Source organism: Pedobacter sp. SYP-B3415 (genome assembly GCF_004138205.1).
Lineage (GTDB): Bacteria > Bacteroidota > Bacteroidia > Sphingobacteriales > Sphingobacteriaceae > Pedobacter.
In genome coordinates, this window is record NZ_RXNQ01000011.1 from 1 (window position 1) to 115,343 (window position 115,343).

Sequence of the window (115,343 nt, forward strand, 5' to 3'; positions counted from 1 at the left end):
GTTAGGATTATTAAACCAATTGGTATCCAACTCAGGGGCAATAATCAAAGAGACCGTAGTTTCGATATATCACAAAGCTATAAAAAACTTACAGCTCTTTTCGGCATAGACTATGCAGTTCAACGTACAAAAAAACGGAAAGTCGAAACCTTAATTTATCTTCGTCTGTTTTTGCTCATGGTGGATCTGAAAGAATATTATTAAGCCTTTGTAGTCGCTCGGTAATACCTTTCAGGTTAAAAAGTAAACTATTAGGTTTTTCACTATCTGATTGATGTATTATTGAATCAACTAGGGAATTGTCCAGTAGAAGATACCGTAAATAAGATAACTCAAAACGGAACATTGGCAACAACCCCAGCGTATTTGCCAATTTGAACACTATGTTAAATAGTGACGGGTTATTCTCAATCCTGAATTTCGGCAGAGCTACCTCCCCGAAGATTTCGAAGATCGATATTTCAAGCTTATCGAAAACGTCTATTCTCACCTACGTATGGTGTTGTACGCACAAACGAACCCTCAGAAATCAAACCCCTGTCTCCATGATGATAATCGCGAGCGCAATGTCAACACCGCGACCGATTCGAGGATGTATGGCTATTATTGGCATCTGCAACCGCCTGCAAATGATTGCATTGACCCATTTGAAAATATGACGGTTCATGAGTAGGAGATGGTTTATTATACATAGTGAGGCGTTGAAGCTCTATCCAGTATGTTTTTGTCGAGGACTTTGTCTAAATGAACAGTTTGAGAACAGCGCTGATCAAACTCTGTCAAGATAGGGGAGTCTCTTCTTACTCGCAAAGGTCGATTCGAATTATCGGGTATGAAATTATTTGATGATCCAAATAGTCCTTGCCTGAAAACGTTGCCTTCAAATCTTCCCGAAGCTCTTTGTCTATAGTCGCCAAATCTTCGATAGTAACTACTGCAAATTTGTCGCTTACTGAGTAAATAATTGATGCCACACGGCCGTCTTGTTCAAATTTGATGTTTACTGCTATGATTACCATGGAATGTCCTACATTTTTGATCTTTGACCGGAAGGTTTTAGCAACGATTTCTCTCACCTGTTCCTCACTAAAATGAATATCTTCTTTTCTAACACGGAAAGCATCTACTTTTGACTTTGGGAATCCCTTGTCGTACTTATCTGGAAATCTTACGCCAAAAAGACCTTTTTTGTCCGGTGAGCTGCTTTCTGTGATGATTACAGATCTTGTCGAAACGCTAAACGATCCCGGTTTAAGAGGTCGTTGAGCAGCACAGCCTATCGACAAGAACACAAAATATGTAATAAAAAAAACTCTCATTGACAGTTTGGATTCCTATTGTTGAAAAGATTTAAGAGTGCTTTCGTGATAAATGTCTAATTACGATAACGCCGCCTTTTTTAAGCATACAGCGAGATGCTTGGATTGCTTCTACTTATAAGTCCATGCTATCTCCGCCGGTGACAAGGTGGAACCGAATCAAGCCCAAACGGTGAAACCAACGGTTGATAAGATTGAGACCGGATTGAACATAATGGGATGCGTGTCATAGGACAGGATTTTCATTTTATGCAGAGATAGTGGCGGGCGATAAGATCGAATTCCAGTTATCGCTTGTGCAATTAATGCTGGTAATATACGGTTGTACTGCTGAAATCACATAAGCAACTTCACTTAAACAGACTTCACATCGACCGTCGCATGTTAACGGTCTTTTTATGCATAAGTGCCGTATTTCTAGATGTTGTATAATTCAAATCATGAAATGTATAACGCCAATTCACACCACGAGGCCAAGTGAGTTCGACATGGTGCGGACCGACTTGTGTTTCACCATTAGAGGTCCAACCGAAGATAGCTATATTTCTCGTCACCTAACCTGTTTGAACCTGATGATAATATAAATTAGCGGGGTGCGCAGTCGGCTTGTTGTTCGGGCCAACTTCAATTTATAAAGTGGCGTTTTATGCGAAGTATATACATCGTAAGTGTAATTGAACAGATAATCTTGGCTAAATCAATGCCCAGGATTTGGACTATCATCAATTGTTCCTACGCCACCTCCAGTGTCGCCACCACTTCCAAGCCCCTCAAGGGATCCAAAATCGTCGTCTGTGAAATCCGTTCCTTCTTCACTGAACGAACCCTGGATATGTATTTCTATTTCTGGCTCATCCGGCTCTTCAGCATTTCCGCCGCCAGATCCGCCGCCGTCACCGGCGTCTTCATCATCGCAGATGGTTGCAAGATATTCAACTTCTGTTATCGTTGTACCATCAGTCCATAGTGTAGTTGTGACAAGGTAATACTCCGTACACGCGGCGACTTTATTGTCCTGCCCTTTTATCCTACCCTTTTTTATTTTTTTAGCCTTCGCAAGTAATTCCTCATCTTGACTAATTTCATCACTTCGCCAAACATGTGCGCGCATTGTCATTTTGGAATCTTTGAAACCGAGTTTGCAAGACAACCTGCCTTTCAGATTAAAGATGCTGTACACCCCAGAAGCTTCCACAGGTCCGGCATACATTACGTTATGAATGCTAGCCTCATTAATTTTCGCTGACCCCTCGGGGAGATATGTTATTATCGCTGCTGACTTTGTTTTGTCTTCCGTAGTTTCTACGATGAACAAATACGCCTGAGCCTTTTTATCAGTGATTAGCAAAGAGTTTATTTCGCTACTGATAGGTATTGCAATTGTTCGTTCACCATATTTATTCGTTCTGATAGATATTTTGTCGTAAGCAGCATACTTTTCTATTGAACGGACGAGATGTTCTCTAAGAGTATTTCCATGAGAACTGTCAGAAAGCCAATTCCGAATTTTAGATTCAGTTTGGTTTGCGTCTTTTGGTGACATAGTGTGCTTAGAATTAAGCTTGACACATCCTTGTAAGCAAAGAAACACAAATACTATAAAAAGAGAAAGCCACCATCGGGAATTAGTACCTCACGGAATGCACGTCTTCATTGAGAACCATAAAATCGTTCGCTTTTGAAGTTGGGTATCTTTGTCTTCACTTATCCGGAAATCTCACGCTGAATAAGCCTTGATTTTTCTTGGGGCGACAACAACATATTTAAAAGCCAAAGGATCCTTTTTGTGATGGGAGCTGGGCGACACGTATGAATTAAAAGTAAGTTATGAATGTTAGAAATGGGTTTTCATGGACAATTTGGAAACAAGAGCTTATTTGATTGAATCAGTCCAGTTTACCAAACCGCTATATCCATTTTGTGTGACGATTTGCGAGGCGCCTAAAGTGTGCAGATTTTATGTGATAATAATATTCATTTGCTCAAATGTTAGAAGTTTTCCACAAGCGTTACTCATTAATCTATATTGTAAAATCAATAATTTATGAGCTTCACTTGTTTCTTTTGATTTGTAACTATTTTGTAATCAAAGATTGTATTTTTTGTATTGGCAAATAGACCGACAAAACAACACAAACTCATATCAAACAAAATTAAAGTAATCCACTTAGCAGAATAGGTGTGTTTAATACCCTCGAGGTTGAGCCTAGCTTTACATTTGATAATCTTAGCCAAATTCTTTGACTTATCCCAAAAGAGATCTTGCATGCCTGTCTATTGATGATAGAGGATAGTTGCAGCGGGAGGGCCAATGGTTTATGTGATCATGCAAAAACGCTGCTATCTAACAAAGATGCTCGGAGAATTAGCGGAAGGTGGAGAGTGACCTAAAGGTGTTGATCTTTTTGAAGGGCAATGAAAGGAGTTCACCTTAACCGCGGATAACTATGTACGGGCCCATCGGGGAGCAGTGGCAGAAGAAGGCCTTTGATGTGTGAAGGTACTTCAAGTATGGAAAATACGCTGGTATCTCAGATTGGTTTGGATGCAAATGGCAATCCTAGATCTAAGTAAGGATCAACTTGAATCAATTGTCGGGGAACATATCATTGGAACTAAAGAAATTATGCCATGTCCATAAGAAAAACAGTAAGATCGTTGGTTATTTTAATTGTTAGTGTTGTGTCCCTAACATTAGATTCTCGCGTTTTCTCACAAAGTCCTGCAAAATTAGATTCGATTATAGATTCACTCTTGTTAAAGTCTTTAAATCACGGCTTGAAGAAATTTAAAGATTCAGTGAACATATATTCTTTAGCCCTGGAGATTAACTATAACAATGCTCCTGGGGCCAGAAAGTCTATTACTATCTCTTTTAGCGACAAGGAGTTAGGAAAATCGCTTTTTTCAAGTGGACTAGACTCTGTATTGATCACGGCCAGACTGAAGCATGACTTTGCAGAAAGTTCTGTTAGGATTATTAAACCAATTGGTATCCAACTCAGGGGCAATAATCAAAGAGACCGTAGTTTCGATATATCACAAAGCTATAAAAAACTTACAGCTCTTTTCGGCATAGACTATGCAGTTCAACGTATAAAGAAAAAGAAAGTCGAAAGCTTAATTTATCTTCGTCCATTTTTGCTCATGGTGGATCTGAAAAAATATTATTAAGCCTTTGTACTCGCTCGGTAATACCTTTCAGGTTAAAAAGTGTACTAATTTTTTAAAGAATACAGGTTTTTCTCATGCAAGTGACAGGGACCAGATCATTAAATTGATAAAAATATCATATAAGGAAAGCGATGTCAATGATGTGGTGCTATGCATTGTCTCCTTCCCTGGATCTCGACATAAGCATTTTCGCCAATCAAGTTTTTGATTTGAAGTACTGCCCTCTTATCCGGCTGAGACTTGCAGGGGCTATGCCCAGGTAAGATGCTATCTGATGATTGGAAACACGCCGGTCAATGTCAGGATATCGCTCGATAAATTCAACATAACGTTCGGTTGCTGAATTGCAAAGCCAAGAAGCGACCCTCTTGTTATAAGCAATTACGGAATTACGGTACAGTATCTGGTAATAATCGTTTAATCCCGGAATGTCCTTCTTTAGCATTTCGAGATCATCCCGGGTGATTTGTAAAACTTCAGTGTCTTCCAGGCAATCTATATTGTAACTGGTCGGTTTTTCCATATGTAAACTATACAAATCCCCGGCCCACCAGTCCTCCGGGCTGAATTTCATGACATGCTCCAAGCCCTTTCTATCAACCAGATAAGTACGAAGCATGCCTTTTAAAACGTAAGTTTCATACCGGGCCATATCGCCTTGCTGTAACAGATACTGGTTTTTGCGGTATTTCCGGTATCTGAATGTCTGCGACAGACTTTGAATATCGGCGTCTGTGAGCACGACACCTCGACATTGTAAATGATTGATGAGTGGATGTAACAAGCCAGTTTCCATAATAGCATTGCAAACCTAAAATTAACATAGGTTAATGAATTTTCATAACCTATGTGTTCGTTGACGCAAATGCACCGGTTTATTTTTGCGGTATGGAAATAAAAATTGTTAATGCCTTTACCAGCAATGGGGCAGGTGGTAATCCCGCCGGAATTGTTTTAAATGCGGACGACCTATCATTGCAACACAAACAACGAATTGCCAGCCAGGCCGGCGTATCAGAAACTGTATTCATAAGCTCTTCGGAAATTGCAGACTTTAAACTGGACTTCTTTACGCCTTCCAGGCAGATAGCACATTGCGGACATGCAACGATAGCAGCTTTTTCATTCCTGCAACAGCTTGGAAAAATTGATGAAAAGGATAAATACACTAAGGAAACAATTGACGGCTGTCGTGACATTCTTCTTGTTGGAGACAAGGTATTTATGCAGCAAAATGCGCCAAAATTTATCGATTTGGAAGACAGTGATCTCCCTGTTGTTGCCAAATCCTTGCAATTGGTGAATACTTTTGAAGAAAGCCGGCCATTGATAGTTGATACAGGCAATTCCTTCTTGATTATCAGGGTTCCTGATGAAAATGTGTTACGTGATTTACGTCCGGATTACGAGGTAATCGCTACTATCTCTGAAAAGTATGGCCTTATTGGTTATTACGTTTTCAGCACAGCAGCACCGTCGCATTTTGATGCTACAACGCGCATGTTTGCCCCGGCCTATGGCATCCTGGAAGAAGCAGCAACTGGTATGGCAGCCGGTCCTCTGGCCTGTTACCTGTTTGCATTCGACAAACCGCAATCTGCCTATCTAATTGAACAGGGCAAGTTTATGGAAACGCCATCAAAAAGTTTAATCCAAGTTGATCTCCACCTTGAAAACGGCAAAATATCCAAACTTTTCGCCGGTGGAAATGCAAATTTGGTTGGTGATGTCCAAGTTGATGTTTAAGAATTTAAATATGAAAGTTTAAGCAATGCTACCTTATAGATTATATAAACCATTAAAAATCATGTAATAAAGAACTCTCAGGTATATCTTAAAAAATTAGTGGGCCGTAACGCCCTTTAAATTATTTAATACAAAATGTATCATAAGTTCATACTGTACTTAAGTTAATCGCCACCCAAAGGTTTTCTTAATGTACTTTATCTCCATCTTCGGGAATATCGCATTGCCGGGATAGACCATTGGTTTGCAAAACATGTTTCAATTTTTTTTGTTTTGGTGCGGCGACTTAATGCATCCAGGTGTACAATATATAGCTTTGCGTTTAGCGCAAGCTTGCGGGTCGCCACAATATTGTTTCCTCTCAATTTCCAAAAGTAGGGTTGCCGGAGTAGGCGCCACGGATGCTTGCCATGACAAAACTACCAGACGATTACTATCGAATACAAATGCATTATGAAAATTTCTAATACGATTTTTCTTACAACTATCCTTTCTATGACAAGTTTACTTGCTTGTTCTCAAACGAAAACTATAAGAAACCTTAAAGCTGCAGACTTCCAATCTGGAAAGGCATTTGCAAATACTTCAACATCAAAGACTGTCGGAAAATGGAGTGATGTCAGTAAAAGCGTTGAACTCAATATACAATCTGGCAAGAAACGTATAAAAACAGCCGTAATTGATGTATTGTCGGACGCGATAAGAATCACATTTACCAGATTGATAATAGATGGCAAGGATGTAGCCAAGGAAATAGTTGAGTCAATCGAGTTGCTCTCTATGGGGAATAAAAGTCCGTTTGGCGGAACAATGCTGGATCCGATAACCAAAAACACGATAAATGTAGAGGCCTTGTATTCAGAAGATGGCAAGTTCACTTTTCGGTTTACTCAACCTATGATTCGACCAGAGGGAGACAACGACCGTGGACAAAAGTTGCCGAGCAAAGTCATTATGGAAAAACAATAGCGCAGTGTGACAATGGTACGGACAAGCGCGAACCCGCCGTTGTTAAAATTTTGACGAAGGTTTGCTATCTTTCTCAGTAATTATTATCCAAGAAATGACCCTAGCATGTTCTTTAGAAGAATGGTTTTGCTCATGGCGTTTTTGCTGACCTCATGTGTAATGGATCGAAGGTTACCCATTGTAGTTATTTACAACAATAGTCAATCCGCACTAGCAATACATGTGCAGCCCGACCCTCATATTCCTAACAGTATCGCTTACCTGATAAATTAGTTGACCCTATACAAGCGTTTTCTTCAAGTTTGATAGTGATCGATATTATTATTTTCGATTCCATCAACTTTTCCACTTTATCTTAGGGTTTGATTCACAATTGGCCTGACCTGCTCCTCACTGAGATGCACATCTTACTTTAGAACAGGGAAAGCGTTCGCTTTTGGACTTGGAAATCCGCTTACGTACTTATCTAAAAATCTCACTTCGAATAAGCCTCATGACCCTCTGACAAAATATCGGCAATGTTACTTCTTGCTGATGTTAACTTTCATGAAGGTATAGATATATTTGAAAATGGAAAACTGGGTTAATAGGTGAGGCAACGGATGAAAAGCACCCGAGGACAACAGCCTCGTTGCTTAGTTAATAAAGCAAAATGCCTGCTTGTTGATGGGCCAGGCTACAATGACACCGCAGGGAGGTTTAGACTGTGAATGTTGCTAATATAAATTGATCTGTTACTGGCACTAATTGAAATAGGGCAGAAAGGAGAGCGATAAAGATGAATAGGCTTTTGCAAAAAGAAAGGGAAGCAAATGGTATATTGGCGCCATGACAAACGGAACCCTCGCACATCGCGACATCAAAATCGACCTCAGTTTCCTTAAAGAAAAACGAGCCTACCACATGACCTCATTCGAGGACGGACCTAATGCAAATTATGTAGCAATGGATTATAGAAAAAGAAAAAGCGAGGTCAGCAAAGACCAGACTTTAACTATTGGACTTGCCAGGAATGGTGGCTGGGCAGCCGTTATAGAATAACATAACATAAGATATGAGAACCAAACGATCTATATATACAATACTGATAATCCTCTGTATGGGATTTACAGTAAAAGCAGCAACGCTTGTATCGCCGGATGGCAAAATCAAAGTCGAAATTCAATTGACTGATAAGATTTATTATTCGCTATACCAGAACGACCGGCTTTTGTTAGCTAAGTGCCAACTGGGGATGACCGTAGACCAAGTATCGCTGGGAACAAATCCAAAATTGATCAGCCAACGAACGTCAAAGATCACCGAGCAGATACGGCCTGCCGTGCCTTTAAAGTTCTCCAGCGTACAAAGTACATGCAATGTACTTGTAATGAAATTCCGGAACGGTTTTACTGTAGAGTTCAGGGCATTTAATGATGGTGTCGCTTACCGGATCCTCACAGAACTTAAGGGCGATAAAACTGGTAAAGTGAAGATCAAAAATGAAAATATTACGTTGAACGTGGCCGATAATCATTTGCTTCATTTGCAGCCCGCAAAGGATTTTACATCCAATTATGAGACCAATTACACTCATGAGCTGGCAAAAGACTGGATTCAAAGCAAAGCAATGGCAACATTACCTGCATTGATCGATACGAAAAACGGCAACAAGATACTTTTCGCTGAGACCGACCTGTCGGATTATCCTTGTCTGTTCCTTAAAGGTGCAGATCAGGGCCTTGTCTCAGCTTTTTCCGGCGTCGCACTTGAAGAAAAGCAGCAGGGTGACCGTTTCATGCGTATTACCAAAGAGGCCGACTACATTGCGTTAACCAACGGAAAACGTAGCTTCCCATGGCGGTATTTCATTATAACAACAGACGATCGGCAACTCATAGAAACAACCATTCCTGTAAAACTTGCGCCCAAACCTGCCATACAGAATACCGGCTGGATTCGTCCCGGTCAAGTCAGCTGGGAATGGTGGAACGCCGCTTCACCTTATGGACAGGACGTAAATTTCGTATCAGGATTTAACCTGGATACCTATAAATATTACATTGATTTTGCTGCAAAAAATGGCGTACCCTATATCATTATGGATGAAGGCTGGGCCGAAACGGTGCATGACCCATTCACACCTAACAAAAAGGTAGACTTACATGAGCTTATCAGATACGGGAAAACCAAAAAAGTCGATATAATTCTTTGGTTGACCTGGCTTAGCGTAGAAAAAAACATGGGTTTATTCAAAACTTTCTCGGAATGGGGAATTAAGGGCGTTAAGATCGATTTTATGGACAGAAACGACCAATGGATGGTTAATTATTACGAACGTGTAGCAAAAGAGGCCGCAAAGTATGGTCTGCTGGTCGACTTTCATGGCTCCTTTACCCCCAAAGGCTTGGAACATAAATATCCTAACCTCATTTCTTACGAAGGTGTACGTGGTCTGGAACAAATGGAAGGCTGTCAGCCCAAAAACACGATTTATTTACCATTCATCCGGAACGTGGTCGGTCCCATGGATTTTACCCCGGGTGCGATGATAAATATGCAGCCCGAAGTGTTCGGCGGTAAACGCCCAAATTCTGCAAGTGTTGGAACGCGCGCTTACCAGTTAGCCCTTTTTGTGATCTTTGAGAGCGGTGTGCAAATGTTATGTGATAATCCGACGCAATACTATAAAAATCAGGATTGCACGGACTTCATCACTCAGGTTCCCGTGACCTGGGATGAGACTAAAGCGCTGGTTGCAGAAGCAGGTGAAGTTGTCGTTGTAGCTAAAAGAAAAGGTGCAAAGTGGTTCATTGGTGGCATTACTAATGGTCAGTCCAGAGATTTATCTATCGATCTGAACTTCTTAGATAAAAATAAGTCATATAAGATCATCTCTTATTCTGACGGTATTAATGCCAACAGGCAAGCTATGGACTATAAAGTTGATTCGTTACGGGTTAATTCAGAATCTCATATTCCGGTCAAGCTTAGCCGAAACGGCGGCTTTGCTGCAATCATCAGTTTATAAATGATAATAATATATAGGTACTCTCATCATCTGACCCGATCAGACCGGTTTTAATTGGCTAGCTCCAGGGTGGTTCCTGGAGCTTATTTTTTTTTACGTTGCAAACATTGCCAACCGCGATGAAGGCACCATTAAAGCAATTTTTGAACAATATCAGTTGCCAAATATTGCCGTACGCAACCGTACCAGATGGTTGCCTGGATTTCCCAAACGGCGAAGACCATAAAATTCACGAACGTGCAAAACAGTCGCGCAATCTACCCGCTTTATTTTCCCTGATACACTGTCAGCTTTGCAAACTGGTGAAAGAACCGCTCTATGAGCCTCAGATCCTGCGTTACAATTTCTGCGTTGCCCTTTAGCTCCTTATCAAGCACCAACGTTTTTTTGTAGGAAGTGGTCAGGCCTTTGGGCAAGGTAACATCCACGTAATAGTTCCCTGTGTCGTCTGGTGTAAAAGAGATGTTTTGCACCCGACCTTCTACTATTCCATATTCCTGGTACCGGTAATTGTCTAATTTGATCAGCACTTTTTCCCCTTTCTCAATTTTTCCGGAGTTCACCGCAGGCACCAGCATTCTGCCGATCAAACCTTTTTGATGATCAGGCAAAATAGTAAGAATGGCGTTGCCACGTTTTAGAAACTGATTTTCAGCCCAGAACTGCTGAAAACTTGTGGTGCCATCTGTAGATGATACAATTAAATAATTTTGTTCCCACTCGCGCAAGGATTTTCGCAATTGCTCAAAGAGCTGCAGGGTTTGCGAGGCCAGGTTTATCTTGTCTTTCTCCGTGTTGATGTTCGTGCCGCTTTTGGTTTTATGCAGATTGGCAATGGCTTCCTGCGTTTGCGAGATTGAAATATTCGTCGACTCGATACTTTGCCGCGCCTGAAGCATTTTCATTTTTTCGGTTTCATATTCCGCCAGGGAGATAACTTTCGCATTGAAGAGCTGCTGAGCGCGTTGGAAATTTTTCTTCACCAGGTCAAACTTTTCCAGTTCCAACCCGCGTTGCTCTTTGAGCATCGCCATTCTGCCTTTATAGGCTGCTATATTCTGATCGGCAGCGATATTTTCCGGAGCATAGGGCTTTAGTTTATTAAATAATTTTTCATCCTGAAATGCTTTTGCAAAACTGTTGTAATCGCTCTGTAACTCACCCAAATTGAAGGTGGCCAAACGGGCAACCGGTAAAGCGTTGAGTTGACCGGGGGAAATGGAGTCGACCATTCGTTTCAATTGCAGGATATCACGGTAATTTGCCGTCGATTGCAAGACCATAAGGATATCACCTTTGCGAACCCTTTGATGGTCTTTAATAAAAATCTTTTCGATACGGGAGTCTATTCTGGCCTCCAGTTTTTCCGGCGAGTTCTGCGCAGTCACGACGATCGTTGCGGGTACAAATTCGGGATACCGGATGAAATAACTCATGAGCAGGATCATGAAAATGATGCCCAATATGACGGCATTTCCCCAGCGAAACATCCAATGGGGTGGTTGTGCCAATACATCCTGAACGGCTTCCGAACGCAGTTCAATGCGCTCTAATAAGTCTGCTTTAGTTTCCAAGTTCAAGCTGATTTTTGATTAACCTGTAATATTCTCCCTTGCTGGCTACCAGTTCCTGGTGATTACCTTCTTCAACAACCCGGCCCTTGTCAAGCACGACAATCTTATCAGCATGTTTAACGGTTGATAGCCGGTGGGCAATAATCACGGCAGTTTTGCCTTTAAAGAACTGCGCAAGGTTTTCGATAATGACGCGTTCGTTGTTGGCATCAAGGGCACTCGTTGCCTCGTCAAAAAAGATATAGTCCGGCGATTTGTATACTGCCCGTGCAATAAACAAACGCTGCTTCTGGCCGCCGCTGAGACCAATCCCCTCATTGCCGATTTTCGTGTTGTAACTCAGGGGTAAGTCTTCTATGAAGTCTTTGATGTTGGCAATTTCAACTGCCTTTCGCAGTTTTTCTTTGTCAATGGCATCTTCACCAACGGCAATGTTGTTGGCAATGGTGTCGTTGAAAATATAGCTTTCCTGCATAACGGTGCCGCAATGCTCACGCCAGTAGCTGGCGGCAATATGACCCAGATCTGTGTTGCCTAACTTTACATCACCCTGATCAGGATCGTAAAACTTTGTCAGCAATTTTAAAAGTGTGGTTTTCCCGCTGCCGCTGGCACCTACAATGGCTGTAGTTTTTTGATAGGGAATGACCAGGTTTAGATCCTGAAATACGAATGAATCAGCACCCGTATACCTGAAAGAAACCTGGTTCAATAAGATGTCTTTCGGGGGAATTTCGTTCACATACTGCCGGTGTGCGGTTTCTTCATCTTCCTTATCGTGAATCTCGCCCAAACGTTCCATGGCAATTTTTGCATCCTGCGACTGTTTAATAAACTCGATCAGTTGCAGCAACGGCGAGTTCAACTGCCCGATGATGTATTGTACCGAAAGCATCATGCCCAATGTCAGGTTGCCGGTTAGTACCAGTTTTGCGGCAAGAAAACTCACGAGAATATCTTTGATTTGGTTAATAAAGCCTCCGCCAACAGACTGCCACTGCTCAAGCGAGAGCGATTTAATCTTAATTTTGAAAAGTTTGACTTGCAGAAACTCCCAATTCCAGCGTTTTTGCTTTTCGGCATTGTGCATTTTAATTTCCTGCATGCCATTGATCAGTTCGATGACCATGCTCTGCTCCTGCGAAACATTAGAGAACATCCTATAGTCAAGTTCTTTTCTTTTTTTAAGAAAAAAGCTGATCCATGCTACATATAAGATTGCGCCCACCAGATAAACTCCAAATAACCTGTAGTCGTACAGCAGCAGCACGATACTGAAAATTACAAGGTTAACTAATGAAAAAAGCGTATTTAATGACGAGGTGGTGAGCAGCTGCTCGATCCTGTGATGGTCGTTGATGCGCTGCATGATATCGCCGGTCATCCGCGTATCAAAGAAACTGATGGGCAGACGCATCAGTTTGATAAAGAAGTCTGAGATGATGGATATGTTTATCCTGGCCGAGAGGTGGAGTAATATCCAGCTTCTGACGATCTCTATACCTGTTTTACCAATAAAAAGCATCACCTGTGCCAGCAGCACCAGGTATATAAAATTAATATCCTGATTTTGAATGCCAACATCGACAATGCTTTGAGTAAGGAAAGGAAAAATCAGCGATAGGATACTGCCGGCAAGAAGCCCTAACGCCAGCTGAATGATCAGTGATTTGTACTTAAACAGATATTTCGAGAGAAAAGCAAAGCTTGTTTTTTTGTCTTCCTCCTCAAAATCGTTTCTGAAGAAATCCGGCGTGGTTTCAAGAACCAACGCAATTCCTTCCTCGGTGTGGTCGGTAGCGTTTTCACCGATCCAATGTGTTATAAATTCGTCTTTTTTGTACCTGATTAAACCGTAGCCTGGATCTGACACATAGACGTTGCCTGCTTTATCAATACGGTATACAACAACATAATGATTTTTGTTCCAGTGGACGATGCAGGGCAGGGGGACATCTTCTCTTAGTAACCGGAAGTCTATCTTCACCCCAAGGGTTTTAAAACCGATGGTTTCGGCGGCTGTGCTCAGCGCATAAAGGCCACTGCCTTCCCTGGTAGTTTCAGAGAGGCTTCTGAGCTGCTGGAGCGGGATACTTTTTTTGTAATGTTTGGCAATGATGCGCAGGCAGGTAGGGCCGCAGTCTTTTGCATCAGGCTGTTTATAAAAAGGAAAATCTTTCACGCTATTCGCCCCATATTTCGTTAAACTTTCTGTCGAGCAATGCTTTATCAATGGTACAGCCGGTTACCGATACGGTAACGCCAGACGCTTTCAGGCCTGCATAATTATCGTCGTGCTGCCAGACCGACAGGTATGGATTGTACTGGCATTCGGTAGGGTGATACCAGTGCTGATCGCCTTTTTCGGGTACGCGCGGATCCGTGCACATGTATCTGAATTCGCAATCTTTGCAAACGAGCATGTCGTCTTTGTTGATGTTGCCCAGGGCTAAGAACGCTTCACTGTTTATGATTTGGTGAAATTCACGGGCTGTGATGGCATTGATATCGCCAAAGCTTTGCGTATTGTTAAGACCGTTTTTTATTTGCCCGCTTTGATCTATATAAACTTTGCCGTGATAATAGGCATGTTTGCTGTAAGCTTCGAAAAAGAGGTCATGATTAACAAACAACTTATCCAAGGTTGTTTTTTGCCGGTACTCTTCCAGCTTCTCAGTAAAGAAATTGTAGTAGATATTGTCGCGAAGATGGGTGTTTGCAGCTTCTGCCCCAAAAAAGTTTACTGAAAACAGCGTAAAGCGACGGCCCAGTTCCGTGTAATGTTTTTCAAGATTTTCGGCTTCAAAGTTTTCGATGTACAGGTAGATCCCGTCAATTTCCAGGTGTTTAAGCGAGTCTATGAGCTTAAACACATCTTCATTTATTTGCGGTGCCAGAATACTCAGGTTTTGCAGGTGGCTGTCGCCAATGAAATCAATAAAAGCAGGGGAGATGTCGGCATGTATTACCGCGTGTGTAAGTTGATCCGGATAATCTACACTGCGTGTGATGGGAGGGAAGTTTTCTTCTTCCTGCGGGGATGCCACCTCGAAAATAATCTCCAAATTTAGCAGAAAATCAATCAGTTCGCTGCGTTCGGACTGATCGGCGATCTGATCAAAATTGATCAATTTGTCGGTGTTTAAAAGTGCATAATGAGCTTTGGAGATAAAGTGGTAATCTTTACGCCCCAAATCGTAAATCATGGCCCTGTTATAGCCATCTACCGGAATGCATAACTGGTTTCTTAAATACAATTTACTCATATAGGCGATTTATAATACATGTCGAGCTGGAAACCTTTGGTTTGGTAGCGTTTTGAAATCCGGGTCTTAACCAGGTAGGTGGGTTTAGGCTTTTTTACCAGTGACTTTAAATGCACCGGTACCTGTCCGCAGCCGATATGATCTGTTATATTTTTCATTTTTCAGGGTAGACTTTGTTTGTTTTCTGCGCCGGTTTGTATTTTTTATAGTGGCCAAAATCTGGCAAACTAAAGCGCCAGCGCAATTTCTTTCTCCAGGTTGTAATTGCAGGGCGCAGACACCATTCCGAACTGGCCAACCGGATTCAGGTCTAAGAAATAATATTGTGCATCGTCGCTTGAGTAGATGATATCAAACGAGGCACAGTTTAGGCCATATGCCTCAAGCATTTTTTGCAGCTTGCTTTCGTACGCTTTCTCCAGGCGGTATGGCGCAAGCCTGTTTGGCTTATCCCGGTCATAATTGCGAAAATCTATATTCGTGTTGGCGTTGTTTTGCGAAAATATGGCCATCGAATAAAATTTGCCATTGAGGTAAAATACCCTGATTTCGTAAGCTTTGGCTACGGCCTGCTGAAAAAAAGTTGGTATGAACCGCTCTGGCAGGGCCTCAATATCGGTCTGATCGATCATCGAGGTATAGGCCATGTGCGAGAAATCTTCTTCATCCTGAACAGAAAAAGGTGAATTGAATGGCTTGGAAATGATGCTCTTTTCCTCCTCGAAAAAACGCATCACTTCATTTTTGCAACCTGTTACCAGGTATCTTGGTGCCAGCACGCCATGTTTTTCACACAGATCCATCAGATAAAGTTTGTTGATATCACTGTTTCTGAACTTGTTTACAGAAGGTATCTGATCGAGTCTGTGATAAAAATAATCGATCAGGGCAGTATGCTCCGAACGCAGATAATCTTTGATCAATTCGCTCTTGAACCAGGCAAAAAGATTCAGGCCGCCTCTGCGGTACCACATTTTGGTGATCTGGCTGCTTAAAATCGTTTCCCCATCAATGCTGATTGCGAAATCTGCTGATGTTAGCCAAAGCAGTTCGACAGCCGTATCTTCATTAATTCTGATAAACGGCTTTTGCAGACGGATAAGCCAGCTGATGACGGAACTTGTTGAATAATCGCTGTTAATGGAGAAAATTAGTATCACTTAACTTTTTCTTTAGAAGTAGCTGGTTAAGCACTCTGCTTTTTTTAAGTTTTGTACCTAAGGCATCGTGCTTAAATGCTGATTGTTTTTTCCAGGGCAACTGAACTTAGGCCAGGCGGCACATTTTGGGTTTGTCTGGTTTCGGAGCGGATTATTTTACCCCCCCTCTTTACAAAAAGTTCTATGCTTCTTTTAATGCGGCGTGAAGAAAAGACCACCGGGCTTTTGCGGCCCGATGGGTCTTTGGAGCGTATTAATCAGTTTGCCACGATGAACTTACCGGAAAGCCGATTGTGTTGCCCTGGTCGTTGTACATGGTTGTGGTCTTATCTGCGCAATGATCGCCGTAGGTATATTTAGTGCATAGAGCTGTGGTGCCCATGGCACGACCGCCATTTACCTGGCTGTTCTCCAGCGCAATTCTTTTTTGAAATAATTTACTGTTGTTTTTCATGTCTTTTAAATAAGGTGAGATAAGGAAATTTACGATGGGCAGTTGGTGAACCAGCACTCTTCGATCATTTGTTTCTGGTCTGTTTGTACGGTCTGGTAAATTACAGTACATCCATGCTCGTTCACGTAGGTGTTCTGTGTGTTTTTGTAGGTTGTCGTATCAGAAGCACGGCCACCGCTAATTTTACTGCTTTTGAGTTCGATCTGCTTTTCGAACAATTTGTTGTTGTTTTTCATTTTCTTAGATTTTAAGGTTTTCATTTACAGAACTGTAACTTTTAGAGATTGAGAGGCAAAAGAACTGGTTCTCTTTCAACCTCTGAAAGCCGTTGAAATGTTGGGGTCTATATTCTTCCAAGTGAAGAATCATAACCGACCGGAGTGGCGGGCGCAGGCTGGTCAAAACCAATGTCTGTGCAGCTGTCTGGATTTTCCGGACTGCCTGTTTGCGCTACAGATTGTTGGTGGCTGGGTCTGAGTCTGCCGCCATTAATTTTGCTTTCCTGCAGCTCAATCTTCTTTTCCAGTAATTTTTTTTCAAGTTTCATAGTTGAATAGATTTAAAGTGATCAGGTCTTTGCCAACCTACCCTGGCAACTGGGTTTTGTTCAATTAAAATTCATGATTAAACCCAGGCCCTACAAGGCACAGTTGACATGTGCCGGCTTTGCGTCTGTTTTCGTTGTATTTTGCCCGATATTCGTAGAACGGCCTTTGGCGGTTGATTGCCAACCAGCCCTACGCTGTGGTTTGAGTGGCATGTGCTCAGTCAGTCGGCGTCCCGTTATCCTGACATCGCATTCAAATAAATGCGCAATCGGTACAGATATCGCTCAGAGTGCCGCAAATATGTATTCATTGCTGGAGGGTACAGCCAGGATGCTTAATTTTAAAGACTAATTTATCTGTACTTCTGCCGATGAGTATTTTATTCGCAGCACGCAATTCATCTTAAATGAACATGACTAAAAACATAACACTGAGCCTATGTCTTGGTCTGCTATTCATATTTTCCTGCAACCCTAAAGAAAGCGCCCGCCATGATGCGCAGCCGACAGGTCATCCTTCCGCCCAAAAGGATTACCTGTCGTTTATTATTGCTTTAGACACACTGCCATCTGCATCGGTAAAAAAGATGATTCACAAAGAAGTCAGCGTGCTGGGCAGGATGGCAAACAAGACTTCAAATCCTTATTACTTCTTTTTTAAGGCTAAAAGATATGTTTATGCCGGAAAAACTGACAGCGCATTGTTGACTTACCAGCAAATGCATGGCCTGGAACCTACAGACGATGTGGAGCGGCTAAAAACCATTGAAATGCTGACCCAGAAAATAAAGGGAGGCGGTACAGTTGAGGCTGTCCTGATGAAACAAATCTATGCCAGCTTAAAAGCAGCTGAAAAGACCGGCAGCCGGCTAACCTATCGATTTTACGACTTGCTCGCACAGGCCTATTTTCAGAACCGTAACGAAAAAAAATCGCTGACGTATGTCGCCGTTTATTTTGAAAATCATCCGTTTAAAACTCATGCGATTGTTAAGCAACGCTATTTTGATATCTCATTTCTCCTGGCTTCAAGGGTCGGGGATCTGAAAAAAATGACCGCCTGCAACTTAAGTGCGAGGAATCTGGCTAAAGAGGTAAAAGATAGCCTTGCCATTGCCAGGACATACGACAACGAAGCGCAGATTTTCGGCCGGCAAGGCAAAACCAAGGAAGCACTTGTGTGCAGTAAAATTTATTTTGATTACCTGACGAAAACGAATACGGTCAACGCCATTGCCTGCAACAACCTCGGAACGGCGTTTTCAGAAAACAATCAGCCCGATTCTGCGATCAAATATTACAGAATGGGGATTGAAATGGAAAAGGCGCTGGCAAACAGTAAAAGAAACAGCATTTATTACAAAGGTTTAACAGAGGCCTATAAAACCAAGGGCGAATTTTCAAATGCCCTCGCAGCAATAGATTCAGCCTATCAGATTGATTTAGAGAACAGCGCGGCGATGGAGGTCATGAAAGTGGCCGAACTGCATGAAAAATACGAAACTGAAAAAAAGGATGAAAATATTGCGGAATTGAATGACCGGAACAAGCTGAACGAGACCATTATTCAACAGCAACGTTGGACACTCTTTCTAATGGCGGTCATTTTCCTGGCGGCGGTTTCCATGTTTTACATCATCTATCGCCAACAGCGTTTAAGGGAAAAGAATAAACTGCTTAAATCGCAGAACGAGAAGCTGGTTCTGGAACAAAAGGTCTTACAGGTTCAGTTAAACCCGCATTTTATTTTCAATGCCATCGCCAACCTACAAAGCCTGATCGCTTCGGCACAAACAGAAAAATCGGTTTGTTACCTCAGTTCGTTCTCCGGTTTGCTGCGCGGCGTGCTAGAGCAAAGCAGGAAAGATTTTATCGAAATCGGAGAGGAAGTTGCATCTTTAACCAACTACCTCCGCTTGCAGCAGTTGCGCTACACAGATGCCTTTGATTACCAGATTACGGTAGATGAAAGACTAAATCTCAGCGAAACACTCATCCCGCCCATGCTGATCCAGCCATTTGTTGAAAATTCGATAGAACACGGTTTCAGAAACATCAATTATAAGGGCCTGGTGAAAATCTCATTCAAAAGGAGGGAAGATACGCTGGTCATTGAAATTGATGATAACGGCAGCGGACTGGCGAAATTTCGGGAAGAAGAACAGAAAAAGCAGTCGCTTGCCCAGCTGATTTTGAAAGAAAGAATAGACAGACTATTTACCATGAACGGTCAGCAGGCACGATTTGAAGTGCATGAAAAAGGAACGGATGGTGCAACCGGGGTCAGGGTCGAAATACTGATCCCGATCATTACAGATTAAATTTGATCAACATGAAACTCTATATTTTAGAAGATGAGACCCTGATTGCGCAGCACATTCTACAAATTGTAAACAAGCTTGATTATCTTACAGTAGTAGGTGTGGCGGCTGAAATTCAGACTGCTAAAAAAGAGATTGCATTGCTGAAGCCCGATCTGGTGTTGGCAGACATTCGCCTGAAAGACGGAGACAGCTTCCAGTTGTTAGACGAAATGGATGGCCTGGATTTCCAGGTTATCTTCTTAACTGCCTATGATCAGTACGCCATCCGGGCGCTTAACCTGGGTGCCTTTGCCTACCTGCTTAAACCTGTTGACGAGCTTTCGTTAACTACCTGGCTGAATAAATGTTACCACCACCGCGAGCAGGAGACTGTGGCCATGCAGCAACTGGCCGTGGCCAGGGAACATTATCTCGCCCAGGGCTTAACAGCGACAAAAAGAATTGCCCTGAAAAGCCTGGAATGCATAGAAGTGGTATCTATTGATGACATTCTTTATTGCAAAAGCGATAAAGGTTACACGACGTTTTACCTGATTGGCGGTCGGGAAATCCTGGTTTCAAAAGGACTCAAGGACTATGAAAGTCTCCTTACGCCATTTGGCTATATCAGGTGTCATCAATCGTATCTCGTTAATTTTAAATTCGTTAAAAAATATTACCGGGAAGGTTACCTCGAAATGGAGAATAAGGAAAAGATCCTTGTATCAAGCAGAAAAAAAGAAGAAGTGCTCAGGTATCTGGAGAACATTTCCTAAGTATATATGACTGACCGCTCCTAAACAAATCAAAAAATCCTTTACATGCTATTGATCATCGCTGTACACGCTTGTGAGATGAATTTCTATTGAGCTTATTGTGACCAGGGGTGCCCCTTGCCTGACGACTGCAGCCGAGCAAATACGATTCTGAGTACACTAACGTATTATATTTCTATATAATTGCTTAAAATTACCCAGTATGAACAGCATTCTCCTTCTGGAAGACGATCTGAAACTGGCTTCAGAACTTACATTGTTTCTGGAGGGGGAAGGTTTCCGGTGTACAACAATTCACACAGGCACCGATGTTCTCGGTCATCCCGAAAAGTTTGACTTATACATTCTCGATATCAATGTGCCTGTGCTTGATGGCATGGAGGTTTGCAGGCAAATTCGCAAACGCAATCAGCATAGTGCAATCCTGATGCTCACGGCTTACAGCACAATGGCATATAAACTTCAGTCATTCGATGCCGGCGCCGACGACTACCTCATTAAGCCATTCCATACAGGCGAGTTACTGGTCCGGATAAAAGCCCTGTTAAGAAGGGCTTCGCCGGTTCATTTACAGGAGGAAACAGAAGATACAGGCTTTAAGGTTGGTGACCTGGTGGTGAATACGACAGAAATGAGCGTAACACGGGCCGGCCGGGAAATCATCCTGACCCCAAAAGAATACCGTTTGCTGGAACTTTTGGCTGCAGCAAATGGCAGGATTGTATCCAAGCAGGTCATAGCCGAAAAAGTCTGGGATATCAACTTCGAAACCGGTACAAACACAATTGAAGTTTACATCAATTTCCTGCGCAGTAAAATAGACAAAGACTTTGAAACCAAGCTAATTCATACCCGTCCGGGCTATGGTTATTACCTTAAAGCCAACTCATGACCCTCAAAAAGCGCTTTTCTATTCTGTTCAGTTCGCTGTTCTCGGTACTGGTGGGACTGGTTATGCTGGTAATCTATTATCTGTTTTCTGAATACAGGCAACAGGAGTTTAAAGAGCGGCTGCTGCACCAGGCAGAGAATACCGTAAAATTACTCCTGGAAGTTAAAGAGGTAGATTACCAGACCTTAAAGATAATTGACCGAAATAGTATTAATAAGCTTTTCAATGAAAAGACGCTTGTATTCGATGCCAGCCGTAAGCTCATTTATAGCAGTCTGGACGATGCGGTAATTAACTGGAGCAACCGGGATCTGGATCAAATCAAGGCAAGAGGGGTAACCTATCAGCGCAGCAGGGAATACGATGTACTGGGACTTTACTATCAGTATGCGGGCAAAGATTATTACGTCCTGGTTTCGGCCGAAGATACATATGGCCATACTAAAATTGTCTATCTGCGCTATCTTTTAGTTATTGCTTTTCTGGCCAGCACCTCGCTGATCTGGATACTGTCGTTTTACGTTAGTAAAAAAAGTCTGGCGCCCTTAGACCACTTTAAAGACGAGATACAGGAAATTACTGACAGAAACCTCAATAAACGGTTACCTGCTTATCGCTCAAATGACGAGATCAACGGATTATCCCATTCATTTAACCAGATGATGGACCGGATTGACAAGGCATACCAGAAACAAAAGGCATTTACAGGTAATGCCTCCCATGAGCTTCGCACGCCCCTGGCCCGCGTGCTGATTCAATTGGAAAACATCGGAAAAAGCAGTGCGCTTCCGCCAACAATAAAGCAGAGTCTTTTTGATGCGATTGGTGATCTTTCTGATCTCTCTGAGATCGTCACTTCGCTGTTGCTGCTTTCTGAGATTGAAAACCGGGATACCGGGCTGAAAAAAGTGCGGCTGGACGAGATTATTTTTAACGCCGCTGCAGCCGTATATCGCAACCAGGCCGGTTTAAAGTTTCAGTTTGAAATTGAGCCTGGCAGGGGGGAAAACATAGACCTGGACATTGATGCCGACGAAACACTTTTGCAGATCGCCTTTTACAACCTGATTCGAAACGCCTTTACTTATTCTGATGACGGAACCGTCATATGCACCGTACGTCAGGATGATGCTGCAAAAATTGTCAGCATTATAAACCGGGGCCCTGCACCATCGCCGGATGAGATCGAATCATTGTTCAATACTTTTACAAGAGGAAGCAATGCAGTGAGCAAAACCGGAAGCGGCATCGGTTTAAGTATAGTAAAGCGGATCATGCAGTATCACCATGCAGGCATCCGGTTTGAAGTTCCGGAAAGTAATGTTAACCGGGTTATCGTATCCCTGCCGGGAGTTTAATGATATCTTAAGTCGTTTTTAAGCCTTTTTTAAGCTTGATGCCGAAGCTTTGTGCATGATTTTAAAACTCATGTATAAACGCTGTTATATTTTAATTTCGGCAATATTGCTCTGTTTAACTGCTTCGGCGCAGGAGCGTCTTTCGCTTGCCGCAGCGGAAAGCCTTTTTCAGGCAAAAAGCCTTGTTCTGGTTGCTGAACGGTACAACATTGACATCTACAGGGCACAGGCATTGCAGGCCCGGCTTTGGGAAAACCCATACTTTTCGGCAGAATTCAATGCACTCAATCCCGAGGGAAAAAAGTTGTTTGATGTGGGATCGCAGGGACAGAAAGCGGCAAGTATTCAGCAACTGATCCTGTTAGGCGGCAAACGCTCAAGCCAGGTTAATATGGCGAATGTGAGTACAGCCATGTCGCAGCTGGAATTCGCCGATGTGGTTCGCACGCTCAGATTTCAGCTGCGGACCAGTTTTTTTGCAGTTTATTATGACCGTCTTACGGTAGCGGCTATAGACAAACAACTTGCCAATGTGGATACGCTGATCAGTTCCTATGAAAGGCAAGTAGACAAAGGGAACCTTCCTTTGAGAGACCTGGTCAGGTTACAGTCTCTATACCTCACACTAAAAAACAGCCGTGCAGAACTTGTTGATAATATTGCAGAAGAACAATCGAAGCTGAACACGTTGCTGGCCACCAGCGAAGACATCATTCCGCAGCCTACAGATGCCGAGTCGGCCATCTACCGGGCAGTGCCGGCCTTAACCTTACCGGAACTGCAGGAACTTGCGATCCGCAACCGTCCGGATGTGCAGCTCACCGAAAAGGGCAGCGAGATGGCAGCCTGGAACCTTAAATATCAGCGTGCACAGAACGTACCCGATTTGACAGTTGGTGCCTCTTATGACCAGCGTAGCGGCGCTTTTTCCAATGAGATAAATATAACGGTCGGCATTCCGCTTCCGCTCTGGAACCGTAACCGGGGCAATATAAAGGCAGCAGCTATACAGCGGGTCCAGGCAGAAACTCTGCAGGAGGCAAAAGCTCTGGAGGTTAGAAATGAAGTTGGCCTTGCCTACCGGAAATACCGTGAAGCGCAGCAGAACTTCGAGTTGATCAATTCAGCCAGAACGGCAGATGCAGACACCGTGCTCAATGGCGTTATCAGCAACTTCAGAAAAGCCAACCTCTCCCTTATCGAATTCACCGATTTCATGGAAAGTTATAACCAGCGCCTCACTGAGATAAACCGTATACGCAAATCGGTAGCAAGTACTGCTGAAGAAATTAATTACGCCACGACTTCCAACTTATTCAAATGAAAAAATATACTACCAGTTTTGCTGCGCTGGCAATAGCCGCCGCCGCTTGTACACACCCCAAACTCCAGGAAGAAAAAAAGGAAACATTTGTCCTGAGCGATACCATGCTGAAATCAACGAAGACTGCCCCCGTTGTGCAACAGGTCCTGAAAAACGAATTGCGTTTTTTCGGAAAGATCACGGCAGACAACAATAAGCTCATAGAGATATTTCCTGTGGTTGGCGGGAATGTGGTGAAGGTGCTGGTCGAACTCGGAGATTTTGTACAGAAGGGCCAGCTTCTGGCAACCGTGCGGAGCACCGAAGTGGCCGGATTCGAAAAGGAATTACAGGACGCGGGCAATGATGTACTGATCGGTGAAAAAAACCTCAAGGCTGCACAGGAGCTGTTTGAAGGCCGGCTGAATACAGACCGTGATGTGGCTGAAGCAAAAAGTCAGTTAGAAAAGGCCCGTTCGCAGCTAAACCGGGTTAAAGAGACATACTCGATCTACCACCTGAAACAAGGTTCTACCTACGAAGTGCGCTCGCCGATCAGCGGTTTTATCGTCCAGAAAAATATTAATCAGGATATGCAGTTGCGAAGCGACCGGACTGACAACATATTTGATATTGCCCAGATCGATGACGTTTGGGCACTCGCCAACGTTAGCGAAAGTGATATCAATAAAGTGAAGCTGGGTGTCGATGCGCAGGTCACAACAATCAGTTATGGCGACCGGGCTTTCAGGGGGAAAGTAGACAAAATATTCAATGTTATTGATCCTGATACCAAGTCGATGAAAGTGCGGATCAAACTGGAAAACCCGGGTTATCTGCTCAAGCCTGAAATGCGGGCATCCATCCTGTTAAGCTTTCCTGAAGATCAGAAGATGTTGTCTGTGCCAGCCGGCGCACTCATCTTCGAGAGATCCAGGTATTTCGTCATGGTATTCAAAAGCCGCTACCGTATTGAAACACGCGAGGTAAAGGTTTTCCGGCAGGTTGGGGAAACAGCTTACATCAGCGATGGCCTGAAGGAGGGTGACCAGGTAATCACACAAAACCAATTATTGATTTACGATGCGCTAAATGACTGATCACGATGAATAAGTTTATAAAAAATATTATCGCGTTTTCGCTTAAAAACAGGGTTTTTACTTTCTTCTGGGTGGGTATCCTGGTCATTGCCGGTTTCATCAGCTTTAAAAATATGCCCATTGAAGCATTTCCTGATGTAACGAATACGCAAATTGTTATTGTAACCGAGTGGAATGGAAGAAGCGCGGAAGAAATCGAGCGCTTTGTCACAGCGCCTATAGAGATCGCCATGAATGCCGTCCAGAAGAAGACCAGTGTTCGCAGTGTGACGATGTTCGGCTTGTCTGTAATTAAGATCATATTTGAAGATAACGTAGAAGACTTTTTTGCGCGTCAGCAGGTAAACAACCAACTGCGGAATGTCTCGCTGCCGGATGATGTCGACCCTGAAGTACAGCCGCCATACGGGCCTACGGGCGAAGTTTTTAGGTACGTACTTAAAAGTAAATCGCGCGATACGCGGGAACTTCTTACGCTGCAAAACTGGGTGATTGACCGGAACCTGCGGGCCGTGCCGGGCGTGGCCGATGTGGTCGCTTTTGGCGGCCAGGAAAAAGTTTATGAGATCAATGTTGATCCGAATCGTCTCTCACAATATAACATTACACCCCTTGAGGTATATGAAGCGGTTAACAAAAGTAACCTCAACGTTGGCGGAGATGTGATTGAAAAGAATGGTCAGGCTTATGTGGTGCGTGGAATCGGGCTACTGCAGAGCATAGCAGATCTCGAGAATATCATCGTTGATGAGGCCAACGGCAATCCTATTCTTGTAAAGCAATTGGCGAAGGTTGAGGAAGGCTCCTTAACCCGCGTTGGCCAGGTGGGGCTGAACGATAATGACGATGTTGTGGAGGGAATCGTTGTGATGAGGAAAGATGAAAATCCGAAAGAAGTACTCGAAAGGATCAAATCCAAAATTGAGGAGCTGAACAGCCGTATTCTGCCATCGGATGTGAAGATGGAGACATTTTATGATCGCGATGATCTGATGAATTATACCACAAATACCGTTATGCATAACCTTGTAGAAGGGATCGTGCTGGTAACGGTGATTGTTTTTCTTTTCATGGCCGACTGGCGTACAACACTCATTGTTTCGCTGGTTATCCCGCTGTCGCTGTTGTTTGCATTTCTGTGCCTTAAGTTGAAGGGCATGAGCGCAAACCTGCTTTCTTTGGGTGCTGTCGATTTCGGGATTATCATTGATGGCGCTGTAGTGATGGTAGAAGGGATTTTCGTATCGCTCGATCATTTTGCGCATCGCCATGGTATGGCAAGATTTAACCGGCTCTCAAAAGGCGGACTAATCAAAAAAACAGGCCTTGAAATGGGAAAATCCATTTTCTTTTCGAAGCTGATCATCATCATTGCGCTGCTGCCCATTTTTGCGTTTCAGAAAGTGGAGGGCAAGATGTTTTCGCCCCTAGCCTATACACTTGGTTTTGCTTTGCTGGGCGCGCTGTTATTTACCCTCACGCTGGTGCCGGTACTTTCCCACATGCTGTTGAACAAGAACATCAGGGAGAAAAATAATCCTTTTGTTAATTTCTGGAACCGGATCGTTGAAAGGGGTTTTGCTTTTACCTTCCGGCATAAAAAGGAAAGCATTGCCGTGGCGCTCGCGGTACTGGCCGTTACCCTGTTCTCGTCAAGATTCCTGGGAACGGAATTTCTGCCACAATTAAATGAGGGGGCGCTTTGGGTAGGTGCCGAACTTCCGATGAGCAGCAGCCTGAACGAGACGACAAAAACTGTGACCATGTTACGCAGGGAGCTCAGGGCTTTTGAAGAGGTAAACGATGTGCTGTCGCAGATCGGGCGGAGTAATGACGGAACAGACCCGAACGGCTTTTACTTTGTCCAGATGCAGGTTAACCTGAAACCCAGGGAAGAATGGAAAAGGAAGATCAGTATGGATAGCCTGATTAGCGAAATGGATGTGAGATTGAGTAAGTATCAGGGCATCGTCTTCAATTACTCGCAGCCTATTATAGATAACGTTGCAGAATCAGTTGCGGGAATAAAAGCCGCCAATGCAGTAAAAATTTACGGGGATGACCTTGCAAAACTCGATGTGCTCGCCGATCAGGTCATCGAAAAGATAAAAAACATTGAAGGTGTGAAGGATGTAGGCATTTTACGAAATATCGGTCAGCCTGAAGTGAGTGTTATTCTTGATAAAGAAAAAATGGCTGCTTACGGCGTAACAATTTCAGACGCCCAGGCCGTGCTGGAAATGGCGTTTGGCGGTAAAACAGCAACCATGAAATACGAAGGTGAGCGGAAATTTGAGGTCCGGGTAAGGTATGATCAGGAATACCGCAAAGACGAAAATGATATTGGCGACCTTAAAGTCCCTTCACTCAGCAAAATTAAAATCCCGCTTAAGGAACTCTGCACCATCAGGAAAGTTACCGGCCCGGCTTTTGTCTACCGCGACGACACGAAACGCCTGATTGGGGTTAAATTTTCTGTACGCGGAAGGGATCTTGGAAGCACTATTGCCGAGGCACAGGCAAAAGTAAAAGATATTGCACTGCCTTCGGGATATACCGTGGGGTGGACAGGGGAGTTTGAAAACCAGGTGCGGGCAACGGGCCGTCTGGGTGAAGTCATTCCTGTAAGCCTGATCGGCATATTCGTAGTTCTGTTTATTATGTTCGGTAACATCAAAGATGCCCTGCTCGTGCTGGCCAATGTTCCTTTTGCCCTTATTGGTGGGATCCTGGCGCTGCATCTGACCGGGATGAACTTCGGTATATCTGCGGGCGTAGGGTTTATTGCCTTGCTGGGAATATGCATTCAAAATGGCGTGATATTAATTTCGGAGTTCCATAAAAACCTGCGTAAACACGTTTCGCTTGATGAGGCCATTGTGCTGGCAGTACGAGTCAGGACAAGGCCGGTTGTCATGACCGCCTTAATGGCTTCTATCGGCCTTCTGCCTGCGGCTATTTCTTCAGGTATTGGCTCTGAGTCTCAAAAGCCTCTGGCAATCGTGATCATCGGCGGACTGATCACCGCAACCCTGCTCACGCTGCTGGTATTTCCGGTTATCTTCTGGTTTTTTAACCGGCGGGCTCACGGTCAGATCGTAATGCCAGAGGCTAGTTGATAAAAAGGTATATGTAGTATATACATCGGCACTGGCACGTACCACGCCCAAAATCAACATATATAACGTAAAGCGCCGCAGGTTTGACCGGGCGCTTTAATTATTTGTCATGCAACCTCAGATTGGTGGCCTAACCCCCGGCAGAATTAAGCAATTGCCAGAAGCGGGCATGGAAAAATTCGCTAGTTGGGGGTTGTGAAGGGTTAAATCGCTCATGATGGCAACCGGTTCCCGGCCGGAAGCCCTGGGTCTTGCCAACCGAAGATTGTACGTGCTTTTACTGTTGCGTCGTCGATACAAAATTAGCATCAGGATGTCACCATTCAGCGGGTTTGCTGGTCTGGTTGGTATACATTAAAATTTTAACACATGAAAAAAGTACTATTATCATTGTTTACAACCGCGGCGCTGGCCCTTTCTGCCGCCGCACAAACTGATGCTCCGGTAAGGCTAAGCGTGGGAGCGGATCTGGCAGTGCCCACCGGCAATTTTGCAATATTAAGCGGTGTCGGTTATGGAGGATCCCTCAAAGGTGAATTTAAATTAGCTGAAAAGTTCAACCTGACAGCTTCTGCCGGTTATCTATCCTTTCCTTATAAAGACGTCTGGTCAGACATGGAAGAGGCTTTTGATATTGATTTGGGAAGTATGAACGCGGTACCGGTTAAAGGCGGCGCTAAATACTTTTTTACCAACATGATCTACGGCTCGGCCGAACTGGGAGCAGCCTTTACATCCGGTGCCACGGCCTTTATATATGTGCCTTCTGTGGGTGTTTCGATACCGCTGAAGAAGAACGCGCTGGATGTTGATGCCCGTTACGAATCCTGGTCAAGCGGCGGAACGACCTCCTTTCTTGGCATCCGGGCTGCGTATTCCTTTAGATTATAGTTGTAAAATATTATTGTCCGGTTGAAGCACAAGGCGGGAACTTTAAACTCTTAGACGGTAATGCCGCGTTCAAAACTATAGCCGGTGCTTCAGATCCCACTTCCCGGACTATCGTTCGTGTTATAGAAAAATTACGATTGATTGAAACTAAAAGAGCAATTTCCACATCGGAGATTGCTCTTTTTATGATTGTTAGCTCACTGTTATCCGGTAAAAATTGGCTGAATGAAATAGGATCCTTCTAAGCAGTCTCAAAACAGTATTTGCCTGAGTCTTCTGAATCAAGCCCCCCTGTATTCTATGTGTGCGGGTTTTATGTACAGGCGGTGGTTTTGATGAAGTTTTTGCCTGCTTACTGCCACTGATAGGTGCGAACCGGCCTTGTATCTTCTCGCCGCAGAAAAGTATTAAAAGTCTTGCACTGTTTTAAGGAGGTCGCGAAGAACCAAGGAGGGGAACCAGCCCGGAACGGAATGGCGCAGGGGTAATCCGGGCCTTTTCCCGCCGCCGTCGGACTTTTGATGCTTTTATGCAAGAAGAGATACACAGCCGGAGCGGTTTGCTTCTTTTCCAAGAAAAAGAAGGAGCCCCCGCGGCGATGAGCGGTTCGATACCATAGCCTCACATCTATTGGAAACCAAAGAACTATAGGCTTTCGTAAAACTTTCCCCGGACAACACTGATTGTTAGCTTATGAAGGCGGATAAATCTGAACCTCCATATAGCTTGTTCCTGAAGACTTTAGGTGCTAACCAGAAGTTCAGATAACTGCGGCGATTTGAAACGGCAGTCCGGTTGGCCGACCAGAAAGCGCTGCGCAGGGGGGTGACTCGCTGTAGGGTGTGCTCAGACCGGCTATGCAGTTTCAGTTTCGCAGATATCTGCCAGCGCCCTGAAAAGGTTCATCGGGTATTCTGCGAGCCTGTTACAAAGATAGAGGTACCATTCCTGGCCGTATACATAGTACAACTTTGTACTATATCCTTCCTCATGCAAATCCAGAAGCTGTTGCTGACAGATGCCATACAAGCTTTCAAACTCGTAGTGCGTAGTTAAAGGACGATAGAAATTAACCAGGTTTTTTGCTTCCTGCTGAAGTTGATAGTCATGAGTGGCTATCGAACATTTGTGCTGTGTTTCCAGCAGTTCAGCAATATAATCCAGATATGCATCGTTCAGGGCCTCCCCGCGGGCCATACTCAGGCCGGGCGCTGTGGCGTAAGCGCCTTTGACAATCCGGATCCGGCCTGGAAGATTTTTCAGTTCATCAAAATCATCTCGGGTTCTGTACAGGTAAGCCTGTAAAGTAACGGCCAGTACACCCGTGAGTTTTGCAGCCTCCTGATAGAGGGAAATGATCTTATCGGTTTGCCCGGTTCCCTCGGCACTGAGATTCACCTCGATGCCGTAGCGCTCAGCCTGCCTGCAAATAGCGAGCAGGTTATTGAGACAAAGTTCTGCAGACTGGTTCAGGCCGATGTGGGAAAGATCTAATGATACGGTGGTATGCAGCCCTTCGGCACCAATATGGCCGCAAATGTGCTGAAACTCCCGGGTTGCCAAAGCGGCTTCCTTTTCCGAACCTGCATTTTCGCCGATATATTCAAGAGATGACTTCATTCCGCCGGCCTGCGTTTCGCGGACTTTAACAAGCGCCTGCGCGAGAGTATCGCCGGCAACGTACCGTTGCGCCGCTTTCCATACCACCCGGTATAAAAGCGGATTAGTTAACAGGTAGGCTTTGGCCCTGCTGTCTGTTGCTGCGGCTTTGAGCGCAGCGCTTCCAAGATTTAATAATTCGTTCATTGATAAGATCAGGTATGGGAGTCTCGTGTTAGCGGTTTTGAAGTTGGAAAAATGTTGGTTAGGCTTTGAGTTTTATCAGAGCTGGATGACCCGCTCTCTGACTCTTAAGGTAGCCCTGATATTTTTTCTTGCTCTGCATACCCGTGTCTTCGAAACGCTTTCTGAAATGCCCAGTGTATCAGAAATTTCTTTGTGGGTCAGTCCTTCAATTGCGTAAAGTTCAAAAGGGGTTTTAAGGGTGCCGGGCAGGGTCTTAAGCGCACTGATCAGATGATCCACGTCAGGTGCGCTGTCAATCTGGTGTTTAAATTTCAGCGTCGCTTCTTCAATGGGGGCCGTCACCACCTGCCGTTTGTGCTGATCAACAATGGTAAGCGCAGAATTGATTATGATCCGTTTCATCCAGCCTTCAAAAGAACCGGCACCCGAATAAGTGGCCAGCCTGGCAAAGATTTTTCTGAAACCTATCATGACAATATCCTCTGCTTCCATGTCATCTTTTGCATACCTTAATGCAAGGGCATGCATGACAGGAAAATATCTTGTGAACAATTTTCGTTGTGCGCCGGGCAGCTCCGCCTTACAGCCGGAGATCAGAAAATCCAGCTCCTTGTTATGTCTCTCCACTTTAATAATTGTTTGGTCCTTGCCCGGGTAATTCAGGCGCCACGAAAGTAGGTCTGCCACTGGCCCCCGGCAATCACATATAGATGGGGTTTCTCCTGTTTATTCCCATGAACATGTGATTGTGATCCCCTTGCTGTGAGGATACTTTTGCGGCATAAAAACAATCAAAATGAAATCAAGAATCCTTGTGCTGGCCCTGCTTTTAGCCAGTGCCGCTATTTCCTGTAAGAAAGATCATGCTCCGGATGAGGCCGATTTAAGAAAGTCCAGCTTCGCGTACAGCGGATATAACATTTCGAAAGCCGAAGGCACTCTTGTTATGCGGGAAGGCTATTGCGATTTTACACTGGCCAAACCAGGGGCTGAGCCAGACCAGCCACGAATACAGGTTATCATCCACAGTTTTTCGGGGGTAGGGGAATATGATGTCGCAGATACCGATATCGTTGTCTACGCGAGCGAAGGCACTGAAGAATTGTATTGGAAAAACTTCTCTCCTTATGAAGACAGGCCTGTGGCTGCAGGCAAGATCAAGGTAATAAAATGTGATGAACGGTTTGTAGCCGAAATAGATTGTACGTTGACCAACATTTCAGGCGATCAGGCCCGTACGGTTAAACAAACTGCACTGAAAGCGCGGACTGATCAACGCGTTGTCATGCAAAAGGTAGACTGAGTGCGCGTTGCGCACAAGCAGGGATTCTTTTAAAGTCCGTATTTGATTTGTAATCCAGACTTAAAGACACTCAACAGATTGGGTTTTTTCCAAAGCGCTTCACCAATAAGCTGCGCGTCCGGCCCTGGCAGCTACAGGCTGCAAAAACCGGTATTTATCCGCGATTATATGTATCAACCGGAGAATTACGGAATCCTTGATTTCCTGTGCCAGGCCCGCGAAGATCGCCTCCGGTTCCTGACTTCCTGAAATGCTGCCGTTGTTCTTTTTGGCTTTTAGATTCGATAGGTTTCAGGGCCGGAGGCGATTTTTATAAATAAGCAACGCATGGTACTGCTTTGAATATTGATGTACAAACCTAAACGGTTCTGAAATTGGCCGGTCAGGTGACCTGAAATAGCGGCAGGGCGCCACATGTATCGGGAACCTCGAACGTTTATGCGGTCCTCGCGCGTAGGCGGATTCGAAATAGCCAGAAATTCGAGCTCGCCTGAATGTTCGTTAGCAATCCGGTGTGGCTGACCGGGCGTAATGCCGATGCCCTGCCAGGGATGAAGCTGGGTTTCTGCTTCGTTCACGTAAACGGTAGCGATGCCACGCAGTACATAAAAGAACTGTGCAGCTTCCCTGCGCAGGTGAAGCTGTTCGGTTGCGCCTCCGGGCATAAGCTCTTGTTTACGGACATTTGCCCGGACTCCATCAGCACCCAGGCTTTGCATGCTGCGCCCCAGGTGTAGTGAAAACTATTTTCTTTAGTTACCATGGTCCTTTTTCAGACCAAAAACAGGCGAATCTATTGGTGCTGATTATCACATTTTCCGGGGATTTACTCGCTGCAGGAGCAGCGGCTGGCTGCAGGCTCTTCATTAAATCCCACTTACATGTGATTTATGAGCATTTACCAGGCATCTAATTTTGCGGCCATCAAACAAACACAAATTTCACGTCGTGTGAATCGCAGCATTGCCCTTTCGATATTATCCGTTTCCCTCAGCAAGCTTAGCCAGTTGCAATTGCTGAACGTTTTCAGCAAAAAGGCGCGGAACCGCCGGGCCGGGTTTGTCGAAGAACAACAGTTTTCGCTTTTCGATGACATGACTATTAAATCAAATCTATCATATGTTGACTACACAAGAAGTGACCACGGTACCGGCGCAGGAGGCCGTTAGGGATATCGTGTTAAGGGGCGGGCCGGAGCCTGAAGAATATATTCTCTTTGAAGAATGTCTTGCCGAATTATTTACCGCCGGGCATGGCGAAAGGCCGGCCCAAGTCCTGATGGAAGAATTTATGCCCCATTGTGGTTTTCTGCAGGATAAGTTATCGCTCATGGGGCATATTCGCTGTAAACCCTATGGTTATGCAGGCGATTTTGAGGTGATTGACCGGATTTATCAAAACCAGATCCTGGATCAGAAGTATCAGACCTGGGATCGCTACAGTTTGCAGCACCCGGCAGCGCAGGCGGTCAGAAACAGAAAATCGTACTTTAAAAGCCGGTTAGGGGCGGCGCTTAAAACCGGTGCACCGCATCGACTGCTCAACCTGGCGTCAGGCCCGGCGAGGGATCTGATGGAATTGTATAACGAATTGATCCGCCCTGAGCAGCTCCACACCACCTGTGTAGAAATGGATCCGCAGGCCATCGCCTATGCGCAGCAGCTGAACGCAGGTAACCTGGAACAGATTGAGTTTATCCGGAAAAACGTGTTCAGATACCAGACCGCCGCCAGGTTTGATACCATTTGGTCGGCCGGACTGTTTGATTATTTTAACGACAAGACATTTGTTTTGCTGCTTAGCCGGTTTGGCGACTGGCTGGAACCAGGCGGCGAGATCATTATCGGCAATTTTAACAGTGCATTTAATCCAAGCCGCCTGTTTATGGAAGTATTTGGCGACTGGCACCTGAACCACCGGACTGCGGAAGAACTGATCAGCCTGGCAGAACAGGCGGGGTATGCCCGGGAAAATATTCATATCGGGCGGGAGCCGGAAAATATAAACCTGTTTTTGCATATCAGAAGTTGAGTAAAAACGGTCTGAGTGATCCAGTCATTCTTATCGTGTTAAAGAACCTGTAGCTCACTTAGGTTGGAGCGAGCAGGTAGCAGAAAACCCGCATAACTTCGTTTTGTTATGCGGGTTTTTCAATGGCATTAATGCCTGCCTGTCAGGTGGCGCAGCACGCTGCGTATTTTGAATTTCTATGCGCAGGATGCATCTCGACTCGGGGGAAACGGCACCTGCGGTTGACAGTAGTTAACCAATCGACTAAGCCAGAAACGAAATACAGGGACAAGGTCAGCCATATCCAGGGACGCGTAGCCTTTAGGGATCAAAACAAATGCGTATCGTTAACGAATATCGAAAGCAATCCCGCTTCAATTTCATCCGGCTCAGTTCGCCTGGAACTCGCCGTCAGCATTGATCGTTATTGCATCGCTGAGTAAGGGTGCAGGGAATTGTTCACCGATCTTAAAAGCCTTACGGCTGATGGTACCAGTCACCTTGTAGCCGGCGCTTTGTTTTTTGTTAACAGGATTCTGCGCCGTCCCAATGTACAGCAGATCGAGCGTTACCGGTCGGGTCAGCCCGTGCAGTGTCAGATTGCCTCTGAGCTTGTACCTGTTTTTGCCGGCCGGCTTTAGGCCTGTACTTTCGAAAGTTATCTCCGGAAACTTCTCAGCATCCAGGAAATCCGCAGATTTCAGGTGAAGATCTCGCTGCTCGACCCGGGTATCGATGGATGCTACTTTAGCCGTTAGCTTGATGCTGGCATCACTGAGATCTGTTTTAACAGTTCTGATGGTCGCATGAAAATCGTTGAACGTTCCAGAAACATCCGAAATACCCATGTGGGTCACTGTAAAAACAAGCTGCGAATGTGCGGGGTCATTTGTCCATATTTTTTCGGTAAAGGTAAAAGCGGTCAGCGCGATGAATGCCGCTGCTGTCAAGATTAGTCTTTTCATAATGAAGTAAGTTTTCAGAATTCCGAATATCTGTTTTCAGTGCCTGAATAAAGATGACATTTATTGCAAAACGAGGTAGATATAAGTCGACTGAAGCTGGCGGTGGCCCGGAAGGCCGCGAAGATTGCCGATCTGTTCTTCAAATAGCCGTTTTGCCCGAACAAGTCGCCGGGCAGTCCGGCCCCATCGTCTCCTTGTCGCACCGCTATCCCGGTCTTATAAATGCATTCCTGTTTTCATGAAGCTGATCACTGACGGCAGCAGCCCTGCCATTAGCAACAGCCAACTCAAATCTTGAATGCCAGCAGCGAGGCGAGAAAAAAGCCGTCTCTTGGCTGCGAAACAATACTTTCCAGGTACGCGCCCGTACTGAAATATTGAGCACCGAAAATGTATTTGAGATGAGGACTGATGTTCCAGGTCAGCATCGTCATGTAACTGGTTCCGATATACCTTTTGTCAGACCCCGAGGAAGACAGGTTGAAGATGCCTGAAGGCCGGTAGATCCCGTCTTCCAATGATTGTCGCCAGTTATAAACTATTCCTGCACTTACGTTCACTTTCTCGGCAGGGTTCCAGGCCAGGCTCGGATGCAGGGAGATCAGGTTGGCAGGGCCTGCCTGTGGAATCACACCAAAATAGCCGCCGTTGGGATACAATGGGTTCATTGTGTTCAATATGCCGTCATCTTTCTTCCTGTCGCCCGATACGAGGTCGCTTCTCAGGTTCAGCGCCGGTATGCCTTTTAGTCCGCCGAAACGGTAACCGATATCCGCTGAGCCGCCCCAGGCGCGAATCTTTCCGTTGCCGAAGGAGCCAAACTGGTAACTTGTCTCCAGATTGTACCTGAATGCGCTGGCGGTATTCCAAAACCGGGCGGCGAGGGTATGCCGGCGTTCGCCTGCGGTACCATCATCAAAGACAGCGTTGGTTCGGCTGATACCGAGATAAGACAGGTCGATATGGATCTGCCGGGATGCGAACCAGGTGCTGTAAAGGCCCCATAACTTGGCCTTCCGTCCGGAGGGGTTATCAAAAATTCCGGTCTTTATACCTCCGTTGCCCATGATAAAACCGTCAGCATTGAATTTAACCGAGCTGTACGCCACTTTAGCTCCGTCAAAGTACAGACGCAGGTTTGGGCCTTCCTGCACATCAATGAGGCGTCCGCTGCCGTATTGCAGTTCCTGCCTGCCCAGCCTTATTGTGACCCTTCTTTCTGATGATCTGTAAGGGATCACATCCACGAACAGATTTTGCACATTCAGCTGATCTTCATCGATGGGGCGCGGTCCGGTTCTGCGGCCGTTTTCCAGAGCACTTCGCAGCTGCCCAAAAATACGTACCCGCCCACCGAGGTGCAGATCGGCGTGTAGCTGATAACGCTGCAAAACGAACAACTGGGTGCCAAAGCTTCTGCTGCCCCAATCTTCGTTCTGCGAGCGGTCGGTCTCGAAACGCGCCTCGCCGCCAAATGACAGATACGTAGGTCCGTTCTGTGAGAGCGGCAAATATTTGATGCTATGATAGAACGTTCGGGTGCTGTCTTTCAGGCCCGAATAATCTTCGTCATAACGCATCAGCCTGATGTTTTGGGCCTTCGACAGCTTTGCCGGTATCAGCAGGCAGAACAGAACTGCGATCTTCAATTTCATCATCTCATGTTTTCTCTAACCGGTCTTGCGGTCTGTTTCCTTTTGCGGCGATACGGTGTTAGCGATGACCGTTCGCAGTTTTGAATTGATCCGGATGGTGCCTTTCAGGATCTTCGATACCGGGCAGTTCTCTGCTACGCGGATCAGCCGCTGCTGCAGCTCCGCGTCGGAAACCTCCGGAACGAAGATTCGCCTTTCAATATGTGCAACCAAACCTTCGTTCCCGATCACCTGGTGGATGTTTGCTTCCACTTCAATTTTCGGGATGTTCAGTCCCTTAAGATCAGCATACATCCTGAGCGACGCCAGCGTACAGGCCACCAGCGATGACAGCAGCAACGTAAAAGGGTCCGGTCCAAGGTCCCCGCCGCCCATATTTTCGGGCTCATCGGTGAGCAGAACGCCGTTTCGCCAGTGGACAGAGGTCAGGAACTTTTCGGTACCTATGACGCCTCGAACGGGGTTTTTAAGTATGTATTTCATCGATGCCAGTCCTTATTCCATACATCTTCATATTGGGCAGGATGCCGGCGGAACTGCGCATTCACATAGGGGCAAAGCGGGATGATCGTTAGACTTTGTTCCCTGGCATAACGTACCAGTTCTTCCAGCAGCAGTTTTGCGAAACCGCGGCCTTCGAATTCCGGATTCACCTCGGTATGAAATACCGCCAGCCTGCCGCCGGTAATCGCCAGGTCCATCTTTCCGGCCTGTACGCCGTCAGAAATGAGCTGGACTTCTCCGTGTATGTGATCCCTAAAAACAACTTTCGTATTTTCCATATGATGACTGATCTGTTTTAGCTTGCTGTACCTGGATGCTCCATGCAGCAGCAGGTATACAGCGCCGCGGAATCATTTGTCTCCGGCAGCATTCGTATATACACGGCTGAATGGTCACTCGGTCGTGCCTGCCGGCGGATGCTGACGTCCCCCGGTTCGCATATCCAGGTCTATTAGTATTGATCGTTTCACCAACTGCCCGACGAACAGACAGGAAGTCAGCGGCGGCCTCGCATGAAGGTCGCCTCACAACCGGCAGACAAAAGTCAGTAACTGTGGCGAACCGGAAAGATGACAATTGTTCAAAAAAATAGTAGACAAAAATCTACCGCTTTCAATGAAGCGTGACGAAGGAGGAGTTATTTCAGATCAATCTGCCGCTTGATGCGACTCAGCGTGTCTTTGTTGATACCCAGATAAGATGCGATCACATGCTGGGGAAAACGTTGAGCGAATTCAGGATAACATGCCAGCAGATCGGCGTAACGTTTGTTGGCGGGGTCACTTATGGCGGAGGTCACGCGGCGGTTATTGGCCATTTCGTTTCGCTCGTCGAGTTTAAATTTCATCTCAACGAACGCCGGAACATTTTTCTGCAGCGCAAGGCTGCCTTCTAAAGTGAGGCAAAGCAGTTCGCAATGCTCAAGAGCGTCGATGTTATACCGGCTGGGGGTCTGGTTTATGAAACTTTCACGGTCGCCCATCCACCAGTTCTCGATGCCCAGCCTGACGATATGTTCCATCTCTTTGTCATCGACGGTATACATCCGCATCGCGCCTTTTACAATGAAACCGTAGTTATGGCAAATTTCTCCGGCCTGCAGCAGATATTGTTTTTTTCTCAACCGGTATGGTCTGAAGTGCTGCCTGATCAAAGCCCTTTCATCGCTTGTAAGTGGCTTAGCGGTAAACTTTTTCAGATAATCAAAATAAGCATCATGCATAGACGCACTCCGGTATGTTTTAGAATTTAAGTATAGAGATCTTTCTGTAAATATAAGTATAAATGCGTCGTATCATCAATTCGGGCCGGATATAGGAAACAGTATGCCTGAAAATCAACGTATTGGCAAATCGCGCCCGAAGCCACGTCAGCGACATTTTGGATGTTTGTAGATAAATGTCGATGATATTAATAAACATAGATCATCTTGTTAATATGACCGATTTTACAAAATTTGTCGCGCCGGCGTCACCGTGCCATGATGAAAGGGGGATGAAAGGCCGCTGCTGAATTATGCCCTGATGTACAGGGACCAACCTCTGGTCTGATCCCTGTGGCGCGGACGTCTACCGGCTATATTCGGTGATGTAGGTGTTTCAGATCTTTCAAGGCAATTTTAATTTGTTTATTTAGGATACAACAGGAGAACCATGTCAGACATTCAAAAAACACGCCCGATGCTATGCCGCATCAACAGCGGGCTCACCAGCCAATCTGTTTTACCGGCAAACATGATTACCAAACTTCGATTATGCTTGATATCGTAATTTCATCACGTCAGGCCGAGATCATTCCCGGCTTTGCCGTTAAACGGCTGTTGCCGTACCAGCTGAGACGTATGGTCGGACCTTTTATTTTTCTTGACCACGGCGGGCCAATCAGCATGCCGGTCGCTATGCATAGTAACCTCGATGTGCTGCCGCATCCACATATCGGACTGTCCACGGTCAGTTACCTCTTCAGCGGAGAGATCATGCACCGGGATTCCCTGGGTGTTGAGCAGGCCATTAAACCCGGCGAAGTAAACTGGATGAACGCTGGGAGAGGCATAGCGCACAGTGAACGTTTCGAGGACCCGGCGATCAGGGCGGGCGGAAGTCTTGAAATGATCCAGACCTGGGTCGCATTACCTGAACAGGATGAGGAAGGGGAGCCTACATTCACAAACTACAAGCCGGAACAACTACCTGTGTTTACAGACACGGGGATCTGGATGCGCCTGATTGCCGGCGAAGCGTTCGGACTAAAAAGCGCGGTGAAGACCACATCACCGCTTTTCTATCTGCACGTTGAACTGGAAAAGGGCGCCCGCTTCAGCATTCCCCCGGGGCACAGCGAAAGGGGTGTTTATATTGTACATGGTAATTTAGCGGTTAATGGAGTGACCTATCCGGAAGGTCAAATGCTGGTATTCAGCAAGGGTGTAGATCCTGTTATTGTTGCCGAAACGACTGCTACTTTAATGATGCTGGGCGGCGAACACCTCGGCGACCGCTATATCTGGTGGAATTTCGTTTCGAGCCGGAAGGAAAGGATCGAACAGGCCAAGGAGGACTGGAAGCAGGGACGGATACTTTTGCCCCCTACAGATAACGCGGATTACATTCCCTTGCCGGTAACTACATCAAAACCAGCAGGCGGGCCGCCCCCTAATACCCTGTCATGAGAGCGCTGGGGTCGCACCTGCCGGGCTGACAGGTCATCCGATTAAATATTAACAAACAACAACAAAATTACATGGAAATAGGAATAGACAGTTTCGCCTCGGCGATGTACGGTGACGATGAATTGAACAGTATTGATGCGATGGAGCAGCTGATTGAAAGGATCGTAGCCGCTGATAAGGCCGGACTTGATGTGTTCGGCATCGGCGAACATCACAAAAAAGAATTTCTGGACTCGGTGCCCGCCGTGATCCTGGCAGCTGCAGCGGCGCGGACCAAAAACATCCGGCTTATGAGCGCGGTAACGGTCCTGAGCACATCCGATCCTGTGCGTGTATTTCAGCAGTTTGCGACGCTTGATATTATTTCGAAGGGACGTGCAGAGATTATCGCCGGCCGCGGTTCTGCTACAGAAGCGTTCCCACTGTTCGGTTACGATCTGAATGATTATGACGCGCTGTTCAAAGAAAAATTAAAGTTGCTGATCCAGATCAGGGATGAGGAGTTCGTCACCTGGTCGGGCAAATTCCGACCGGCATTACATAACCAGCCGGTCTATCCGCGCCCGGTGCAAAAGAAATTACCTGTCTGGGTGGGCGTAGGCGGGACAGCTCAATCATTTGTTCGGGCTGGCATGCTTGGGCTACCGCTGATGGTGGCCGTAATCGGCGGCGAGACGGAACGGTTCAGGCCGCTGGTCGATCTTTACAGGAGGTCGGGCGCGGAAGCCGGTTTCAAACCCGAAGAGCTGAAAGTCGGACTTCATTCTCCGGGATATGTAGGGGACACCGACGAGTCGGCCATAGCAGATTATTATCCGGGTTATATCAAGTCATGGAATAAAGTAGGTCGCGAACGCGGCTGGCCGCCAATTACCAAGGCGCAATTTGATGCGGGCGTAGCACCGCAGGGCGTCCTGGTGGTGGGTGGCCCGGAGACTGTTGCCAAAAAGCTTAAAAGACATAGCGAAGCGCTGGGCGGAATAGACCTGTTTACTTTCCAGATGGATATCGCCGGCCTTAGTCACGAGCAGTTGCTGAAGTCCATCGGTCTTATCGGCAGTGAGGTCATCCCCCGGCTCAGGGAACAGGCAGGGTAGAACATCGTTGCCTCATTGCCTGCGGCATGTATAAAAATAACTATCACGAATTTTTATGATGAAAAAGAAAAGCAGTTTCTCAACCCAGGGTCAGAGGGGCGATATCGGCGACCTGGAGATATACCGCATGCTTCCTAACCGGTATGCGGATGCAGTAGGGCCTTTTGTGTTTCTGGATCATATCGTACCGACAATCAGGACCACTATTAATAAAGGAGGTACCGGCGCACATCCGCACCGCGGTATTGCCACTTTGACTTACATTCTAGACGGAGAGGACGAACACTTTGACAGTGCCGGAAATTACGCCCTCGTACATTCGGGAGGCGTACAATGGATGAATGCAGGCAACGGTATCATTCATGATGAGACCCTGAACTACGATTCGCTAACGGATTCCAGACTTGTACATGCTTTACAGTTCTGGATCAATCTGCCTTCAGTCATCAAAGCGGGAAAACCGGCATATTTAGCCGTTGAAGGCGATGCGGTACCACGCAAAGAACTTCCGGACAGGAAAGGCTGGATCAAGGTTATCGCTGGTGAATTTGAAGAACTGCGCTCGGCGATCCCTGATTATTCAGAACAGTTCCTTTACCATATCCATCTGGAGGCGGATGCCGTCTTTGAGATCGTCTTTGAGAGCGAAACGGAAGTAGCTGTATACTTGCCCGAGTTACCGGGCGTCATTAATGATGAAAAATTTAATGCCGGCGACTTTATCGAATTCGACAGAAAGGCGGGGATCATGGAACTGCATAATAACAACCAGAAAGCCTGCGACGTTATCGTGTTTGGCGGCGCCCCTTATCGGGAGCCGATCTTTGCAGAGGGGCCTTTCGTGATGAACTCCAAAGTCGACACAGCCATTGCATACCGGGATTTTTACAACGGAGATTACGGCACAATCGATTATGAAAAACAACGGGCGGCTGCCCGCGGATAACCGGAACGCGAGGAATCATGGATAAACGCGATTATGCAATACCGGCACAGACCCGCATTGGGCATGTGCATTTGAAGGTGAGTGATCTTGAGCGGGCACTCGTATTTTACAGGGATCTGCTGGGTTTCGACGTGGTGGCTACGTACGGCGATCAGGCCGCGTTCCTTTCAGCAGGCGGTTACCACCATCATATCGGACTAAACACCTGGCATAGCCGCGGTAGCGGTAAAGCGCCGATAAACGCGCCGGGTCTGTACCATACAGCGATCTTATATCCGGAAAGGAAAGACCTGGCCGCTATTTTAAAAAGGCTGATCGATGAGGGCCAACCCATTACAGGCGCCTCAGATCATGGCGTGTCTGAAGCTATATATCTGGATGACCCTGACGGCAACGGGGTTGAGCTTTATTGGGACCGGCCGCGTGCACAATGGCCGGTAGGCCCCGATGGCAACATAATAATGTACAATAAACGATTGGATATCGAAGACTTACTTGGGCTTGCCCGCTGAAGCAATCCGCGTACTCATTCATGTAAGTACGACAGTAAGATCCTGACTGATCAAAGTCTTTTTGCCGGAATACACAGGATGACGCCGAGTACCGGCCCGTTATGCGCCGGCCGGCCTGTTGTGCGGATATGAGATCAGCTCTTTCAGACTAATACAGTGAACCGGCCAGGAGCCTTATGCCTTGCAGAAATTGGCAGCAGATGGCCTTGTTTGTCTGTGGCGAACGCCGGACTGAGCGGTATCGCCATCGTGGCTGCAGTGTCGGGTTCGCGGCTGCGGTTGTCCTGGAAAGAGCTTGACAGATCAGCTGCGATAGGGGGAGATCGCCCTGAGGCATCAGCTGTTTAACTATATTATTATTCGTAAATTGGCACGAGATAGGGGTTGTTAATAATGTATCAGAAATTGATCAATTACATAAAAGATTACTCAGGTTCAGAGATAAATGCATTGGAAACAGAATTAATAAAAAATGCTTTTGAACCTAAAAAACTGCGTAAAAGACAATTTTTTTTGAGAGCGGGCGATATATCAAAGCATACGGCTTTCATTACAAAAGGCGCTATGCGTCAATATTGCATAGACGATAAAGGCAACGAAAAGGTTGTACAGCTTTTTATTGAAAATTACTGGGCAGACGACCGCGGCAGCATGATCGCCATGGAACCGTCAATCTACAATATTGAAGCTTGGGAAAGCACAGATGTCCTGATCATTACGCCAAGAGGTATACTGGAACTCGCCGATGAGGTTCCGGCTATCGGGCGGATGCTTCGTGTAATGGACGACAGACATGCTGTCGCTTTAAACAAAAGGATAAATTCAATGATCTGCGGTACGGCCGAAGCCCGCTATCAGGAATTTGCCGCTAAACATCCGCAATTTATACAGCGTTTTCCTCAGCACCACATTGCTTCCTATCTGGGAATTACAAAGGAAACGCTGAGCAGGGTGAAAAGGCAGGCCGTAAGGTGATTTTTGTGCTGCAGGTTTTCAATTTGAAATGCAATGTGTCATGTTCAGCAGGTATGGTTCTGGTCGCTGAACGACTGTCTTCCTGATGTGATCTACATTGTTGCATCATCGATTCCTGATTGTTCACGGTCACTCTGTCTACTTTGCCGTTGGCATAGAATCAAACATTGAAACAGTGCCAGTTCTAACTGACACTGTCTGATACAAAGCTGACAAGGAGAGAGCTTGTTAATTGTCAGGGTGTGATCCCGGGATGACAGGTGTTAATCTTTTTTATTATGAAACCCACCATAATATTTGAATGGAGACCATACAGGGAGTGTTTCAGGTAATTTCGGAGACAGGTGTTTAAATTCTTCTGCACCGAAAACCACCCTTCCATTTACGACGGTTAATGAGGCAGAGATCGTTTTTATTTCGTCATCCGGGATGGTAAAAAAGTCTTTGTCAAGCAGGACAAAATCTGCGAGGTTGCCCGGAATAATCTTCCCCATCTCGCGCTCCTGATCTTCAAACCAGGTCGGGGCTACCGTAAACAATTTTAACGCTTCTTCCCTTGTTAACCGGTTATTTTTTGCGAGTATTTCGGCGCCCGACACCGATTTGCCAGTGATCATCCAGCTGATGCCTATCCATGGATTAAAGGAAGCGACCCTGAACGCATCCGTTGTCATGGTCAGCGGAACTCCGCTATCATACAACTCACGCAGTCTCGGCGTTTTAGACGCTTTCTCCGCTCCATACGTTTTTACAAAGGCTTCGCCATGCATGGCCAGTTTGGTGTCCAGCGCAATGCCACCGCCTAATTTTTTTACCCGTGAAGCATTCTCAAGCGATATTGTTTCGGCATGTTCGATACTCCAGCGTAAACCGTCTAAAGGTGTCTTTTTGTTTATCTCCTCGAGTTCGTCAAGAAAGGGTGTGATATTTTCGTCGTAGCTGATGTGCATGCGAAAAGGAATCCCTCGCTCAACGAGTTTCGTAATGTCTTCGCGGATATGCCGACGCATTACTTCTTTATCGATAATTACAGCTGGTCTGTCGAAGTTTTCGTGATCGTGAAGTTCTACCCTAAGCAATTCGCCGGCACCTTCATATTCATGACCATGTGCCATTGCCGGATGCAGATTCTCTCCCGGACTAATGGGAGCTATCTTCGTTACTGCGTTGATTTCTGCGTCTACTAAACTACCGCTGTTCACATCTCCGAATTGAAGGTCAATGAAAGGCATCCTGACATTTAAACGATTCTCCTTTGCCAGCTGCTGTATTTGTGTATGTCCGTTCGGATGGCCGATCAAAGCGGCCCCGTCGACAGCCGAAGTGACTCCAAAGCGGTTCAGGCTATTAATTACATTTATTATCGAACTAAGCTGCTCTTCATTCGATGGCTGTGGCACCATAGATTCCAATGATATGAAGGTAAACGTATATCCGTCTACGATCCCGGTATAGTTTCCCTTCTTATCCTTTTCGAATACCGTACCCGGCAACGCCGGAAACCGGCTGGTACCCACTCCGAAAGCTTTCATAGCCATGTCATTTAAAAATGCGCGGTTGTAAGCATACTGAACAATCACAGGTCGGTTCGGAACCGCTTTCCTGATTTCTTCGATAGTTGGCAGCCGGTTTTCCTTGAACTGGTATGGCGACCAGCCGCCGATCACCTTCACCCAGTGCCCTTCAGGCGTCCGTTTTGCCTGCTCACTTAACATTTCCAACGCACGTTTTAATGTCGGTACGCCTTCCCATCTTACATTGTAATTGTAACTCCTCTCATTTAAGATATGGAGGTGTGCATCGTTGATACCGGGAATCAAACGTTTACTACCTGCATCAATCAGCCTGGTGCTGCCGCCTTTCAGTAATAATATCTCAGCATCTGTTCCTACAGCATAAATTTTGCCGCGTTTTACTGCAAGCGCAGACGCTTCGGGTTTGGTCAGGCTGCCGGTAGCGATTTTCGCGTTGAAGACGATCATATCGGCGCCGGCCAGTTGTTCAGCAGATTGCGCCATACTCTGTACAACACCGATGATTGCAAATGCCAGGAGGATTAGTTTTTTCATAATGACTATTGGGCTTGTTTAATTTTTGTCGTTGTGATCAGGGGAAAGGAACTCTGATCGCTGGGTCAAAATTAATTAGCCCCGAAGTGTTGCAAGATGATAATTGCTTTGAAATTCTATCGATAAATATCTATGTCTGCGAGCGACAGCGTAATACTTTTATATGAATGATGATTCCAGAGTCATTCGCTGCATTGTTATTTCTTTATTGAAGACAGGTTAAGATCTATAGACTGGCACGATGAGTAGCGTATGAGCCGGTTAAACTCTTAATTGGCTCAAAAATTGACTATATTTGAGCCGATTAATTTACCCAATCGACTCATGATGTACCATTGGCAATTACCAGGCTGGCCTGATTTTGTTTATGAGGTCGAAGAAATTCAGCCCCTGATCCTGGCATTTGCACAGGAAATGGGAGAGGTGCGTGGTGTCGTGCAGGGCTTATCTGACCATTTAAAGCAGGAAACATTGCTGCAGCTTATGTTGGCTGAAGCACTGAAGACATCGGCAATAGAAGGCGAATATATAAGCCGGGAAGACGTCATGTCTTCAATTAAAAATAATCTCGGGTTGAACGAAACGCTCATTCATGTAAAAGACAGACGGGCGGACAGTGTAGCTCAGTTAATGCTGGAGGTTAGAAAATCATTTGATCAGCCCTTAAACCTGAACATGCTTCGGGCCTGGCACAAAATATTAATGACCGGCGCACGCAAAGTGAAGCCCGGGCAATGGCGAACAGGGGCTGATCCGATGCAGATTGTTTCAGGCGCATATGGCCGCGAGGTTATACATTATGAGGCGCCGCCATCTTCGGAAGTGCCCAAGGAAATGGAGAAATTTGTTCAATGGTACAATAAAGCGACTTTTCCGTTAAAGGGGGAGGTTGCCGAAGCAGTACTCAAGTCGGCCGTTGCGCACCTCTATTTTGAATCGATACACCCGTTTGAAGACGGTAATGGCCGCATAGGCCGTGCCATTGCAGAAAAGGCGTTATCACAGTCGATTGGGTACCCAGTTATGCTTAGCCTTTCCAAAATCATTGAACATAACAAAACTGCCTATTATGCCGCTTTAAAGGAGGCGCAGCGCTCTTTGAAAATAACCGAATGGGTTAATTATTTTGGGTCCGTTATTATGGAGGCTCAACGTGATGCAAAGGTCATGGTGCAGCATGCCCTGAAAAAAGCCCGGTTTTTCGACCGGTTTGGCCATCAGCTTAACGAGCGGCAATTAAAAGCGATAAATAAGATGCTCGATAAAGGTACCGATGGCTTTGAAGGGGGAATGACTGCCAGGAAATATACTGCTATCACCAAAACTTCTAAAGCGACAGCGACCCGCGATTTAAATGAGCTCAGGCTTCAGGGCGTTTTAGTGCAGAAGGGAGCGGGCAGGTCTGTAACATACGAGCTGAATCTGGGGTAGGTTTGAAAAGGGATGCAGAAATAAGCGAGAATACCTCTTCAAAAACGTGGCGGATGATATGTTACCGAAAAAAATGGATCCTAAAATTAAAGAACCCGGTGTTTGGCTTTCTTATCTTATCGGTGCTGTTTTTATTGTACCTATACTAGCTTATTATCTCTCCATACCAGATGTGTTTCCAAAACAGGTCTATATTCAGGTTTATTTAAGTGGCCCTATATTGGTGAGTTTGGGATTAATTTTGTTTTTCCGCTAAAGGAAAAAAATTACTGGTTTTAGTTTTTCTTACAGCAGGATTGTGGTGGGTATATGAGTTATTATCTAAATAGTTCCGTATATATACGAATCTAGTAATTAAAATCGGACTCTATCGGGAATTTCTGGGGGGAATGTTTGCCGGTCGACTCGAGGCCTTTCAAAACAATTAAAAGCAGACCATACCGGCCTGCTTTTGCTCATTTTGTGTGTAAATTATTAAACTTAACTGCGTCTATTCGCCCACAGGTATCGGCGTATCTACGCCCGTCGGGGCGGCCACACCAAAGTTTGGCGAGCCGTCTGCATTCCAGGTTAGTTTCTGCATACGTGGCGTGCGGGCGCCGCCGGTTGTGCTGGCTACGCTGCGGGCATGGTAAATAAACCAGTGTTCTTTCTGGGTTACCCCGTTCGGATTGGTGTAACTGCTGGTAAAGAAACCGTTGTGACCAGGTCCATACACACCGTTGGCATCGTTCCGCGTAAAGACCTGCTTTTTGTTGATCCAGTCTGCCGGTACGGTGGGATTGCCGCCCGCCTTTAGCTGGATTTGCGCCAGGCAGTAGTTGTCGCTGCTGTACCTGCTGGCCGAATAAATGATAAAGACCGGGCTGCTGGCATCTTTCTGCAGCATAATCGGTCCTTCATTTACACCGGCACCGATCGAGTTTGGTTCGTGTTTTTCCCAGTTGTTGGTGGGTGAGGAGATCTTAACCCGCGAGCCGCTAACGGTCCACGGATTGGTCATGGGCGCCAGGTACAGATACTGTTTGTAGCGGCTGGCCGTACTCTCCCAACCAGACCAGACAAAATAGTTAGCAGAACCAACGGTAAGGATGGTCCCGTCAATGGCCCATTGGTCGGTGTCATCGCTGATTTTTCCTTTGAAGGTCCAGCTGCCGGTCATCGGGTCGGCATTTGCATTTTCCAGCACGTACATGCGGTGGGTATCGCCGGTGCCGTCATTGGCGGCAAAATAGATGTACCATTTTCCCGCCAGGAAATGCATTTCGGGCGCCCAGAGGTTTGAAGAATAGGCGGTTCCGGCAGGCGGGGTCCAGACCACTTTTTCCGTCGCAGACGATAAGAGCGACATCGATCTTGTCTTGCGCAGGCCGATGTTGTTGCCGCGGGTGTACATGAAATAATAATAGCCATCTTTTTCTGCTACGTAGGGGTCGGCACGGCTCACATCAATCAGCGGGTTTTTGAAGTTCAGGTTATGGAAATTGAACAGGTCCTGCGTGCCTGTAACGCTGGTCTTTTGCCTGATCTTGGTGCCGGGCGTGCTGTTGTTCGGATCAAGCACCATATTCATGCCGGTGCCTTTGTTGATCAGCGAATACATGTTGTTGCTGCCTGAATAAACGACAGACCAACGCTGGTTGTCGCTGTTGTCACTGGTGCCCTGTACCAGGACATCGCCCGTGGCAGAACTGTTCGATTTGAGGCATTTGTTGCTGGTTACATTGACCAGCTTGCAGTATACCGAATCGATCTTGACCAGTTTCCATTTCTGGCCGCCATTGGGAAACCAGGACCATTGCTGGATTTGTTGGTTTTCTGCGCTCGAGTTGCCGGTTACCTCGACCACCGGACCTGCCGGCCAGGAAACAGCGGCGGTAATGCGGTAGGTCGCGCCGTCAATAAGCCGGCTAAGGGAGGAGGCAGCGCTGCTGCTTAAGCTGGATTTGGCAGGAGCCTGCGGCTCTGGGTTTGTTGTTTCTTCCGTTGCGGCTTTTTTACAGGCTGTAAAAGCGAACAGAACGGCGATAACCACCGGAATAAATGGTTTTCTCATGTAGGAAATGATTTGTGCCGCGGCGTTAGCGGTCGCTGCGCAGGCGGCTGGTTTACATTGGGTTAGCTGAAATCAAATAAAAGCACTGTCCGGCAAACCATCTGTTCAAAGTATTGTCGATCTGTCTCAATTTGTAACCTTTATCTTGCAGCCTGCCGGATGATTGATACAAAACGACAAAGAATTGAACTGATTTTCTTTAGCGCATTGGTTTATTTTGAACCGAAATAACCAAATAGACAAATGCATTTGCCGCCCGGGTCAAGTTGGCATACGCCGGCTGCAAACCGCTTCAAAAAACGCCAATTCTTATGCTTAAAAAAGTAATTCTGTTCGCGCTGCTGCTGCCGTTTCAAATGGCTTATGCACAAACCAGGCTGCTCACAAATTTCCCTGCTGGCTACACGCCTCAGGAAGTGGGAAAACGGTTGGCCACCCGGTTTCTTAGCGGTAAACATGCGCTTCATGCGGGCAAATGGATCAGTTATCCCGAAACCTTTAACTGGAATGGTGCATTACGTTTTGCGGCTCTAACCGGCGATACCGCGCTGGTCAGGAAACTAGAGGCGAGGTTCGAGCCGCTCTTTACGACCGAAAAACAATTGCTTCCTATAAAAAATCATGTAGACCTGAACATGTTCGGCAGCCTGCCGCTCGAGTTATACCTGCAGACAAAAAATACGCGATACCTTGAACTTGGTCTTCCATACGCCGATACCCAATGGCAGGTGCCTGACGATGCGAAACCTGCCGAAAAAGAATGGGCAGATAAAGGTTATTCCTGGCAAACCCGCTTGTGGATTGACGATATGTACATGATCACCATTGTGCAAACCCAGGCTTTCAGGGTAACCGGCGAACAGAAATACCTGGACCGGGCGGCAAAAGAGATGGTGATGTACCTGGACGAGCTGCAGCGCGAAAACGGACTGTTTTACCACGCCCCCGATGTTCCCTTCTACTGGGGAAGGGGCAATGGCTGGATGGCGGCCGGCATGGCCGAACTGCTGCGGTCCTTGCCGCGCAACCATCAGGACCGTCCGCGGATTCTTAAGGGCTACCGCACCATGATGAAAAGCCTGAAGGCCTACCAGACCCCGGGCGGCATGTGGAACCAGTTGATTGACGAACCGACCTGGTGGGCCGAAACTTCGGGCTCTGCCATGTTTACGTTTGCCCTCATTACCGGTGTAAAACACGGCTGGCTCAATGCAAAAGAGTATGCACCGGTGGCGCGCAAGGCCTGGATGGCGCTGGTTCCCTATATTGACAAGAACGGGGCCGTGTCTGAAGTTTGCGTGGGCACCAACAAGAAGAATGACAAACAATACTACTACGACCGTCCACGGCGCACGGGCGATTACCACGGGCAGGCACCTTACTTGTGGTGTACGGCCGCCTTGCTGGAAAAGGTACCTCAATAATATAAACTATCAGCTCTGAACGAAATGGCCGGCCCAACAGCTGGTCATTCGTTTTTTACCTCTTTCTGCAGCGATCCTGCATACTCATTGGGCGTCATCTTAAAATACCTCAGAAAGTTTTTGTTGAACAGGCTTTGTGAGCTGTAACCAACCATTTTGGCAATCTCAAACATGGTAAATTCATTTCTCGCGATCAGTCTGGTTGAAGTTTTCAGCCGCGTTACATCAATCAGTTCTTTGGGCGAAAGGGTAGACAGTGATTTGATCTTCCGGTACAATGTAGGCCTGCTCATGTGCATGTGGTGCGCCAGCTGATCGATGTTCAGCTGGGTATCTTTGATGTTGCTCCTGATGTAATCGTCCAGCTTTTTCAGAAAAGTCTCATCTGTTTTTGAATGAGCCATAACACGCACATCTTCAAACGGGGAACTGGCAAAATGCGCTTTGATCTTCGACCGGTTTTCAAGCAAGTTAGCAACCTGCACCTGCAGCAGCCGCGCAGAAAATGGCTTGTGTATATACAGGTCTGCACCGAGTTCGAGACCCTGTATCTGCGACTGATGGGTGTTTTTCACCGTGAGCAGCACCACAGGTATGTGGCAGTATTCAATGCTCGATTTGACGATGTGGCAAAGCTCGAAGCCATCCATTCCCGGCATCATGATGTCTGAAATGATCAGGTCTATGTATTCATCTTTCAGAATGGCCAGTGCCTGCTCACCGTTTCCGGCAAGTTTCAGCGTGTAGTTGCCTTTAAACACGCCGCAAAGCAGTTCGAGAATGTCTTCGTTGTCGTCTACAATTAAAATCTGGTAGTTCATTTTTCGGGGCGTTTTTTCCAGTTGCTCAGTTTAAATTCAAATCGCTGTCTGACCGGCAGGGTCAGTTTGAATGTCACGTTGTCGGCTTCGCCGGATGTAAGAATCAGGGTGCCATTATGCAGCTCTGCGAGCGATTTAGCCAGCGATAAACCAATACCAGTACCCGGCTTTTCCTTGCTTCGCAGCCTGAAAAAAGGCTCAAATACCCGTTCAGCATATTCTGCCGGTATACCTTTCCCATCATTCAGGAAACAGATGGTAAAAGTTCCTTCAGGCTCAACCGGGCTGAAAAGTTGGATGGACACCGCGCGGGCCGCATATTTTATGGCGTTTGAGATCAGGTTCAGACAGATCTTAACCAGCGCTTCCCGGTCGGCAAAGGCAATGACAGGCTGTTCCGGAAGCTGCAGATTCAGCGTAATGTTGTTCTTTCGTGCCTCTTCGCTGAAAGACAGCGCCTGTTCCTGCAGCAGTTCATTGATGTTCGTTTCTACAAAGTTCAGCCCGAACTGGTCAATTTCAGTCTGGCGGAAATCGAGCAGCTGCGTGGTCAGCTCTGACAGCCTTCTGGCGTTCCGCTCCACCATCTGCAGGCGTTTTCGCGTTTCTTCTTCATGCGCTTCTTCAGCCATCAGCTCGACCGGTGCAAGGATCAGGGTCATGGGCGTCTGGATTTCATGGGCGATATTGGTGAAGAATTCAATTTTTGCCTGGTAGATCTCTTTTTCTTTTTCTATCTCAAAAAGCCTGAGCTTACCCAGGTTTTTCCTTTCCTGATACCGGTGATAATACCTCGTTAAAAAGTAAACCGCCAGTATGGCAGCGATCAGATAAATCAGATAAGCGACATTGGTTTGCCAGAAAGGTGGTAAAACGCGGATAGATAACCGACGCTCCTTACTGGTCCAGTAACCGGCGTTGCTCCTGGCGCGGACCGAAAAAGTATAGTTTCCCGGTGAGAGATCTGTAAAAAAGGCTTTCCTGTTGCGGGTCAGGTAGGTCCGGTTTTTATCGAGCCCCTGCATAATGTATTCGTAGCGCGTGGCCTCGGCCGCGTTATAATCGAGCGCTGAAAATTCAACGCTGAAATTATTCTGATTGTGCTGCAAAACGATGCTGTCGGTGTTCATAACCGACCGGTACAGCGGTCCCTTTTCCTGCTGCGGCATCAGCTCCTGGTTATCCAGCTGAAAGCCGGTAATATACAAAGGCGGTCCCGCTTTAACGCTCAGCAATTCAGTTGGGTGAAACGCGACCAGGCCCTTAACGCAGCCAAAATACATCATACCATCTGGTGCCTTGTAAGCCGAACCAAAATTAAACTGATCGGTTATCAACCCGTTCGACCGGTTGAAGGTGCGTATTTTTTCGGTCCTCAGGTCGAAACAAACCAGGCCTTTCAGTGAACTAATCCATAAATGCCCCGACGCATCTTCGAGTATGCGATAGAGGATATTGGTGGGCAGGCCGTCTTTAACAGTAAACTTTTTTATGGTTTTGCGGTCGGGGCTCAGCCTGATCAATCCGCCTCCCTCTGTAGCAAACCACAGCGCTTTCCGGCTGTCTTCCAGGATGCCGCATACGGCAAATTCATTCAGCGGTTTGCCTTGGTGCTCTCCCGCGAAGCGGATGTTACCCGACTTTCCGGTGTTTGGATGATAGAAATATGTACCCTGGCCAAGACTTCCGGCCCATACATAACCACGGTGATCTTCCCTGATATCTAAAATGTGCGTATTAACTGGTACATTGGCGAAGCGTTTAAATGATTTATTGCGCGGATTGTAAGCAAAGAGGCCTGAGCCGTCAAGACCGGTGCCGAGCAAAACCGTACTGTCGCGGGTCATGTAGATAGACAATACAAAATAACTTTTGTTGTCATTTGCGGGCCCGACAAACCTGAACCGTTCACGTATATGGCCAGTACGGGTATCCATAACTTCCAGGCCGTGGAAAAAGGGACCAATATAGAGCTGCCTGCCCACTGCCAGCAGGCCATGAATGTTCGGATAGGAAATACTGTTCTTTCCCCCGGGGAGGTATTTTGTGAACTTTCCGGTTTTTAAATCAAATTTGTTGAGCCCCGCATCTTCCGTTCCGATCCATAAATTGCCTTCATTGTCAGGCGATATCTCCCGCACCGCATGTCCCGAAATCGTGTTTTTGCCCAGAAGGGGATAATATTTTCTGAACCGCGCGTTTTCCCCCGAGTAATAGTTCAGGCCGCCAAAAAAGGTAGCTACCCAGATGCCGCCACGGTCATCTTTTACGACCTTGTACACCGCATTATCGGCAATAGAATAGGGATCGTCTGCCCTTGTTCTGAGGTTGGTGCATGCCCTGGTTACGGGGTTGTAAACGTAAATGCCCGATTCGCTGGCCACCCAGTATTCGTTGGCGCTGATCCTGTTGATGTCGCGCACATAGATAAGTGCCCGGCCGTCGCTGTATAAAGGCAGGGTTTCGACTTTTCCGGTACGCATGTTCAGGCTTTTGAGTCCTTGTTTGTAACACCCGACCAGTACCGTACTGTCTTCGCGAAGTGACAAGCTGCTGATGGAGCGCAGGTTAGGCGCAAACTGGCTGCCGACAATCGTGTAGGATTTTCTCGAGTGTTTCGTAAAGTCAAAATACGTAAGCTGCCCGATATTGTCGCCGACCCAGAGGTTGTTGCGTTCGTCTATAGCTATGCACTGGGCACGGGTATGCATATCAGTGACCTTACGGCTGCGCTGGTCATATTTGAAGAGATAACCCCCGCTGGCAAACCACAGGTTATTCTGCCGGTCTGCCAGCAGGCTGTTCACGTTGTTCAGTCCGGCTTCGGCCAGGCGGGTAAATACTTCCCGGTCGGGATCATAACTGAAAACGCCTCTGCCGGTGCCAATCCACAGAATGCCGTTCCGGTCTTCTGCAAGCGCAGAAACGGCCGTATTGCCTACATGGCCGTAAGGGTTTTCATGGTCGCGATAGGTTTTGAATGAGTATCCGTCAAAACGGTTCAGGCCGCCGCGGGTACCGATCCACATAAAACCTTTTTTGTCCTGCAGGATGGACGTCACAGAATTGTGCGCCAGGCCGTCATCAGCGCCGTAGCGCTTAAAATAATAAGATTGCGCAAAACACCCGGGCCCCGCAAAGGGCGCGAACAGGTAAACGAGCAAACATAGAAGCAGACCCCTCATAAGACAAGACATCTCAAAGATATAGGAATTGGCCTTATTCCGATAGTGATGATATCAGCGTCAACATCTCTCATCATATCCCGGCAGGTCTGAAGTGGCCTGGGGCGGGGTTTAGGCTGACAGGCTGTTCCAAATGAGATAAATCGACAAAAAGATGAACAGAATAAAAGCTGGTGTTTAGTTTATTTTGAATAACAGTGTGGCGTTCGCACCGGGCGAAACCGGCAGCGCGCAGACTGAAACCAAATAATAAACCAATTGTACACACGCGCCCCGCTAGTCATATCCGGCAGGAAAACGTGAGAGACAAACTATGATGGAGCCAAAATATTCCGGAACTACCGATTGCCCAGACGTGAGATCATGCTGTAACCACGTTTGGGAAATACCATAATTCCCTGATCATTCTCAAAACCCGGAAAATCGAAATGCACATCTGTGCACCTGATAAAAATTGGGTTTACAAGATTCCTTGAGTAAATAACGAAAACCAAATATTATGACCAATAATTACGCTTTTTTACTGAATGGCATAACAACTAAACGGCTGAGCCTGGCCCTTTTGTTATGCGTATTCATGTTGCCGCTGGCTATTCGGGCGCAAACCAGACCTCTAAAGGGAATCGTGACTGATGCGCGAACGGGCGAGGCCCTGCCCGGTGTGACTATCCGGGTTCAGAATACGAGTACCGGTACCAGCACCGATGATAACGGTGCTTTTAGCCTGCAGGTTAGTTCCACGGCGATCTTAACCGTCTCTTTTGCCGGCTATGAATCACAAACCATTACGGTAGGCAACCGGACCGAGATCAATATCAAACTGGCTGGTACCACTGAAACGTTGGAAGACATCGTAGTAATCGGTTACGGTGCCATGAAGAAGAAGGATCTTACGGGCTCGATCTCGCAGATCAGGCCTGACAAGATTGCTGCTGAGAACCCCAATACCACGCAGGACATCCTTCGCGGAACGCCGGGGGTAACCGTCGGGCTCGACCCTTCAGCCAAAGGCGGTGGAACGATCCGCATCCGCGGTCAGCGTTCAGTCTACACCGATGGTGGTCACAACGACCCGCTGATCGTATTGGATGGAACCATTTTTTACGGCGAACTTTCTGAGATTAATCCTGATGATATCGAACAGATCGATGTACTTAAAGATGCCTCTGCTGCTGCGGTCTTTGGAGCGAAGTCGGCAAACGGCGTTTTGATCATTACAACGAAACGGGGCAAAACCGGAAAACCGCGCATCAGTATCACCTCGAACCTGGGCGTGACAACCATGGGGGCAGACCGCCCCGTGTTTGGGCCTGAGGGTTATCTGAAATACCGCCAGGACTGGTTTACTGCTGGTACATACGGGCTGAATACCGCAACGGGGAATTATGAAGCTTATCAAAACACCTCGCAGCCCAACCGCGCTTTTTATGAATCGCCAACAGCGGCGAATCTGGCGCGGTATGGCGTCTCACTGGATCAATGGCGTGCCTATACAACCAATACACCGGGCCTGTCTGACCAGGAAATCTGGGCAAAACGCCTGTTGCTTGATGGCGTAACACTGCGGAATTTTGCCAACGGACAAAGTTTTGACTGGTATGACCACAGTTTCCGTACCGGCCTTAACAATGACCACAACATGAGCGTTTCGGGTGCAAGCGACCGCATGACCTATTATATGTCGCTTGGCTACCTGTCAAATCAGGGCGTTGCCGTAGGGAACAATTATACTGCGATCCGGTCTAACCTAAAGGTTGAAGGTAAAATAACCAACTGGCTCGAAATCGGTGCCAACGTTAACTTTCAGCAGCGTACCGATGGTGATTTGGCTGTGGACTGGGATCGTCAGATCCGCTCCAACTCGCCCTTTGCCAGCTACCAGGATGAAAACGGCATTCTGCAGGTAAACCCCATGGGCGATACCTTCGTGCCTAACCGGGGCTTCAACTACGATTTTGACCGCCAGTACCGTGATCTTGATAAAGGGTATACCGTATTAAACACCATTCTTACGGCAAAGGTGAAATTGCCTTTCAATATCACCTATTCATTTAACGGTGCACCACGCTACCAGTTTTTTCATGACCGGTACTGGGAATCTGCCAGCCATCCCAACTGGAAGGGAACAAACGGTCTTGTAAACCGCGAAGCCTCACAGCGTTTTGACTGGTCGCTGAACAATACACTGAACTGGGACCATACTTTTGCGCAGAAACACCGGGTTAACATTACCCTGGTACAGGAAGCTGAACAAAGACAACGGTGGACAGACAGAATTGAAGCCAGAAATATTCTGCCAAGTGACGTGCTGGGTTACCACGAAACTTATTATGGCGACAAAAACCGGAGCAGTTATGATACCGACGACGTGAAAGAAACCGCAGACGGCATGCTTGCCCGCTTGTTTTATTCATTTGACGACCGGTACATGCTGACCACTTCGGTACGCCGCGATGGTTACTCCGCTTTCGGATCGTCCAATCCGCGGGCAAACTTTTTCTCTACTGCTTTTGCATGGACCTTTACCAATGAGAAGTTCTTCAAATGGAAACCAATGAGCAGCGGTAAATTGCGCGTGTCGTGGGGACAAAACGGAAACAGGTCTTTGGCGAACCCATACCTCGCACTTGCCAATCTTGGTGCCGGTGCCGGTGCTACTATGGGTTATATCGATGCCAGCGGCAACCTGATCCAATACCGTTACCTGATGATGGACCGCCTTGCAAATCCACAGCTAAGCTGGGAAAAAACGGAAGCTTTCAATGCCGCCGTTGATTTCGGATTTCTTGACAACCGGATCACAGGTAGTTTCGATTACTATATTACGCCGACGGTTGATATGATCATGAACCGCTCACTGCCCGATTTTGCGGGAGTAGGAAACATCACTACCAACCTCGGTAAGGTAGAAAACAGGGGGTTTGAACTGGCGCTTAACTCGCAGAACGTGCGCAATAAGACGTTCTCGTGGAACTCAGCGTTCAGTATTTCAAAATTCAAAAACACGATCAAAAACCTTTACTACATCTATGACAATGTGCTTGACGCATCGGGCAACATGATAGGCGTAAAAGAGCGCGATGATATTTCTAACCGGTGGTTTATCGGTCAGCCTATAGACGCCATCTGGGATTACCGGGTAACAGGAATCTGGCAGGCAAATGAAGCCCAGGAGGCTCAGCGCTTTGGCCAGCGCCCCGGCGACCCTAAAGTTGCGAATAACTATACCGCCGATGACCGTGTGAATGCCGATGGCAGCATTACACCGGTTTATAACAATAACGACAGGGAATTTCTGGGCAGAAGTAATGCACCGATCATGATGTCGCTCAGGAATGACTTCAGTTACAAAAACTTAAGTTTTTCTTTCAACCTCTACTCGTACTGGGGGCACAAAAGCATGAACGGCGCATACCTGAATCAGACAAACGGCGGCTCTGAATTTACCTACCTCTGGAATGCTTACGAGCGCGAATACTGGAGTCTTGAAAATCCGTCGACACAGTTTGCACGACTGGACTCGAAAGGCCCGGCAGGCGTCAATGCTCCGGGTCAGCTGTACGACAGGTCATTCATCCGTCTGGAAAATGTTACTGTAGGTTATGATCTGAATGCCCAACTGCTTAAACAATTCGGCGTGGAAAAATTCAAGATCTATGGCGCCGTTCGTAACGTGGCCGTCTGGAAAAAAGATAAAAACTGGGATTACTGGGATATTGAAACAGGTACCATTGCCCCGCGCATATTTACATTCGGACTAAACGTAATCTTCTAAAAAAAAAACATGAAACTGAACTTTAATAAATTTAAATACAATACAGCCCGGCTGCTGGTGGCCGGGGCAGCCGTGCTGGCAACAGTAGCAGGTTGTAAAAAAGCTTTCCTGCAGCCAGAGCCGCTATCGTTTTTTGAGCCGGATGCGACCTTCTCAACCCAAAGCGGGCTGGACGCGGCTATGGCCATCTGCGACCGGCATTTGCGGGCCTATTGGACCTATACTTCTGCTGTAGATTTGGGCAGACCGATCAGTACCGACTACATGTTCTCAGATGTGGCTGTAGCGGGAAAAACCGATGATGGAAACATTTTCGCAGATATAGCTACCCGTTTAACGCCTACAGATCTCCCTGAACGTACTTCGTATTTCTGGGGAGAAACCTATAACGGCGTAAAGTATGCCAATACTATTCTGACTTATGTCGATCAGGTTCAGGGTTTGAGCGAGACGGCTAAAAACGAGTACCGCGGCCGGGCGCTTTTTCACCGGTCGTTCCGTTACCTGGCGCTTTGTTTCCAGTTCAAAGACGTGCCGTTGATTACCAAACTGCTTCGCGCGCCAAAAATCGATTACAAGTCTACAAGGAGGGAGGCAATTCTCGAAATGCTGACACTTGATATGGAAAAAGCGGTGCGCTGGGTGCCCAACCAGGCGCAGATGGGACTAACCGGGATGATTAACAAAGGTGCGTGCCGCCAGCTGCTTATTAAATGTTACCTGGCTACCGGCAAGTGGGATAAAGCCATTGCGCAGGCTGATACGCTGATCAACAATTCGGGCTACTCTTTAATGAATGCAAACTTTGGCAGTTTTATCAGCCCGTATGCAAACGTATGGCCGGTAACACGTAATGTAATCTGGGACCTGCACCGCCCCGAAAACAAAGCGATCGGCGGCAACAGGGAGACCATTCTGGTGATGATCAACCGGAACGAGACAGACATGGGCATCAAACTGAATGCAGTCAGAAACTGGGGCCCGATGCTTGACAACAGCGCTACCACCACACCAGACGGTAAACAGGCCGTTCGTTTCTACGCACCCTCTAACGGAAGTTACCGTGCACAGTACGATTACAACCGCGCCCTGGGACGTGGGATCGGTGTAATACGTCCGACGTACTACGCGCAGAAAGGCGTCTGGTATGTAAACGGTGTAAACGATCAGGGAGACCTTCGCCACAATACAGCGGTGGGCAACTGGGTTACCATGGAGTCCATCAAATATAACGATCCGACAAGTGCCAACTTTGGCCAGAACCTGCGTCTTCGTAATGCAGCCGGAACGCTTCTCTGCCGGGATACGATCAGAAACTGGTTTGATTACCCCCATTACAAGTATTACATCGAAGATCCGCTTGCTACACAAAATATAAACAGCGCCGACCACCGCGGCGGTGCTGGCGACTGGTACTGCTACAGACTGGCTGAAACCTATCTGCTGCGCGCCGAAGCTAAGTTTTACAAAGGTGATATAGCCGGCGCTACGCAGGATGTCAATGCCATAAGAAGACGCGCGCAGTGTACGCAACTTTACACCACCGTGAACATTCATGATATTATGAGTGAACGTGCACGCGAGCTGAATATGGAAGAATGGAGGTTTACCGAGTTGAGCCGGGTGTCTTATTGCCTGGCCCTGAGCGGCAGACCTGACGAACAGGGAACGGTTTACAACGTAGACAACCTTGCGCAAAACAGTTACTGGTATCAACGTCTTCAGCGTTATAACGACTTCTTCAACAAAGGGAAGGTGATGGTGAGGAACCGCTCGTATACAATTGCTCCGCACAACATCAACTGGCCGATACCGCAGAATGAAATTGACGCCAATGGCGGCGCCCGTTTACGTCAGAACCCGGGTTACAGCGGGCATAACATGGCCGAGCCGGTTTGGCAAACCTGGCAGGAGGCCGTGGCTGATGAGGATGTGTTTTAGGCTTATTAAAAGCTAAGTAATTTACAAATACCGTGCGGCCTTTAACCGGCCGCATAGTCATATGGTCTGCCGGAGTTGATTCCGGCAGACCTTATAAGTTGGTTAGGGGCGGTGCGTTTAATGATGCCCGCTCATCCCGGTTCGGTCCGCCTGCGGACAACTGAGCGCTCATTCAGTCAGAGGCATCTCCGGTTTGGTGGGAGATGCCTGGACCGGGGGAAACCTGCACTGCCCGCGGCCAGCGTCCTGCTCGCGCTTGTCAGCCATTTAAATTTGACCACCTATCGTGGTGGTTAGCCTTAGCCGTTACAGTTTATCTGCCAGGCGGAAAATCCGAACATTTCTGAAGTTTTGTTTGTTTGTATCTGGCACACGCAGAAATGCGTATCCGGCATCATGCTGCCCAGTTACCCCAGGTACAACTGCAGCGCTAGCCGGAAACCGCCTGCTGTGTTCCCTGAAAGTTACCGCATGAAACATGAGCGAATACTGATCATCAATGGTCACCCCGATCCACAAAGTTTTAACGAGGCTATAGCGAATGCCTATACAGACGCACTTGAGGCGCATAATGTGGAGTTTCGTTATCTCCCATTGCACCGGCTTAATTTTGATCCGAACCTGCGGTATGGTTTCCGGGATACCCTGCAGCCTGAGCCTGACCTGCTGGCGGCAATAGACGACCTGAAGTGGTGCAGCCACCTGGTCTGGATTCACCCCATCTGGTGGTATGGGTTCCCGGCGCTGATGAAGGGATTTATTGATCGTGCGTTTCTTCCCGGTATCACGTTTCACCTCAATGCCGATGGCAGTGTGTCTGGCCACCTGGAGGGCCGATCTGCGCGTATTATTGCTACTGGCGATACCCCGCAGAATCTGTACACAGAAACGTATGCAGAATCGGCAAGAATACAGCTGCAGAACGGCGTGCTTGCTTACTGCGGCGTTTCGCCCATTGCATATACATACCTGCATCCTGTATATGCGTCTACCCCTGAGATCAGACAGGAATGGCTTGATCAGGTCAAACAGCTGGCTTTAGATGATGCAGGTCTGGGCGCAGGTTAAGCTGCAGGAAAGCAGAAATTTGGAAGGTTTACCTGGGGGAAGGTCTATCCAGCGCAGCTGCGGAAAACAATGTAATATAAATGAGAAGACATGGCGGTTAAAAACAACGGCATGAAGACACCGATCAAATACATCATCATAATTGCAGTCTGTACTTTGCTGGCGTCGGCCATCAATATTGCAGGTGTATTTGTGCTGCAGCGGTTTGGTGTCATCGCAACAGCAGAGACCGACATGAAAAATCTGCCCTACGGCTTCGCCGTGGCCATCAACCTGGTTCTTGCCCTGCTGTCTTTTCCGGTTTTTTTTAACCTGACGCCCCGGGTAAGGGCAAATGTATTTTACAGCGCAGCTAGTTTTTTTGTTCTCCCGCTGCTGGCCACTATTTCATTTACGCTGGCGTTTGCGGAAGAAGGGTGGTTTGCTGCGTTGTTGGGGTTGCCTTATCTTATCATACTCACAATATTTTTCATCGGTTCGCGCAGGTCGCATGGAAAGATTTAAGATGCAGGATAGTCGTTTTAAGACAGCCCGTTCCTCGCCCGAAGGCGCGTACTGCGGGTATCGGCATGCCTGTTGCCGCCAGGAAACTTCTCGCAAAAGATGTGTTTGCAAAGAATTCAGGTGGGAAGAATGACTATCGAAGAATGTAAAGCAAAATTATATTATGGGCGTTTAGATAATAAGAAGGCTCCTGTTATGCCGGCTTGTCTTGAAAGTATGCCGTCGGTTTCTTTTCCATTTATTACCAAACGATCGTTATCCAGGCGGCAGTCATAAGTGCCCAGGTATCCCATCATGCCATAATGCAGATAGACGTAATGACGGAAACCCGAGATAAAATAATGCCTTTTTATTCTGCCCTGTGTCTCCAAAACGATGGTATCTGTTTTTAGAAAACTGCTGAAAGGAAGCTGGGTAAATACAGGAATATTGGCAGATGGAAAGTTAATGTGCACGGTCGTGTCTGTTGTTACCTTACCCGCACTGAGGAGGTAAAATTTCAACCTGCTGATTTCGCTCTTATTGAAGTTCTGCAACTGGATTGTCGGCTTTTCGCTAATCAGACTAACTGAGTCACAGACCCCGGAAAATTTGATGAGGTCTGTCTCAGCCTGCTGCTGATTACGATCCTTTCTCCAGTTATACCAACCGACAATGCCGGCCAGAACCAGAACAAGAATCAGTATAAGAACAAGGCACCCCTTCATATATGTTTTCATACCTGAACTTTTGATAAATATGGTTATAGCAGAGATGTTTTAATAATTTGCACTGTTACTGAATCGATTGCACTGCATGTCAGCAGAATTAATGGACCCCCGTACCCGAAAATTCCAGCTCTGATATGGCAGCATCATCATATTTATCGCCCTTGTAAACACCGGCAATTTCGAATTTAAGGTATAAATCTTTGTCCTTTCCCTGAAGTGCATCTATTTTGAATATTTGTTTTGAGGTTATATCTTTCAGATTTAACAGAGCGACGGGTTTGTCATTTACATACATTTTGAGCTGTTTGACCCTTGCGTTTTCTCTCCAAACCCGCTCTGATTTCATGTAGCCATTGTAAACCTCAATCGCGGTTACCGGGGGCGACTGCTTCAGAAAGCGGTAGGTAATGTGCTGGCCAATGCCGTTGCCTGAATGGCCTTCCACCCATGCCGTTCTCAGTGAAAAATCATGCGCGTTTTCAGCTTTGTAATCCAGTTGTTTGTTTGGAACCAGAACGGAACTGGCTGTTATCTCATCTGGTCCGCCGCCGCAGTACCAGCTACAACCCCATATGCTTACGTCAAGGTGGTCTTCTTTGCTATAATCTTCTTCGTTTTCATAAATTTCGATCTGCCGTTCGCTTAAGTGCTGTCTGGCGGTTTCATAATCAGGATAGGAACCGATCATACTGTCAATCCTGGCATACAGCGCTCTCCGCCGTTCAAGTTTCTTTTTAGCGTCGTTGCTGATATCAGGGGTGGAACCGATTTCGGGTTCGACGACTTTCAGGGATGGAGCTTCGGCAACGGCGAACGCGGTCTTAGCTGGTTTTGCTGCCGGCTTACAGGCCTGTGAAAATATAATGGCCAGTACAACAACCGCGACGGAGTATGTATTTCTCATGATCTGTTTGTAAAAACGGCCATCGGATACCGTCAGACAGATAGCTGGTATGGAATGAGCCGTTAACTGACTAAATACCTCAAAATGTGGGTTTTTGTTTAAGTTCTTTAATAACGAATGGCTGAGACAGTCTGGATTACTACCGGCTGGATGGCGTCTAAAGATCCGTGTGCGTACCTGTGCGCTTCGATTCAATTGCTGATGTCGCCAACAATAAGATCATAGTAGTTGTTACATCAGCACGTATTAATTCAAAATCGGCATGATGCAGGAATCGCCGGTCAGCAATGACCTTGAAAAACTTTCGGTGCTTGTGGTAGAGGACGACAGCAGTTTACGGGACGTGTATGAATCCGTATTTCTTATAAAAAACATACAGGCAAATATTTACGAGTCGGTTTCAGACATCTGTCAGACTGCACAGATGCATCAGCCTTCTGTAGTGATCCTTGATTTTGCCATGCGAACGGGGCATGGCGGACTTCTATGCGGGCAGCTAAAATCAAATCCACTGACCGCGCACCTCCCCGTTATCGTCATTTCTGCTTTTGATGCTGAGCAGGTAAAGAAGTACGCTCCAGATGCAGATTTGATATTAAACAAACCGATTGATTTTGAAGATTTGACTTCCTCTATCTTGCAATTGGTGCGTCAGAACCAGCTGCCTTAAATAATCTTATCTACACACCGGCGTTGTACGGACGGTTTGTGTCTTTGATATGATATGCAAACGGTTTGTTTAAAGTAAATTTGCCGCGAAAATTTGTTGAGCATGGTGGAAAAACGCAATCGTGTATTGCTGGTTGATGATGATGAAGGTCTGCGAGAGATGTTTGACCTTTTATTTAAAGTTGAGGATGTCGATGCGCTTATTCTGGCCCAGGGTGGGGACATTTGCAGTATAGCAATTGGATTTAAACCCGATGTAATCATACTCGACTACCTCCTTGCACGGCAGTCGGGAGTGGACCTTGCGAAAGCTTTGAGAGCAAACGTAAAAACAGCGCATATTCCGCTGATCCTGCTAACCGGCCTCCCGGATTTTCTGACCTCGCAAATGGGCAATTCATTTGATCTGTTGCTTGGCAAGCCGTTTGAAGTCGATGACTTGTTTGCAGCTATCAGAGACCTGGCGCAGAAAAAATCAAGCCTGCCGGCAGATGAAGCATCCCGGATATTGTGAGTTAACCGGAAATGATCCAACCTGGCCGTATAGTTGCTGTAGCATGTTCCATGGCCCATCATGCAGAACAGCTCAAAGTGGAAATAAGCAAAGTAGTTATTTCTGATTTAATTCCCATATGACCTTAACTGATCAGGAACAACAACGCATACAGTTGATCCGCAGATTGCTAGATCTGGACTTAAAGAGTGAGGGGGAATTACAAACCATTTCAAATCTTGCAGCCCGGCTCACCGGCAGACCAACAGCCCTGATTACGTTTTTAGACGAGGAAATACAGCATATCAGGTTCAAAACAGCCTTTAAGTATAATACAACCAAAAGGTGTGACGCTTTTTGTGATTATGTTGTACGCTCAGGAGAAAGGCTTATCGTCAATGACGCAGAACATGATGATCGGTTTTTAAATAATCCGCTTGTGCTCGGCGATCCGGCGATCCGGTTTTATGCCGGCGTACCTTTAACTACCGGAGACGGGCTTCATCTTGGTAGCTTGTGTGTAATCGGTTATGAGCCGGGGGCAATAAAAGAAGACGAGCTGGAAATCCTGAAGTTTCTCGCAAACCAGGTTGTAAGGCTCCTTGAATTTGAATTTACGCTTGACATGCTGCGTATTGAATCGGAGATTTCGGCCCGGAAAGAGTTGGAGCTGCGTTCGTTTTTTGAAAGTTCGATCGACCATCATCTTTTGCTGGACACTAATTTTTGCGTACTGGCTTTCAACAAAGCCTGGAATATACATGTAAATTCGGTTTACGGTGTTTATTTCGAGCGCGGTGTATCAATGGTCCATTATGTTCATCCGGATAACCTTCGTCAATTCTTTAAAGATTACAATACTGCTTTGCGGGGCACCGCTGTCTTTGACCGGCGGAACCTTCGCGTTAATAACCAGGATGTCTGGCGTATGGTTAAGTTCGAGCCGGCAATTGATGCTTCCGGCAACATCATCGGGGTCTGCATTAATTCGTCAAACATTACCGAAGAGGTTAAACAAAGCGAAATTGTTAAGGCCCAGACTCAATTGCTGGATCAGATCGCGTTCCTGCAGTCGCACGAAGTGCGCCGGCCGCTGGCCTCCATACTGGGGTTGGTCGATTTGTTGAAGGGTGCTCAGACTTCGGAAATATCTACCGAAGTTGAAATGCTTGGAAGGGCGGCCGAAGAATTGGACGAAAAGATCAGGCTGGCAATCCTGTATGCTTCAGATATATCAAATAAGTTAGGCGAATAGCGATTAGAATTTATAGTTTCTGCAAACTCCACAGGCTGTTGCTAACTATTGCTCTCAAATCATTTTAAAATCTTTTTACCAGCCCGGAAATGCCCGCCTAGTATTTATCTTTGCAGCCCATGATCAATGTCAATAACATTTCGGTTTCGTTCGGCGGAACCACCCTATTCAGCGACGTCACATTTTCGATCAACGAGAACGACAAGATAGCCCTGATGGGCAAGAACGGTGCGGGTAAATCCACCATACTCAAAATTATTGCCGGTGCAACCAAACCTACAAGCGGTAACGTAACCGGTCCAAAAGAGGCGGTTATTGCGTATCTGCCCCAGCACCTGCTGACTGAAGACAAGGTCACCGTTTTTGAGGAAACTATGAAGGCCTTCGCTGAAGTCAACCAGTTGTCGAAAGAGCTGGATGAACTGAATGAGCAGCTAACCATTCGTACCGATTATGAAAGCGATGATTACATGAAGCTCATCGAGCGGGTATCTGAACTGAGCGAAAAAGTATATAGCGTTGAAGATACCAATTATGATGCTGAAGCTGAAAAGGTGCTCAAAGGACTTGGTTTCGAACGACAGGATTTTAACCGGCTCACGGCTGAATTTTCCGGTGGCTGGCGCATGCGTATCGAGCTGGCTAAGATCTTATTAAAGAAGCCCGACCTGATCTTACTCGACGAGCCGACCAACCATATGGATATTGAAAGTATCCAGTGGCTCGAGTCATTTTTAATCAATTCGGCGAAAGCGGTCATGGTTATTTCGCACGACCGGGCTTTTGTTGACAATATCACTAACCGGACCATCGAAGTGACCATGGGCCGCATTTACGATTACAAAGCGAAGTACAGCCACTATCTGCAGTTACGTGCGGACCGCAGACAGCATCAGATCAAGGCATACGAAGAACAGCAACGTTTTATTGCCGATAACCAGGAATTCATTGACCGTTTCAAAGGTACCTACTCGAAAACGCTGCAGGTACAGTCGCGGGTGAAGATGCTGGAAAAACTGGAGATCATCGAGATTGACGAGGTAGATACATCGGCACTTAGGCTGAAGTTTCCCCCCTCACCGCGCTCGGGGCAATATCCAGTCGTTGTCGAAGACCTGAGCAAAAGTTATGGTGACCATGTGGTGTTTGAAAAAGCCTCAATGGTTATTGAGCGGGGCGAAAAGGTGGCCTTCGTGGGTAAGAACGGCGAAGGTAAGTCGACCATGATCAAAGCCATCATGAATGAAATTGATGTTGAGGGCAACTTAAAGATCGGCCACAATGCGAAGATTGGCTATTTTGCGCAGAATCAGGCGGCCTTACTCGATGAGAACATCACTGTATTCGATACCATCGACCAGATTCCTTTAACCGACGGAACGCTCAAAATCAGAGATTTACTGGGCGCATTCATGTTTAGCGGAGATGATACGACGAAAAAGGTGAAGGTGCTTTCGGGCGGGGAGAAAACCCGTCTGGCTATGATCAAACTTCTGTTGGAACCGGTAAACCTGCTGATCCTCGATGAGCCGACCAACCACCTGGATATGAAGACGAAAGATATCATTAAAGACGCGCTGAAAGACTTTGACGGGACTTTGATTCTGGTATCACACGACCGGGACTTCCTCGACGGACTGGTTACCAAAGTGTTCGAATTTGGTAATAAGCGGGTGCGCGAGCATTTTACCGATATCAAGGGCTTCCTGGAGTACAAGAAGATGGACAGTCTGAAACAGATCGAACAAAGTTAAATACATACAAGCCTGAATAGAGGATGGGGCGGAAGCTTTTAATTTTTCGGGCTGATCCTTCAGTTTTTGTTTTCGAGTATGAACTTTATCACGCTGTCGTCGTGAACCGGAAGGCGTTTGAAATTTAACTTCTCAAGGAGCCAAACTGAGCGTTGATTTTTACTGTGGGTAAAAGCCTCAATCAGTTTGAAGTTAAGATTTTGAACGCAAACTCAAGAACGCTTAAGATCGCTTCTTTCATTATCCCTTTGCTATGAAAACCAGGCAATAATTCATATCCGATTTCTGCCCGGGCATCGTTGTCGGAAAATTGAATAAACAGACTGTTCCAATGAGCGCGTTTGTGTGGTGCAATGTAATTGCCCAATAAATCGATTCGTTTTTCCGGATATTTTCATTGACGACTTGTATGAAATTTCGGGCCTCATCCATTGAACGGCACGGCTCGCGGTTAAGATATTTATTTACGCTGTCGTCTGTGCGTAAAACATAAATCTGTTTATAATCGCCGTTTTCAGGTTGTCTCAACGTTAGCCGCTCTGTTGTCAGAACCGGAAAAGGTGTGAAGGTTTTGCTCATCATCTATTATCAGAAGGAAACCGTTGTTTCGGAGTTTTTAATCAATATATGGCATTTTGTGCATTTGGCAAATTGGTAGCGGCACCTGTGTTTACCGGCTCGTCCATTTAAACTATTAAAATAAGTGCTTAAAATTGCGCCTTCCAAACAACTCTAATTACATGTTGTTGATAGCCTTATGAAAATATTGAGAGCCATGAGCCTGCTGAATCATACTGGTGGCAGCTCATTTAGCACTGAAAGCGCAGTCTGGTGAGCAGCGCATCAAAATCCAGCTGACGATTGACCATGGGGGCAAAAAAATTGTAGCCAATTTGAACTCATTTAGTTCGGCACTGACCCGGACAGAAGCTGAGGCACCTTTAAAAGCTGATACCGCAAAAAACAAGGTGATTTATGGTTCCGGCATCTATTTAAATATGGACCTTTCTATTCTAAACGACGACTTATTGCGTGTGCTGGCTAAAAAAGATGCGAAGTTTAATGCCACCGTGACTATTAATGATACGTACGGAAAGCTTCCCGGCAAAACCATTCTGATTAAAAATGCCAGCCTGTACAGCCTTTCTGACCAGCATTCCACAAGCGTCTATGGCGATGGATACGGCTCTACGATGATCGCTATCAATTGTGATCAATTAATCGTGAACGGGATTAGCCTGGAACGCTAATCCGGTCAGAACGGGGGAGGACGACCGGTTGTTTTGCTGAATTGCGGGTTTTTATCTTGCGCAGTCCTGTCGGTAAAGCCCTTCTATTGAGTATCTGTTCAATTTATCTTCCTGCTAATTCGTGCAGCTTATGGATAAGCCGGTGAATCTCGAAAGGTTTTTCCATTGCAAAATCACTGCCGAAGGAGGGCATTAAAGGCATGATGTCAGGATCGGCCGTAAAAATCATCACAGGGATGTGGGATGTTGCCGGATTGTTTTTGAGCTCGGCGCACAGTTCACCGCCAGACTTGCCAGGCATGTGATAATCAATTAAAGCAACGTGGGGATCGAAGTCCAGTGCCTCTGCGCAAATATCATTTGTAAGTTCCAGGATACGTCCTTCTATGTCTTCACTCTCAAAAAGAAGGTCATAAAACTCCCGCAAATCGTAATCATCATCAATCAGTAACACTCTCAGTTTTCGGCTATGCATGCAGATCAGGTTAGGTTTCACAAAGATAACAATCCTGAGGGGCTAACCGGGCAGGGCTATCAAAAAGCTTACAACCAATTGAAATTGTGATCGTTATCGGTGTATGTGAAGGAAAATTTTGCAGCTTAACTGACCGCACCATTTATAGTCTGTAATCAGGCTCAGGATGCTAGTTAGTGGAGGAAGAGATAGGCAGCATGCCTGATGCTCGCCAACGGCTTCATTTGCAATATTTGTCAATCAGTTCCTTTTCAATCCCTTTTTTTCTTCCCAGGCGGGCAAAGAACCTGATCAGGGGTGTTGTAACGAGGCCTGCCAGCCCCGTAAGGCGCATGTCGCTCATTTCGGCGCAGATTCCCATATGATAAACGTTTTGAGGGATATCTCTTTTGCTGTATTTCCCATCCTGAGCAAGACCGCAAAGAATGCGAAGGGTGTTTTCGAGGCCGGGAGAACCGGGCACGACTTTATTCGTGAAGGTGATCTGCTGATTGCTCTGGTTAAAGAAACGGTGTGACTCCCCGCGTTTTACCAGGTATGACTCTCCTGGTTCCAGCAACACTTTTCTGCCCGATTTTAATTCCAGCCCAAGCTGCCCGTCGATCGCGGTAAAGAGTTCAGTGTACGACTTGTGATAGTGCATTGGATTTCCGCCGCCAGGTTCAAGAGATATTTCAAGTTCTGAATACTCCCCGTTTGTATCCTTTGCGGTTTTGCGAAAAATAATCGTTTCCTTTAGTGCGGGGTTATAAATGCTGCGTTTCATGATGAGTGTAACATAAGGATTTTTAGGTTCCCCGCAATGGATAGCGATAAAACATACTTGTCGTACAAATTATGCGACACGTCACTTTTACTAATTCTCTTCAAACTAGAATCTATGAATGTGTGCTTGTATTCGTTCAATTATTTGATCAAAATCAGGTTGCCCTCTATAGTAAAGTGCTCGAGTAGCAGCGTATCGCCGGATGAAAGAATCCCTGGTTTTTCTTTTGTCCAGGATAAATGCCTGATTATCCTGTATAGGTATCTTCTTATCCGCGTCTGAAAAGCGCTTCTCTTTATGCGTGTAATATTCAGATGTACCAATAAAATCCAATACTTTTTGGTTTTCAAGCAGGCTGTAAACATCGTAATATTGACGCATGAAGTTGATGCCAGAATCTGGATTCTCTTGTTCTTTTCTGAACTTGGTTACGATAGTCTGCAACTTTTCAACGAAGGTATAACCGGGGTGATAGCAGGCAATATCTACCGCACGGTTGTCAATTATTTCTACTTTGCTTTCTATCGCACGATTGACAGCCCATGATGATATAGTAATGAGTTCGTTCGGCGCTACATTGTCAAAGCCAGCTTCAAGCAAGATGCCATTCTTCAGTCCATTGATCGCTTCCGTACTGCTTTCATAAATAAGCCTTATACCGCCGCTGGTGTAGGTTCTCACATTATCAAAGTCTGTATCGCGTTGATTGGCGATAATGCCATCAATTTCGATGTTCTCACATAGCCAGTCATAAAAATCTCTTCTGCTATTGACAGCCTTCGGCTTTGAACCCGTTTCATTAACGCCAAGATGCACGGGGGGAGAGATATGTATGTCGATGTCTTCGGAAAACCGATCGATAATTTCAAACCCTTTTGAAAGTGATGTGCCACCCTTCAATTCGAATTGAAAATTTTGTTTTTTGAGCCCGTAGAGAACGTGCATAATCCAATAGTCCTTTTCGACCAAGGCAGGTTGTATGGCCATTTCTTCTGCTATAATGTTAAGAAGATCCGGGAACTGCCGGTGGTTATGTAGATAATTTGCACTCATCACCTGTCTAGCTGATCATTGGAGATAACAGGCGTTTTGTTCTGAGATTTCCATATGCCTCAAGCGATTTTTTTAGCTTATATTTATCCATCTCCCGAATCTTAGTTTGCACTTTTTTAAGAACTTCAGCAGTATCCTCAGCAAGTTTATCAAGGTTGTTTATGAGGTCTATGATCAAAAATTCTGCATTTGCCCGGGCAGGGAAGTGATGGCGTATTTGAAAATCGAATTTTTTGTTGCCTAGCTTGAACTCGCCATGACGCTTGTGATTGTATACGATTTTCTTGTTGTAGAGTTGCGTCGTACCAACGCCTAGCGTATTATAGCTATTAGGTGAAGTTAAAAGAAATCTGCTATCTTTTAGAAACGTTCGTACCAGTTCTTTCTCATCAGCAGGTGTGGGGCCAAATACTGATTCCTTTGGAAAATAATATACGCCGGTGGAAAGTTTTTGAAGCGTCCCTTCTTCCACAAGAATGGCAAGTAGCCTGTCAACAGACCCTGTCCATTTCTCAAGGTCTGCTCTGCGATAAACCTTTCCCTTCTTTAATCTCTTCCTTAACTCTCTTAATCCGGACATTTCTGTTTGTCAAATAGCTCTGAATACAAATATATATAAATAAATTAATTAAATATTCATTTATTTATGGTTGTTACTTCCTCATAATCAAGTCTTTGATTATTTTTATAACTAAGCTTCGATGAGAGCCATTTCACCGATCGGAGGTTCAGTTTACCCAGTTAGTTTTCAGCCATGCGTTTCAACGCATGAGCCCTGTAGGTGTCACCCCAAACTTCTTTTTGAAAGCGTGAGAAAAGTGTGATAAGCTTTCAAACCCCAGGTCGAGGTAAATAGCTGAGGGCTTCCGGTGTTTTGTTTCAATCAGGTATTTTGCGGCGGTCAGCCGCTTATCCTGCAGCCATTGTCGGGGCGGGCCGCCAAATATTCTTTGAAAATCGCGTTTAAAACCGGCCAGACTACGACCGGTAAGTTGTGCGAATTTTTCGACCGGCACATTGAACTGGTAATTGAGCAACATAAACCTTTCAAGGTCTATTTTATGTGGTTCGGAAAAGTCAAACAGAAAGTTTCGAAGCGCCGGCATGGCTAACAGAAGTAACTTAACGCCTTCCTTTACTTTAATGATTCCCATTTCGTCTGTCATGGTCGCGCCTGCGCTTCGGGCATAAGGGATAATTGATTGGAAATAGCCTTGCAGGTATTCATTAGTCGGAATCAGCATATTGGGCGGACCGACATATTTCCGGTCCGCCTCAATTTTCTCTTCAAGTACAATCTTGCGTAGCAGATCATCCTGCAGCGATATAACAATCGTCTCATAACTTGCACCGGGAAGGGGTGTTTTAGTCAACGTACCCATCTGATTTTTACCGATCAGCAACACCTCACCACCACTCATGGAAAGCGTTTGTTCAGATGTTTCAATTTTGAACTGACCCGAAACCTGTAGAATCAGGGTGTGATAATTCCAAAAGCATACCTTTTCCCTTCGCTCTGCCGAGAGGTAGGAATAAAAGATTACTCCGGGTAATATTTCAGCGGGGCTGTCCATTTAACGTTGTAAATAAGTGCCGCCAGCAATAGCCCCAATAGCAAAAGTAGTGTTTAATGTTTCCATTTCAGTTGGGGTAAACACAATCTCCATTGCCGCCAGGTTTTCGGGCAAACGTGATCTCCGGCTCATGCTTACCAGTGGCATAATATGGTCTCCCTGACGGTTAACCCAGGCAATCGCAATCTGCGTGGGCGTATAACCCTTTTCAGTGGCCATTCGCTTGAGTATGTCGACTTTTTCAAGGTTTCTTACCAGGTTGTCGCCCTTAAACCGTGTGAAATGATTGCGGTAGTCATCGTCAGCTAGAGGAGCCTGCAGCTCGCCGGTTAGCAAGCCTTCTGCGGTATTCGCGAAAGCGACCACAGCGATACCTAATTCTTTTGCTGCAGGCAGCAACCTAGCCTCGATCTGCCGCTCTGCCAGAGAATAGCCAATTTCAAGTGCGCTGATGGGGTAAACGCTGTTTGCCGTACGCAACTGTTCGGCTGTGATTTCAGATACACCGATATGACGCACTTTGCCTTCCTTGACAAGGTCTGCAACGGTTCCGATAATGTCTTCGACAGGGACGCTTTCGTCCATGCGGCTCGGCTGGTAAAGGTCAATGGTTTCTACGCCCAAACGGGTTAGCGAATAATTGATGAAATTTTTTATTGCAACAGGGCGCAGGTCTAAGCCAAGCCACTGTCCGTTGTGAAAGATGGCGCCAAATTTCACGCTGATAAAGGCACTGTCCCGTTTTCCCTTAAGCGCCTTCCCGATCAGCAGTTCATTATGTCCCGCGCCGTAAAAGTCGCCGGTATTCAAGAAATTAATGCCTTGATCTAAGGCCTCATGAATGGTAGCAATGCTTTCCTTTTCGTCGGGCGTTGGTCCGCCCCAGACAGACGACATACGCATGCATCCCAAACCCAGTTTTGATACTTCCGGGCCATTGTTGCCGAGTTGAATTTTTTCGATCTTTTTCATGCTTCAAAGATCATCATTCCTGGTAGTGCATGTTTGTTCAAGAAGCTCATTTTTGTTGTTTGTATGGCTCACGGACTTGCGAAGATTTATTTGCAAAATACCCTAAATTTTTATTATCTTTGTGACTAAGATACTTACTAAATAAGTTATATGAACAAGCAGGAAAAGGTCACTTCCGTCAGAAAGCAAAGCCAGCAATATGCATACACTTCCATACAGATGCATGAGGCTATTGGCAGAAAAGCGGGCATGTCTGGTACTGATCATAAATATCTGGGCTTTTTGCTGCAGCGCGGACCAATGACTGCCGGCGAGCTTTCCGTACTAACCGGTCTTACCACAGGTGCGGTGACGGGATTGATCGACCGCTTTGAAACGCAAGGTCTGGTAAAAAGACAGGCAGATAAAACAGACCGCCGAAAAGTTGTTATTGTGCCTGAAACCGAAAAAATCAAGGCACTGATCATGCCCCTTTACACGGACTTTCAAACCGGTACCGATGCGCTGCTGGCTAGCTTCTCTGCTGATGAGCTGGACGTTCTGTACCGCTACTTTTCAGAGGCGCTTTTACTTATGAATGCAAAAATTGCATCTGTTAACCTAAAATAAATACGACGAATGGCTAATCCCTCCACCACAAACCAGAAACGTTCCACACCGGATCCTTTTAAGCAAACTTACTTTCATGGCACCAAAGCCGATTTGAACATAGGTGATCTGATCGAAACGGGTTATGTGTCGAACTTTGTAAACAGAAAACTAAAGCATATCTACCTTGCTTCAACACTCAGCGCTGCAATATGGGGTGCCGAACTCGCTTCAGGCAGCGGCCGCCAAAGAATTTACCTGGTAGAAGCAACCGGACCGCTTGAAGATGACCCAAACGTAACAGATAAAAAGTTCCCCGGCAACCCAACCATGTCTTACAGGTCAGAGTCCCCATTCCGTGTTATTGGCGAGGTAACGGTCTGGCAGGGGCATACGCCCGAACAAATTCAGCTGATGAAAGAGGGAGTTGCACAGCTGAGGCAGAGCGGTGCCGAATTAATCGAAGAGTAGAGCGGCTTCACTACGATCGGCATTCATAGTAAAGCGGGACCCTGCAAAAGGTGAACCCGCCTGGCAATGCCCCGGTTATACCTGCGCTAACACGGAAACCACCAGTGTAATGAGTAGAGTTTTCCGTCTTTGATAAATACTTCTACATGGCCGTCTGAGATATGACTTTCGTCTTCAATCAGTTGAAACACCCGCAGCATGCCTTCACCCGATACGTGTATAGGCGCAATCTTCCGCGTGGCATTAGGGAAAATTGTTGCCAGCGTGACGAGCGTGGTATGCTTGTCTAACCTGACGTTTTTGAATATAATGAAATCGCCTTTTTCAAAGCTTACATGATCAATAGCTACCTTTCCACGCGACGTTTCAAATCTCGAACCGTTTTTATAGAGATATCTGGCCTTTGGATGAACCGAACCATCGGGCTCCTGGAAAATGGTAACACAGGGCTCTTCGTCGCTCAGCAACCGTGTGCTGTCCGGCGCTCCCAATACGGATTTGAACTCGCGGGAAGAAAAATAACGACCCAGCTTCCCGTTAAAACGGATGTCTTTCACATCCATGACTTCGGGTACGGTGTCAGTTTGCTGTTTGGACGGGTTCTCATCACGCGAGTTGGTACCGGGGACTGCCGTCTGTGCTGATTTTTGAGAAGCGGCAGACTCAGACTTTCCAGCAGGCCTGCATCCTAAGAACAGCAGCAACGCAGCGATAAATAAAGTACTGGCTTGTTTGTAAGGTAAATAGAACTGTTTTTTCATAGATTTTGGAAGCCTGGTAAGGACTTATTGTTACTTCGCGGTTTTAACATTACATCAAAGTACACATACATCTCACAAATCTAAAGGATTTAAACAGATAGCGGAAAGCAGCATAGAGCCAATTTGGGCGAAGGTAACCTATGAAGAGAGACGACAAACTTCTTGACAGTACAAATCATAGACGTAAATTGCCATATGGATGTTAACTATATAAGGGAGTTACGGGAAAACCCTCCATCGGGACCAATGGTTCAGCGTACGGATGATTTGCATATCTCTGTTGTATACCATGGTGAGGGACTGTTCTATCTTGAGCTGAAAAACAGCAGGGCATTGATTATAGAAATTCAACTGAGAAACGGGAGCATATTTGAAAAATCTATTTCTCGCTGGGACAATGGACAGCCGGTAGATCCATATGAGAAGACGCTGATCCTGGAGCATGTACGCAGGTATCTGGAAATGCATCAGGGGATTGAGGCCTTCATCCGCTAGCCTGCAGGGCTAGCTGATTTGAAATTTCAGCGGGTAAGGGAAACATCCGAAAAAGTATAATTTCGAAGGTTGAATGTGCACTTCACATCGTACTGATCAGAGTTTGAAGTTGAGAGAACGATCGTCTGTTCGTCTTCCGCTGCAACATACCAGATACTGTACACGCCAAGTATCTCCGCATTAAAACTTGGCATCTCCGGCTTACTGACAAGCTCTCCGCAAATGTTGTAGACAAACAGATTTTGCGGCCCCGTTTCGCGGTAATCAGCTATAATGATGACTTGTGCGGTATGCGGAACATATTGTGCCTGAAAGATCCTTTGACGGAACTTAATATCAATACTTTTTCCTTCAAGTTCCCAAAATACCTGGTGATCTGAAACTTCAATCGTCATAACATTTCTATTTATAATGAATTCACATGTATCTGGCGTGGTGAGCACATTTGTTCGTTGACCAATCCGCGCAAGCTAAATTACCGTTTTTTACGCCCCGGTATTTGGTTTCAGACGATGTCGGGTCTTTGGCTTTAATTTGCAAGGGTTTGATTATTAGCTTAACCAGGAAGCTGCTGATAGGGAGCAGGTGCCACTTAAAACTTAAAACTTACAACCTGGAACTTTCTACTCCGATCGCAAACAAACCTTTGCCACTCATCTATGTTTATAAACCATATTTCTGAAACGCTCCAATGGCAAAAGAACTCAAGGCAATCGAATGCCCGAAATGCGGGTCTACCAGGAAGGTCGAACTCAAGCCCGACTATTTTAAATGCGGCAATTGCGACACCGAGTATTTTTTAGATAATGATGATATTACCATCAACCACAATATCAACTACCGGGATACCACGCCGGTTTCGCATAACCTTACACCCAAAGCCATGAGAATCATCTTCGCGGTGGTGATTTTTTTCATCATAGCAGGGTATGCGCTCTCGTTATTATTTAGTCGCCATACACAAACATCAGAACTGCCACTGGTTCAGAATACCGAAACCTTCCGATGGGTTAGCAAAGATGCCATTCCTTTTGAAAACAGCGCAGGTTCACTTGTCATCGCTATTCTGGGTCGCCGGGAATATGATGATGACGAGCAGAAACAAAGGACCGGCATGTACGCGGCCTTTTATGATGCATTAAGCGAAAAACTATTGATTGAGCAGCGCCTCGATCAGCCGTCTGAAGATCATATGGACAGCTTCCAGTTCAGTATCTTTCAGAATGGAGATATCTACGCAATCGCAAACAAGAGCACGCTCTACAAGATCGATAAGGTAAATACAAAACTGAACAAAGTTCAGGGAGACTTCTTTTCCCGGCACGAAGATCTGGCTGCCGGAATTGCACAAGTTGAGTTCATTAGCCGGGACTGGGGAGACGGCCTTAAAGTCATGACAAATGACGGCAAAAGCAGGTCTTTTTTTCCTATTGAGGATAGGGTCTATACAGAGAAACAGCGGTATGCGGCTGAAGACGCCCTTGAGACCAGGAATCCTTCGGCAAAGACCAGAACATATGCATTATTCAGCGAACGGAGCGACGATTTTCCTGATGAAAAAGTGAAACTTTTCGTGTACAGGCAAAAGGATAACCGGGGTGGTCCGAATGACCGGCCTTTTTTTCAGAAGAGAGAATACAACGATTTTTATGGAAAAACAATCATTTCAGACATCAGACAGGGCCAGGATTTGGTAATCAGTTATAAGGACCTTACGCCAGACAGACTCTATTTCTCGCCCGATGTCTTATATACCGACAGCCAGTACGTGGTTATCATGTATAGTGCCACTGCTGCGCAGGATGCCAACCTAAGTGTGCAGTGTCTCGATATCAACAACGGACGCATCATCTTCACCTTGCCGGTCGGCAAGGAAAAAGGGCTGAATGACGTAGCCTATCGTTTTAAAGACGGGTTTGTACTGGAGAACTACAACACCATGTTCATTACTGACATGAAAGGTAAAATCACGAAAGAATTCAAATTAACACAATAACACATGGGTATCGGCGATTTTTTTAGGAACCAGTTTTCTGAGGTTATAGAATGGAAAAACCAGCAGCCTGATTTGCAGGTCTGGAAATTCCCGTCAGATCATGATGAGATCAAGAATGCAGGTAAACTGATTCTTTCTCCCGGCCAGGGGGCTATCCTTGTGTATGAAGGAAAAGTAACCGATCACCTGGCTGAGGAAGGTATATTTGACATCGAGACAGACAATCATCCATTTATTACAACCCTGCTTAAGCTGCGCACAGGTTTTGAAAGCGAGCATAAACTGAAGATATGGTTTTACCGCACTTCTGAGACGGTAAACCAGGGCTGGGGTACCGCGCAGATGATCAAGTATATAGATCCGGTTTACAAGATTCCTGTTGAGCTCGGGGCCAATGGAACTTTTTCATTCAAAATATCGAACCCACTGTATCTGTTTTCGAATGTAGTCGGATCAAAGGATACCTATTCGACGGCTGAAGCCCGCGAACTGCTGCAAAACCGCTTTCCGGAAAGCCTCTCGGCAGAATTGGCGCAGAGCGGTCTGTCGTATCAACAAATCGACTCGCGTCTGCCCGAACTTTCTGCGCGGATAAAATCTCACCTCAACACGGAATTTAGCAGGCTGGGTTTCGAACTGACGGATTTTAAACTGAACGGCACCGTATTCGATGGTGAAACGAAAAAACGCATCGGTAAAATTGCCGACATCACTGCTGAGGCCATGGCGGCAGGCGAGGGCGGATTGACGTATGTAGAAATGGAAAAACTGAAAGCATTGCGCGACGCAGCCAGGAATGAAGGCGGACTGGCCGGTGCCGGTCTGCAACTGGGAATCGGGATGGAAATCGGAAAAACCTTCGACGCCGCAAAACAGGAGCACCTTAATTCCGGCGCAGCCGACCCTGTGACGAAGTTAAAACAGCTCAAATTGCTGCTGGATGAAGACATCATAACCCAGGAAGAATTTGCGGCAAAGAAAAAGGAATGGCTGGATAAACTCTAGGTAAAATTTATATGAAAAAAATTATAGGCATACTGGCTGTATTCATCGCGGTGGCATTCATCGGCGTACTTGCGCTGCGCATTTGGGATGTGGAAATTGTTAGTCTCCGGACATTGGTCAGAAGCAGCGCGACCCTGATTATACTGGGTGTACTGGCCGTTGTGCTCGTTGTAATTTATGGTGCCTTTTTTCGAAACAACGAACGTTCTTATGATCGCAGTAAGGGTAACCGCGCCCATCCGAAAATGTAGCTTCAGACATGGCTAAAAGCATAAAGGTTGTCAGGTGTCCGCATTGCGGCAGCGTTGCTAAAACGAATGTGAAAACCGATCACTTCAGGTGCGCGAGTTGCAATACCGAATATTACCTGGATAACGATGATATAAACATCAATATTACCGGTAGTATGCGTCCGCCGAGCAATCCTGTTGCTCCCAGGACTAAAAATGTAGCCTACCTGGCTATACTTATAGTTGTCGTTCTTGGCGTTTTATTAATTACCGGTATTATTTTTACCAATAAACCAGACACCCGACCTGATCCCGGTACCGCAACGCCAACGCTTGATTTTTCAGGAGCAGGCAGTATGTTATATCAGAATACCGTTACAGGTAAGGCTGTTTTAATGCGTCTGGCGCGTGAGCATCTCCAGCAAGCCGATGGAGAAATGAAATATGTTAATACTCATGTCGTTTTCATAGACCCTGCGAGCAGGAAACGAATAAAGAGCCAGATATTGTTTCGTAACATCAGGCGGTTAGATCCCTACTTTCCGCTTTTTTATGTAATGCCGGATGAAAGCGTTTATATGCACTATCCAGGTGAAAAACTATTTGCGATTGACCGCCAGACCAACCAGCTTAATAATGCCAGTGAAAGTCTCTTTGAGTCTCATCCTGAATTGGGTTCAGGCATTGCAAAGGTCAGGGTGGATGATGATGGCTATATGGAGCTGCTGATCAATACGGGTAAAGAATACTATTATGTTCCAAAAACAGATTCACTGTTCAGCAAAGAAAAGGGGCTTTACCAACTTTTAAAGAAGCTTGAAAGAGACGTCTATTTTCAGTTCAACACCGGTAAGCTGATAAAACTGACGCGAACAGGTGCGTATAGCAGACATCGCGCTGATACGCTGGTGGCAGAGAGAACCTTTTTCGATCCTTCTATTTTATTTACTGACAGCGGAAACCTGATTATCGCATCGCGGGTAAACGCTGCAGATGATGCTCCAGTATTGCTGCAAAGCCTCAATGTTACGAACGGGACCATCCGGTGGACCTTGCCCGTCAGAGACATGAACTATGAGCATATGATCAGATGTAAGGAAGGTTTTGCCGTGCAATACAGCGCAAATTCGAAACTGGATTACATTTCGGGTGTATTGTTTTTATCGGCATCAGGTAAGATTACTGGCGATTACCTTATCAAGAGAAATGAGTAGATCGGCGGGGGTACTACATTAATCGATGTATATGAGACAGATCTTGTTCGTTGTAATCAGTTCACTGCTGTTTGGGGGAAGTCAGGTATTGGCGCAAAAGGCCTATGACACTATCCATTACCTGGGCCGTGTTGAAGGATATAGAGCGCAGCTTGAACTTGCGGATGGTTATCTGCTGGCAAGCCGGATAACCTTTAACACCAAACGCGGGATACGGGTATTTAAAGCCATGGCTCATGAAGCCGACAAACAAGGTAAACTCCGTTTTGTAGAAACGAAGCCCAGACAGGGGGGCGGGGAGAAAACAGCGTTATGGGTGGAATTGAGGAACCTGGATGCTGACAGGTATTCGCCAAAGATCAGCGCAGTTTATTGGAATGGTACAAAGCTGATCCCGCTTGTATTTTCGGCTTATAACTGACAAAATAAATGTCTCGCCATACTGGTCTTACCTACAGGCACTACCTGAATTCTTAAACATGGTTTGAACCACAGGCAGAACAATGCGCCGGAGACGCGTGTTATGAGGTCTTAACGTTGTTGCTGTAGCTCATGGATAAGAATAAATTTGCCGGTTTTGTAAGCATAAAAGGCGCCAGAGAACATAACTTAAAAAATGTCAGCCTGCAGATACCACGCGATGCCCTGGTGGTCTTTACCGGTGTCTCCGGTTCAGGAAAATCTTCGCTTGCCTTCGGAACACTTTATGCTGAGGCCCAACGCCGTTACCTCGAATCGGTATCTCCCTACGCAAGACGGCTGTTTAACCAGATGGCCATACCAGAGGTGGACGAAATTGACGGGTTGCCGCCCGCGGTCGCCCTTCAGCAGCAGCGGGGCGGTACGAGTACCCGGTCAACGGTAGGCAGCGTAACCACGTTATCAAATTTGCTGCGCATGCTCTACTCCAGGGCGGGTGATTATCCGCCCGGGCAAAGTATCATTTATGCCGAAGGTTTTTCTGCAAACACACCTGAAGGTGCCTGTCCGGAATGTCATGGATTGGGAAGAATTTATGAAATTACCGAGCAGAGCATGGTGCCCGATGATACACTCAGCATCAGGCAAAAAGCAATAGCAGCCTGGCCGTCGGCCTGGCAGGGACAAAATCAGCGGGATATCCTTACAACGCTTGGTTATGACCTTGATATACCGTGGAAAGACCTTCCGAAGAAAGACAGGGACTGGATTTTATTTACGGAAGACCAGCCGGTTGTTCCTGTTTATTCGGGATATACGCATGAAGAGATACAGCGTTTTATAAAAGATAAGCGCCAGCCCGACTACATGGGTACATTTACCGGCGCGCGAAGGTACGTCAGGCATACCTTCGCCAACACGCAGAGCGCGCTGATGAAAAAACGGGTAAGTCAGTATATGCTGAGCAGCGAATGTCCGTTATGCCAGGGGAAGCGTCTCAGACCTGAGTCGCTGGGCGTAAAGTTTGCCGGCTGCGACATTGCTGAACTTTCTGCGCTGCCGCTTAAAAAACTCAAGAGAATTTTTGCGCCTTATGCTGCAGGTTCTGCGACTGGTCTGAAAAAGATGGAGCACGATCATCCGGAGAAGGTTGTTGTCGCAAAACGTATTGCCAGTGATCTGATCTCCCGGCTCGACGTCATACTGGACCTCGGACTTGGTTACCTGACCATTGAACGAAGCACGCCTACCTTATCGCCCGGCGAGCTGCAACGTCTTCGCCTGGCTACACAGGTACGCTCGAACCTGTTTGGTGTGGTGTATGTTCTTGATGAGCCTTCGGCGGGACTGCATCCGGCTGATACTGCGGCCTTGCTGAAGGCGCTTGACAGGCTGAAAGCATCGGGAAACTCGCTTTTTGTTGTGGAGCACGAAATTGATGTCATCCGTCATGCCGACTGGATTGTGGATGTCGGGCCCGCCGCCGGTGAGAAAGGAGGTGAGGTGCTGTACAGCGGTGCGCCTGAAGGCCTCAGGAACATCCGGCAGTCGCTGACCAGGCGGTATCTGTATGGTGAAACTGATAGGGCGGTTCCAAAGCCCCGTCAAGCTTCGGGCGTGCTCAGGCTTGTCTCTGTGTCACGCAATAACCTTGTGGACCTCGATGTCAATTTTCCGCTTGGTGTTTTGACCAGCGTAACGGGGGTTTCAGGCTCGGGAAAGAGCAGCCTGGTTAGTCAGGTGCTTGTGGATCTCGTTTCAGAACGCCTCGGTATATCTGCAGAAACTGCCGAAGAGACAGATAGCGACCCCTTAACATCCGGCGAAGTGCAGACAACGAGTGGCCGGATAAACGGCGAGCTGAAAAATATAAGACGTCTGGTCGTAGTCGATCAGAAGCCGATCGGGCGTACACCCAGGTCAAATCTGGCCACCTATACCGGGTTATTTGATCATGTGCGGAAGTTATTCGCCACTACGCCACTTGCGAGAAGCCGTAAATATGATGCCGGCCGCTTTTCGTTCAACGTGGTTAAAGGACGCTGTCCGCATTGCCAGGGCGAAGGTTTGGTCATGGTAGAACTGCTGTTTTTGCCCAGCGTGTATTCTCCCTGCCCGACCTGCAAAGGTTCCCGCTATAATCCGAAAACGCTTGAGGTGCTGTACAAGGGAAAAAATATTGCGGAGGTTCTCGCATTGACCGTCGATGAAGCAGCCGTTTTTTTTGGCGGCGAGGATGCCATCAGCCGCGCACTCGCCGTTGTTCAGGAGGTCGGCCTTGGTTACCTGAGACTCGGGCAGCCCGCAACAGAACTCTCGGGCGGTGAGGCGCAGCGCATCAAGCTGGCCACCGAACTCCAGCGTGCGCAACACGGGCAAACGCTTTATGTACTTGACGAGCCTACCACCGGCCTGCATCCTGCTGATGTGGAACGCCTCCTGCTACAGTTGAACCGCCTGGTTGATGCCGGTAATACGGTAATTCTTGTTGAGCATGATATGCAGGTTATTGCCGGCAGCGACTGGGTGATCGACATCGGCCCCGGAGCGGGCGACGAAGGCGGCCGGATCGTGGCACAGGGCCCGCCGCAGGAAATAGCCGAAGCAGAGGAGAGCCGCACGGCGCCCTATCTGAAAAAGCTGTTTGCATAAAGCGATCTGCTTTCGTATCTGTAATCAGATGAATCTCTAAAAGAATGGCATCGGCGGCAGAAGATTCGCATAAACATTGCAATACAAAAGACCTGCTTGTTGGCTGCAAGACTTAGCAAAGAAGTAAGTCTTGCAGCCTGTTTAAACATCCATATCATCTTATTTCATAAAACTCCAAGAACAGCATCATTTATTATTTATCTATTATGTGTTTAAACACCTGTAAATCAGTTGGTTTAATGCTGTTTGTAGTGGCTTTGTAGTGCGATATGTGCTGCCTGACTGATCTTGCAAGCAATTCTGTAGTGTTCAAATAGGGATCATTTCTGCGCTCCTGACTTCCCCCGCCTTTACATTTGAGTATACAGCGCAGGGGCTGATGACAGGTCTTTATTGTATTTCTGAGCCCCGTGCTGCCCGACCCCGAATTATCCAATATCTAACCAATAAAAACCTAAAAGAATGAAATCCTTATCAAACTTTGTCATGTTATTGCTTTCGGCAAAACGGAAGCCTGCATTGAGAGCAGTCCTGGCTTACAATCGGCCAGATAGACCCGGCCATTACAAACATGGTTTCCGAAAACTAATGTTTTCCGCAGCTGTACTTGTATCTGCCTCAATCTTTTTGGCTGGCTGTAAACAGGAGCCGGTGCTGCCTGAAGCGGAAGCATCAGGAAAGTCACCTTCAGCCAACCAGGCCGGTGCAGTTTGCTGGCTTGAAGTAAAGGGCAAACAAATTGTAAACGCCAGCACGCAGCGGCCGCTTATCCTCAGAACCATGAATCTTGGTGCCTGGCTTGTACAGGAGGGTTACCTGCTCAATCCGCAGGGATGTTCAGGATGCCCAAGCACCCAGTGGCAGATGAAACGCCAATACCGTAACCAGGGTAAAACCGAAGCAGAAATTGAGGCATTCTATCAGTCTTGGCGCGACAACTTCATTACCAAAGCAGACATTGACTACATTGCCTCGCTTGGCTTCAACAGCGTGCGCCTTCCAATGCATTATGAACTGTTTTTAACCGCAAGTCAGCGCGCGGTGCGCAACAGCGTGGCCTACGCGGCAAATGATACCGACCGCGGCAATAAACACGATGCATATAAACAGTCGCTTCAAAACTGGTACAACAGCAATCAGCTTTTCAATGGCGGTGATCTTGAAGGCTTTAAGATTATAGACCGGCTGCTGTCCTGGTGTAATGCAAATAACCTGTATGTTATTCTTGATCTGCATGCAGCACCCGGCGGACAGGGAAGTGATGGCAACATTTCGGATATGTTTTATGCAAATAACCTCTGGCAGTTTCCTGTATTTCAGAATGTGACCAACCGGCTTTGGGAAAGAATATCAACGCGTTACAAAGCCGAACCACGTATTGCATTTTATGATCTGATCAACGAGCCGAATAATGTAACCGGCGGTGGGCCGGCTATCCATAGCCTGATGCAGAGACTCATTACGACCCTTCGCAACAATGGCGATAACCACATGCTCATGATCGAGGGCAATGGCTGGGGCAATAACTACGATTACCTGGAACCTTACACGCTTTCTCCGAACTGGGGGCTGATCTACAACGCACACCGGTACTGGATCAATCCGTCGGATGACTATGTAAGGGATGGTAATCCAAACCAGATCAACAGGCTGATCAACCTGACGGAGTTCAGAGACAGGCACAATGTTCCGGTGTGGGTAGGGGAAACCGGCGAGAACACGAACGACTGGCTGCGCCAGAACATCACGAAACTGAATCAGAATGGCATTGGCTGGGCGCATTGGACCTACAAACGTTATGATGTGTATGAGAATTCCGCGCTGATGCGTATCGGCGGAAACTATCCGACAGACGGCGCGGCGGTTATGTCTACAGTGCTGAACCAAATCAAATTTCAAAATTGTATAAAGAATAACAACACCATTGCTGCGGTTACCTCGACCTTACCTTCGCCTGGCTCGACAATTTGTAAGTAGCTGATTGGGAGGATTAAAGAAGAAGGACCAAAGAAAGAAAGACGCGGCGAGTTATGAGTCCTGAGACTTTGATAGTATTTAGGTATTCGTAGTTCGTATTTAGAAGTGGCGCATTTCTGTAGATTTGAGATGTGAGAATTGAGTCCTGAGACTTTGATAGTATATAGATATTCGTATTTCGTATTTAGACGTGGCGCAAAACCCCTCGGCCGCCATTCAAGAAGAGCCTCCCTCACAGGTCATCCAGACAGAGCGGAGCGGCGGAAGGATCTGACTCGGGATCACAAGTCAGATTCTTCGCTGCTCTGACCTGTGGGGAATCGCGGGCTAAAATGAAGCCAAAGGATTTCTTTAGATTCGAGATGAGATTTGAGTCCGACTTTGGTAGTATTTAGATATTCGTAGTTCGTATTTAGACATGGCGCATTTTCAGGAGATTTGAGATGTGAGATTTGAGTCTTGAGACTTTGATAGTATATAGATATTCGTATTCGTATTTAGACGTGGCGCAAAACCCCTCGGCCGCCATTCAAGCAGAGCCCCCCTCACAGGTCATCCAGACAGAGCGGAGCGGCGGAAGGATCTGACTCGGGATCACAAGTCAGATTCTTCGCTGCTCTGACCCGTGGGGAATCGCGGTCTAAAATGAAGCCAAAGGATTTCTTTAGATTCGAGATGATATTTGAGTCTTGAGACTTTGATAGTATATAGATATTCGTATTTAGACATGGCGCATTTTCAGGAGATTTGAGATGTGAGATTTGAGTCTTGAGACGTGGCGCAAACCCCTCGGCCGGGTAGAGCGATTGAGGGGTTAGGCGCCTAACGCTTTTGAACTTTCCACTTTTCACTTTCAACTCAATGGGTTCTTTTTTCTTTAATCTCATTGAGGGGTTCTGCGCCCAGGCCCCGACTCATGATTCATGGTTCGTGGCTCGGTCTTCTCCTTTTTATTTAGTTTCATTGAGGGGTAACACCCTGGTCTTTCCTCCTTTTTCTTTTTTCTTTAATCTCATTGAGGGGTTCTGCGGCCTCTCTTAATACTTACTTCTCAATACGAAATACTTCTCCACCCTATTCCTTTTTGTGCTGCATTAATTACCCTTCGACTCGCGTATTTGTACGATTTGCATTAACTTGCACAAAAATCTTCTATGTTCACTTCATTCAACAAAAAAGCGTTCGATTATTCTGATGAGGCGGTGAAGCGTGATTTCGAGCTGTTAATTAAAGCATTAGATTCGTCTGTATCAGGCATTATCATTACCGATCATAAGCAGCCGGATAACCCGATTATCTATTGCAATGCTGCATTTGAGAAGATCACGGGCTACGCCAGGGCAGAAATTATTGGCCACAACTGCCGTTTTCTGCAGGGAAAAGACCGTGCTCAGCAGGCCCGGCAGCGGATCGCAACGGCTGTCGAACAGGAGAAGGAGTGCAGGGTTGAAATTCGTAATTACCGGAAGAATGGCGACTTGTTCTGGAATGAACTGTATATGTCGCCAGTTCGCGATGCCTCTGGTACAGTGACGCACTTTATTGGTGTACAAAACGACGTTACATTACGAAAGAACGCCGAAAGGGAACTGATTGAACAAAAAGCGCTGATGGAAAAGCGCGTTGAAGAACGTACAGCGGAACTTCGCGACAGCGAGGCCTTTTTATCCAGTATCATTCAAACTGTAAGAGAAAGTCTCCTGGTACTTGATCCTGATTTCAGGGTGTTAAGTGCCAATAATCATTTTCTCAGGACCTTCAAAGTGAACAGCCAGGAAACGGTCGGTATGCCGTTGTATGAATTGGGAAACCATCAGTGGGACATTGCGCGGCTGAAGGAATTACTGATTAAGATCCTGCCGACCAACAACCCCGTCATAGACTTCGAAGTCGAGCATGACTTTCCTCACATCGGGCGCAAACTGATGCTGCTGAATGCTTATCGCGTAGAGCTGGAAGGTCAGTACAAAGACCAGATCCTGCTGGCCATCGAAGACATCACAGAAAAGCGGGATATCGAACGGCGGAAGGATGATTTTCTGAGCATAGCCAGTCACGAGCTAAAGACTCCGCTCACTACTGTGAAGGGCTTCATGCAAATGCTTGGTCAGCTGCGCCCTGCAGATGCAAGCGAGCGCTACGATATGATATTTGGCAAAGTCACCCTGTCAATCGACAGGCTGAACGCTTTAATTTCTGAACTGCTGGACGTATCGCGCATACAAAGTGGCAACATTGAGATTCACCATGACTTTTTTGATTTTGGCAAAGCCGTTTTGGAAGCGGTTGAGTCGATTCAAAATACATCATCCTCTCATCAGATCGAAGTAAGCGGGACTGTTGAGGTTGAGGTAATGGGCGACGAAACCCATATTGTACAGGTCATTACGAATCTGCTTTCGAATGCAATCAAATATAGTCCGGACGCAGATAAAGTTTCCGTTCACATGTCGCGCGTGAGCGATTTTGTAAAAGTGTCTGTAACGGATTATGGTCTGGGCATTGCGCCTGAAGATCAAAGTAAGGTCTTTGATCGTTTTTTTCGCGGCCAGGAACTCCAAAAACGGTTCTCGGGGATGGGCATAGGATTATACATTTGTGACCAGATCGTTAAAAGCCACGGCGGAACGCTTTGGGTAGACAGTGTTCTGGGTAAGGGGTCGACATTTAGTTTTACCATACCGGTTAACGGGCAGCAGAGCAATGAGCAGTAAAATGATCCTGGTTTGTGATGACGATCCCGGAATACTCGAGATGCTTGAGTTTGTGCTTTCTGATGCAGGATTCGAGGTTATATCCACGGTTGATAGCCTGCAGGTGATGTCGATGGCTTCAAGACGCCAGCCTGATTTGTTCCTGATCGACCTTTGGATGCCCGTCTTATCCGGCGATGCACTGATAAAAAATATACGGGAAAACGCTGATCTGGCCGATGTGCCTGTTATCGCAATTTCGGCCAGCCAGGAGAGCGCGGCGCTGGCGCAACGGGCAGGTGCCACACTATTTATCGCTAAGCCATTTGACATCTTTCAACTTTCAGAGCAGGTCAGCGCACTGATTGCCGACGCCGGGAGCAGGTAATTGATTTCATAGCCTCTCAGATCAGGTTCAAAATGCATGGATATATGCGCTGAGCCTGCGAAAATGGTTGAAAGAACTTTTTTTGAAAACTTTTTCATCTTCTAATCCTTTGCTAATAAAATTACCGATTGATGAAGAAGATAATGATTGTCGAAGATGATGAGCATGTGCTTGACGCGCTCACCCTATTGTTCCAGTACGACGGTTATGAAGTAAAACCCGTAAATAGCGGTGAACGGTTCTTCGCCAGTCTGGATTTCCAGCCTGATGTGATCCTGATGGACGTCTGCCTGGGCCAATATGATGTTCGTGATTCAAGTTTTCAGCTTCGCTACAAGTCGCATTCTATGGCCGTGCCGATCGTTATGATGTCTACCATCGCAGACGTGAATAAAAACACGCTGAAAGATTGCGAGCACGCCGCTTTTATTGCTAAACCTTTTGCTCTTGACTCGCTGTTGTCTGTCGTAAATGGTACATTGCAGCAACGGTTAAATTAGACGCGCTGGTGCTGATGGCGTCCGAAAAACGATTTTAAAATAGATTCCGAGTCAGATTCTTCGCTACGCTCTGAATGAACTGCGGAAGGGATTACCAGGAATGAAGCCAATGGATTTCTTAAGATTTGAGATATGAGATTTGAGTCTTGAGACGTGTATGTACATAGGTATTCGTATTTCGTATTTGGACGTGGCGCAAAACCCCTCAGCCGCCATTCAGACAGAGTCGCCCCCTCACGGGTCATCCAGACAGAGCGGAGCGGCGGAAGGATCTGAGTCGGGATCATAAGTTAGATTCTTCGCTGTCGCTCTGAATGAACCGTGGGGGAATCGCCTGGAATGAAGCCAATGGGTTTGTTCAGATTTGAGATGTGAGACTTGAGTCCTGACCCGTCTTTCATCTTTTTTCCATTTTCTTTGGTCTTATTGAGGGGGCGTTGTCAGCCTCTGCTACAGCCTACTTATACAGGCGAGGCCCTTAAAACATTCATCAGGTCAGAAACTCGAATTTATGCGGTTCGACATAAATGGTAATCTTCTGGCTCTCAGTAGGCTCCAGGAGTTCGTCATCAAGATGCGCAGCGTTTCCTTTAAAACTCATTTTGATGTTTTTCGCTTTGCAGGTATCAAAATACTGTGATTTTTTTTCGCCCGTAAGCAACGACCTGTTATAATCCAGCAACTTTTCTTTTTGTGCCTCAGGTATCAATACCACCTCAAATTCTCCATCACCGGGATCCGCTAGCGGGTTGATGGCCAGATTCGGACCTATCGAGCGGATGTTCATGATCTCTACCATGAAAAATTTGCCCGAGTGCACCGAGCCGTCAATATCAAACTCACAGTAGACCGGTTCAAAGTCGGCAATAATTTCTTCAAGCAGTTCATGTGCCCGCCTGATTTTCTCATCGGGATCGCTGATTTCCTCATGCTCGCCTTCGCTCATCTTTTTCATCAGGGCAGGGAAGACACCGATGCCAAAGCTTTCAAGAAAAAAAGACTGATCACTCACGCCTGTAATCCGGCCGAGGTCGAAGGGCTGGCACGACGAGAAGCGGGCAGGATCTTCTTCCATGGAATCGGGCGCGCCAAGCGTTTTTGCAATGTTGTTGGCTGTGCCTGCAGGGACAACAGCGAACTTCAAAACACGTCCGGCATTAGCTTCCAGTAATTCAGTCACTACCGAACGGACCGTTCCGTCTCCGCCTGCAATGACAATCAACTTATCCTCATCAGCCGAGCTTACCCAGCTGTCGTCTTCCAAAGATTCGTAGCTCGCCTCGTAACCAGCGGCCCTCATCATTTTCTTTAGATTTTCCTCAGAATGTTTATCATCTCCGGCATTCGGATTATGAAGGATTATCGCTTTTCTCATACCTGAGCAATAAACATAACGCGAAAGCATTTGTTAGGTACTGAATAAAAAAAAGAAAGTTATGAGAATCCTGATCACAAATGATGATGGCATATATAGTCCGGGTATTTTTGCGCTCGCGAAAATAGCTTCGCGGTTTGGCGAAGTCAGGGTTGTGGCGCCCGATGTGGAACAGTCTTCTATGGGCCACGCAGTTACGCATTCCCGCCCGCTTACCTACAAAAAGTCGCCGATCGAGTTTCCCGGTATGGAAGCGTACCGGGTAAACGGAACGCCGGCAGATTGTGTAGCCCTGGGTACGCATTTGTGGGCAGATGCGGACGTCGTACTTTCAGGCATCAACATGGGTCCGAACCTTGGTAATTCGATGTGGCATTCGGGTACACTCGCCGCAGCAAAACAGGCGGCCCTGCTCGGCATTCGGGGTATTGCATTGAGCACACCGGTCGGTGATACCGAGCCCGATTTCGAAAGGCTTGAGCCTTTCGTGGCCGAGACACTTTCAGAACTATTAAAAAGTAAGGATCTTGGCCTCTATAATGTGAATTTTCCGCAGCAGCCCGAAGGAATTAAATGGACAAGGCAATCCGTCCGGTTGTACGACGGGACAATTATACCCGGAACCGACCCAATGGGGAGAAAACATTACTGGTTCACAGTAACGCCACTTGAGCCTGCCGAAGAGGGGACCGATCGCTGGGCTGTGGAACAAAACTTTGTCTCGATCACCCCGCTCAGGCTGGATTTGACTGATGAAGCAGAGCTACAGCGATGGCTGGAACGATAAGAACCGATTGGCTGGCAGGAAATAAGCAGCATGCGGACGCGCAGCTTTTATTCGGCGTTGCTGCCAGCCTTTCATGCAATAAAATCGGTACTTTGCTTCCAGTTTACAACTAATCAATGGCGCTAAAATTTCCTTCGTTTAACCATATCTTCCGGCAGCTGTTTGCAACGGCAAAACGCTTTCCTTTTGAATCTTTGATTGCGCTGGCCGGCACCCTGGCGGCGATGATCTATACAACTGACGGCTATGGTTACCGGATCCAGGAACTGGCCTTGCGTGTTTTAATGACGGCACTTGTCGGCGGACCGCTAATGCTTGCTGTTACTTTGTTTTGTGGAAGTTCAGCGCCGCTGCTGCGCCGGGTCTGGATTTTGAAAAGCTTCGCCGCTGTTGCGGCCTCTTGTCTTTTTTTCGCTTTCAGGCCTGAGGAATACCCTCAGCACGCCGTTCAGTGCGCCCTGCTGATCCTCGCCGTACACCTGCTCGTGTCTTTTGCCCCCTTCATTAAATCAAACGATACCAGCGCCTTTTGGTATTTTAACAAGGTGCTTTGCATCAGGTTATTAACGGGCGGCCTGTACAGCGCGGTACTTGCCGCCGGACTATCGGCAGCATTTGCAGTGGTCGACAAGATTTTCTTTCATATGGACTGGCATTATCTGAGTTATATCTGGATAGCGAGCTTTGGAATCTTTAATACCCTGTATTTTTTATCCGGCGTGCCTGACAATCCAGGTCAGGAAGCAATTTCTTCGGATTATCCCCTGGCGATTAAATTCTTCAGCCAGTATATCCTGGTGCCGTTGACTACCGTTTACCTGTTTATTCTGTTAGCTTATGAAATAAAAATCCTGATCGAGTGGCGTCTTCCTAATGGGATGGTTTCAGGGCTTGTACTTGGTTATGCGACACTTGGTATTCTGGCCCTATTGCTTGTTTACCCTATCAGGGAAGCTTCTGGGAATAAGTGGATCAGAATTTACAGCCGCTATTTTTATCTCTTTCTCATTCCGCTCGTTGCCCTGCTGATTGCCGCTGTAGCCAGACGTGTTGACAATTATGGGATCACACACTACCGGTATTTTCTGCTGGTCATAGCCGTATGGCTGGTATTTATTATCATCTACTTTCTGCGAAACAAGTCGGCCTCTATCAAAACGATCCCTGTTTCACTTTTCCTGATAACACTGCTTACCATTTACGGGCCGCAAAGCGCGACCTCCCTGACGCTTTATGCGCAGCGTCATATTCTTGCTGAGCTGTTTACGCAGGAAAATAGTATAAAAGACGGCAAACTGATTCCAATCAACGAAAATACGGTAAAGGTTGAGAGGGCACTGCGGATGGCCAATACGCTGAATTATATTTTAAGAAATTACCATTTCAATGCACTCCAACCCCTTATACATGCTGACATGGCTCAGGTCGGGGATTCTTTGCTGCGCGCGATAAAGCATAAAGATAACCACACCCCTGACACCTATACATACGCCGCAGCCAGGACAGGCTGGGTGTTTAAATATCTGAACCTGACATCGTTTCAATACCCTCATATCTCGGATAGCCAGGTAGCACAGGAATTGGTCAATACTTACCGCTACGAAACTAAACAAGATGTAAAACCGCTGCAGGGCTTTGATTATATGCTTCCCGTCGATCTCGCTGAGATAAAGAGCCAGACAGATACATTGGCTGGGTTTGCGGTAAAAAGAGAGATTGCAACCCTGCACGGTGACCAGGCAGCGCTCTACATAGGCAAAACAAAGTTCGATTTTAACCTGACTGACATGGCCAACGCGTTTATAAAACATTCAAGCCAGATGGACAAGTATTTTGATGTTCATCCGGACCATGGACCTGTCAAACAATACGTAATTCCACAACAGTTGTTGACACTGCAGCAAACAAAAGGCAACATAACCGTCCGTTTTATGCTCGAGTACCTGCAATTCGATCACGCAAAAAGAGCAGGCGTTAGCAGTCTTGGCTGGAGCGGGTGCTACCTGATTAAGATTGACAGAAATTAACCTCCAGCAACCTTGCTATCAGCACCGTTCATCAACAATCAGATGCACTTTTAAACTGCTACCGTCATTTATGTACTGGTTGATTGTTAGCTGCCCGGACCGCCTGATGACGGCCCGGGCTGCAGATGAATTTATTTCTGCTGATCCAGGCCGCGCCCGGTTTTCTGCTGCAGTTCTTCAATTTTTTCCGAGGCTTCGGCTTTCGTCAGTTCGTTATCTGCAGTTTCACCAGCTTCAGCAGATAATGTTTCCAGATAAGATTGCTGCGCACCTGTCATCGGCTCATCACCGGTCTTCCAGTCTTTCGGATCTTTAATTGCATTAGAACCCATTCCGTTCTTATTTGTATCGCCATCATTTATCTGACTTTTATCCCCATTTTTCATAACTGTCATTTTTGCTAATATTATTAGTATAACGTGCTATAGATAAATTTGTTTTTGAATGTCGTCCAACATTTTTTTTTACCTGGCCGGTGAAACCGGATTGCTGGCAAGCGATTAAAATCCGGTGCTTACCTGAAGCTGAAAAACGTGCCGGTTCGATATGCCATCGGCCTCTTTCTGGTGCCAGAACTGATAGCCAATTTCTGTGTCGACCATTTTGCTCCAGCGATAGCCGATGCTGCCGAAGCTCCTGTTCTGGTCAAACAGGTTTGCATTGACGGCATCCCGGTTTGTTACGTTCAGAAATATTTCATTTTGCAGGCCTGTATATAAGCCCCTGGAGAAATCTGCATTTGCCGATAGCGGAATCTGTAAACCGGCAAAAAATCTGATGCGCTGAGAAAACCGGGTTTCCGGTGCACTAACCCACCTTTGTTCCAGCCTGCACCGGAAGGTTAGCTCAGTTCTGCGGAGCGGTCTTTCATAAAGATATTGTTCAAAAACCCGGTTCTCATGCGCAAATGAGGGTTCTGCTTCATCAAGTTCCCAGTCCGCCTTGTACGCATAACCGATCGCTATACTATGCGTTTTAGTAATGGAATAGGAGAGTCCGCTGCGCAGCAGTAATGTTTGAAAACGCGCCAGAAAGTCTTCGCTGCGCGTCTGGATGTCTGCCAGGAGCCGGTATCGTTCTCCGAGTTTCTGCTGATGCGAAAGAAACAGCCAGCTCTGGCTGGAAACCGACTGTGCGCATGCTCCTGCGCACAGGAAGAAGCAAAAAATGCCTGTTAGGAAAATGCCCATTAGCCACCTTCCGCTGGCGGCGGGAAACCTGCTTTCCGGGAAGCCGTTCCGTGAATAGCGCAGCATCTCAAATGGAAACATGCCGGGGCTTTCCATCACGGACGGATCACCGGCGGTATGGTGCAGCCGGCGCCGTCCGAAATGCCCTGATGGTAACATTACATCGCTTCTTTAAGCATATTTCTCCTGACCAGCACCTTTTGGATCATGCTTTTCAGCCGTGTTTTGTAATCTTCTTTCAGCCAGCGTGTGTAGTTAGCCGTAACATTGCCCAGGCATTTGGCGTATTGTTTTACACGATAGTCGATTTCCTTGTCCAGTTCAGTTGAAAGTGCCAGGGCCGCAACAACCGAATCGCTGTTGTCAACGCACATGGCGGCATGCTGTCTGATCGAATCGCGGATAACATTTTTCGTTTTCTGATTGGTCGCAAGCGCGTGCTGGTAGGCCGCAAAAACATCAAACGATACTTCGAGTGTATTTGGAAATTTGCTTTTCAGTTCTGGAGATATGTAATGAATCTCAGTTGTCGACTTGCTGATCTGGTCGTGATAGTTCTGTGGGTTTGCAAAGATTTCATTCCAATCGGTTGGCGCATGCCAGTCGCCGAACCGCTCCACATTGTTTCCCAGGTCAATGATTTGAAAAGTCTTTTTATTGCGGTAGGTCCGCGATCCGCGGCCAACCATCTGGTGGTACAAGGTCAGGGAAGTCGTTGCCCGGTTTAAAATAACAGATTGAATGCTGGGCTCATCAAAGCCCGTCGTCAGAATAGAAATTGAAGTTAAAATGGCACCCCTGGTTTTTTTGTACCAGTTTAATATTTCCTGACGCTCGGTAGCTGATGCCTTATTGTCAAGGTGTCGGATAGGATAGCCTGCTGCATGAAAGCTCTCAAATACTATCCGGGACGCTACGATGCCGTTATTAAAGATCAGGGTCTTTTTGTTAAGAGAATGTGCCCGGTAAGCTTTCATCAACAGATCGAGCATGCCTTCAGAGCTATACAGCTGGTCAGAACTGCTTTGGGTAAAGTCTCCATTTAAACCCGGTTTCAAGGTATTCAGCTCTACGTCGTAAGCGTAGACCTTTGGACTCGCCAGAAATCCCTGTTCAATCAGTGAAGCAATCGGTTCGCCAACGAGTAACTCTTCGTAAAATTTGTTCATCGGCAGATTTACGTCGGCCGAAAGCGGTGTCGCTGTTACCCCGATCACAGATGCGTTTTCAAATTTGCCGAGCAATTTGTGGAAAGAGTTGTGATGCGCTTCGTCTACAATCACCAGCCCCACATCAGATGTAGGGATCAAGCCGTCTTTGATGCGGTTTTTTAGCGTCTCAACCATGGCGACATAACACTTAAACACGTCTTTCCTGCGAACCGTCTTTACCTGGCTGTCTATGACTTTATTGATAACGCCGGCATTTTTCAGCGCCTGTGTAGTCTGTCTGCAAAGTTCCGTTCGGTGTGTCAACACGATCACCTTGCGTTGGTATTGCTCAATGTACCGCCGTGCAATCTCTGAGAAGACCATTGTTTTTCCGCCGCCTGTAGGCAACTGGTAAAGCAGCCGCTTCTGCCTCGTGTTGTCGGCCTTTAGTTTTGAAAATAACGAATCAATATCCTGTTGCTGATAGTAGTGTGGCTTACTCTTTTTCACCCTCGAATGCAGCGGCGATTTGCACCGGCCTGCACCTAAAGCAAACTGCATTCAGGCTGGAATGTTTTGACCAGCGCCAAATTGGTTGCAAATGAGCTGTCGTAGAAGAAGTCTCTTATCTTTTTTATTAACTCATTGTTTGAGAGGGTCAGATTTCGCATACCTTGTATCGTTATAGAAAGATGCCTGAACATTTGCAGACGGCAAACCAGGTTGTTCCCGCATCTCTTAAATGCCGGCACTTGTGCCGTTCAGTGGCAAAATGAATAAGCTCAAACACTGAGGGAGTATTTACATTGACCAGAGATGTTATATGCCTGTTCTTAAATAATTATGGTTATCTTCAGACTTTCCTGCCGCTCAAACATAGGCCCGCTGAGGCAAATAATAAGTATCTTTGTCTACGCCCATTCAAAACTGCATGATTAATTCTCCGATCATCCCAATCAGCAATGACAGCTTGCTCGAGGTTCTTTCCCTGACAAAAAATGCCGTCGCCGTTTATAACAGCGAAGACCTCCATATACGTTTTGCAAGCGAATCAATGCTTGCCATGTGGGGAAAGGACCGCGGCGTGATCGGACAAACGCTGGAAGAGGCAGTTCCGGATTTGTCAGGGCAGTCATTTGGAGGCCTGCTCAGGGAAGTGTGGCGTAGCGGCGAGCCATACATTGCCCAGAATATACCTGCAAATCTCACCATAGCGGGAAAACTGCAGACATTTTTCTTTGATGTCGAATGCCTGGCAATAGGTAATAGCAGGGACGGGACAGAATGTATATTGCATACTTCAACTGATGTAACAGCCAGGTATGCCGCTTCGCAGGAAGGGGCGGATCACGAAAAGGTTATTGCCGATAGCAATGAAGAGCTGCAACAACTCATCGAAGAGCTGACGGCAAGCAATGAAGAGATCCTTGCCGGGCAGGAAAGCCTCAGTACCGCCTATGAAGCACTTGTTATTGCAGAGGAGAAGTCAAAAGTTCTCCTCGAGACAGCTCCTGTTGCCATTGGGGTAATCAATATGAATGATCTAACGGTCGAGCTGGCGAATAAGAGACTTCAGGAGTTATGGAATCAGCCAGATTCGCCGTTAACAGGTAAAAGCCTCCGTTCCATTCTTCCGGATGGATATTACAATGAGCTAAAGACTATTCTGGCCACCGTACAAGCCAGCAGGACAAGCGTTTTTGGCAGCGACATTGAGGTGCTTCAGCGCGGTGCGCAAATGGGTGGTCACTTCTTCAATTTCGTTTACCAACCCGTAAAAGACAGTTCAGGAAATGTGCACAGCGTCATTATCATAGCGAATGACGTGACTCAGCAGCGGAACGAAAAGATAGATGCAGATGCCGCCTTACTTCAGTCTTTGCTTGCCAGACAGGCAGCAGACCTCGGCATGTTTGACCTGGATGTGGTGAATGATCTGCTGACCTGGGACCGCCGCTGCAGACAGTTATTTGGCATAGAAGGGGATAAGCCTGTTTCTTACAGCCGGGACTTTATCAATGGCCTGCATCCCGAAGACCGTGATCGTGTTATTGCTGCGGTTAACAGGGCCTATCGGAAAAGCGAGAGTAACGGGCTGTATGACATTGAATACCGGACCCTAAGCGCCGACGGCCAGACCATGCATTGGATAAAGGCAGTGGGACAGGTGCATTTCAATGCAGAAGAGGAGCCTGTGCGCTTCATCGGAATGGTCATGGATATCACGGAAACCGTAGCGGCGCGGGAAAATTTGCAGACACTCAACCATACGCTTATTGATCGTAATGAAGCTTTCCGGCTCAGCCTTGATCAGCTACAAACGGCAAACGCAGCGTTGAAGACCTCCAATGCAAATGTCAACAGCCTTAATGAGCTCCTCGTTGAATCAGAAACGCATTTCCGGCGCCTGGTCGAACAGGCACCTGTAGCGATCATGGTACTTCGCGGCGAAGATCTTCTTATTGAAATAGCCAATGGTCCGATGCTGGCCATTCTGCACCGGGACGACTCCATAGTAGGCCGCCCGATTCTGGAAGGTATGCCTGAGCTACGCGGCGAACCTGCTGTCGAACTTTTATTCGAGGTGTTCCGTACCGGAAAGGAATCAAATGGCAGCGAAGTGCCTGTGCGGATGCTGACAAACGGTGAATCGAAAACACGCTATTTTAACTTCAGTTACCGTGCGCTCCTTGACGGTGGTAAGATTATCGGCGTCATGGATATAGCGGTGGAGGTGACCGACCAGGTTGAGGCCCGCATAAAGATCGAATCAATACTCGAAGATAAGGTCGTTTTGGAAAAATCGCTCCGTGCCAACGAACAAAGGCTTCAGGGGATACTGGATACCATGGCGGAAGGTGTTGGCATAACGGATGCCTCGGGAAAGATGATTTATGCCAACGCGATGGCACAGAAAATTCTCGGTATTCCCGAAAGCGAGATCCGTCAGCGAACATTTGACGATGAGCGCTGGCAAAACCTACGATTGGACGGGTCCCCTTTACCGCCGGATGAACACCCGATGGCCATGATGATGAAAACAGGTGTGCCCATCTATGACCAGGAAATTGCCATACAACCTTCGGTCGGTGAGCGGATTTATATTTCTATAAACGCGGCTCCCCTGTTTGATGATGATGGCAGATTAAGTGGTGGCATTGGTACCTTTATGGACGTTACCAAACGCCGCAAAATTATGATGGTCAAAGATGATTTCATAAGCATAGCGAGCCACGAGTTAAAGACACCCGTCACTTCCCTGAAAGCTTCTTTGCAGCTGCTTACCAGTATGCATCATCGGGGAAAGCCGGAGACAGTTGAAAAATTAATCGCACAGTCTAATAAAAGCCTGAACAGGCTGACCAATATGATCGATCAGTTGTTGAACGCCAACCGCATTAACCAGGGGCAATTGCAGATCTATAAAGAACCATTTACGGTTTCAGAACTTATTGACGAATGTTGTGATCATTTAAGACTGCAGGGTGGATACGAAATCGTAACAGAAGGAACAACAGATTTTACCATCCTTGCCGACGAGCATCAGTTAAACCAGGTTTTGGTTAATCTGATTAACAATGCGCAGAAGTACGCACCTGAATCCAGGAGAATCGTGGTGCGTGTTGACAAGATCAATGACATGGTGAAAATCAGCGTGACTGATTTTGGCCCCGGCATTCCAGCAGACAGGGTGCCTCATTTGTTTGACCGGTACTACCGTGCCGACCATGGTGGCTCGAAATTTTCGGGACTCGGACTTGGGCTGTATATCTGCGCTGAAATCATCCGCAAACATAACGGTGAAATTGGGGTCGAAACTGAACCCGGCAAGGGAAGTACCTTCTGGTTTGCGATCCCTGCTGAGGGATAACTGTTGCAGCCGAAAAATTGAACTGAGCGCCGGGCACGCGGGAAAAACCGCTGATTGCCTTATTCCAAGGATAAAACCACATTAAAATGTGATTGCCCTACCCGGCAAAGGCATCTACTTTTGCAGAAAAAAAATCATGTTAACGAAATTTAACGCCAGCCGCATGTTCACGCTGCTTGGCATGGCTCTCTCCATCAGCTCGTACGATAAAGACCCGGTAGGAATCCCACCGGCCGATAATGCCGGGCCTGGTGCACCTGACAGCCCTCGCAGACCGTCAATGCCCCGTAAATCGAGAACCTACGTACCTGCATTCATGGAAATAACAACTGCCTATACAGAACCCTTGCCGGATCTAACGCCAGTCGGGTTCCCCCTTTAACTCTTTTTGCAGATAAAGCCGAAGAGATTTCCTGGTTTTCCGCAAAACCTCAAGGTAAATACAGTTCGATGAGCACATTTAGAGGTAAACTCCCCGTCATTTTTTTATCGCCCTCTTTGTCGCGACTGCCTGTAAGAGAACCATACGTGCAAACGAAGATGGTCAAAGCCCATCCCGGTTTTCTTACGGTGCGCACAAAGTAAACCGGAATATCCGGAGTACACTGGTACTCGAAGCCTCCCGCTGTTACCTCATGCTTAAACAAGGCAACCAGCCCGAAGGCGCTCCTGCTGTAGAGATCACAATCCGCAACTTTCATGGTGCGGGCCAATACGATTTCCGGGACGCGGAGGTTATTGTGAACGCCGGCCAGGGCAGCGACAAATCTTACTGGAAAAACCTCGGGTCGTATGCCGGCCGGGGGCAATCTTTCGGTACGATCAAAGTAAAGCGCTGCGATGACCGGTTTGTTGCTGAAATCTCCGGAACACTGAATCACATCGGTCACGACCAGCAGCGCCCGCCTGAACAGACTAACTTTATCGCTGCAACCGATCAATTTATCGAAAGGCAGGACAGACCCAATCTGACCGCGTTTGTCCCCATTCTGCAACTGCTTATAAAAATCCTGAAATGATGTCAATTCGTGTTCGGCGGCTCAGCTACGGTGCGTTATTGAAAACTGCGGTATTGGTGCTGCCGCTTTTTTTTGGCGGCTGCGCGAAGAAAGTTTTTGAAGACCTGCTTCCTGATACGCTCCATCACGTTCCAGCAGATGCGCTTTTTAAAGGGCTTCAGCCGGACCGCTCGTGTAACCCGTTTTACGTAAAGATTTCAGCAGGAAAGCAAAAGGATGATTGTTATCTGCTTCTTGCACGCAACCGGCGTCATGAGCAGATTTTGTTCTTAAGCCGGAACGGACAGCTCGAAAAGCGCAGCCTTACTCAGCTTGGATTTGGCGGCCGGGAAAGAATAGCGTATGTGAAAGAAACAAGCCGCTTTCCGGCTGGTGCAGGTATACCGCAGGGCGGTGGCGGCGCAGTCATTGTGAGCAGCCTCGGCCATGTGCGCTGGGTGTACTACGGCCGGGGCTGGCAGATCGTCTCACCTGACTAAGATATGAGCGAATTTCTGCAGGGTGTCCGGGTTCGGTTTGCTGTTGTGAGCTTAAACATGCATTTTTAACTTATCTTTCTAAAATATGCTCCGTTTCCTGCGCGCTGTTTTGTGTCAAATTGTGGCAATTGCCCTTGCCGGTTGTTCCGTCTTCGGACAGGAAATAGCATTCACCAGAGTTTCTGATGGCTTATCCAGTAACCTTGTAAACTGTATTGCGCAATCGCGCGATGGTTATATCTGGGTAGGTACGGCAAACGGACTTCAGCGGTACGATGGTTACCGGTTCAAAAAACTGTTTAAAAGTACACGGCGAAATCAGCTTCCCGTTCTGCCTGTAGACCAAATATTTGCGTTGCGCGATCCGTCCATGCTGCTGTTGCGCATGGGCCGGAAAATCGGCCTTCTGGACACGCGTACTTTTGCATTCAGGGAAACAAAGATTCGCGCCGATGTTCCCGAACTGGATAAATACCTGATCAAAATTGCTGAATCCGGAAAGAACTTTTACCTTATTATTCAGGGAAAGCAGCTGCTTATTTACGATTCCAAACTTAATGTCTTTGATAAAAACAAAGCGGTGTTGGATTACCCTTCTGACTGGCATCCGACCTCCGTTACCGAAGACGGGTCCGGGCGTGTATGGATAGGAGGCCAACGCGGAATAGGCTATTTTGATCGCCTGAACGGATCGTTTAAATATGGAGCTGCAAACAAAGAAGATCCGGTTCTGGCCGCAATGAAGTCCATCAGGGATGTCACTCATTTCACCATTGACAGCCGGGGGCGATTTTTTATCTGCCGCTGGCCAAAAGACGATGGCTACTCACTACATATATTGAACCCGCAGGCAGGCAGGCTATCGAGGGTGCATGATGATGCGCACAAGGGATTCAATTATCACGAGTTGTCAAACTTCAAGGAAGACAAGGGCTTTATCTGGGGCTTTGGTCTGAATATTTTCAACTATTTTGATGAGGAAACGCAGCAATTCGCATCTTTTTTTAACCCGGAGAGTACAGAACACGGCATCAAAGCTGGCCAGGTTTACCAGTTATTTCACGACCGGGATAAAAACCTCTGGGTATGCACCGATAACGGACTTTACCTGATGTCTGTAATAGGAAATCACCTGCGAAACGGTGAGATGTCTGCTCAATTTGGCGGCGCACCTATTACCGGCATCCTATCGCTTTCGCCAGAACGGCTGTTGCTCAGCTCCTGGGGAAGTGGTCTTGCAGCTTTAACATATGATAAAACCATCCGGATCAGAATCGATGATGAGTTGCCGCAAGAGATATTCAAGAAAGCACCGAACGATCCCTTTTACAAGTTTGTATGGGCCTGCGAGCGGGAGCAGGCCCAACGGGCAATCTGGATGGCCTGCCAGGCCGGGCGGTTGATCAGGTATGATGTACGCCGGCAGCGCTCTGCATTTCTTAAACCGGGTGTATTCGGAGAAAAAACCATCACAACCATAGCCCGCGACCGGGAAGGAAACATGTGGTTCGGTACCCAGCATGGTCTGCTTGTTAAGAAGAACGAAACCGGCTTTAGCGTAACCGCTGATTTGAAAAGCGGTATCTCAAAGATTTTCGCTTCGACTGATGGTTCCATCTGGGCTGGCACTGCGGGGAACGGGCTGTTCCAGCTGGAAGCAGGCTCAGGCAAAATCAGAAAACATCTGCTGAACAGTCCGTCAAAGCAGGTTTTGAGTACCAACCGGATCCAGGATCTGGCCATGATCAACGACTCTTTACTGGCCATTGCCTGTTCTTCGGGACTTGACATTCTGAACCTCGCAAGCCTTAAAGTGTCAAGGTTAGATGTTCAGAATGGTTTGCCGCATGGCATCGTCACATCGCTGGTGGCAGACAGGCAGGGTATGCTTTGGCTTGCTACCACCGGCGGTATCTATCGTTATCATCACCAGACACGCGAGTTCAGAAATTTTGATAAGACATCGGGAATACCGGGAAATTCAGCTTCAGCACTGATGAACAAGTCAGTTATTCTTGACGATGGCCGGATCGCATTCAGCGGAAAGACCAGGTTTGTCATCTTCGATCCGCGTAAGCTTTCTGATGACGTTCCACCCAGAAAACTGACCATCACTGATTTTCGGCTTTCGGACCGGTATATTCCAATGGATTCAATTGCCGGTCTTGATGCGCTGCGCCTGCGACATGACCAGAATAATTTCAGTATCTATTTTGCGCCGCTTACCTATGGGCTGGGCGGGCAGCTTAGGTATTTTTATAAACTTGAAGGGGCAGGAGAGGAGTGGATCAGGGCAGAACAGGGCATGACTGCGAGCTTTGCCTACCTTAGTCCGGGCAAATACCGGTTCATGGCGCGGTCGCAAAACCTGGCCGGCAGGTACTCAGATACTGTATCGCTCGACATCGTTATCCGGCCGCCCTTTTATCAGTCCTGGTGGTTTATAAGCCTTGGTGTGCTCAGCGTCGCTGTGCTTGCTTACCTGGCCTACCGCGCTAAGCTTAAACGCCTGCTGGCAGTACAGCGCCTGAGGGAAAAAGTGGCAAGAGACCTGCATGATGATGTCGGTTCAACGTTAACGGCCATCAATATTCTTAGTTCTGTTGCGCTTTTTAAAGCGGATGATCCTGTTACTACCAGAGAGTATCTTGACAAGATCGGCAAAAACAGTGCACAGATGATGGAGTCGATGGACGATATTGTATGGAGCATTAAACCTGACAACGACCAGCTTGGCAAAATTACGGCCAGGATGCGGGAGTATACATCGACTGTGCTCGAACCGAAATTTATCAGTTATAGTTTTAAAGCAGATGATCAGCTCAGTGCGGTCAGGCTGCCGATGGACCGTGCACGGCACCTCTATCTGATTTACAAAGAGGCAATTAACAACACGGCAAAATATGCGCAGGCAGCTGCGGTTGCGATCACATTAAACTGCGTTGACGGGAAAATAGTTCTTCGGGTGGCCGATAACGGCCTTGGCTTTGATTTGTCCACTTCGCATGATGGCAATGGTTTGCGCAATATGCAGCAACGGGCCGAATTTCTCAACGGAGTGCTGGAGATCTCATCAGCGCCGGGAAAAGGAACAACCATAACGTTAACCGTCCCGTTGTAAATCGCACCAATATGTGGTTGCATGGGCAGATTTATATTGTCAACTTCAACTTATGAAAAGAATACTTATCTATGAGGATAATGCTCAGCTGCGCGAAGTGCTCTCCATCCTTATCTCCGCGACGCCCGGCTTCGAGGTGGTCGGGGCTAAGGCAGATTGCAGAAATATTCTGGCAGAAACAAGGACCTTTGATCCCGAGCTTATCTTAATGGATATAGATATGCCGGGTTTAAGCGGGATCGATGGCTTAAAGATGCTGCGGGCGAACGGGATAACCGTAAAAGTGGTCATGCTTACCGTCTTTGAAGACAACCGGAATATTTTCGAAGCCATCCGGTCGGGCGCTAATGGATATATATTGAAAAAATCATCGCCCGTAAAAATCATTGCGGCGATCGAAGATGCGCTTGATGGAGGTGCGCCAATGACCTCTTCCATTGCCACACAGGTATTGCAGATGTTTGCCGAGCGGCATCGGGAAAAGCGGGAAACGCCCGAATTTAATCTTTCTGCACGGGAGCAGGACGTACTTAACCTCCTGGTTAAAGGCTTCAGCTACAAACTGATTGCTGAGGAACTTTTTATCTCGATGGATACAGTCAGATCGCACATCAAAAAGATCTACGAAAAACTGCAGGTCAATTCGAAAAGTGAGGCCGTTATCAAAACACTGAAATACCGGGATCAGATCTGACCCGTAGCCACAGCCGAATATTGCGGCAAAACCACACGAACATGCGATTGTAGTCCCTTTTCTTTCCGGTTACTTTTGCCCCAAAAAAAAACATGGTTCAAAACGCTCACAGATCTTTTACAAAGTATCCCGGCGGGCTAACACGTGCCTCGCTGGAAAAGCAATTAAGGGTTTCTTGCCAGCCATAGTACATGCTGCCGAAAATCCGCTCTGCTGACGCTGTCAGTCAGTATGGATGAAAGCTGCCACTGCAGACCGATCAGACTTGCGCAGGTTGATCGGAAAAAATAAACTCTACACACAAATAAAACCCTTATAAATAACAAAAAGAACACATGAAAAGATTGATCGGCTACCTGTTTGCACTGATTGCAGTGCTGGGATGTAAGAAAGATAATTCGCCCGCCGGACCGGATTCGCAGCCTGAAAAAAAATCAAAGTTGAAATCTACCAGAACCCTGAATCACAATAAACATTTCATTCAGGAAGAGTTCTTTTACAATGCCGAAGGTTTGCTGCAAAAGGAGGTTAACACCGATGAAAGTGGCGCCGGCGGCGGACCAATCATCCAGGAATATTTTTATAAGAATGGATTACCCGATTACTCGCTGGTGACTATAAATAATAAAACTTCATCACGGATGGACTATCATCACACTGACGGCTTTTTAACCAGTGTAGACTATGCTCAGCGCAATGAAGAGCAGGCAATGGAATATGCTTACACGCATGAATATGATTACCTTGTAGGTAAACTCTTGAAAATGGGTTATGCAAAGCAGTCGACGGTGTACCGTTACACACTGGTGGCTTACCGCGGTAAAAACTTTGCCGAAATCCGGGATTATTCGGGCGAGGGAAAGGTCCTTAACAGCACGAAATTTGAGTATGATAACAATCCCAACCCATATTTCGGTAATCCCGGGCGGCTTTACCAGCCTGAAGGATTTAACGCAAACAATATCGTTAAGGTTACTTTTACAGATTTTGCCCAGGCCGCAAATAACTATGAACAGGTTTATGCCTACGATTATAATCCGCAGGGTATGCCTGTTAACAGATATATTGTTTACAATGGAACAAAAACACTCAGCCAGGTTTACAGCTACTATCCATAATGGTAGATAGCTGTTAGTAGTTCGTTTTTAGACAGTATTTAGGTATTCGTACTTCGTATTTAGACGTGGCGCATTTCCTGGATATTTGAGGCCTTGATAGTATTTAGGCGTTCGTAATTTGTATTTAGACGTGGTGCAAAACCCCGCAGCCGGTCGGGGCGTATTGAGGGGGTACGCGCTGTGGTCCTTTATCCTGGTTCTTTTTTCTTTAATCTTTAGGGGCTGACTTTAAACTTTCCACTTTCCACTTTTAACTCAAAGCGGTCTTTCCTCATTTTTCCCTTGTCTTTGGTCTCGTTGAGAGGCTCTGCCCAGTGTGTTTCAGAACAAAAATGGACCATAAACCAAAACACCATGGTCTATGGCCCATCCCAGACGAGCGCTACCTTACCGCGGTGGCCTCAAGCTCGATGCTTAAAGTGGCAAACAGCGCTTTTACTTCCAGCAATGTTGCGGCCTGTTCGATGCCATGCTTTTTGATGAACGGTACATAGACATCCATACAGGTTGAGAAAAACTCCTGAACGGATGTCGTAAAAACGTTTAGCCTGACAATGTTTTTGCATTCATAACCGGCTTCGCTGATAAGTTGCTCGAGGTTTGCAATAGTCTGAATGAGTTGGGAACGCATATCGGCAGCGCTTGGAATGCCGGCAGCGTCTATTGCAACCTGTCCGGAACAGTAAAGGGTCCCGCTTACATTTGTGACCTCTACAGCCTGTACAGAATTTGTGTTCTTACCCCATGCCCAGGGATCGGTAATTTTCTTTTCCATGATTAATTTGCTTTTATGATCAGCAAAAATGCATGGGTCTCGCGACAGCATATTGTCAGGGGTATACCGGTCTAATGATATTTATCAAAAAATTCCTGCAGACTGAAATTGTGCTGCTCAAATTTCTCAGCAAGCAATTCAAGGTTTGTGATTCTGTCGAGACGAAAATAGCGGAAGTCGCCCCGCATGCGGCACCATGCAACGAGCAGCCAATTTTCATTGGTGCTGATCACGGCAAAGGGCTCGATTGTTCTTTCTGTAACGAGATCCTGCTCATTCTTGTAGCCGATTTTCACAGCAATCAGATTGGTTAATGCATGCTGCAACTGAGAGATATTACTGCTGGTCCGCTCCCTGCCGATGTTTTGCTGGAAACGCGTCCGGTCGGCAAGCAGATTTGCTTTGTCCTTTTCGGGCTGTCTTAAAACTGCTTTGATCTTGTCGATGGCTTCGGTATAATCCCGGATAAACGAAGAATCTTTGTTTTTCAGCACCAGCTGTTCGGCCAGTATGAGTGCGTTCGCCTGGCTTTCGGTAAACATGACCGGCGGAATTTTATAGCCTTCCATGAGTGAATACCCGCGGCCTTCTTCAAGAAGCACAGGCACGCCCGCCTGTTCAAGTGCCCGGACGTCGCGGTAAATGGTGCGCACACTCACCTGGAATTTTTCTGCAAGATACGGTGCCGTGACCAGCCGCCTGGTTTGCAGCTGCGTAAGAATCGCAGTAAGACGTGAAAGACGTTTGATGTCCGGTGTTGGCATGGATCAGGGTCAAATTTAAGCGTACACGGTTAAGCTCCAAACATAGAAAAAAGATGTAACGAATGAGAATCAGGAGCGCAGGGACGAAAGAAAAAATACCAGGACGAAGGGCCTTTTTTTAACTTGAAAGTTGAAAGAAAAAGTTGAAAGTGCGGTCGAGCGACCAGTCACGGATAACACGTCTCGTTTTTTTGATTTTTGGGATCGTTCTTGCGGGCATTCACCGCGGGCGCAAGACTTTGCATGCTTTACTTCAGTAAGGACGATAATTCTTTAAAATTTCCCGGTAACAATGGCTATGCACAACATTATTTAACATTTGTAAAATTTGCCACGGACAGGTCTCCCTAACTTGCGGACAACTTATTTTTACAGATATGAACTGGATACTTTTAATAATTGGCGGCCTGTTCGAGGTAGGGTTTACGTTCTGCCTTGGCAAAGCCAAAGACGCTGATGGAACAACCGCCTATGCCTGGTATGCTGCCTTTGGTGTCTGTCTCGTAATGAGTATGTACATGCTCATGAAAGCCACCCAGACGCTGCCGCTGGGTACCGCGTACGCCGTATGGACGGGGATAGGCGCGGTTGGCACTGTGCTCGTCGGGATTATCGTGTTTAAGGAACCGGCAACCTTTCTGCGCCTTTTATTTATTGTTACACTGATCGGATCTATCATTGGGCTTAAAGCCGTTTCGTCGCATTAACTTACATCAGACTTTTTAGGCCGGAGGGTCTGTTTTGCAATTCTTAAAGCTTGTTTAAACGGCCGGGCAATTAAGTATTGCCCGGCTGTTTCTTTTATGGAAGCTCGCCGCCGCCGTGAGCACTGAAAATTGAGCCTGTTGTATAACTGCCGTCATTGTCGGCAAGCTGAACAAAGATTGAAGCCAGCTCCGCCGGCTGGCCGGGTCGGCCCAACGCAGTTTGTTTGCCAAAAGCCACAAGCATTTCCTGCGGTACGCCGCCACTGGCCTGAAGCGGTGTCCAGATTGGTCCTGGCGATACGCCGTTTACGCGGATCCCTTTTTCTGCGAGCTGCAGACTAAGGCTGCGTACAAAGTTTGTCGTCGCTGCCTTTGTTTGCGCATAATCGTACAATTCAGCCGAAGGCGTGGTAGCCTGCACAGATGTTGTAGCGATAATGCTTGACCCTTCTTTCAGGTGCGGAACTGCAGCCTTGATGATCCAGAAAGGTGCATAAATATTTGTTTTAATGGTCCAGTCGAAATCTTCATCAGATATTTCGGTGATCGACTTGGTCGCCTGCTGCCTTGCAGCGTTACTAACGAGGATATCAAGTCCGCCGAGTTCCTTTACCGCAGTTTCGACCAGGTCGCGACAAAAATCAGCTGAGCGGAGGTCGCCCGGAATGGCGATTCCCTTCACACCGGCCGCCTGGATATGACTGATTACCTCATCTGCATCGGCCTGCTCTTCCGGCAAGTAATTGATTATAACATCGGCACCTTCACGGGCATAGGCAATGGCTGCTGCACGGCCAATACCTGAGTCGCCCCCGGTAATTAACGCTTTCCGGCCTTTCAGGCGGCCGCTGCCCTTGTAAGACTCTTCGCCATGGTCTGGTATAGGCTGCATATCTTTCGCCAGGCCCGGCCATTCCTGTTTCTGCGTCTTAAATGGCGGACGCGGGTATTTGTCTAATGGATTTTTCATAGGTGTTATCAGCTAAATGAATAAGGGGCCATGTACTTATGGCTCCTGTCACTTAACAGATGAATCATCTGAGAGTTCTGGTTTTTTGAAATTGGAATTAAAGGCCTCTTTGCCCGATCCCGATAGAGCCGGATGCCAGCAGGACTTGTAAATTAAAAAGGGTATGTCAAATGGAGATGTGCAAAACTGCTGAGGGTAAATTTTGTTTAAAAGGTAAATCTTTCCAGCTGATGCAACATCAAAAAACGCTCATCTGCCGTCAGTTCTGGCTGATCGCCTTCTTTATTCTGTCAGTAGCTTCAGTGCACGCCCAACAGGCCGCAAGACAACCGCTTGTCAACGTGCAAAATGAAGCGGCCATTCAAAATATCAGACGGACCTATCAGCAGATTAACGCGCTCAACCTGACGGCGGAACGGTTTAAATATGAAAGTTCTGGCTGTGTCCAAGACGGCGTGGTTACCTATTTTTTCAGTGGAAAAAAGATATTAAAAATTGTAGAGTCTGGCTCCATCGGCGACGGAAGCTGGGTGCATGAATTTTATTATGATGCCGGTAAACTTATTTTTTGTCTTGAAAGCCTTGTTGGCGGACCGGCAAACGGGCCGGTGACCAAAACACAATACCGGGTATACCTGAAACAGGGTTCCGTTATTCGCGCTTTGCACGATAGCAACAAAATTTCTGCAACAGACAGCAAGGCGACCGAACTCATGCAGGCCGGGACCAGAATTTATGCTGCTTACACAACCAAAGATTTTGTCTCAGCTTTATGTAACTAGCTTTTCCGTGCGGTCTTGTTGAAAATCAGGTTCGCGGTCGGCCATCTGTAAGTTACGGATGTGATCTGATGCCTGCATCAATTTATTTTGCACCGGCACCATCACCCACCGGCTGAAGCAGTGACGCATATACGCTGCCCATGGCCATTTCCTTTTCAAAAAGGCCTTCAACAACAATGTTCATGATGCCCAGAATGGCAGCATTCGGCCCCAGGTTAGATAACATCACGCTTGATGTCTGGCTGATCTGTGTCATACTGTATGTATGAATCGCCTGGGTGATCGGTATGGTGATGTAATGTTGCGCATCGGCCATTTTTCCGCCCAGAATAATAACAGCGGGGTTAAACAGCTGAATCAGCGTCGCAATGCCCTTACCAAGGTTATGCCCAATATCGCTCAGCAGGTTGATGGCGAACTGATCGCCGTTATTGGCAGCCTGGATAATCAGAGCGGGCTGGATTTTTTCAGGATCACCATCGCACAGTTCGTTAAGCAGACTATCCTGTCCGGCCTCAATGCCCTGCCTGGCAAATTTAGTCAGTGCTATTCCCGAAGCTACAGTTTCCAGGCAGCCACGCTTGCCGCAGTAACATAATGTCCCGTTCTCTGCAAAGGGAATGTGACCGATCTCACCAGAAAAGCCGTGACTGCCCTTTCGCATTTTGCCATCCATCACAATTCCAAGCCCGATTCCCCAATCCATCAACACCACCAGCGCATCATTCACACCACGGGCCAGACCATAGTTGAGTTCTGCTGTTGCTGAGCACTTGACATCATTCTGGATAAAAACGGGCCGCCCGAACCGGCCTTCCAGATAACTTTGAAGGCTTAGCTCATTGCCTGTTGCAAGATAAGTCTGGTTGTTTCCTGTTTGCCAGTTAATCAGACCTGGCATAGAAAAGCCGACACCCAGCACCTTTTTATTGTCGATTCCGGTTTTTCGAAGCAATTCAAACCCCAGATCGTACAGTTGTTCGATTGCTGAAAGATCTTTGCTTATTGCAACATCAGCCAGTTCAATTGCAGAAACGGTTCCGTTATTATCTATTACAGCAATTTGGGTCACAAATAATTCAAGATTGAAGCACATTACGTAAAATGACCCATCTATCAGAGCGAATAACTCCGGGCGGCGCCCCCCGATCGAAGTTCCTTTCCCTTTCCGTTCGAGCAGGCCTTCTGCCAGCAGCTCATTGATCAGCACCTGGCAGGTAGGCATACTGATGTTGAGCGCAAGCGTGAGTTCAGAAAGAGCCGCAGGTCCGTTCCTGAAAATAAATTGCGCGAGCCTGAGTTTCTGCAGCTGCTTTTTTCGGTCGGCAGCATTTATAGCCCTGCCGGCATCTGACTTTTTATCTGGTGTAGTGCGTGTGTCCTGCATAATTAAGGGGATGAAAATTCATGTCTGGATGGTAACTTTCATAAAATATTAACAAAAGTGCTATAAGTTATTTGAAATAATGTGGAATTAACATTAGCTTAATCGAATAATTACAACTTGCGGCGTTTAATACAGTCGCAGTAGAGGGCCGCGAATTAACAAACGAACACGATAAAAGTAATACACAATCTCTCAAACTTCATTTTTAGCACATGAAAAAAGTTTTACACGAGTGTTTCTCTAAGAGGAACGTGAAGGTGTGGTTCCTGGGGCTTCTGCTTATAGGCATCAACCTGACAAATGCCTGGGCACAAAATACGGTCACCGTTACGGGTACCGTTCGTGATCAGCAAAACAGTGAACCGCTGCCGGGGGTGATCGTTTCGGCCGACAAATCACGCAGAGAGATTGCCACCGGTGCCGATGGCAAATTCAGTATCCAGGCTCAGCCAAATGAGACGCTGACATTCCGGTCGCTGGGATACAATAACCAGACGGTAACGATCGGCACTAACCTGGTGTTTAACATCAGCCTGGTTGCTTCTGAAACAAACCTCAATGATGTGGTGGTAGTTGGTTACGGTACGCAGAAAAAAGCGAACCTTACCGGTGCGGTAAGCCAGGTAGCGGGTTCTGAATTGAGCCGCCGTCCGGTTACCTCAGTTGGTTCTGCGCTGCAGGGGCAAATGGCCGGTGTTACGGTAAACGTTCAGCGCGGTCTGCCGGGCAACAATGGCGGGGTAATCCGCGTGCGCGGGGTAGGGACCCTGAACGATGCCAATCCGCTGCTGGTTATAGACGGCATTCCATCAGGCGATATCAATATTCTAAACCCTGAAGACATCGAAAATATCTCTGTATTGAAAGATGCTGCAGCTTCTTCAATATATGGTGTACGCGGCGCCAACGGTGTAATCCTGATTACAACCAAAAAGGGCAAATCGACTGCGCCGGCGCTGGCCTACAACAACTATTTCGGTTTTCAAAAGCCTACCGCGCTTCCAAAATACCTCGGCTCGCCGCAGTATATGGAACTGCTTAACGAGGCACGGGTCAACGCAGGTCTGAACCCGACTTATACGCCCGCCCAGATTGAGGTAGCGCGAAACGGGTCTGATCCGAACTTTTTTGCCAATACCGACTGGATCAGCGAGATTTATAAAGACAACGCGCCACAGCAAAACCATAACTTCAACCTGTCTGGCGGAGCCGATAAAACAAACTATTACCTTTCTTACGGTTACCTGAAGGAAGGTGGTTTCATAACGGGCGATGTGTATGGAGCCAAGCGTCATACTGTACGTGCCCGCGTGTCAACAACGGTTTTTGACCGTTTAAATATTGACGCAACGATTGGTTACATTGACCGTGCGTATTCAGAATCCAATGAATCGACCAACTCAACTGGCGGCCCGCTGTCGGTTGCCCAATACATTTCGCCACTTGTACCAGTGCGTTTTACAAACGGCAGCTGGGGTTATGGCGGTGGTGCACGGAATCCGCTTGCGGTTGTAACAGATGGCGGCTACAACGATTTCAGCTCGCAGGAGATTACGGCTAACTTACAGGCTACTCTCAATATTACAAACAGTTTCAGACTGCGTTCGCAATATGGCCTGGTTCGAAGCAATTCGCTGCGCGAGATCTTTACAAAGACAATCGATTACGTGAGCCCGGTAACCAACCAGGTGATCTATCAGACAAATTTCCCGAACCGTCTTTCGAATGCTGACTATACCAGCCGTTATCAGATGGTTAATGCTATTGCCGAGTATGAAAAGACTTTTGCGCAGAAACATTACCTGAAAGCCTTTGTGGCCGCACAGCGTGAAGAAACGATTGCAAAAGATTTTGATGCCTACCGGACTTATTTTCCGACACAGGATGTGGCAAGTTTACCCCTGGGAAGTGCTGATAATCAGTTCAACGGTGCATCTGCCGGCCAAAACGCATTACAGTCATTATTTGGCCGGGTAAATTATTCCTTTAGTCAGCGTTACCTGCTTGAGGCAAACTTCAGGCATGACGGATCGTCGAGGTTTGCCAGTAATGTTCGCTGGAACACCTTTTTGTCGGGATCTGCGGGCTGGCTTTTTTCAGAAGAAAAATTCTTCGCTCCGCTTAAAAACATCATTGATGTTGGTAAGATCCGGGTTTCTTATGGCGATCAGGGCAACGACCGCGTAGGCAGCGATTTTGCGTACCTGCGTACACTTGGCTCTGTAGGCTCGATGCCGATCGGAAATACCATCACCTCAGGATATCGCGAAACAGGCATTCCGAACGCCCTTCTTACCTGGGAATCCGTTACGAAACAAAACATTGGCCTTGATCTGAGCATGCTGAACGGGCACCTTGGCCTGACTGCCGATTATTACATCAATAACACAAATAATATCCTGCTTAGTGTGCCGCTGCCCGATGTTCTGGGTACAGGTTACCCGCGCCAGAATGCCGGCAAGGTGCAAAATAAAGGGTGGGAACTTTCATTGACTTATCAGAATAAGATCAATGACTTTAGTTACAACCTTTCTGCAAACCTGTCTGATGTGCGAAACAAAGTTGTAAGCCTTGGCGACGTACCGCCGACTTATGGCGACCAGGTACGTTTTGTCGGTGAACCGATTGATGCCTTTTATGGTTTTGTCGCCGAGCGACTTGCCCAGGAGTCTGATTTCACAATTAATCCAAATAACCCCGAAGCTACCCGTTATACACCAAACTTCCCATATGATTCCAGTTTTCCGATGCGCCCGGGAGATTTGATTTACCGGGACCTGAATGGAGATGGCAAAATTACTGCTGATGCAGACAGGCAAGTGATCGGCAGTCCGATTCCACGCTACACCTATGGTTTTAACAGCTCTTTTGCTTACAAGGGCTTCGATCTTGCCATCTTTCTGCAGGGCGTCGGTAAGGCCGATGGTTACGTGACAGGTGCTGCACGGTATGCATTTATCAATGATGGTTCAAGTCCGCAGGAATTTCATCTTGACCGCTGGACGCCCACCAATCCCAATGCAAGTTACCCAAGATTGGCTTATGGTTATTCGTACAACCAGCGCCTTTCTACCATGTGGCTTGAAGACGCTTCCTATTTCCGCGTGAAAAATATTCAGCTCGGTTACACCGTTCCAAACAGGCTGATTGAAAAATGGCGGGTAAGCCGCCTGCGGGTTTACGCATCGGCAGATAACCTGTTCACAGCAACGAACTTTTTCTACGGTTACGATCCTGAAACGCCGGTCACCGCGGGTGGATTTTACCCGGTTCCAAAAACAATTGTATTTGGTCTGAACCTGAGCTTCAAATAATAAACAGCAAGATAAACGACATTTCAAAATGAAAAAATATACCTATATCTGTTTGGCCTTTCTGCTTGCATCGGCATCATGTAAGAAAGATTTTCTGGACCGTACACCATTAAGCGCGATATCTGATGAGACGTTCTGGACAACGCAGGAACAGCTTCAACTTGGTCTGAACGGCCTTTATGCAAACGTTAAAGCATCAAATACGGTTGCGATGGATCAATTGGGCGATAACAGCATCAATTCAACAACGACCGATAATTACAGGATATTAAGCAGCGGGAATTTCAATGTGGAACTGGGAACAGTGAATACAGAATGGGGTTCGCAATTTGCGGGCATCCGTCAGTGTAATGTGTTTCTGGCCAACTATCAAAGAGCTACATCCGTGCCCGAACAGGTTAAAAACCAGATGGCCGGTGAAGCCAAAACCATTCGTGCCTACATGTACATGCACCTGGTATCGTTCTTTGGCGATGTGCCGCTTGTTACACGGCCGCTGAATATCGACGAACTTTATGAACCGCGCAACCCGAGGAAAGAGGTTGTCGACTTCATTCTGCAGGAGCTGCAGGAGGCGGCAGACCTGATGCAGCCTGCTATTCAAACCGGTGCAGCACTAGGCAGACTGAGCAAGGGTGCTGCATTGGGCCTGCGCGCGCGCATGGCACTTTATGATGGCCGCTGGGCTGAAGCTGAGAAATCTGCTAAAGCGGTGATGGATTTGGGTGTGTACTCGCTTTATTCTACCGGTAAACCAAATGAAGATTACTACAACTTGTTCACGTATGCAGGTAAACTTTCAGCCGGCGCCAATAAGGAAACGATCATGGCCAGGACGCATCTTCTGGATGTGAGCATGCACAACATCAGC

The 115,343-nt window shown here is 46.8% G+C and carries 100 protein-coding genes and 2 pseudogenes (1 of these 102 running past the window's edge); 60 read left to right on the top strand and 42 right to left on the bottom strand.

The features are described 5' to 3' along the window. Positions 1–204, top strand: a 204-nt coding sequence (locus EJV45_RS19540) for a hypothetical protein (RefSeq protein ID WP_205942333.1), incomplete at its 5' end; no start/stop codon positions are given. Positions 205–800: 596 nt separating this feature from the next. On the opposite strand, the gene EJV45_RS05960 is transcribed toward EJV45_RS19540, so the two are convergent. Next, complete coding sequence (locus tag EJV45_RS05960) at positions 801–1,319, bottom strand: hypothetical protein (RefSeq protein ID WP_129714754.1); 519 nt, start codon at positions 1,317–1,319, stop codon at positions 801–803. A 697-nt stretch (positions 1,320–2,016) separates the two neighbouring features. Further along, positions 2,017–2,862: a hypothetical protein gene (locus EJV45_RS05965; protein ID WP_129714755.1), complete on the bottom strand. Its 846-nt coding sequence runs from the start codon at positions 2,860–2,862 to the stop codon at positions 2,017–2,019. Between the two features lie 1,088 nt (positions 2,863–3,950). On the opposite strand from EJV45_RS05965, the gene EJV45_RS05970 reads away from it, so the two are divergent. Further along, positions 3,951–4,493 (top strand): hypothetical protein, encoded by a 543-nt coding sequence (locus EJV45_RS05970; protein ID WP_129714756.1) that lies wholly within the window; start codon positions 3,951–3,953, stop codon positions 4,491–4,493. A gap of 196 nt (positions 4,494–4,689) precedes the next feature. Here the strand turns inward: EJV45_RS05970 and EJV45_RS05975 are convergent, their stop codons facing one another. Further along, the gene (locus EJV45_RS05975) at positions 4,690–5,235 is read right to left on the bottom strand and encodes a Crp/Fnr family transcriptional regulator (protein ID WP_205942334.1); all 546 of its coding nucleotides are present in this window, start codon (positions 5,233–5,235) and stop codon (positions 4,690–4,692) included. Positions 5,236–5,381: 146 nt separating this feature from the next. On the opposite strand from EJV45_RS05975, the gene EJV45_RS05980 reads away from it, so the two are divergent. The 4 genes and pseudogenes from EJV45_RS05980 (at position 5,382) to EJV45_RS05995 (ending at position 10,218) form a co-directional block, all read left to right on the top strand. Next, positions 5,382–6,239 carry a PhzF family phenazine biosynthesis protein gene (locus tag EJV45_RS05980; protein WP_129714758.1) on the top strand — a complete coding sequence of 286 codons (858 nt, stop codon included), beginning with the start codon at positions 5,382–5,384 and terminating at the stop codon, positions 6,237–6,239. Positions 6,240–6,692: 453 nt separating this feature from the next. Beyond that, positions 6,693–7,208: a hypothetical protein gene (locus EJV45_RS05985; RefSeq protein ID WP_129714759.1), complete on the top strand. Its 516-nt coding sequence runs from the start codon at positions 6,693–6,695 to the stop codon at positions 7,206–7,208. An 801-nt stretch (positions 7,209–8,009) separates the two neighbouring features. Further along, positions 8,010–8,249: pseudogene (locus EJV45_RS05990) on the top strand (glycoside hydrolase family 97 C-terminal domain-containing protein); the annotation flags it as partial. Between the two features lie 58 nt (positions 8,250–8,307). Continuing rightward, positions 8,308–10,218, top strand: coding sequence for a glycoside hydrolase family 97 protein (locus tag EJV45_RS05995; protein ID WP_240755210.1), 1,911 nt, complete (start codon positions 8,308–8,310; stop codon positions 10,216–10,218). A 266-nt stretch (positions 10,219–10,484) separates the two neighbouring features. On the opposite strand, the gene EJV45_RS06000 is transcribed toward EJV45_RS05995, so the two are convergent. The 8 genes from EJV45_RS06000 to EJV45_RS06030 all read right to left on the bottom strand — a co-directional run bounded on the left by EJV45_RS06000 (position 10,485) and on the right by EJV45_RS06030 (position 17,219). Continuing rightward, positions 10,485–11,792, bottom strand: coding sequence for an HlyD family secretion protein (locus tag EJV45_RS06000; RefSeq protein ID WP_129714762.1), 1,308 nt, complete (start codon positions 11,790–11,792; stop codon positions 10,485–10,487). Beyond that, complete coding sequence (locus EJV45_RS06005; protein ID WP_129714763.1) at positions 11,782–13,974, bottom strand: peptidase domain-containing ABC transporter; 2,193 nt, start codon at positions 13,972–13,974, stop codon at positions 11,782–11,784. Before EJV45_RS06005 ends, EJV45_RS06000 begins: the two co-directional genes overlap by 11 nt. A gap of 1 nt (position 13,975) precedes the next feature. After that, positions 13,976–15,058 (bottom strand): hypothetical protein, encoded by a 1,083-nt coding sequence (locus EJV45_RS06010; RefSeq protein ID WP_129714764.1) that lies wholly within the window; start codon positions 15,056–15,058, stop codon positions 13,976–13,978. Further along, positions 15,055–15,216, bottom strand: coding sequence for a hypothetical protein (locus EJV45_RS19465; RefSeq protein WP_165304999.1), 162 nt, complete (start codon positions 15,214–15,216; stop codon positions 15,055–15,057). The genes EJV45_RS06010 and EJV45_RS19465 overlap by 4 nt, the downstream gene beginning before the upstream one ends. 69 nt (positions 15,217–15,285) lie before the next feature. Then, positions 15,286–16,218, bottom strand: coding sequence for a grasp-with-spasm system ATP-grasp peptide maturase (gwsG, locus tag EJV45_RS06015; protein ID WP_129714765.1), 933 nt, complete (start codon positions 16,216–16,218; stop codon positions 15,286–15,288). 253 nt (positions 16,219–16,471) lie between these two features. Next, complete coding sequence (locus tag EJV45_RS06020) at positions 16,472–16,672, bottom strand: hypothetical protein (protein ID WP_129714766.1); 201 nt, start codon at positions 16,670–16,672, stop codon at positions 16,472–16,474. A gap of 29 nt (positions 16,673–16,701) precedes the next feature. Further along, positions 16,702–16,908, bottom strand: coding sequence for a hypothetical protein (locus tag EJV45_RS06025; RefSeq protein ID WP_129714767.1), 207 nt, complete (start codon positions 16,906–16,908; stop codon positions 16,702–16,704). A gap of 107 nt (positions 16,909–17,015) precedes the next feature. Next, positions 17,016–17,219 (bottom strand): hypothetical protein, encoded by a 204-nt coding sequence (locus tag EJV45_RS06030; protein ID WP_129714768.1) that lies wholly within the window; start codon positions 17,217–17,219, stop codon positions 17,016–17,018. A gap of 413 nt (positions 17,220–17,632) precedes the next feature. On the opposite strand from EJV45_RS06030, the gene EJV45_RS06035 reads away from it, so the two are divergent. The 8 genes from EJV45_RS06035 (at position 17,633) to EJV45_RS06070 (ending at position 28,961) form a co-directional block, all read left to right on the top strand. Next, on the top strand, positions 17,633–19,540 hold the full coding sequence (locus tag EJV45_RS06035) for a histidine kinase (RefSeq protein ID WP_240755211.1): 1,908 nt from the start codon (positions 17,633–17,635) through the stop codon (positions 19,538–19,540). An 11-nt stretch (positions 19,541–19,551) separates the two neighbouring features. After that, complete coding sequence (locus EJV45_RS06040; RefSeq protein ID WP_129714770.1) at positions 19,552–20,298, top strand: LytTR family DNA-binding domain-containing protein; 747 nt, start codon at positions 19,552–19,554, stop codon at positions 20,296–20,298. A gap of 202 nt (positions 20,299–20,500) precedes the next feature. Then, entirely contained in the window at positions 20,501–21,190 is a 690-nt protein-coding gene (locus EJV45_RS06045; protein WP_129714771.1) for a response regulator transcription factor, read from the top strand. Beyond that, complete coding sequence (locus EJV45_RS06050) at positions 21,187–22,548, top strand: ATP-binding protein (RefSeq protein ID WP_129714772.1); 1,362 nt, start codon at positions 21,187–21,189, stop codon at positions 22,546–22,548. The genes EJV45_RS06045 and EJV45_RS06050 overlap by 4 nt, the downstream gene beginning before the upstream one ends. A gap of 70 nt (positions 22,549–22,618) precedes the next feature. Beyond that, positions 22,619–23,872, top strand: a complete 1,254-nt coding sequence (locus EJV45_RS06055; protein ID WP_165305000.1) for a TolC family protein — start codon at positions 22,619–22,621, stop codon at positions 23,870–23,872. After that, positions 23,869–24,951 carry an efflux RND transporter periplasmic adaptor subunit gene (locus tag EJV45_RS06060; RefSeq protein ID WP_129714774.1) on the top strand — a complete coding sequence of 361 codons (1,083 nt, stop codon included), beginning with the start codon at positions 23,869–23,871 and terminating at the stop codon, positions 24,949–24,951. The genes EJV45_RS06055 and EJV45_RS06060 overlap by 4 nt, the downstream gene beginning before the upstream one ends. A gap of 5 nt (positions 24,952–24,956) precedes the next feature. Continuing rightward, a complete protein-coding gene (locus tag EJV45_RS06065; protein ID WP_129714775.1) occupies positions 24,957–28,070 on the top strand; it encodes an efflux RND transporter permease subunit in 3,114 nt (1,037 codons plus the stop codon). A 369-nt stretch (positions 28,071–28,439) separates the two neighbouring features. After that, positions 28,440–28,961: a hypothetical protein gene (locus tag EJV45_RS06070; protein ID WP_129714776.1), complete on the top strand. Its 522-nt coding sequence runs from the start codon at positions 28,440–28,442 to the stop codon at positions 28,959–28,961. Positions 28,962–29,816: 855 nt separating this feature from the next. Here EJV45_RS06070 and EJV45_RS06075 read toward each other — a convergent pair. Both EJV45_RS06075 and EJV45_RS06080 read right to left on the bottom strand, forming a co-directional pair. Next, positions 29,817–30,767: a proline dehydrogenase family protein gene (locus tag EJV45_RS06075; RefSeq protein WP_129714777.1), complete on the bottom strand. Its 951-nt coding sequence runs from the start codon at positions 30,765–30,767 to the stop codon at positions 29,817–29,819. 75 nt (positions 30,768–30,842) lie between these two features. Beyond that, on the bottom strand, positions 30,843–31,394 hold the full coding sequence (locus EJV45_RS06080) for an RNA polymerase sigma factor (protein ID WP_129714778.1): 552 nt from the start codon (positions 31,392–31,394) through the stop codon (positions 30,843–30,845). Positions 31,395–31,563: 169 nt separating this feature from the next. Here EJV45_RS06080 and EJV45_RS06085 point away from each other — a divergent pair, with 169 nt between their 5' ends. Further along, on the top strand, positions 31,564–32,070 hold the full coding sequence (locus EJV45_RS06085; protein WP_129714779.1) for a hypothetical protein: 507 nt from the start codon (positions 31,564–31,566) through the stop codon (positions 32,068–32,070). 275 nt (positions 32,071–32,345) lie between these two features. Here EJV45_RS06085 and EJV45_RS06090 read toward each other — a convergent pair whose 3' ends face one another. Continuing rightward, positions 32,346–32,735, bottom strand: a complete 390-nt coding sequence (locus tag EJV45_RS06090) for a cupin domain-containing protein (protein ID WP_165305001.1) — start codon at positions 32,733–32,735, stop codon at positions 32,346–32,348. A 225-nt stretch (positions 32,736–32,960) separates the two neighbouring features. Here EJV45_RS06090 and EJV45_RS06095 point away from each other — a divergent pair, with 225 nt between their 5' ends. Both EJV45_RS06095 and EJV45_RS06100 read left to right on the top strand, forming a co-directional pair. Next, a complete protein-coding gene (locus tag EJV45_RS06095) occupies positions 32,961–33,239 on the top strand; it encodes a hypothetical protein (protein ID WP_129714781.1) in 279 nt (92 codons plus the stop codon). Further along, positions 33,190–34,101, top strand: a complete 912-nt coding sequence (locus EJV45_RS06100) for a class I SAM-dependent methyltransferase (protein ID WP_129714782.1) — start codon at positions 33,190–33,192, stop codon at positions 34,099–34,101. Before EJV45_RS06095 ends, EJV45_RS06100 begins: the two co-directional genes overlap by 50 nt. Positions 34,102–34,469: 368 nt before the next feature. On the opposite strand, the gene EJV45_RS06105 is transcribed toward EJV45_RS06100, so the two are convergent. The 5 genes from EJV45_RS06105 to EJV45_RS06125 all read right to left on the bottom strand — a co-directional run bounded on the left by EJV45_RS06105 (position 34,470) and on the right by EJV45_RS06125 (position 38,426). Then, on the bottom strand, positions 34,470–35,045 hold the full coding sequence (locus tag EJV45_RS06105; RefSeq protein WP_129714783.1) for a YceI family protein: 576 nt from the start codon (positions 35,043–35,045) through the stop codon (positions 34,470–34,472). 287 nt (positions 35,046–35,332) lie between these two features. Next, positions 35,333–36,703: an alginate export family protein gene (locus EJV45_RS06110; RefSeq protein WP_240755212.1), complete on the bottom strand. Its 1,371-nt coding sequence runs from the start codon at positions 36,701–36,703 to the stop codon at positions 35,333–35,335. Positions 36,704–36,715: 12 nt separating this feature from the next. After that, positions 36,716–37,183, bottom strand: coding sequence for an OsmC family protein (locus tag EJV45_RS06115; protein WP_129714784.1), 468 nt, complete (start codon positions 37,181–37,183; stop codon positions 36,716–36,718). Next, positions 37,180–37,482: a GNAT family N-acetyltransferase gene (locus EJV45_RS06120; RefSeq protein WP_129714785.1), complete on the bottom strand. Its 303-nt coding sequence runs from the start codon at positions 37,480–37,482 to the stop codon at positions 37,180–37,182. Before EJV45_RS06120 ends, EJV45_RS06115 begins: the two co-directional genes overlap by 4 nt. A gap of 359 nt (positions 37,483–37,841) precedes the next feature. Continuing rightward, the gene (locus tag EJV45_RS06125) at positions 37,842–38,426 is read right to left on the bottom strand and encodes a Crp/Fnr family transcriptional regulator (protein ID WP_129714786.1); all 585 of its coding nucleotides are present in this window, start codon (positions 38,424–38,426) and stop codon (positions 37,842–37,844) included. A 462-nt stretch (positions 38,427–38,888) separates the two neighbouring features. Between EJV45_RS06125 and EJV45_RS06130 the strand changes: the two genes are divergently transcribed. The 5 genes from EJV45_RS06130 (at position 38,889) to EJV45_RS06150 (ending at position 43,402) form a co-directional block, all read left to right on the top strand. Continuing rightward, the gene (locus EJV45_RS06130) at positions 38,889–39,872 is read left to right on the top strand and encodes a pirin family protein (RefSeq protein WP_240755213.1); all 984 of its coding nucleotides are present in this window, start codon (positions 38,889–38,891) and stop codon (positions 39,870–39,872) included. Positions 39,873–39,943: 71 nt separating this feature from the next. Continuing rightward, a complete protein-coding gene (locus tag EJV45_RS06135) occupies positions 39,944–40,969 on the top strand; it encodes an LLM class flavin-dependent oxidoreductase (protein ID WP_129714787.1) in 1,026 nt (341 codons plus the stop codon). Between the two features lie 55 nt (positions 40,970–41,024). Next, complete coding sequence (locus tag EJV45_RS06140) at positions 41,025–41,915, top strand: pirin family protein (RefSeq protein WP_240755214.1); 891 nt, start codon at positions 41,025–41,027, stop codon at positions 41,913–41,915. A gap of 17 nt (positions 41,916–41,932) precedes the next feature. Beyond that, positions 41,933–42,427: a VOC family protein gene (locus EJV45_RS06145; protein ID WP_129714788.1), complete on the top strand. Its 495-nt coding sequence runs from the start codon at positions 41,933–41,935 to the stop codon at positions 42,425–42,427. A 393-nt stretch (positions 42,428–42,820) separates the two neighbouring features. Next, on the top strand, positions 42,821–43,402 hold the full coding sequence (locus tag EJV45_RS06150) for a Crp/Fnr family transcriptional regulator (protein WP_129714789.1): 582 nt from the start codon (positions 42,821–42,823) through the stop codon (positions 43,400–43,402). A gap of 263 nt (positions 43,403–43,665) precedes the next feature. Here the strand turns inward: EJV45_RS06150 and EJV45_RS06155 are convergent, their stop codons facing one another. Further along, on the bottom strand, positions 43,666–45,471 hold the full coding sequence (locus EJV45_RS06155) for an amidohydrolase (protein WP_129714790.1): 1,806 nt from the start codon (positions 45,469–45,471) through the stop codon (positions 43,666–43,668). Between the two features lie 324 nt (positions 45,472–45,795). Between EJV45_RS06155 and EJV45_RS06160 the strand changes: the two genes are divergently transcribed. Together EJV45_RS06160 and EJV45_RS06165 are read left to right on the top strand one after the other, a co-directional pair. Continuing rightward, a complete protein-coding gene (locus tag EJV45_RS06160; protein ID WP_129714791.1) occupies positions 45,796–46,902 on the top strand; it encodes a Fic family protein in 1,107 nt (368 codons plus the stop codon). A 58-nt stretch (positions 46,903–46,960) separates the two neighbouring features. Then, the gene (locus EJV45_RS06165; protein WP_129714792.1) at positions 46,961–47,158 is read left to right on the top strand and encodes a hypothetical protein; all 198 of its coding nucleotides are present in this window, start codon (positions 46,961–46,963) and stop codon (positions 47,156–47,158) included. Between the two features lie 234 nt (positions 47,159–47,392). On the opposite strand, the gene EJV45_RS06170 is transcribed toward EJV45_RS06165, so the two are convergent. Then, on the bottom strand, positions 47,393–48,958 hold the full coding sequence (locus EJV45_RS06170; protein ID WP_129714793.1) for a family 43 glycosylhydrolase: 1,566 nt from the start codon (positions 48,956–48,958) through the stop codon (positions 47,393–47,395). Positions 48,959–49,269: 311 nt separating this feature from the next. On the opposite strand from EJV45_RS06170, the gene EJV45_RS06175 reads away from it, so the two are divergent. After that, positions 49,270–50,382 (top strand): glycoside hydrolase family 105 protein, encoded by a 1,113-nt coding sequence (locus EJV45_RS06175; RefSeq protein WP_129714794.1) that lies wholly within the window; start codon positions 49,270–49,272, stop codon positions 50,380–50,382. A gap of 44 nt (positions 50,383–50,426) precedes the next feature. On the opposite strand, the gene EJV45_RS06180 is transcribed toward EJV45_RS06175, so the two are convergent. Continuing rightward, entirely contained in the window at positions 50,427–51,203 is a 777-nt protein-coding gene (locus tag EJV45_RS06180) for a response regulator (protein ID WP_129714795.1), read from the bottom strand. After that, a complete protein-coding gene (locus tag EJV45_RS06185) occupies positions 51,200–54,400 on the bottom strand; it encodes a two-component regulator propeller domain-containing protein (RefSeq protein ID WP_129714796.1) in 3,201 nt (1,066 codons plus the stop codon). Before EJV45_RS06185 ends, EJV45_RS06180 begins: the two co-directional genes overlap by 4 nt. Before the next feature lie 487 nt (positions 54,401–54,887). Between EJV45_RS06185 and EJV45_RS06190 the strand changes: the two genes are divergently transcribed. The 4 genes from EJV45_RS06190 (at position 54,888) to EJV45_RS06205 (ending at position 61,676) form a co-directional block, all read left to right on the top strand. Further along, complete coding sequence (locus tag EJV45_RS06190) at positions 54,888–58,163, top strand: SusC/RagA family TonB-linked outer membrane protein (RefSeq protein WP_129714797.1); 3,276 nt, start codon at positions 54,888–54,890, stop codon at positions 58,161–58,163. Positions 58,164–58,172: 9 nt separating this feature from the next. Beyond that, the gene (locus EJV45_RS06195; protein ID WP_129714798.1) at positions 58,173–60,104 is read left to right on the top strand and encodes a RagB/SusD family nutrient uptake outer membrane protein; all 1,932 of its coding nucleotides are present in this window, start codon (positions 58,173–58,175) and stop codon (positions 60,102–60,104) included. 471 nt (positions 60,105–60,575) lie between these two features. Then, positions 60,576–61,172 (top strand): NAD(P)H-dependent oxidoreductase, encoded by a 597-nt coding sequence (locus tag EJV45_RS06200; RefSeq protein ID WP_129714799.1) that lies wholly within the window; start codon positions 60,576–60,578, stop codon positions 61,170–61,172. Between the two features lie 111 nt (positions 61,173–61,283). Continuing rightward, positions 61,284–61,676, top strand: coding sequence for a hypothetical protein (locus EJV45_RS06205; RefSeq protein ID WP_129714800.1), 393 nt, complete (start codon positions 61,284–61,286; stop codon positions 61,674–61,676). Between the two features lie 161 nt (positions 61,677–61,837). Here EJV45_RS06205 and EJV45_RS06210 read toward each other — a convergent pair whose 3' ends face one another. Next, positions 61,838–62,395, bottom strand: a complete 558-nt coding sequence (locus EJV45_RS06210; protein WP_129714801.1) for a hypothetical protein — start codon at positions 62,393–62,395, stop codon at positions 61,838–61,840. Between the two features lie 88 nt (positions 62,396–62,483). After that, positions 62,484–63,290: a hypothetical protein gene (locus EJV45_RS06215; RefSeq protein ID WP_129714802.1), complete on the bottom strand. Its 807-nt coding sequence runs from the start codon at positions 63,288–63,290 to the stop codon at positions 62,484–62,486. A 262-nt stretch (positions 63,291–63,552) separates the two neighbouring features. On the opposite strand from EJV45_RS06215, the gene EJV45_RS06220 reads away from it, so the two are divergent. From EJV45_RS06220 to EJV45_RS06235, 4 genes are all read left to right on the top strand, one after another. Then, the gene (locus EJV45_RS06220; protein WP_129714803.1) at positions 63,553–63,960 is read left to right on the top strand and encodes a PleD family two-component system response regulator; all 408 of its coding nucleotides are present in this window, start codon (positions 63,553–63,555) and stop codon (positions 63,958–63,960) included. A gap of 102 nt (positions 63,961–64,062) precedes the next feature. Further along, positions 64,063–64,473: a two-component system response regulator gene (locus EJV45_RS06225; protein WP_129714804.1), complete on the top strand. Its 411-nt coding sequence runs from the start codon at positions 64,063–64,065 to the stop codon at positions 64,471–64,473. Between the two features lie 118 nt (positions 64,474–64,591). Next, positions 64,592–65,707, top strand: a complete 1,116-nt coding sequence (locus EJV45_RS06230; RefSeq protein ID WP_129714805.1) for a GAF domain-containing protein — start codon at positions 64,592–64,594, stop codon at positions 65,705–65,707. Between the two features lie 119 nt (positions 65,708–65,826). Further along, entirely contained in the window at positions 65,827–67,461 is a 1,635-nt protein-coding gene (locus tag EJV45_RS06235; RefSeq protein ID WP_129714806.1) for an ABC-F family ATP-binding cassette domain-containing protein, read from the top strand. A gap of 181 nt (positions 67,462–67,642) precedes the next feature. Here EJV45_RS06235 and EJV45_RS19725 read toward each other — a convergent pair. After that, positions 67,643–68,043, bottom strand: a pseudogene (locus EJV45_RS19725) (GNAT family N-acetyltransferase). Positions 68,044–68,258: 215 nt separating this feature from the next. On the opposite strand from EJV45_RS19725, the gene EJV45_RS06245 reads away from it, so the two are divergent. After that, positions 68,259–68,711 carry a hypothetical protein gene (locus EJV45_RS06245; protein WP_129714808.1) on the top strand — a complete coding sequence of 151 codons (453 nt, stop codon included), beginning with the start codon at positions 68,259–68,261 and terminating at the stop codon, positions 68,709–68,711. Positions 68,712–68,814: 103 nt separating this feature from the next. On the opposite strand, the gene EJV45_RS06250 is transcribed toward EJV45_RS06245, so the two are convergent. From EJV45_RS06250 to EJV45_RS06275, 6 genes are all read right to left on the bottom strand, one after another. Further along, complete coding sequence (locus EJV45_RS06250) at positions 68,815–69,186, bottom strand: PleD family two-component system response regulator (protein ID WP_129714809.1); 372 nt, start codon at positions 69,184–69,186, stop codon at positions 68,815–68,817. A 220-nt stretch (positions 69,187–69,406) separates the two neighbouring features. After that, the gene (locus EJV45_RS06255) at positions 69,407–69,952 is read right to left on the bottom strand and encodes a cupin domain-containing protein (RefSeq protein ID WP_129714810.1); all 546 of its coding nucleotides are present in this window, start codon (positions 69,950–69,952) and stop codon (positions 69,407–69,409) included. A gap of 105 nt (positions 69,953–70,057) precedes the next feature. Beyond that, entirely contained in the window at positions 70,058–70,939 is an 882-nt protein-coding gene (locus EJV45_RS06260) for a nucleotidyl transferase AbiEii/AbiGii toxin family protein (protein WP_240755215.1), read from the bottom strand. 73 nt (positions 70,940–71,012) lie between these two features. After that, positions 71,013–71,585 carry a hypothetical protein gene (locus EJV45_RS06265; RefSeq protein ID WP_129714812.1) on the bottom strand — a complete coding sequence of 191 codons (573 nt, stop codon included), beginning with the start codon at positions 71,583–71,585 and terminating at the stop codon, positions 71,013–71,015. A gap of 181 nt (positions 71,586–71,766) precedes the next feature. After that, the gene (locus EJV45_RS06270) at positions 71,767–72,579 is read right to left on the bottom strand and encodes an AraC family transcriptional regulator (RefSeq protein ID WP_129714813.1); all 813 of its coding nucleotides are present in this window, start codon (positions 72,577–72,579) and stop codon (positions 71,767–71,769) included. After that, complete coding sequence (locus EJV45_RS06275) at positions 72,580–73,551, bottom strand: aldo/keto reductase (protein WP_129714814.1); 972 nt, start codon at positions 73,549–73,551, stop codon at positions 72,580–72,582. It lies immediately after the preceding gene. 150 nt (positions 73,552–73,701) lie between these two features. Here EJV45_RS06275 and EJV45_RS06280 point away from each other — a divergent pair, with 150 nt between their 5' ends. After that, positions 73,702–74,160 carry a MarR family winged helix-turn-helix transcriptional regulator gene (locus EJV45_RS06280; protein WP_129714815.1) on the top strand — a complete coding sequence of 153 codons (459 nt, stop codon included), beginning with the start codon at positions 73,702–73,704 and terminating at the stop codon, positions 74,158–74,160. 9 nt (positions 74,161–74,169) lie between these two features. After that, complete coding sequence (gene arr / locus EJV45_RS06285; RefSeq protein ID WP_129714816.1) at positions 74,170–74,610, top strand: NAD(+)--rifampin ADP-ribosyltransferase; 441 nt, start codon at positions 74,170–74,172, stop codon at positions 74,608–74,610. A gap of 86 nt (positions 74,611–74,696) precedes the next feature. On the opposite strand, the gene EJV45_RS06290 is transcribed toward arr, so the two are convergent. Then, complete coding sequence (locus EJV45_RS06290) at positions 74,697–75,371, bottom strand: hypothetical protein (RefSeq protein WP_129714817.1); 675 nt, start codon at positions 75,369–75,371, stop codon at positions 74,697–74,699. Positions 75,372–75,566: 195 nt separating this feature from the next. Between EJV45_RS06290 and EJV45_RS06295 the strand changes: the two genes are divergently transcribed. Then, positions 75,567–75,866 carry a hypothetical protein gene (locus tag EJV45_RS06295; RefSeq protein WP_129714818.1) on the top strand — a complete coding sequence of 100 codons (300 nt, stop codon included), beginning with the start codon at positions 75,567–75,569 and terminating at the stop codon, positions 75,864–75,866. 26 nt (positions 75,867–75,892) lie between these two features. Here EJV45_RS06295 and EJV45_RS06300 read toward each other — a convergent pair whose 3' ends face one another. Beyond that, positions 75,893–76,261, bottom strand: coding sequence for a hypothetical protein (locus EJV45_RS06300; protein ID WP_129714819.1), 369 nt, complete (start codon positions 76,259–76,261; stop codon positions 75,893–75,895). A gap of 296 nt (positions 76,262–76,557) precedes the next feature. Here EJV45_RS06300 and EJV45_RS06305 point away from each other — a divergent pair, with 296 nt between their 5' ends. The 10 genes from EJV45_RS06305 (at position 76,558) to EJV45_RS06350 (ending at position 88,941) form a co-directional block, all read left to right on the top strand. Beyond that, positions 76,558–77,862 carry a hypothetical protein gene (locus EJV45_RS06305; RefSeq protein ID WP_129714820.1) on the top strand — a complete coding sequence of 435 codons (1,305 nt, stop codon included), beginning with the start codon at positions 76,558–76,560 and terminating at the stop codon, positions 77,860–77,862. Between the two features lie 3 nt (positions 77,863–77,865). After that, a complete protein-coding gene (locus tag EJV45_RS06310) occupies positions 77,866–78,867 on the top strand; it encodes an SPFH domain-containing protein (protein ID WP_129714821.1) in 1,002 nt (333 codons plus the stop codon). 11 nt (positions 78,868–78,878) lie between these two features. After that, on the top strand, positions 78,879–79,118 hold the full coding sequence (locus EJV45_RS06315) for a hypothetical protein (RefSeq protein ID WP_129714822.1): 240 nt from the start codon (positions 78,879–78,881) through the stop codon (positions 79,116–79,118). A gap of 8 nt (positions 79,119–79,126) precedes the next feature. Continuing rightward, positions 79,127–80,311 carry a hypothetical protein gene (locus EJV45_RS06320; RefSeq protein ID WP_129714823.1) on the top strand — a complete coding sequence of 395 codons (1,185 nt, stop codon included), beginning with the start codon at positions 79,127–79,129 and terminating at the stop codon, positions 80,309–80,311. A 31-nt stretch (positions 80,312–80,342) separates the two neighbouring features. Continuing rightward, positions 80,343–80,732: a hypothetical protein gene (locus EJV45_RS06325; RefSeq protein ID WP_129714824.1), complete on the top strand. Its 390-nt coding sequence runs from the start codon at positions 80,343–80,345 to the stop codon at positions 80,730–80,732. Between the two features lie 131 nt (positions 80,733–80,863). Next, the gene (gene uvrA / locus EJV45_RS06330; RefSeq protein ID WP_129714825.1) at positions 80,864–83,383 is read left to right on the top strand and encodes an excinuclease ABC subunit UvrA; all 2,520 of its coding nucleotides are present in this window, start codon (positions 80,864–80,866) and stop codon (positions 83,381–83,383) included. A 588-nt stretch (positions 83,384–83,971) separates the two neighbouring features. Then, the gene (locus EJV45_RS06335; protein WP_165305002.1) at positions 83,972–85,360 is read left to right on the top strand and encodes a glycoside hydrolase family 5 protein; all 1,389 of its coding nucleotides are present in this window, start codon (positions 83,972–83,974) and stop codon (positions 85,358–85,360) included. A gap of 1,154 nt (positions 85,361–86,514) precedes the next feature. After that, entirely contained in the window at positions 86,515–88,074 is a 1,560-nt protein-coding gene (locus EJV45_RS06340; RefSeq protein ID WP_129714827.1) for a PAS domain-containing sensor histidine kinase, read from the top strand. Beyond that, positions 88,064–88,441 (top strand): response regulator, encoded by a 378-nt coding sequence (locus EJV45_RS06345; protein ID WP_129714828.1) that lies wholly within the window; start codon positions 88,064–88,066, stop codon positions 88,439–88,441. The genes EJV45_RS06340 and EJV45_RS06345 overlap by 11 nt, the downstream gene beginning before the upstream one ends. A 131-nt stretch (positions 88,442–88,572) precedes the next feature. Further along, positions 88,573–88,941: a response regulator gene (locus EJV45_RS06350; RefSeq protein WP_129714829.1), complete on the top strand. Its 369-nt coding sequence runs from the start codon at positions 88,573–88,575 to the stop codon at positions 88,939–88,941. 490 nt (positions 88,942–89,431) lie between these two features. On the opposite strand, the gene EJV45_RS06355 is transcribed toward EJV45_RS06350, so the two are convergent. Continuing rightward, positions 89,432–90,316, bottom strand: coding sequence for a diacylglycerol kinase family protein (locus EJV45_RS06355; RefSeq protein WP_165305003.1), 885 nt, complete (start codon positions 90,314–90,316; stop codon positions 89,432–89,434). A gap of 61 nt (positions 90,317–90,377) precedes the next feature. Between EJV45_RS06355 and surE the strand changes: the two genes are divergently transcribed. Then, the gene (gene surE, locus EJV45_RS06360) at positions 90,378–91,103 is read left to right on the top strand and encodes a 5'/3'-nucleotidase SurE (protein WP_129714831.1); all 726 of its coding nucleotides are present in this window, start codon (positions 90,378–90,380) and stop codon (positions 91,101–91,103) included. A 116-nt stretch (positions 91,104–91,219) separates the two neighbouring features. Next, entirely contained in the window at positions 91,220–93,130 is a 1,911-nt protein-coding gene (locus EJV45_RS06365) for a DUF4153 domain-containing protein (RefSeq protein ID WP_129714832.1), read from the top strand. A 131-nt stretch (positions 93,131–93,261) separates the two neighbouring features. Here EJV45_RS06365 and EJV45_RS06370 read toward each other — a convergent pair whose 3' ends face one another. From EJV45_RS06370 to EJV45_RS06380, 3 genes are all read right to left on the bottom strand, one after another. Further along, positions 93,262–93,516 carry a DUF3072 domain-containing protein gene (locus EJV45_RS06370; protein ID WP_129714833.1) on the bottom strand — a complete coding sequence of 85 codons (255 nt, stop codon included), beginning with the start codon at positions 93,514–93,516 and terminating at the stop codon, positions 93,262–93,264. Positions 93,517–93,630: 114 nt separating this feature from the next. After that, positions 93,631–94,479: a DUF2490 domain-containing protein gene (locus EJV45_RS06375; protein ID WP_129714834.1), complete on the bottom strand. Its 849-nt coding sequence runs from the start codon at positions 94,477–94,479 to the stop codon at positions 93,631–93,633. After that, the gene (locus EJV45_RS06380; protein WP_129714835.1) at positions 94,479–96,032 is read right to left on the bottom strand and encodes a DEAD/DEAH box helicase; all 1,554 of its coding nucleotides are present in this window, start codon (positions 96,030–96,032) and stop codon (positions 94,479–94,481) included. Before EJV45_RS06380 ends, EJV45_RS06375 begins: the two co-directional genes overlap by 1 nt. Before the next feature lie 370 nt (positions 96,033–96,402). Here EJV45_RS06380 and EJV45_RS06385 point away from each other — a divergent pair, with 370 nt between their 5' ends. From EJV45_RS06385 to EJV45_RS06415, 7 genes are all read left to right on the top strand, one after another. Beyond that, a complete protein-coding gene (locus EJV45_RS06385; RefSeq protein WP_129714836.1) occupies positions 96,403–99,342 on the top strand; it encodes a PAS domain-containing protein in 2,940 nt (979 codons plus the stop codon). A 136-nt stretch (positions 99,343–99,478) separates the two neighbouring features. Further along, positions 99,479–99,724: a hypothetical protein gene (locus tag EJV45_RS06390; protein WP_129714837.1), complete on the top strand. Its 246-nt coding sequence runs from the start codon at positions 99,479–99,481 to the stop codon at positions 99,722–99,724. Between the two features lie 253 nt (positions 99,725–99,977). Then, positions 99,978–100,361, top strand: coding sequence for a hypothetical protein (locus EJV45_RS06395; protein ID WP_129714838.1), 384 nt, complete (start codon positions 99,978–99,980; stop codon positions 100,359–100,361). After that, entirely contained in the window at positions 100,358–100,840 is a 483-nt protein-coding gene (locus EJV45_RS06400; RefSeq protein WP_129714839.1) for a hypothetical protein, read from the top strand. The genes EJV45_RS06395 and EJV45_RS06400 overlap by 4 nt, the downstream gene beginning before the upstream one ends. A gap of 85 nt (positions 100,841–100,925) precedes the next feature. Next, positions 100,926–103,961, top strand: coding sequence for a two-component regulator propeller domain-containing protein (locus EJV45_RS06405; protein WP_129714840.1), 3,036 nt, complete (start codon positions 100,926–100,928; stop codon positions 103,959–103,961). Between the two features lie 52 nt (positions 103,962–104,013). Next, positions 104,014–104,655, top strand: a complete 642-nt coding sequence (locus EJV45_RS06410) for a response regulator transcription factor (RefSeq protein WP_129714841.1) — start codon at positions 104,014–104,016, stop codon at positions 104,653–104,655. Positions 104,656–104,990: 335 nt separating this feature from the next. Continuing rightward, positions 104,991–105,773, top strand: coding sequence for a hypothetical protein (locus EJV45_RS06415; protein ID WP_129714842.1), 783 nt, complete (start codon positions 104,991–104,993; stop codon positions 105,771–105,773). Positions 105,774–106,155: 382 nt separating this feature from the next. Here EJV45_RS06415 and EJV45_RS06420 read toward each other — a convergent pair whose 3' ends face one another. Together EJV45_RS06420 and EJV45_RS06425 are read right to left on the bottom strand one after the other, a co-directional pair. After that, positions 106,156–106,548, bottom strand: coding sequence for a RidA family protein (locus EJV45_RS06420; RefSeq protein ID WP_129714843.1), 393 nt, complete (start codon positions 106,546–106,548; stop codon positions 106,156–106,158). A gap of 71 nt (positions 106,549–106,619) precedes the next feature. Continuing rightward, positions 106,620–107,312: a YafY family protein gene (locus EJV45_RS06425; protein ID WP_129714844.1), complete on the bottom strand. Its 693-nt coding sequence runs from the start codon at positions 107,310–107,312 to the stop codon at positions 106,620–106,622. 377 nt (positions 107,313–107,689) lie between these two features. Between EJV45_RS06425 and EJV45_RS06430 the strand changes: the two genes are divergently transcribed. Next, positions 107,690–108,019 (top strand): multidrug efflux SMR transporter, encoded by a 330-nt coding sequence (locus tag EJV45_RS06430; RefSeq protein WP_129714845.1) that lies wholly within the window; start codon positions 107,690–107,692, stop codon positions 108,017–108,019. Positions 108,020–108,113: 94 nt separating this feature from the next. Here EJV45_RS06430 and EJV45_RS06435 read toward each other — a convergent pair whose 3' ends face one another. Continuing rightward, positions 108,114–108,989, bottom strand: coding sequence for an SDR family oxidoreductase (locus EJV45_RS06435; RefSeq protein WP_129714846.1), 876 nt, complete (start codon positions 108,987–108,989; stop codon positions 108,114–108,116). Positions 108,990–109,219: 230 nt separating this feature from the next. On the opposite strand from EJV45_RS06435, the gene EJV45_RS06440 reads away from it, so the two are divergent. Beyond that, positions 109,220–109,771, top strand: a complete 552-nt coding sequence (locus EJV45_RS06440; RefSeq protein ID WP_129714847.1) for a hypothetical protein — start codon at positions 109,220–109,222, stop codon at positions 109,769–109,771. 82 nt (positions 109,772–109,853) lie between these two features. On the opposite strand, the gene EJV45_RS06445 is transcribed toward EJV45_RS06440, so the two are convergent. Continuing rightward, the gene (locus tag EJV45_RS06445) at positions 109,854–111,158 is read right to left on the bottom strand and encodes an ROK family protein (protein WP_129714848.1); all 1,305 of its coding nucleotides are present in this window, start codon (positions 111,156–111,158) and stop codon (positions 109,854–109,856) included. 212 nt (positions 111,159–111,370) lie between these two features. Here EJV45_RS06445 and EJV45_RS06450 point away from each other — a divergent pair, with 212 nt between their 5' ends. Both EJV45_RS06450 and EJV45_RS06455 read left to right on the top strand, forming a co-directional pair. After that, positions 111,371–114,472, top strand: a complete 3,102-nt coding sequence (locus EJV45_RS06450; RefSeq protein ID WP_129714849.1) for a TonB-dependent receptor — start codon at positions 111,371–111,373, stop codon at positions 114,470–114,472. A gap of 28 nt (positions 114,473–114,500) precedes the next feature. Next, positions 114,501–115,343, top strand: partial view of a RagB/SusD family nutrient uptake outer membrane protein gene (locus EJV45_RS06455; RefSeq protein WP_129714850.1) — the 5' portion only. The gene runs 804 nt beyond the window's last position; only the first 843 of its 1,647 coding nucleotides appear in the window; its start codon is at positions 114,501–114,503; the stop codon falls past the right edge of the window.

Bases quoted from the DNA above. Each gene is read 5' to 3' on its own strand.
- EJV45_RS05960 (WP_129714754.1), bottom strand. From the start codon at position 1,319: ATGAGAGTTTTTTTTATTACATATTTTGTGTTCTTGTCGATAGGCTGT.
- EJV45_RS05965 (WP_129714755.1), bottom strand. From the start codon at position 2,862: ATGTCACCAAAAGACGCAAACCAAACTGAATCTAAAATTCGGAATTGG.
- EJV45_RS05970 (WP_129714756.1), top strand. From the start codon at position 3,951: ATGTCCATAAGAAAAACAGTAAGATCGTTGGTTATTTTAATTGTTAGT.
- EJV45_RS05980 (WP_129714758.1), top strand. From the start codon at position 5,382: ATGGAAATAAAAATTGTTAATGCCTTTACCAGCAATGGGGCAGGTGGT.
- EJV45_RS05985 (WP_129714759.1), top strand. From the start codon at position 6,693: ATGAAAATTTCTAATACGATTTTTCTTACAACTATCCTTTCTATGACA.
- EJV45_RS05995 (WP_240755210.1), top strand. From the start codon at position 8,308: ATGGGATTTACAGTAAAAGCAGCAACGCTTGTATCGCCGGATGGCAAA.
- EJV45_RS06010 (WP_129714764.1), bottom strand. From the start codon at position 15,058: ATGAGTAAATTGTATTTAAGAAACCAGTTATGCATTCCGGTAGATGGC.
- EJV45_RS19465 (WP_165304999.1), bottom strand. From the start codon at position 15,216: ATGAAAAATATAACAGATCATATCGGCTGCGGACAGGTACCGGTGCAT.
- EJV45_RS06020 (WP_129714766.1), bottom strand. From the start codon at position 16,672: ATGAAAAACAACAGTAAATTATTTCAAAAAAGAATTGCGCTGGAGAAC.
- EJV45_RS06025 (WP_129714767.1), bottom strand. From the start codon at position 16,908: ATGAAAAACAACAACAAATTGTTCGAAAAGCAGATCGAACTCAAAAGC.
- EJV45_RS06030 (WP_129714768.1), bottom strand. From the start codon at position 17,219: ATGAAACTTGAAAAAAAATTACTGGAAAAGAAGATTGAGCTGCAGGAA.
- EJV45_RS06035 (WP_240755211.1), top strand. From the start codon at position 17,633: ATGACTAAAAACATAACACTGAGCCTATGTCTTGGTCTGCTATTCATA.
- EJV45_RS06040 (WP_129714770.1), top strand. From the start codon at position 19,552: ATGAAACTCTATATTTTAGAAGATGAGACCCTGATTGCGCAGCACATT.
- EJV45_RS06045 (WP_129714771.1), top strand. From the start codon at position 20,501: ATGAACAGCATTCTCCTTCTGGAAGACGATCTGAAACTGGCTTCAGAA.
- EJV45_RS06050 (WP_129714772.1), top strand. From the start codon at position 21,187: ATGACCCTCAAAAAGCGCTTTTCTATTCTGTTCAGTTCGCTGTTCTCG.
- EJV45_RS06055 (WP_165305000.1), top strand. From the start codon at position 22,619: ATGTATAAACGCTGTTATATTTTAATTTCGGCAATATTGCTCTGTTTA.
- EJV45_RS06060 (WP_129714774.1), top strand. From the start codon at position 23,869: ATGAAAAAATATACTACCAGTTTTGCTGCGCTGGCAATAGCCGCCGCC.
- EJV45_RS06065 (WP_129714775.1), top strand. From the start codon at position 24,957: ATGAATAAGTTTATAAAAAATATTATCGCGTTTTCGCTTAAAAACAGG.
- EJV45_RS06070 (WP_129714776.1), top strand. From the start codon at position 28,440: ATGAAAAAAGTACTATTATCATTGTTTACAACCGCGGCGCTGGCCCTT.
- EJV45_RS06075 (WP_129714777.1), bottom strand. From the start codon at position 30,767: ATGAACGAATTATTAAATCTTGGAAGCGCTGCGCTCAAAGCCGCAGCA.
- EJV45_RS06085 (WP_129714779.1), top strand. From the start codon at position 31,564: ATGAAATCAAGAATCCTTGTGCTGGCCCTGCTTTTAGCCAGTGCCGCT.
- EJV45_RS06090 (WP_165305001.1), bottom strand. From the start codon at position 32,735: ATGCCCGGAGGCGCAACCGAACAGCTTCACCTGCGCAGGGAAGCTGCA.
- EJV45_RS06095 (WP_129714781.1), top strand. From the start codon at position 32,961: ATGAGCATTTACCAGGCATCTAATTTTGCGGCCATCAAACAAACACAA.
- EJV45_RS06100 (WP_129714782.1), top strand. From the start codon at position 33,190: ATGTTGACTACACAAGAAGTGACCACGGTACCGGCGCAGGAGGCCGTT.
- EJV45_RS06105 (WP_129714783.1), bottom strand. From the start codon at position 35,045: ATGAAAAGACTAATCTTGACAGCAGCGGCATTCATCGCGCTGACCGCT.
- EJV45_RS06110 (WP_240755212.1), bottom strand. From the start codon at position 36,703: ATGATGAAATTGAAGATCGCAGTTCTGTTCTGCCTGCTGATACCGGCA.
- EJV45_RS06115 (WP_129714784.1), bottom strand. From the start codon at position 37,183: ATGAAATACATACTTAAAAACCCCGTTCGAGGCGTCATAGGTACCGAA.
- EJV45_RS06120 (WP_129714785.1), bottom strand. From the start codon at position 37,482: ATGGAAAATACGAAAGTTGTTTTTAGGGATCACATACACGGAGAAGTC.
- EJV45_RS06125 (WP_129714786.1), bottom strand. From the start codon at position 38,426: ATGCATGATGCTTATTTTGATTATCTGAAAAAGTTTACCGCTAAGCCA.
- EJV45_RS06130 (WP_240755213.1), top strand. From the start codon at position 38,889: ATGCCGCATCAACAGCGGGCTCACCAGCCAATCTGTTTTACCGGCAAA.
- EJV45_RS06135 (WP_129714787.1), top strand. From the start codon at position 39,944: ATGGAAATAGGAATAGACAGTTTCGCCTCGGCGATGTACGGTGACGAT.
- EJV45_RS06140 (WP_240755214.1), top strand. From the start codon at position 41,025: ATGATGAAAAAGAAAAGCAGTTTCTCAACCCAGGGTCAGAGGGGCGAT.
- EJV45_RS06145 (WP_129714788.1), top strand. From the start codon at position 41,933: ATGGATAAACGCGATTATGCAATACCGGCACAGACCCGCATTGGGCAT.
- EJV45_RS06150 (WP_129714789.1), top strand. From the start codon at position 42,821: ATGTATCAGAAATTGATCAATTACATAAAAGATTACTCAGGTTCAGAG.
- EJV45_RS06155 (WP_129714790.1), bottom strand. From the start codon at position 45,471: ATGAAAAAACTAATCCTCCTGGCATTTGCAATCATCGGTGTTGTACAG.
- EJV45_RS06160 (WP_129714791.1), top strand. From the start codon at position 45,796: ATGATGTACCATTGGCAATTACCAGGCTGGCCTGATTTTGTTTATGAG.
- EJV45_RS06165 (WP_129714792.1), top strand. From the start codon at position 46,961: ATGTTACCGAAAAAAATGGATCCTAAAATTAAAGAACCCGGTGTTTGG.
- EJV45_RS06170 (WP_129714793.1), bottom strand. From the start codon at position 48,958: ATGAGAAAACCATTTATTCCGGTGGTTATCGCCGTTCTGTTCGCTTTT.
- EJV45_RS06175 (WP_129714794.1), top strand. From the start codon at position 49,270: ATGCTTAAAAAAGTAATTCTGTTCGCGCTGCTGCTGCCGTTTCAAATG.
- EJV45_RS06180 (WP_129714795.1), bottom strand. From the start codon at position 51,203: ATGAACTACCAGATTTTAATTGTAGACGACAACGAAGACATTCTCGAA.
- EJV45_RS06185 (WP_129714796.1), bottom strand. From the start codon at position 54,400: ATGTCTTGTCTTATGAGGGGTCTGCTTCTATGTTTGCTCGTTTACCTG.
- EJV45_RS06190 (WP_129714797.1), top strand. From the start codon at position 54,888: ATGACCAATAATTACGCTTTTTTACTGAATGGCATAACAACTAAACGG.
- EJV45_RS06195 (WP_129714798.1), top strand. From the start codon at position 58,173: ATGAAACTGAACTTTAATAAATTTAAATACAATACAGCCCGGCTGCTG.
- EJV45_RS06200 (WP_129714799.1), top strand. From the start codon at position 60,576: ATGAAACATGAGCGAATACTGATCATCAATGGTCACCCCGATCCACAA.
- EJV45_RS06205 (WP_129714800.1), top strand. From the start codon at position 61,284: ATGAAGACACCGATCAAATACATCATCATAATTGCAGTCTGTACTTTG.
- EJV45_RS06210 (WP_129714801.1), bottom strand. From the start codon at position 62,395: ATGAAAACATATATGAAGGGGTGCCTTGTTCTTATACTGATTCTTGTT.
- EJV45_RS06215 (WP_129714802.1), bottom strand. From the start codon at position 63,290: ATGAGAAATACATACTCCGTCGCGGTTGTTGTACTGGCCATTATATTT.
- EJV45_RS06220 (WP_129714803.1), top strand. From the start codon at position 63,553: ATGATGCAGGAATCGCCGGTCAGCAATGACCTTGAAAAACTTTCGGTG.
- EJV45_RS06225 (WP_129714804.1), top strand. From the start codon at position 64,063: ATGGTGGAAAAACGCAATCGTGTATTGCTGGTTGATGATGATGAAGGT.
- EJV45_RS06230 (WP_129714805.1), top strand. From the start codon at position 64,592: ATGACCTTAACTGATCAGGAACAACAACGCATACAGTTGATCCGCAGA.
- EJV45_RS06235 (WP_129714806.1), top strand. From the start codon at position 65,827: ATGATCAATGTCAATAACATTTCGGTTTCGTTCGGCGGAACCACCCTA.
- EJV45_RS06250 (WP_129714809.1), bottom strand. From the start codon at position 69,186: ATGCATAGCCGAAAACTGAGAGTGTTACTGATTGATGATGATTACGAT.
- EJV45_RS06255 (WP_129714810.1), bottom strand. From the start codon at position 69,952: ATGAAACGCAGCATTTATAACCCCGCACTAAAGGAAACGATTATTTTT.
- EJV45_RS06260 (WP_240755215.1), bottom strand. From the start codon at position 70,939: ATGGCCATACAACCTGCCTTGGTCGAAAAGGACTATTGGATTATGCAC.
- EJV45_RS06265 (WP_129714812.1), bottom strand. From the start codon at position 71,585: ATGTCCGGATTAAGAGAGTTAAGGAAGAGATTAAAGAAGGGAAAGGTT.
- EJV45_RS06270 (WP_129714813.1), bottom strand. From the start codon at position 72,579: ATGGACAGCCCCGCTGAAATATTACCCGGAGTAATCTTTTATTCCTAC.
- EJV45_RS06275 (WP_129714814.1), bottom strand. From the start codon at position 73,551: ATGAAAAAGATCGAAAAAATTCAACTCGGCAACAATGGCCCGGAAGTA.
- EJV45_RS06280 (WP_129714815.1), top strand. From the start codon at position 73,702: ATGAACAAGCAGGAAAAGGTCACTTCCGTCAGAAAGCAAAGCCAGCAA.
- arr (WP_129714816.1), top strand. From the start codon at position 74,170: ATGGCTAATCCCTCCACCACAAACCAGAAACGTTCCACACCGGATCCT.
- EJV45_RS06290 (WP_129714817.1), bottom strand. From the start codon at position 75,371: ATGAAAAAACAGTTCTATTTACCTTACAAACAAGCCAGTACTTTATTT.
- EJV45_RS06295 (WP_129714818.1), top strand. From the start codon at position 75,567: ATGGATGTTAACTATATAAGGGAGTTACGGGAAAACCCTCCATCGGGA.
- EJV45_RS06300 (WP_129714819.1), bottom strand. From the start codon at position 76,261: ATGACGATTGAAGTTTCAGATCACCAGGTATTTTGGGAACTTGAAGGA.
- EJV45_RS06305 (WP_129714820.1), top strand. From the start codon at position 76,558: ATGGCAAAAGAACTCAAGGCAATCGAATGCCCGAAATGCGGGTCTACC.
- EJV45_RS06310 (WP_129714821.1), top strand. From the start codon at position 77,866: ATGGGTATCGGCGATTTTTTTAGGAACCAGTTTTCTGAGGTTATAGAA.
- EJV45_RS06315 (WP_129714822.1), top strand. From the start codon at position 78,879: ATGAAAAAAATTATAGGCATACTGGCTGTATTCATCGCGGTGGCATTC.
- EJV45_RS06320 (WP_129714823.1), top strand. From the start codon at position 79,127: ATGGCTAAAAGCATAAAGGTTGTCAGGTGTCCGCATTGCGGCAGCGTT.
- EJV45_RS06325 (WP_129714824.1), top strand. From the start codon at position 80,343: ATGAGACAGATCTTGTTCGTTGTAATCAGTTCACTGCTGTTTGGGGGA.
- uvrA (WP_129714825.1), top strand. From the start codon at position 80,864: ATGGATAAGAATAAATTTGCCGGTTTTGTAAGCATAAAAGGCGCCAGA.
- EJV45_RS06335 (WP_165305002.1), top strand. From the start codon at position 83,972: ATGTTTTCCGCAGCTGTACTTGTATCTGCCTCAATCTTTTTGGCTGGC.
- EJV45_RS06340 (WP_129714827.1), top strand. From the start codon at position 86,515: ATGTTCACTTCATTCAACAAAAAAGCGTTCGATTATTCTGATGAGGCG.
- EJV45_RS06345 (WP_129714828.1), top strand. From the start codon at position 88,064: ATGAGCAGTAAAATGATCCTGGTTTGTGATGACGATCCCGGAATACTC.
- EJV45_RS06350 (WP_129714829.1), top strand. From the start codon at position 88,573: ATGAAGAAGATAATGATTGTCGAAGATGATGAGCATGTGCTTGACGCG.
- EJV45_RS06355 (WP_165305003.1), bottom strand. From the start codon at position 90,316: ATGAGAAAAGCGATAATCCTTCATAATCCGAATGCCGGAGATGATAAA.
- surE (WP_129714831.1), top strand. From the start codon at position 90,378: ATGAGAATCCTGATCACAAATGATGATGGCATATATAGTCCGGGTATT.
- EJV45_RS06365 (WP_129714832.1), top strand. From the start codon at position 91,220: ATGGCGCTAAAATTTCCTTCGTTTAACCATATCTTCCGGCAGCTGTTT.
- EJV45_RS06370 (WP_129714833.1), bottom strand. From the start codon at position 93,516: ATGAAAAATGGGGATAAAAGTCAGATAAATGATGGCGATACAAATAAG.
- EJV45_RS06375 (WP_129714834.1), bottom strand. From the start codon at position 94,479: ATGTTACCATCAGGGCATTTCGGACGGCGCCGGCTGCACCATACCGCC.
- EJV45_RS06380 (WP_129714835.1), bottom strand. From the start codon at position 96,032: ATGCAGTTTGCTTTAGGTGCAGGCCGGTGCAAATCGCCGCTGCATTCG.
- EJV45_RS06385 (WP_129714836.1), top strand. From the start codon at position 96,403: ATGATTAATTCTCCGATCATCCCAATCAGCAATGACAGCTTGCTCGAG.
- EJV45_RS06390 (WP_129714837.1), top strand. From the start codon at position 99,479: ATGTTAACGAAATTTAACGCCAGCCGCATGTTCACGCTGCTTGGCATG.
- EJV45_RS06395 (WP_129714838.1), top strand. From the start codon at position 99,978: ATGCTTAAACAAGGCAACCAGCCCGAAGGCGCTCCTGCTGTAGAGATC.
- EJV45_RS06400 (WP_129714839.1), top strand. From the start codon at position 100,358: ATGATGTCAATTCGTGTTCGGCGGCTCAGCTACGGTGCGTTATTGAAA.
- EJV45_RS06405 (WP_129714840.1), top strand. From the start codon at position 100,926: ATGCTCCGTTTCCTGCGCGCTGTTTTGTGTCAAATTGTGGCAATTGCC.
- EJV45_RS06410 (WP_129714841.1), top strand. From the start codon at position 104,014: ATGAAAAGAATACTTATCTATGAGGATAATGCTCAGCTGCGCGAAGTG.
- EJV45_RS06415 (WP_129714842.1), top strand. From the start codon at position 104,991: ATGAAAAGATTGATCGGCTACCTGTTTGCACTGATTGCAGTGCTGGGA.
- EJV45_RS06420 (WP_129714843.1), bottom strand. From the start codon at position 106,548: ATGGAAAAGAAAATTACCGATCCCTGGGCATGGGGTAAGAACACAAAT.
- EJV45_RS06425 (WP_129714844.1), bottom strand. From the start codon at position 107,312: ATGCCAACACCGGACATCAAACGTCTTTCACGTCTTACTGCGATTCTT.
- EJV45_RS06430 (WP_129714845.1), top strand. From the start codon at position 107,690: ATGAACTGGATACTTTTAATAATTGGCGGCCTGTTCGAGGTAGGGTTT.
- EJV45_RS06435 (WP_129714846.1), bottom strand. From the start codon at position 108,989: ATGAAAAATCCATTAGACAAATACCCGCGTCCGCCATTTAAGACGCAG.
- EJV45_RS06440 (WP_129714847.1), top strand. From the start codon at position 109,220: ATGCAACATCAAAAAACGCTCATCTGCCGTCAGTTCTGGCTGATCGCC.
- EJV45_RS06445 (WP_129714848.1), bottom strand. From the start codon at position 111,158: ATGCAGGACACACGCACTACACCAGATAAAAAGTCAGATGCCGGCAGG.
- EJV45_RS06450 (WP_129714849.1), top strand. From the start codon at position 111,371: ATGAAAAAAGTTTTACACGAGTGTTTCTCTAAGAGGAACGTGAAGGTG.